Source organism: Lutibacter sp. B1, from assembly GCF_012524075.1.
In the GTDB taxonomy this organism is placed as follows: domain Bacteria; phylum Bacteroidota; class Bacteroidia; order Flavobacteriales; family Flavobacteriaceae; genus Lutibacter.
Genome location: NZ_JAAZUI010000009.1, coordinates 1 through 115,343 on the forward strand (window position 1 = coordinate 1; position 115,343 = coordinate 115,343).

A 115,343-nucleotide genomic window follows, 5' to 3' on the forward strand; every position below is an offset into this window, starting at 1 on the left:
TATTTCAATAACATCTTTACTGCATTAATAGCTTATAATTTTAAAGACAAAAAACCTTCTCTTAAAAATAATTTTGTGGATACTAAGCAACTTTATTTATCTTTTTAGTTATATCGAACTCACGTTATTTAGAAAATTTTAATATTAATAAAGCAACTCCAAAACTGCCTGAAACTAATTCTGATAAAGAAAAATTCTTTATTTCCGGAAGAGGTATCTTAACTTCATATTACAATGTTAAAAACTTAGAAGTAAAACTTAACAAGTATACTTTAAGAGCTCCGTTTAACGGTATTTTAATCGAGGCATTGGTTAATCCGGGAACATTAATAAGACAAGGTCAAAAACTAGGAGAATATATTAATCCTTCCATATATGAAATTGGAGTTTCAGTAAAATCTGAATATAGAGATTTATTAGAAGTTGGTAAGCATGTGAAATTAACAAATTTGGAAAAAACAAACTCGTGGATCGGTAAAGTAGTTAGAATAAATGGCAAAGTAGACTCCCAAACTCAAACTGTAAAGGCTTTTATTGAAGTTAATGGAAAAGATCTAAAAGAAGGCCAATACTTAGAAATATTACTGCAAGCTAAAAATGAAGAAAATGCTTTTGAAATTTCAAGAAACTTACTAGTAGATAATTCTAAACTTTACATTGTTAACGATACTATTTTAGATTTAGTTGAAGTAAATCCTGTTTTTGAAAACCAAAACACCGTTGTAGTAAAAGGTTTAACCAATGGCACTCAAATTTTAGCAAAACCAGTACCCGGAGCTCATATTGGAATGTTAGTTAAAGTCTTTAATAAATAAAATAAGTATGAAAAAAATAATCACTTATTTTATTAAGTTTCCTGTAGCAGTTAATATTTTTATTATTGCTTTTATTGTATTTGGTTTGGTTGGCGCACTCTCAATGAAGTCTTCCTTTTTCCCATTAGTAGATTCTCAAAACATATCAGTAAATCTAACTTACCCGGGAGCTTCTCCACAAGAAATGGAAGAAGGTGTTGTTTTAAAAATTGAAGATAATTTAAAAGGTATTATTGGTATTGACAGAGTTACGTCGGTTTCCAGAGAAAATTCGGCAACCATTAATATTGAAATTATAAAAGGTAAAAATATTGATGTTGTTTTAGCTGATGTTAAAAATGCAGTAGATAGAGTTCCCTCCTTCCCTTCCGGAATGGAGCCTCCAATAATTTCAAAAATTGAAAATATACGTTCAACTATTAGTTTTATTGTAAGTGGAGAAAATATTCCGTTAGCAACTTTAAAACAGTATGCCCGAAATGTTGAAAACGACTTAAGAAATATTGACGGAATTTCGCAAGTTAGTCTTTCCGGATTTCCAGATCAAGAAATTGAAATTGCTGTACGCGAAAATGATTTACTCGCCTATAATTTATCTTTTAATGAAGTTGCCAATGCTGTTAGCAGATCGAACTTATTAATTTCAGGAGGAAATATTAAAACAGATGATGAAGACTATTTAATTAGAGCTCGAAATAGAAATTACTATGGAAATGAATTATTAAACTTGGTTGTTAGAGCGAATTCTTCAGGAAATATTATACGATTAAGTGATATAGCTGATGTTTCAGATACATGGTCAGAAAATCCGGACAGATTGTATTTTAACGGTCAAAAATCAATAAACATAACGGTAAGTAATACCAATAGTGAAGATTTGCTTTCTTCTGCCGAAAAAATTAAAGATTATATAAAAACATTCAATCAACAACATAAAAATATACAGATCAATGTTTCAAGTGATTCTTCAATACCCTTAAAACAACGAACTGAATTATTGATTAAAAATGCTGTAATGGGTGTGCTTTTAGTCTTGTTTTTCTTAGCACTTTTTCTAAATGTTCGATTGGCATTTTGGGTAGCGTTTGGTCTTCCTATCTCATTTCTTGGCATGTTCATTTTTGCTTCAAATCTGGGGCTTACAACAAATGTACTTTCACTATTTGGTATGATTATAGTAATTGGTATTTTAGTTGATGACGGAATTGTAATTGGTGAAAATATATACCACCATTACGAAAAAGGGAAATCACCCATTCAAGCAGCTATTGACGGAACTTTAGAAGTAATTCCTCCTATTGTTTCGGCTATTCTAACTACCATACTCGCCTTTTCTACATTTTTCTTTTTAGATGGTAGAATGGGAACCTTTTTTAGTGAAGTTTCTACCGTTGTAATTTTAACTTTACTGGTGTCATTAGTTGAAGCATTAATTATTTTACCTGCACATATAGCTCACTCAAAAGCATTGGAGAAAAAAGATAAAAAAAGGAATAAAATAAATACCTTTTTCTTCAAAATAAATGATAAAGCAGAACAAATTTTATTTTATATAAGAGACAACTGGTATGCGCCCTATTTAAAATTCTTTTTAAAACATAAAGCTTTAGGATTTGCAATTCCAATATCACTACTTATTTTTAGTATTGGTGGTATTGGAGGTGGAGTTGTTAGAACTTCCATTTTCCCTTCAATTGCAAGTGACAGAGTTTCTGTTGATTTAAAAATGCTACAAGGAACTAATGAAATGATTACCGATTCAATTATTTCAGAAATAGAAAAAGTAGCTTGGGAAATAAATGAAGAATACACCAAAAAACAAACCGGAAACTTACCGGTAGTTGAAAATATAATTAAACGAATTGGACCCGGTTCTGCAAATGCCAGTTTAACAATAAATTTATTACCCGGTGAATCTCGTGATTTTTCTTCGCCGGAAATTACAAACTCAATTCGTGAAAAAGTTGGAAAAGTACATGGTGTAGAAAGCTTAACTTTTGGTTCAGGAGGTAATTTTGGAGGTAACCCTGTAGCAATTTCATTGTTAAGTAATAATATTAACGAATTAAAAGCTGCTAAAGTTGAACTCAAAGAAATTTTAAGCAAAAACCCTTTACTAAAAGATATTTCAGATAATGATCCTGCCGGTATAAAAGAAGTACAAATCAAACTAAAAGATAACGCTTATTTACTGGGCTTAAACTTGCAATCTGTTATGAGCCAAGTACGTTCGGGTTTTTTTGGTTTACAAACGCAACGTTTTCAACGTGGACAAGATGAAATAAAAGTGTGGGTTCGCTATAAAAAGGAAGACAGATCATCCATAAAAAATTTAGATGATATGTGGATAACTACTCCTACAAATAATAGAGTTCCTTTTTCTGAAATAGCAACTTACAAAATTGAACGTGGTGATGTAGTTATTAATCATTTAAGCAGTAAACGAGAAATACAAGTTACTGCCGATTTAAAGGATCCTAAAGAAAGTGTTACTGATATTTTAGATGATGTTAAAACTACTATTATGCCCGAAATTTCATCTAAATATCCTACTGTTAGTGCAGCCTATGAAGGACAAAACAGAGAAGCACAAAAAACAATGAAATCTGTTAAAAAAGTAGGGTTTATAGTTTTAGCACTCATTTATATAGTTATTGCCTTTACATTCAGATCTTACGAACAACCAATATTACTTATAATGTTAATTCCTTTCAGTTTAATTGGTGTGGTATGGGGGCATTGGTTTCACGATTTTCCAATAAATATGTTATCGTGGTTAGGTATTATTGCATTAGTTGGTATTATGGTTAATGACGGATTAGTACTAATTGAAAAATTTAATGTGTATTTAAAACAAGGAATGAAATATGATGAAGCACTTGTACAAGCCGGTATTTCAAGATTTAGAGCTATTTTATTAACTTCAATTACAACTATAGCAGGCTTAGCACCTTTGCTATTGGAAAAAAGCAGACAAGCGCAATTTTTAAAGCCCATGGCTATATCAATTTCCTACGGAATGATGATTGCTACTGTTTTAACGTTGGTGATGTTACCTCTATTATTATCGGTTACTAATTCAATAAAAGTATTTTTTAAATGGTTGTTTACAGGTAAAAAAGTAACTAAAGAAGAGGTTGAAAGAGTAATTATAGAATTAAAAAGTATAGAGAATGATTCGCATTAATAAATTAACCTTACTGTTTTTAAGTTGTTTTTCAATAAGTTTTGCTCAAGAAAAACTTACAAAAGAAAAAGCAGTAAGTATTGCTTTAGAACAAAATTATGGTATTAAAATAGCTAATAATAATGTTAAAACGGCTAAAAATAATGCAAGTATTTATAATAGTGATTATCTCCCTTCAATAAATGCAAACGCAGGAGGAAACTACAGCAATACCGATTCTGATTTTACTTTACAAAATGATGAAAAATCTGAAATTAATGGAGCAGAATCAAAAAACTACAATGCTTCAATTGGTTTAAATTATACTTTATTTGATGGATTTGGCAGATCTTACAATTATCAAAAACTAAAAGAAACCTATAATTTATCTGAATTAGAAGCGCAAACAGTAATAGAGAATTCTTTATTGCAAATTTTCACTATTTATTATGAAGTAGCTCGTTTAACCGAAAACAATCAAAATATTTTAGAATCCTTAAATATTTCAAAACAACGTTTAACACGTGCAAAATATGCTTTTGAATATGGTCAAAACACAAAACTTCAAGTTCTAAATGCTGAAGTTGATATAAATAACGACAGTATTAGATACATCAACTCTAAACAATTATTAGCAAATGCCAAACGCGATTTAAATTTACTTTTAGGTAGAAATGTTACTACTGATTTTAATGTAGAAACCAATGTTTTATTCAATAATATATTCGATTTAGATGAATTGCTTGAAAAAGCCAAACAACACAATATTGAAATGCAAAAAATAAACAAAAGTGTTGAAATAAGTAATTTAGATATCAAAATAAATAAATCCGACCTATATCCAAAACTAAGTTTAAATAGTTCTTATGCGTGGAATAAAACTGATAATGACCATACTTTTAACTATGCCGAACAAATTTCAAAAGGTATAAACGCCGGAATAAGCTTAAACTGGAATATTTTTGATGGAGGCAGTACAAAAACACGCATACAAAATACTAAAATTTATGCCGATAATTTATCCATTCAAAAAACTCAAATTATAAATGAATTGGAACGCAATGTAACCAATGCATTAGAAATATATAACAATGCACTATTTATATTACAATCAGAAGAAAAAAATGTTGAGACCAATAAACATAATTTTACCAGAACGGAAGAACAATTTAAACTAGGGCAAGTTACATCTATAGAATTCAGGCAAGCACAAGTAAATTTATTAAATGCAAAATCTAACCTTAATCAGGCAAAATATGATGCTAAAAATGCCGAACTAAAATTACTGCAACTCACAGGAGATCTTCTTAATTCAAAATTTTAAAATTCTTAAAATATCCATATTTTTAGTTAGCATACTCTCAAATTAGTATCATTTAACAATTTAATAATGTAACAAACATTACATTTTAATTTTTAGACAAAATTGTATGACATAAATCATAATAATATATACCTCCACTCTTTAAATTTGTGTACTAATTAGAACTTAAATTATAACATAAATTACAATAAAAGATGGAGACGTTACAAGATGTCAAAACAAGAGTATACAAATTTGGAAACAAAACCGCAGATGGAAATAGTTCCATGAAAAACCTTTTAGGTGGTAAAGGAGCTAATTTAGCTGAAATGAGCTTAATTGGAATTCCGGTTCCTCCAGGATTTACTATAACTACAGAAGTTTGTACAGAATACAACCAATTAGGTCAAGAAGCTGTAGTAAACATGATTCAACAAGATGTTGAAAAAGCAATTGAAAACATCGAAAACATTATGGGTGCAAAATTTGGAGACAAAGAAAACCCATTATTGGTTTCTGTTCGCTCCGGTGCAAGAGTTTCTATGCCGGGTATGATGGATACCGTTTTAAACTTAGGTTTGAATGATGATGCTGTTTTAGGAATAGCTAAAAAATCAAATAACGAGCGTTTTGCATGGGATTCATACCGCCGTTTCATTCAAATGTACGGAGACGTTGTTCTTGGTATGAAACCTGAATCAAAAGAAGATATTGATCCTTTTGAAGAAATTATGGAAAGCCTAAAAGAAAAAAGAGGTATTCATTTAGATACAGAATTTACTGTTCAAGATTTAAAAGACTTAGTTCACGATTTTAAAGATGCTGTAAAAAAACGTACAGGTCACGATTTTCCTACAAATCCTTGGGATCAACTTTGGGGTGCAGTTGTAGCTGTATTCAATAGTTGGAATGGCGATAGAGCTGTTTATTACAGAAACATGCATGGATACCCATCAGATTGGGGAACTGCCGTTAATGTACAAGCAATGGTTTATGGTAACATGGGTGAAAATTCCGGTACAGGAGTTTGCTTTACACGTGATGCAGGTACAGGAGAAAACGTTTTTAACGGTGAATATTTAATCAATGCACAAGGTGAAGATGTTGTTGCCGGTACAAGAACTCCTCAACAAATTACAAAGTTAGGTTCATTACGCTGGGCAGAACTAGCAAAAGTTGATGAAGCTGAAAGAGCTGAAAATTATCCTTCTTTAGAAGAATTAATGCCTTCTATTTATGAAGAATTAAACAGCTACCAACAAAAATTAGAAAAGCATTATAAAGATATGCAGGATATGGAGTTTACAATTCAAGATGGTAAACTTTGGATGCTTCAAACCAGAAATGGAAAACGCACAGGTGCTGCAATGGTAAAAATTGCAATAGATATGTTAAATGAAGGTTTGATTAATGATAAAGAAGCTTTATTACGTATTGAACCTAATAAATTAGATGAGTTACTACATCCTGTTTTTGATACTAAAGCGTTAAAAAAGGCTCACGTAATAGCTCAAGGTTTACCTGCTTCTCCAGGTGCAGCTACAGGTCAAATTGTTTTCTTTGCTGATGAAGCTAACAAATATAAAAACAGTATTTTGACTCGTATCGAAACTTCTCCTGAAGATTTAGAAGGAATGAATGTTGCAAAAGGTATTTTAACTGCTCGTGGAGGTATGACATCTCACGCTGCCGTTGTTGCTCGTGGTATGGGAAAATGTTGTGTGTCTGGTGCAGGTGCTTTAAAAATTGATTATAAAAACAGAACATTAACTGTAGATGGTAAAGAATATCATGAAGGTGATTGGATTTCGTTAAATGGTTCTACAGGAAATATTATTGAAGGTAAAGTTGCAACTGCTGAACCTGAATTAAGCGGTGAATTTGCTGAAATTATGAAATTATCAGACAAATTTGCTACTATGAAAGTTAGAACAAATGCCGATTCTCCTAAAGATGCTAAAGTAGCACGTAGTTTTGGTGCTCAAGGTATCGGTTTAACAAGAACTGAGCATATGTTCTTTGAAGTAGATCGTATCAAAGCAATGCGTGAAATGATTTTAGCTGACACTGTAAAAGGTAGAAAACAAGCATTAAACAAATTACTTCCAATGCAACGTGAAGATTTTGAAGGTATTTTTGAAGCAATGGAAGGACTTCCTGTTACTGTTCGTTTACTTGATCCACCATTACACGAATTTGTTCCTCATCAATTAGCACAACAAAAAGATTTGGCTGAAGAAATGCATATTTCGGTTGAAGCAGTAAAAAGTAAAGTTGCTGAATTAGAAGAATTTAACCCAATGTTAGGTCATAGGGGATGTAGATTAGGAATTACATATCCTGAAATTACCGAAATGCAAGCTAGAGCTATTATTGAAGCTGCCTTAAATTTGAAAGAAAAAGGAATTGAAGCTAAACCTGAAATAATGGTTCCATTAATTGGTACTATTGCTGAATTTGAAAGTCAAGAAGCGATTATTAGAGCAACCGCAAATAAAGTTTTTGAAGAAAGAAATGACTCCATTGAATATTTAGTTGGAACAATGATAGAAATTCCTCGCGCTGCTTTAACAGCCGATTTAATTGCTAAAAAAGCCGATTTCTTCTCATTTGGAACTAATGATTTAACTCAAATGGCGTTTGGTTATTCTCGTGATGATGCTGGTAAATTTTTACCTATTTATATAGAAAAAGGTATTTTAAAAAATGATCCATTTGAAGTTTTAGATCAAGAAGGTGTTGGACAATTAGTTCAAATGGGAACGCTAAAAGGTAGAAGCTCTAAACCTAATTTAAAAGTAGGTATTTGTGGAGAACATGGTGGTGAACCAAGTTCTGTAGAATTCTGTTATAGAACTGGAATGAATTATGTAAGTTGCTCTCCTTATAGAGTGCCAATTGCTCGAATAGCATCAGCTCAAGCAGCAATAAAAAAACAAGCATAATTTTTATTTTTATTAGTTAGTAGTTTAAAAATTCCATCTTTTTTTTAAAAGATGGAATTTTTTTTATAACCAATTAAAATTATCTTCGTACTATGATAAAAGTTGTAATTATTGGCGGAGGTAATGTTGCCTATCACTTAACATCTTGTTTGCTAAAAAACAAACATATTGAACTTATTCAGGTTTTTAATAGAAGTTTAGATAAAATTCAGTATTTAAAAAATAAAACTCTAATTACCAATAATTTATCAGAACTTAAAGAAGCTGATATTTATATAATTTCAGTTTCTGATGATGCTATTTCAAAGCTTTCTTCAAGTTTAAATTTGCAAAACAAATTAGTTGTTCATACTTCGGGTAGTGTTGCTATGAATGAACTTCAATCAAAATCAAGAAAGGGTGTTTTTTATTTATTACAAACATTTTCGAAAGAGAAAAAAATTGATTTTAACACAATTCCTATATGTATTGAGGCCGAAACTGATAAAGATTTAAAATTATTAAAGACTTTAGCTAAATCAATTTCAAAAAATATATATCATATAAATTCTGAACAACGCAAAGGCATACATGTTGGCGCGGTTTTTGTAAATAATTTTGTAAATCATTTATATCATATCGGTTATGAGATTTGTAAAGAAAATAAAGTACCCTTTGAAATATTGCATCCATTAATTCAAGAAACCGCAAGTAAAATAGTTGAGCTAACTCCTTTTGAAGCTCAAACCGGCCCTGCAAAAAGAAATGATACAAAAACAATTCAAAAACATATAGCAATGTTACCTAAAAACCAACAAGAAATTTATACATTGCTTACAAAATCTATATCTAAAACTTATGAGTAAAAGTTATAAAGAAATTATGCCCCAAATTACTACATTTATATTTGATGTAGACGGAGTTTTAACTGACGGAACAGTACATGTTACTACTAATGGAGAACTAACCAGAAATATGAATGTGAAAGATGGTTATGCTCTTAAAACAGCCATAAAAGCAGGTTTTAATATTTGTATAATATCCGGTGGTTTTAATGAAGGTGTAAGAACACGATTAAAAGATCTAGGAATAACCGATATTTATTTAGGAGCACATAATAAAATTGAACAATTTGAAGAATATACAGATATCTACAATATTAAGCCAGAAAATGTACTTTATATGGGTGATGATATTCCGGATTATCCTGTAATGCAAAAAGTTGCTTTACCAAGTTGCCCAAATGATGCAGTACCCGAAATTCAAAATATTTCTTTGTATATTTCACAAAAAAAAGGTGGTAAAGGGTGTGTTAGAGATGTTATTGAACAAGTTTTAAAAGTTCAAGGCAAATGGAACTCGCAATTTGACGCCAACTATTTTTAAAAAACCCTTAGTAATAATTTAAAATTTAATTTTATGAAAAAAAATATCCTTTTAGCTTTAGCTTTTATTATTTCAGGAATTTTTATGGCTAATGCCCAATCTATTTTTGGAAAATGGAAAACTATTGATGATGAAACAGGAAACGAAAAATCAATTGTAGAAATTTACCAAGTAAACGGAAAAGCGTATGCTAAAGTAGTTCAATTACTTGAAAAAGGTAAAGAAGACAAAGTTTGCGATAATTGTAAAGGCGAAAATAAAAACAAACCTATAAAAGGTATGGTTATTATTGATGGCTTAAAAAAAGATGGAGACGAATGGAATGGAGCAAAAATACTTGACCCGAAAACAGGCAAAGAATATAAATGCTATGTTACTTTAGAAGGTAATGATAAATTAAAAGTACGTGGATATATTGGTTTTGCTTTAATTGGCAGAACACAATATTGGCACAAATTTACAGAGTGAAAAATTAATTCTTTTTCTTCAATAATGGCACGAACCTGAATTCACCTAGTTCGTGCTTTTCAAAATCCTTTTCTCCAGTTCTAATAAATAAGGTCATTATTTGAATATCATCACCTACAGGTATAACCAACCTTCCTCCTATTTTTAATTGTGATAATAAAGGTTTTGGAACATAAGGCGCACCTGCAGTAACAATTATACCATCAAAAGGAGCATCTTCAGGTAACCCTAAATAACCATCTCCAAAAATCATTTTTTTAGGTTTATAACCAATTTTAGGCAAAAACAACTTTGTTTTTTTAAATAACTCCTGCTGACGCTCAATAGTATAAACTTTAACTCCCATCTCAATTAAAACAGCAGCTTGATACCCTGAACCTGTACCAATTTCTAAAATTTTATCACCTGATTTAGCTTTTAATAATTCCGATTGAAAAGCAACGGTATAAGGTTGAGAAATAGTTTGCTCTGCAGCTATAGGAAAAGCTTTATCTTGATATGCAAAATCAACAAACCCTGAATCCATAAATAAATGACGAGGTACTTTTGCTATTGCATCCAGCACGTTTTTATCAGTTATTCCTTTTTGTATTATTGTTTTTACCAGCTGGTTTCTAAGGCCTTGATGTTTGTGTGTATCTTTCACTAAAAATTCAAATTTGAGAGGATAAAAATAGGAATAAATGCCTAAAGATTGTTATTTTTGTTTATATAAAAATAAACATTCTTATTATGCTAAAAGCTGGAGTTTTAGGTGCAGGTCATCTTGGGAAAATTCATTTAAAATTATTAAATCAGTCTGATAAATATAAATTAATAGGTTTTTATGATCCTATAAAGGAAAATGCAATTAAAGTTGAAAAAGAATTTGGTTACAAGGCATTTGATTCAATTGAAGAATTAATCAACGCTGTTGATGTGGTTGATATTGTAACACCTACTCTATCTCATTTTGATTGTGCTAAAGAAGCCATTGAAAAAGGTAAACATATTTTTATTGAAAAACCTATTACAAAAACAATAGAGGAAGCCGAAAAAATTATTGAGCTTATAAAAAAACACAATGTAAAAGGACAAGTAGGTCATGTAGAGCGTTTTAATCCTGCATTTACAGCGGTTAAAAGTTCTATTAACAACCCTATGTTTATAGAATCTCACAGATTGGCAGAATTCAATCCACGAGGAACTGATGTACCTGTGGTTTTAGATTTAATGATACACGATATTGATGTAATTTTAAGTATTGTAAAATCTAAAGTTAAACATGTTAGCGCAAGCGGTGTTTCTGTAATTAGTGAAACTCCGGATATTGCCAATGCCAGAATCGAATTTGAAAATGGTTGCGTTGCAAACTTAACTGCCAGTAGAATTTCATTAAAAAATATGCGTAAATCTCGCTTTTTCCAAAGAGATGCATATATTGCTGTAGATTTCTTTGAAAAAGCTACTGAAGTTGTTAAAATGAAAGACGCACCCGAAAATCCGGGCGATTATGATATGATTTTACAAAATGCTGAAGGTGTGAAAAAGCAAATTTATTTTGAAAACCCTAAAATAGAAGCAAATAATGCTATTTTAGATGAACTGGAAACATTTGCTGACGCTATTAACAACAATACAATACCAATTGTTACTATTGAACAAGGCACCGATGCTTTGCGTGTGGCTCACATGATAATTAACGACTTCTAAAATGACCATTTATCAAGTAGATGCTTTTACAAATGAGGTTTTTAAAGGAAACCCCGCTGCTGTTTGTCCTTTAAATGAATGGATTTCAGATAATCTGATGCAAAAAATTGCTGAAGAAAATAATTTATCTGAAACTGTTTTCTTTGTGAAAAATAACGATTTATTTGATATTAGGTGGTTTACGCCATCATGTGAAATTGATTTGTGCGGACATGCAACTTTAGCTGCTGCTCATATTCTTTTTTCTGAAATGGGTTTTAACAAATCTCAACTAAATTTCAACTCAAAAAGTGGCGTTTTAACTGTTACCAAAAATGATAATTGGTACACACTTAATTTCCCTTCAGAAGAAATAGAAGAAATTGAAACTCCTTTAATACTAAAACAAAGCTTAAATGTTCCTATATTAAAAACGTATAAAGGAAAATGGAAATGCTTAGTTGAACTTGAAAATGAAGAAGTTATTAAAAATTTAGCACCAAATTTCAGTCTATTAAGCAGCTTAGAATTTCCGGGAATTATTGTTACTTCACAAGGAAATGAAGTAGATTTTGTATCTCGTTTTTTTGCACCAAAAATTGGAATTAACGAAGATCCTGTAACAGGTTCGGCACATACACTTTTAATACCATATTGGGCTAAAAAATTAAACAAAAACAAACTTGAAGCTGTTCAACTCTCTAAAAGAAGCGGTTATTTGAAATGTAAATTTTTAAATGACAGGATTGAAATGAGCGGACAAGCTGTAACATATTTAAAAGGAAAACTAACTACACAAACATAACTTATGAAAAATATAGCCGTAATTGGAGCCGGAACTATGGGAAATGGTATTGCTCATGTATTTGCTCAAAATAATTACAACGTTAATTTAATTGATATCTCTCAAGAAGCTTTAGATAAAGGTTTAGCTACCATTACAAGTAACTTAGATCGTTTAGTGGCTAAAGAACATATTACTGGTGAAATTAAAACTCAAACATTACAAAATTTATCAACTTTTACTTCAATTACAGATGGAGTTAAAAATGTTGATTTAGTAATTGAGGCTGCTACTGAAAATGTGGATATAAAGCTTAAAATATTTAAACAATTGGATGAAGTGACTTCTCTCAATACTATTTTAGCTTCAAATACATCGTCCATTTCAATTACAAAAATTGCTGCTGTTACTAACAGACCTGACAAAGTGATTGGAATGCATTTTATGAATCCTGTACCAATAATGAAATTAGTTGAAATTATTAGAGGTTATAATACTTCTAATGAAGTTACTAAAACAATTATGGCACTTTCTGAAAATTTACAAAAAGTTCCTGTTGAAGTAAATGACTATCCGGGTTTTGTTGCAAATCGAATTTTAATGCCAATGCTTAACGAAGCCATTGAAACTTTGTATAATGGTGTTGCCGGTGTTTATGAAATTGATACAGTTATGAAATTAGGGATGGCTCACCCAATGGGACCATTACAGTTAGCCGATTTTATTGGACTTGATGTTTGCCTATCTATTTTAAATGTAATGTACGACGGATTTAAAAACCCCAAATACGCTCCTTGCCCATTGCTTGTAAATATGGTACAAGCAGGTAAATTAGGAATAAAATCCGGTGAAGGATTTTATGATTACTCTGAAAGTAAAAAAGCTGAAAAAATAACTAAACAATTTCAATAGAAAAAGCCGCTAAAAAGCGGCTTTTTTACTATAAATATTTTAAAAAGAAGTCCATCATATCTTCTTTTAAGTCATAATGCATTTTAATAAATGTTTTCATTTCATCTTTTAATAAAATCTGTTTTTCTTGAAAAATAGTTTCAGGTTGATTTTCAAATTTTGCCTGTGCTAATTCACGTTTTTTCATTCTAATCCTATGTCTTAAATGACCCATAACTTCACGTTCTCTAATAATTTTATTTTGGAAACCTTCTAATTGAATCATAACTTCACTTCCAAGATTACGCATAGCAACATGTTCTAGCTTTTCTTCAAAATAATCCATTTCAGTTTCTTGAAATTTCAATTCTCTTTTCCAAACATCTAAATTAAAGTTTAGATCACTTAAGAATACTAACTGACTTTCCATATTATATTTGCTTTTAAGATTAGGTATATATTTATTATAAAGTTCATACTTTTATTTTATTTATTTTCTGATAAAAATCATAAAGAAATTGTTTAAGAAGATATTTAACATATAAAAAGTATATTATAAAGGTACAAAAAAAGCGTTTTAATTTAAATTAAAACGCTCAAAAATCATCGATTAAATGAATTATATTTTATTCTTCTTCTTTTTCTTCTTTTTTAGATGTTTTATTCCAAATTTTTATTTCATCATCCATTGTAATACCCGATAAAACCTCAACATTAATTCCATCAGAAATTCCAAGTTCAACATCTTTTCTCTCAAATGCTTGATCTCCGGTTTTAACCTCCACATAGGGTGTTTCTGTTTTTTTATCAAACTGAAGTAAAGCCTCTTTTATTGATAACACACTATCTTTTTTATCTAAAACAATATCAGCATTAGCGCTATAACCAGCACGTATAAAAAATTCATCATCTAAAGTAACATCTCCTTTAATTTTAAATTGAACTGCACCATTTTCTTCAGTTCCTTTTGGTGCTATAAAATTCAATTTAGCAGGATATTTTTTCTTTTCAATAGCTCCAAGTGAAACTTCTAAAACTGTACCATTTTTGATTTTCCCAACCTCAGCTTCATCAACTTTACCTTCAAAAATCATTTTAGTCATATCTGCAATTGTAGCAATTGTTGTACCTGCATTAAAAGTATTACTTTCAATTACTTGATGTCCTTTACGCACCGGAATTTCTAAAATTGTACCGGAAATTTCAGCTTTCACATAGGTATTTGCTGTATTACCCATACCTGCTGCAGAACCTTTTTGAATAATTTGCAAATTATCTTTTGATACTCTTAAATCTTGTAAAGCACTATTATAATTCAATTCTGCTGTTTCAAACTCTTGACGAGAAATTACTCCTTTTTCAAACAATCCTTTATTACGTTCATAAAGTGTTTTTGTATTTTCATAACGTAATTGAGCTGTTTTTACATTTCCTTTAGCACTATTTAATGATTGTTCATTAGGAACAACTCTAATTGTAGCAATTAAATCACCAACTTCAACTTTGGCTCCTTCTTCAACATATACTTTTTCAATAATACCTGAAACTTTAGGTTTTATTTCTACCTCTTCTAAAGGAACAACTTTTCCTGTAGCAACTGTTTTTTTTACAATATTCGTTTTAAAAGGTTTTTCTGTTTCGTATTGGATAGGAGATTTACTGTTTTTTGCTCCAAACCAAGCTAAAACAGCTATAAGCGCTACTCCTATTGATCCAAAAATTATTTTTTTCTTCATTAGTTGATTAATTTTCGTTTTATTGTTCTTTTTATTATCTTTTATTCTTCTCTTAATGCTTCTATTGGTTTTATACTTACAGCTGTTTGTGCTGGAATTAAACCTATTAAAGTTCCCAAAACAACTAATGTTACAGCTGCTATTAAAATTACGGGGATATCAACAGTAGGGTTTGTTAAAACTGAATCTTCTCCTTGCCCAATTGTAGTGTCAATTATCATTAATATAAATCCGCCTGATATTATTCCTAACGCCCCTGCTACACTTGTTAAAAATACAGACTCTAGAATAATTTGTCGTTTTACCTCCCAAGGTTTAGCTCCTAATGCACGACGTATACCTATTTCTTTAGTTCGCTCTTTTACTGTAATTAATAAAATATTTCCAATTGCAAATACACCTGCTATTAATGTTGCAATACCTACAAACCAAGTTAAAAATTGCATTCCTGTTAAAAAACCCATAAATTTTGCAAAAGCTTCTCCTAAATTAAAACTTCCAAATGCTCTTTCATCTTCCGGGTGTACTTTATGTAAGTTTCTTAAAAGTAATTTAACATCGGCTTCAATTTGAGAAATATTATATTCCGGCTTACCAGTTATCATCATCCAACCCACTCTATCACCCATATTATAAACTTGTTGAAATGTGGTAAAAGGTATGTGTATATTTCCTTGTGGACCTCCGCCCCCTACATTACTTCGTTTATACATTCCAATAACGTTATAATTTATATTGTTAATCTTAATATACTGCCCAATAGGATATTCATCTTTATCAAAAAGTTGTTTGTAAATTTCTTCTTCAATTACACAAACCTTTTTATTTTCATTTATATCATTGTCATTTATAAACCGTCCGTACACTAACTCCTTTTTTTCAACCTTATCCAATTCTGGATAATCTCCAAAAATTCCAAAATTACCGGTTTTAAAATTATTTACTACTAAAGCTTGCGTTCTATAACGTGGTACAACAAATTCTAATCCTTTAATTTCTTTTCTAATATTATCAACATCAGATATCTTTAAAGTTAAAGATTTTCCTTCTTGAAATCCTTTAAAGGGTTTACTTGTAGATTGTGCCCAAACAAATACACTGTTAGTTGCAAAGTTTCCAAATAAATTATTAAATTTATTTTCAACTCCTTTAGCAGCACCTAGTAAAACAACTAATAAAAAAATACCCCACATTACACCAATAATGGTAATAATTGTACGCATTTTATTTTTACGCACACTCTCAAATATTTCTTGCCAGGTATCGTTATCAAATAAAAATTTCATAATTATTCGTCGTTTAATGCTTCTATTGGTTTTATTTCAGCTGCTCTTTTAGCGGGTATATATCCTGCTATTGTACCCGCAATTATAAGTACTATAGTTGCGCCTATAACTACATATGTCTCAACACTTGGGTTAACAATCCAATATTCTTCTAAACCGTTGCCAATAGCTTTTAAAGCAAAAACTCCAATCAATAAACCTGAGTAACCGGCAATGGCTGTAATAAAAACAGATTCTAACATAATCATACTAATTATTGATTTTGGGGTTGCTCCTAATGCTTTTCTAATTCCCATTTCTTTAGTTCGTTCTTTTACTATATATACCATAATATTACTTATGCCTATAATACCTGCAACTAAAGTTCCAATACCAATAAAAAGAATAATAACATTAAGTACCATCATAAATTGTTGAACATTTTTTGTTCCTTCAGCATAATTATATACTCTTATAGCACTTTGATCTCTTGGGTCTACTTTATGTTTTTCTTTTAACATTATCGTTAATAGATTTGAAAATGCAAGCGCCTGATCAGCACTTAATTTTGAATTGTACGTAAGGCCAAACATATCAACCTCATCGTTTTCTTTATAAACACCTTGAATTGTTGAAAAAGGAGCATATATAAAACGCTCATCGTTATCACCACCCGGATCGTTAAATACTCCAATTACTTTATATGAAATTCCTTCTAAATTAATGTTTTTACCAAGAGCACTATATCCTCCAAACAAATCCTTCTCAACCATTCTACCAATTGCAACTACTTTCGATCGTCTTTCAATATCTAAATAGCTTAAAAATCTTCCTTCTTGAATAACTGCTGATTCTAACGGCTGGTAATCTGGATAAACTCCCCTTATAGTATATCTATTTTGTTCTCCTTTATAAGTTGCCTGCACATTAAATCGTTGTATAGATGGGCTAAAAAATTGAATTTCATTTTCAAATTTTTCATTTAAAAACTTAGAATCATCATTTCTAAATTGAATTTGCCTACCACTTTGTAAACCTTTATATGGCTTAGTTGTTCTTCCTGAATTTATGTATACAGAGTTTTCTGAATCTCCTGCAAAGTTTTTTTCAAATGTATGTTTTAAACCATTCCCAATTCCAAATAGAAGCGTAAATAATAATATAGCAAATGCTATAGTGAAACCAGACAATGCTGTTCTTAATTTGTTTTTACTTATTGTCTGGAAAATTTCCTGCCAACGATCTAAATCAAACATAATTATACACTAACTTTAATATTATTTTTATTGTTAGTTTTTTCATCGCTTATTATAACACCATCTTTCAAACGAACAATTCTATCAGTTTCTTCTGCAATATCTTCTTCGTGAGTAATTACAAAAACAGTCATTCCTTCCCTATTAATTTCTTTTAACAATTCCATTACTGAATGTGATGTTATCGAATCTAACGCTCCGGTTGGTTCATCTGCTAATATTACTTTTGGATTAGTAACTAAGGCACGTGCTACTGCTACACGTTGTTTTTCTCCTCCTGAAAGTTCACTGGGTAAATGATCAGCTCTATCTTTTAACCCTACTTTATCTAAATACTGCAATGCTATTTTTTGACGTTCCTTTCTTCCCATACCTTGGTAATACAACGGAAGTGCAACATTTTCTAAGGCATTTTTATATGTAATTAAGTTAAATGATTGAAATATAAAACCTAAGAATTTATTTCTAAGAATTGCTGCTTTTTTTTCGTCTAAATTTTCGATTAATTGCCCATTTAAATAATAATATCCTTCATCATGCACATCTAACAAGCCAACTATGTTTAAAAGTGTGGATTTTCCCGATCCTGATGAACCCATAATTGATACAAATTCACCTTCTTTAATATGTAAATCCAACCCTTTTAGTACATGTAGAGAATCTTTTCCTATAGGGTAAGATTTGTGTAATTTTTCAATCTTAATCATTTGGTTATTGTTTTAAACGAAAATATAAATTGCAACCGAGACTAGTTATTAATATTATGTTAAAAGACGAATAAGCCTTAAATATGTAACTTTGCCTAGTGAACAAATTAAAAAACAAATCAATTATTCTATTTGACGGTGTTTGTAATCTCTGCAATTCATCAGTTAACTTTATTATTAAACACGATAAAAATGAACATTTTTTATTTGCTTCTCTTCAATCAGACGTTGCAAAGGAGCTTTTGTTACAATTCACTTCAAAAAAAATTAAAATAGATTCAATAATTTTAATTGAAGATGGTGTTATTTATGAAAAATCTACCGCTGTATTAAAAATTTCAACATATTTAAACGGTGGATTTAAATTGCTTTATAGTTTTATTCTAATACCTTTATTTATTAGAGATTCAATTTACGATTACGTAGCTAAAAATCGTTATAAATGGTTTGGGAAAAAAGATAATTGTATGATACCTACTCAAGAATTACAAAATAGATTTTTAGATTCATTTTAAAATCCTTTTCATATTAAAGTCTATTATTATTTTTTAGGGTAATTATCATTCCAATCTTTAACTTTTGGTTGGTGTAATTTATCAATAGATTTTGCCACTAACATTGATACTGTTGCATCTCCCGTAACATTTACAGTGGTTCTACACATATCTAATGGTCTGTCAATAGCAAAAATCAATGCTAATCCAGCTTCAGGAATACCTGCTTGCCCTAAAACAATTACCAACATTACCATACCAGCTCCAGGTACAGCTGCAGAACCTATACTTGCTAATGTTGCTGTTACAATTATTCCTAATTGAACTGATAGTGATAAGTCCATTCCAAAAGCTTGTGCTATAAATACAGCAGCTACTGCTTGATACAAACTGGTGCCATCCATGTTAATTGTAGCGCCTATTGGCAAAACAAAACTGCTCACTTCTTCATCAACACCTAAGTGTTCTGTAACTCTTTCCATAGTTACCGGTAAAGTTGCTGCGCTACTACTGGTAGAAAAAGCCAATAATTGTGCCGGTGAAATTCCTTTAAAAAATTCTGCAGGACTCTTCTTAGTGAAAATCATAACAATAAAATTATAAAATACTATCATAAGAAGCAGTCCTAAAACTACTGTAAACGTGTACCAAACTAATGCTTTAAATAAATCAACACTAGGCGATTCAACTACTAAAGCAGCCAATAATGCAAAAACACCATACGGTGCTGCTAACATTATTAAATCAATCATTTTTAAAATAACTTCATTAAAACCATCAAAAAAATCTTTAACCGGTTTTGATTTATCATCAGGAATTAAAATCAATCCTATGCCAAAAAACATTGCAAAAAATATAATTTGAAGCATATTTTTATTTTCAGTTGCCGCTCCAAAAATATTATCTGGAACAATATCAACCAAAGCTTGTAAAGGTCCGCTTTCTTTTTGCTTAGCCGCTTCTTCCTTATATTTTTCAGCATCACTACTATAATTTTGAACTAACTCTTGGCGGGTATTTTCTGAAATTGAATTTCCGGGTTTTATAATATTAACTAGCGCTAACCCTATTGAAACAGCAATTACGGTAGTCATAATGTAAATTCCTATGGTTCTACCTCCCATTTTTGATAGTTTAGAAATATCTTTCAAATCGGAAACACCTTTTATAAGTGAAGCTAAAATTAACGGAACAGCAATTAATTTTAATGAATTTATAAATATTGTTCCAAAAGGTTTTATCCAATTTTGAACAATTTCTCTACCTCCGCTAAATTGTGTCATTAATAAACCTGCCAACACCCCTAAAACCATTCCTAATAATATTTGCCAGTGTAATGCTATTTTTTTCATGTATAAGATTAAAATTTTAGGGAAAGATAAAAAAATAGTACTATAATTACTGTTTATCATAAACAAAAAAGCACCAAAAGGTGCTTTTTTGAATAAAAAATATAAATTAATTTAAAATTGATACCTTATTGAAAGAGCAATATCAAAATCAGTGTCATCTCCATAATCTCCTGTAATATTAAATTCAGGTCTAAAATCTAATGAAATCAATAAAGGTATTTCAAAATCATATTCAACACCAACAACTCCATCAACATTTAAAAAGAAACCATCATCATCATCATTTCCCAGAAAATCATTATCCCAACTCCACGAGCCTACTCCGGCACCAAAACCGGCATACCAGTTAAACCTATTATCAATAACCCAAACCCATTGATGTAGTGCTGTTAATTTAAATGCCTCAGAATCATCATGATCTCTAAAACCTAAATCTACTTCTAATCTTGTATTTTCTTTTAAAGCACGTTGATAAGAAATTTCTGCTCCAAAACCATCATTATCACCAACTCTTATCCCTAAAGCATGATCTGAAATATCTTGAGATTTTACCATACCTATAAAACTAAAAAAAATGCTTAATGTTAAAACGAGTTTTTTCATAAGTTAAAATTTTAATAATTATACGATTTTAAAATTCAGAATATTATCAAAACGATAAAAAAGAATTTATATTTTAAATAGTGACTCTTTAAACTATTTTGTGTCTTAAAATAACAGAATTAATTAATTTTTTGTCTAAATTAGGCAATCAACTTAAAAAAATAAAAAAATGGCAGGAATTTTAGATCTTTTAAACAGTGACCTTGGTAAAACGCTTATCAATGGAACTAGCAAACAATTAGGACAAGATAAAGGAAAAACAGCAAATGCATTAAGCACTGCATTACCTTTTATTTTAGGCGCTATGAAAAATAATGCTAGTACACCAGAAGGTGCAGCAGGATTATTAGGCGCATTAGGAAACGATAAACATAGTGGTAATATTTTAGACAACCTAGGAAGCATTTTAGGAGGTAGTAATATTGATGATGACGTATTACAAGATGGAGCCGGAATTTTAAGCCATGTTTTTGGTGGAAAAGAACAAAATGTTGCTCAAGCTGTAAGTAAAAAAAGTGGGCTTGATTTAAATTCTGCTATGCAAATATTAAAAGTAGCTGCACCTTTAGTAATGGGATATTTAGGAAAAGAAACCCGACAACAAAATGTAACTGACAGTAATGGTATTGGAGATTTGCTTGGTGGTTTACTAGGTAGTGGCGCTCAAACTGAACAAAGTTTAGTTTCTAAACTTTTGGATGCTGATGGTGATGGCAGTATGATTGACGATTTAATTGGAATGGCTACCGGAAGCAAAAAGAAAGGTGGACTTGGTGGTTTATTAGGTGGATTATTTGGAGGTAAATAACATAGTATTTTAAGTACATTTAAAAGGTCAAGTTATATAATTTGACCTTTTTTTATTAAATTATAAATGTATTTTTGCAACGAATTTTTAACAAATGGAAAAACTAAAGCAACGCTGGGGATTAAAATCGAACTTTCAAGTTTTATTAATAATAATTGTGTTTTCAATTAATGGATCTTTTGCTGTTTGGGTTGCCAAACCGGTTACTGAACTTATTGGTTTAAATGTTGAAACTACAAATCCTTGGATTTTTTGGCCAATTAGAATTTTTTTAGTTTTTCTAATTTATCAAGCTACTTTACCAATAGTTGGATTTTGTTTTGGACAATTTACTTTCTTTTGGAATTTTACAAAAAAAATGTTGTGTAGAATGGGTTTTAAAAAGTTGTTGAACTAAAATTCACTATTTTCTATTTTTCTTAAGTAAGTATTTATATATCCATGTTAATGTGAATGTAGGTAAAAAATCTGTTCCAAAAATACCGGCTTCTTCCACAAAAGAAACTAATCCTCCTACTTTCCCTTCTGTTCCTTTAAACATTTTAAACATTAAAAAAGCGGATAATGGGGCCCAAACAACATCTGAAAATTCACCAACAAACGGAATTACAAAAGATAACATTCCAACACCATCAAACAACACACTTAACAATAGCAATTTATATTTTTTTTGCATACTAATTTAATTTTTAATAGGGTATTACAATAAAAATGCCAACCTTATTGCTTTTTTAATTTATCCTTATATTTTTTTATGAATTTTTCAAGTTTTGGATTTATCACCGCTACACAATACCCTTGATATTTATTATTATTATAATAGTTTTGATGATAATCTTCAGCTTTATAAAACGTATCAAATTGAACAATTTCAGTAACAATTGGACTATCAAAAACTTGCGCTTCAGTTAAAGCTTTTATGAATTTCTCAGCAGTTTCTTTTTGCTCATTAGAATGATAAAAAATAGCAGATCGGTATTGAGTACCAACATCATAACCTTGTTTGTTCAACGTTGTTGGATCGTGAGTACTAAAAAACACATCTAATATTTCTTGAAATGTAATTATTGAAGAATCAAATTGAATTTGAATAGCTTCAGCATGACCGGTTGAGCCCGATGAAACTTCTTTATATGAAGGATTTTTAATTGTACCTCCTGTATAACCTGATGTAACTGACTGTACTCCTTCTAATCTTTGAAAAATTGCTTCAGTACACCAAAAACAACCATTTGCAAAAGTTGCTGTTTCTAATTTTTGTATCATTTTTGTTTTTTTAGTAATTACTGATTGTGCCGAAATATTGCCTAATACACAAAAAGAAAATAATAATATTAATACAGTTTTTTTCATACTTCAAAATTAATTTATAATTACTCTCCTTTCGGAATTAATTTTCTTGGAAATTGTATTAAACTTTCAGCTCCATTTTTACTTACAGAAGCTACACCAAAAAAATAATTATCAATTACAATATTTTTTAATGTATAATCTGATATTTTACCAACAAACATACTATGTTGCCATAAAGGCGAAGTTGTATCTCTCCAATAAATTTTATAACCTAATATATTTTCATCGTCTTCTACATCCCATTTTAACCTTGTTGAAGGTTGTACAGCTCCTGCAATCATCACATTTTTTGGCTCAACCGATGCCATTGCCAATGAAGCCAAAGTTAAACTGTTTACGGCTGTTAATTTTGCTGCGTACTCAAAATTTACGCCTTGTAGTACATCGCCATAGGCTATTCCATTTTCTTCTCTCAAATCCTGATGTTGCCTATTATAATTTTCGTGAGTTTCCATAATTCTAACACCGGTAAAACCCTCATTATTAAATGGTGTATGGTGGCCACCTCTTCCAAATCTATCCAATCTGTAAATCATAATTGCATCTAAATTGGTCATATATTTATCGGTAATATCATCAATATAACGAGCTAATTGACGAGATGGCCCATCTACTTCACCTCCATAATAACGCATACTATTACGTTCATTTTCTGTAGTTTTCATTGAAATAGCTTCAGAAAAAACTCTAAAAGTACTATTATCAATTACGCCATCAATTCCTTCAATATTTCCAATCATATCATTATTTAAAACGCCCACAATATCCCATTTATTTTCTTTAGCATATTCGGCTAAAATTTTACCTCCATACAAACCTTGTTCTTCACCCGAAAGACCCACATAAATTATTGAAGCAGGAAATTTATATTTGCTCAAAACTCTTGCCGCTTCAATGGTTCCTGCCATACCTGATGCATTGTCATTAGCTCCGGGAGCATCAGATGTAAAATTATTAGGATCAGTTACACGAGAATCTATATCACCAGACATAATTACATATCGATTAGGATATTTATAACCTTTTTGAATTGCAACAACATTAACAACTTTAGTATCTCTGATAATTCTTCTTCCATCTTCTTTAACTACATCAGAAATATATTTAACCTCTAAACAGTTATTACAATTTGTTGAAACTTTATCAAAAGTAGCTTTTATCCACCTTCTTGCAGCTCCAATACCTCTTGTTGTTGAAATTGTATCGGATAATGTATGCCTTGTACCAAAATCTACAAGTGTTTTTATATCATTTTCTATTCTTTTTGCTGAAGGTGCTGTTGAAATTTCAAATAAAATTTTATCGGCCTCAGTTTGAGAATAATTATTAATAGTTAGCAGTACTAAAAAAACAGGTATTATTTTTTTTATGTGAATCATTATATAAATTTTAAATATGTTCTAATGTATGAACAACTCTTTCTAACATTTCTTCAGTAAAATCCAAATGCGTTACCATTCTTAATTTTCCTTGCCCCATACTGCTCAATAAAATTCTGGCGTCATTCAGTCTGCTTATAAAATCTTGTTCATTAATTGAATCTATAACATTAAAAATAATGATATTTGTTTCAATAGGTTCAACACTTTTAATTAGTTCACAATTTTGAAGCGCAGCTCCAATAACCTTTGCCCTGGTATGATCAATTGCAAGTCGTTCTACATGATTATCCAAAGCATAAATTCCGGCGGCAGCCAAATAACCTGACTGTCTCATACCTCCACCAAACAATTTTCTAATTCTCAATGCTTTATCCATGTGTTGTTTTGTACCTAATAATATTGAACCGACCGGTGCTCCTAATCCTTTTGACAGGCATATTGAAATGGTATCAAAAACTTTTCCATACTGCTCTGGAGATTCTTCTTTTGCAACTAAAGCATTGAACAACCGCGCACCATCTAAATGTAAAGCAAGATTATTGTCTAAACATATCTTCTTTATTTTTAAAATCTCATCAAAATCCCAACAAGCACCACCACCTTTATTTGTTGTATTTTCTACCACTACAAGTCGTGAATACGGTGCATGAATATCGGTTCTGCTTCCAGATACTACTTCGTTTAACTGATTTGCAGTAAACATACCTCTAGTACCATCAATTAAATGACTTGTAACTCCAGAATTGAATGCTGCTCCACCACCTTCAAAATTATACACATGTGTCCATTTATCACAAAACATTCTGTCTCCGGGTTGTGTATGTAATTTTATAGCTGTTTGATTTGCCATTGTACCAGAAGGGAAAAATAAAGCATCTTCCATACCAAACATTTCGGCTATCTTTGATTGTAATTGATTAACAGTTGGATCTGATTTAAAAACATCATCACCAACTTCAGCATTCATCATGGCATTTAACATGCCTTTTGTAGGTTTAGTAACTGTGTCACTAATTAAATTTATTTGCATAGTTTAAAAATGAAAGGTTATTTTTGTAATTCTCAATTTTAGAAATGATATCAAAAGAACACATCAATAAATTACAAGAACGAATAGGCAATTTAAAAACTTACCTCGATATTGACAAGAAAATAATTGAAATTTCAAACGAGGAAGAAAAAACTGCAAATCCCAATTTTTGGAATAACCCGAAAGAAGCCGAAATTGTAATGAAAAAACTTCGAGCCAAAAAAAAATGGGTGGAAGATTTTAATAATTTAACTACCAATTTTGAAGATACCTCTGTTTTATTCGATTTTTATTCTGAAGGTGAAATTAAAGAAGATGAAGTTGACAAACAATACCATAAAACATTAAATATTATAGAAAACTTAGAGTTTAAAAATATGCTTTCTGATGAAGGTGATAATTTGAGTGCTGTACTTCAAATTACTGCCGGAGCCGGTGGTACAGAAAGTTGTGATTGGGCTCAAATGCTTATGAGAATGTATTTAATGTGGAGTGAGAACCAAGGTTTTAAAATTAAAGAACTTAACTTCCAAGAAGGTGATGTTGCCGGAATTAAAACTGTAACTTTAGAAATTGATGGTGAATATGCTTTCGGTTATTTAAAAGGAGAAAACGGTGTACATCGTTTAGTTAGAATTTCACCTTTCGACAGTAATGCTAAACGCCATACTTCTTTTGCATCAGTATATGTTTACCCACTTGCGGATGATAGTATTGAAATAGAAATCAATCCCGCAGATATCACATGGGAAACAATGCGCTCAAGTGGTGCAGGAGGTCAAAACGTTAACAAAGTTGAAACTGCAGTACGTTTACGCCATAAACCTTCGGGAATTATGATTGAAAACTCAGAAACTCGTTCTCAACTTGATAATAAAACCAAAGCAATGCAATTACTTAAATCTCAATTATACGAAATTGAATTGCAAAAACAACGAGAAAAGCGCAGTGAAATTGAAGCAAATAAATTAAAAATTGACTTTGGTTCTCAAATTCGAAATTATGTAATGCATCCTTATAAATTAGTAAAAGATGTTAGAACCACATACGAAACTGCTAATGTAGATGCTGTTATGAATGGAGATATTGATGGCTTTATAAAAGCATACCTGATGCAACAAGGACAAAAAGAAACTTCAACAGAATTATAATGGAACATAAAATTGATACCATAATTTTTGATTTAGGCGGTGTACTTGTCGACTGGAATCCAGCATATCTATATAAAAAAGTGTTCAATGGCGATGTAACCAAAGTTAACTGGTTTTTAAGTTCTGTTTGTACAACTGAATGGAATACAGAACAAGATGCAGGCAGAACCATTGAAGAAGCTGTAAAACAAAAAGTTACAGAGTTTCCTGAATATGAAGATTGGATTCGATTGTATTATAACGAATGGCACCACATGTTTTCTGGTCCAATTCATCAAAATGTTGAATTGTTCAAAACATTAAAAGCCTCCGGAAATTATAAAATTTATGCTCTAACCAATTGGAGTGCAGAAAAATGGGACAAAGCTATAGAGTTATTTCCTTTTTTTAAGGATTTTGATGGTGTGGTAGTTTCCGGTAAAGAAAAAACCAGAAAACCCTTTCCTAAAATATACAATATCATATTAAACAGATATAATATTACACCTGAAAATGCTGTTTTTATTGATGATAACAAAGAAAACGTAATTGCTGCAAGTAGTTTTAATCTTAATGCTATACATTTTAAAACCCATGAAAAACTAAAAGAAAAACTAAATTCTCTACAAATATTTTTCTAATAAAAATTTTAATTTTACATCATTTCAACAATAAACAGTTATTTTTTTTAAATAAAATACTGTTTATTGATAATAATTCGTATTTTTACTGAAATTAAATTTTATATATAAATATGTAAAAAATACCAGTAAAATGCTATGAATTAATTAACCCGTTTTTTTATGAGAAAAATATTATTATTGCTAACAATATTAACCCCAATAATAAGTTTTAGTCAAGAAAAGAAAACCCCCACTTTTACAATTTCAGGCAAAATTATTGATGCTTCTTCTAAAGACCCAATAGAATATGCAACTGTAGTTTTTAAAAGCTTAGACTCAAGTCAAATTAAATTTGGTGGAATTACCAATAGAAAAGGCCATTTTTCAATTGATGTTGATGAAGGAACTTACGATGCCTCAGTTGAATACATTTCTTACAAAACCAAAAAATTAAATATATCTACCATTACTAGAGATTTTAATATTGGTACTATTGCTATAGAACAAGATACAGAAGCTCTAAAAGAAGTTGAAATAACAGCCAACAAAAAAACGTTGGAATTTAAACCCAACAAAATGGTGTATAATGTTGAAAAAGATATATCGGCTGCCGGAAGTATGGCAACGGATGTTCTTAACAATATTCCATCAATAAATGTTGACCCTACTGGTAGTATCACACTAAACGGACAAGGCACTACTGTAATGATTAATGGTAAAGTTTCTTCAATGACCAAAGCAGAAGCTTTAAAATCGCTACCTGCAAATTCAATCGAAAAAGTTGAAACTATTACCAACCCGGGGGCAAAATATAATGCTTCTTACAAAAGCATTATTAACATCATTCTAAAAAAAGGAAAAGATGAAGGCTTAAATGCTTCTATAACAGGAAATGTGGGTTATAAAGATATTTATGGAGGAGCTCTAAATTTAAATTACAAAACAAAAAAAGTTAATTTTTATACCAATACATCGTATGGTTATAAAAACTTTATTCAACTTACAAAAAGTGAAAATGAGTACTTTGAAAATTCTAATACTACATCATTTTTAAAAGAAAAAAATAAGTATAACAGTAAACAAAATAGTTTAAATAGTACTGTTGGTGCCGATTTTTATATTTCTGACAAAACAACTTTATCAACCGGTGTAAACTATACTAATTTAGATTATAATCGAACTACTTTAACCAATTCTGATATTTTTGATAGCTCTAATAATTTAACGTCGGAAAATTTTAGAAATCACAAAGGCGATTTTAATGATGAAATTATTGAAGTAAACGTTGATTTTGAACATAATTTTACTAAAGAAGGTCAAAAATTAACTTCCTCATTTACATATACCAACGATGAAGAAACTTATAAAAACAATATTATAAATACTAATGAAAATTATACTGATGAATATTATGTTGAAAACAATACCTTAAAAAATACAATTTTTAATATTCAATTCACAAACCCAATAAACGAAAAATCAAATTATATATTAGGTTACCAAGGTGAGTTTGGTAAAATACCTTTTACATATTCAGGAATTACAAATTATAGCGATATTGATTATAAGGAAGATATTCATGCTGTTTTTGCTGAATATGAATATCAAGGTGCAAAAATGTATTATGGAATAGGATTAAGAGCAGAATTTGCAGAATCTGATATTGATTACAAAGATTATAACAGTAAAATAACAAAAAACTTTGACGATTTATTTCCTTCTGCTTATGTAGAATACACCATTAATGATACTCAAAGTTTGAGTTTTAGCTTTTCAAGAGGTATAGCAAGGCCTGTTTATAAGGATTTACAACCTTTTGAACAAAAGTACAGTGAAACCTCATCTTATATAGGAAATGAAAATTTAGACCCAACCTATTTCAACAGCTTTAATCTTTACTATTCATTAAGTCTAAACAAATTTAATTTTTCAACTTCCGTTCTATACCAAAGATATGAAGATTGGCCTGAGGAAGTTACTTATGAAACAGGAGAACAAATTAACGGTGTTAACAAAATTCTAACCACCATTGCAAATGTAGGTAACACAAACTACTCTAATTTAAATATTACCGGAGCATATAACCCTAGCAAAATTGTAAGTTTTATTGGAAATATTTCCCTTTCTAATTTTGACCAATCGGGAATTTTTAAAATTGTTAATGATGCAGGTCAAAATATAACCAGAGATTTCAATAACTCAAATTTATTGGGAACCTTAAGCTTACTTACGCAACTTAAAATACCAAATGTTTTTAATTTTCAAACCAATATTAAACACGAATTGAAATCGGAAGGTGCTTATTTTACAAGAAAAGAAAGAACTTATGCTACTGCATCTATCAGTAAAGATTTATTTGATAATAATGCAACCATTAGTTTAACAACAAATGACATTTTTAATTCATACAAAACCAAAAGAGAACGATTTAGCGATTATTATTTTTCGAAAACAGAAATAAAAAATAAATATCAAGATTTTATTTTATCATTTACATACAGGTTTAATCAAAGCAAAAAAGACAGAAAAATTGACTTTAATCAAAAAGATATTAAACCAAAATTATAGTTAAAATAGTTTTTCATTTGTTTTTTTAACCCTTATTTTTGTAAAAACCACAAAAATGAAAATCTATCACAATCCTCGTTGTAGTAAAAGCCGACAAGGTTTAGCTATTTTAGAAGATTTAAATCTTAATTTTGAAGTCGTAAAATATTTAGAAACGCCTGTTTCAAAAGAAGAATTAACAGAAATTATTTCATTATTAAATATTTCTCCTATTGATTTAGTTAGAAGAAATGAGACCATTTGGAAAGAAAATTATAAAGGGAAAAAACTAACTGATGCTCAAATTATTACAGCAATGGTAGAAAATCCCAAATTAATTGAAAGACCAATTGTAATTAATAATGGAAAAGCTATTATTGGTCGCCCACCCGAAATTATTAAAACAATACTTTAGTTTTTTAAACCTTTACACTTTTTATTAGTCTAAATAGTTTTCTCGGTTATAACAAATAACTATTTTTTATTTGATATAAGTTTGTTAACATATATTAACTACATATTAACATAGTTGTATATGTACAAAAAGTATATTTGAATTTAATTTTAAATAATTTTATGAATAGAAAACTTCTACATATTCTAGTTATTGTATTCTCACTAACAACGTATGCACAACAAAAAAGTAACATACCTCAAATAACTGTTTCAGGAAATGTAATTGATAATGAAACAAAACAAGGGTTAGAGTATGCAACAATAGTTTTTACTCCGGTAAATGGAAAAGAAATAACCGGTGGCATAACCGATACCAACGGTTCTTTTAACATTCAAGTTGCAAAAGGAAAATATAATATATCAGTAGAATTTATATCGTTTAAAACCAAAACTATATATAACAAATTAGTTGATAAAGATATTAACTTAGGTACTATTTTTTTAGAAATGGATGCTGAAGCTCTTGATGAAGTTGAAATTATTGCTGAAAAAAGTACAGTTGAAATACGACTTGATAAAAAAATATATAATGTGGGGAAAGACATGACTGTTAAAGGAGGAACTGCCTCTGACGTTTTAGACAATGTTCCATCAGTAAATGTTGATGTTGAAGGAAATGTAAGTCTTCGTGGCAACGAAAACGTTCGAATATTAGTAAATGGAAAACCTTCCGGTTTGGTTGGATTAAGCGGAACTGATGCCTTAAGACAACTTCCTGCAGATGCAATTGAAAAAGTTGAAGTAATTACTAGTCCGTCAGCACGTTATGATGCTGAAGGAACAGCAGGTATTTTGAATATTATATTAAGAAAAGGAAAAGCTCAAGGATTTAACAGTTCAGTAACTTTAACTGCCGGTGATCCTCATAATATTGGGGCTTCAACAAATATGAATTACCGAATTAACAAATTCAATTTTTTCACTAATATAGGTTATAATGATAGTGAAGGTCCCGGAAATTCATATAACAATACAACCTATTTGAACCCTTACGAAAATTCTCCATATTTCAGAAACGAAAAAAGTAAGTACAATAGAAAAAACGAAAATTTTAATACAAACTTAGGCATTGAATATTATTTAACCGATAAAAGTTCAATTACAGGATCATTTTTATATAGAACATCAAAAGGAGATGATAAATCATCAAATATTACAAATGAGTTAGATCAAAACAAAACTATTACTCGAACTAATGATAGAACTGAAATTGAAATTGATGATGATAAAACAATCGAATATTCATTAAATTTTACACAAGATTTTAAAAAAGACGGTCATAAATTAATACTCGATTTTCAATACGGAAAAAGTGACGAAAAAAGTGATGCTTACATTTCCGATTACGACACTTTTCCTTCTTATGAAGAAAATAATCCTGAAAGAAATTTTACCGACGAAGAGTCTGAAGATATTATGTTTAAAGGTGATTATGTATTACCAATTGGAGAGAATACTCAATTCGAATTTGGTTTTAAAGCTGATTTGAATGATTTAAATTCAGATTATTTAGTTGAAGATTTTAATGAAGAAACCGAAGAATACTACAATAACACAAACCTATCAAACACTTTAGATTTTAAACAAGATATTTATTCTGTTTATACACAATATGGAAGCAAAATAAATAAATTCTCTTATCTGCTAGGTTTAAGAATGGAAAATACTGACCGAAAAATCAATTTAATTCAAACCAATGAAACATATAATAAAAGTTTTACTAAATTTTTCCCAACAATTAATTTAGGTTTAGAATTTAACGATTCTGAAAGTTTAACATTAGGATACAGCAGAAGATTAAGACGTCCACGACACTGGTTTTTAAACCCTTTTGAATCTAGAGTTAGCGAAACCTCTGTAAGAAAAGGAAATGTTAATTTAGACCCTACCTATACAAATTCTTTTGATTTAGGTTATTTAAAACGTTGGGATAAACTAACACTAAACTCTTCTATTTATTACCAACACGAAACCAATAATTTTGAAATGGTGGAAAATGAAGAAATTAGAGATATTGATGGCGTACAAACTTTAGTTATTATTAGAAATCCAATAAACTTAAGTTCCAGAGATCGTTATGGCTTTGAATTTACAGCAAACTATAATCCTTATAAATGGTGGCGAATTACACAAAGTTTTAATTTCTTTAAATCAGAAACCAAAGGAGATTATAATGAAATCAATTATGATTCAGATGATACTTCTTGGTTTACACGTTTAAACTCAAGAGTTACTTTACCCGGTAAAATTGATTGGCAAACAAGAGCTATGTACCGAGGACCTTCAGAATCTGCATTATCAAAAAGAGAAGGTATGTTAAGTGTAAACTTAGCCTTTAGCAAAGATATATTTAAAGACAATGCTACATTATCATTAAATGTAAGCGACTTATTTAACAGTAGAAAAAGAAAATCTGAAAGTTATACAACAAATACCATATCTAAAGGAGAATTTCAATGGAGAGAACGTCAAATTTTATTGAATTTCACCTATCGATTCAATCAAAAAAAGAAACAAGAAAGACCTAATGGAGAAAATAATGGTGGTGGTGAAGAAGAAATGTTTAAAGCATAAAACAAAAAAAGGTCAATTATTAAATTGACCTTTTTTAATATATTATTTATAAAAAATTATTCTTTTTTAGCTTCAGCTTTACCTTCTTTTCTGTATTTCCAAGATTCTTTAAAATAACCTACTAACCAATAAGGAATTACAAATGTTAACAAAAAAATCATTAACCAAAATCCCATTGTAAAAATACCTAAGAATACTAAAAATCCTGAAAACTGAGATAAATCCATATCTTATTAATAAAATTTATTTTAAATTATTTACAAAAATAATATTTATTTTTAATTATCACATATCTTTTTTATTTTTTTACAAATGATATTTCTCATCTAAAAAATCAAAAAAAACACGCACATTTGAACCCTTAAAAATCATATTTAGTAAATTTGTAAAACTCATTAAAAATAGATAAACTTAATATTATGAAATATAGAATTGAAAAAGACACTATGGGCAAGGTTGAAGTACCTGCTGATAAATATTGGGGAGCTCAAACAGAACGTTCGCGTAATAATTTTAAAATAGGGCCTTCGGCTTCTATGCCTTTAGAAGTTATTTATGGTTTTGCGTATTTAAAAAAAGCTGCTGCTCATGCTAATTATGATTTGGGAGTTTTACCATTGGAAAAAAGAGACTTAATTTCGGCTGTTTGTGATGAAATTCTTGAAGGAAAATTAGATGATCAATTTCCATTAGTAATATGGCAAACAGGTTCAGGAACACAAAGTAATATGAACTGTAACGAAGTTATTGCTAACCGTGCTCAAGAAATTGCAGGTAAAGTTATTGGTGAAGGAGAAAAAGTTATACAACCTAATGATGATGTGAACAAATCACAATCAAGTAATGATACCTACCCTACCGGTATGCATATTGCGTGTTATAAAATGATTATTGATACAACAATTCCAGGTATTGAAAAATTACGTGATACACTTCAAGCAAAATCTGAAGAATTTAAAGATGTTGTAAAAATTGGTCGTACACACTTAATGGATGCTACTCCTTTAACTGTAGGACAAGAATTGTCAGGTTATGTATCTCAATTAAATCATGGTTTAAAAGCTTTAAAAAACACATTACCTCATTTAGCCGAATTAGCTTTAGGTGGAACCGCAGTTGGAACAGGGTTAAACACTCCAAAAGGATACGATGTTTTAGTGGCTAAAAAAATAGCTGAATTTACAGGCTTACCGTTTGTTACTGCTGAAAATAAATTTGAAGCTTTAGCATCTCACGATGCAATTGTTGAAAGTCATGGCGCTTTAAAACAATTAGCGGTTTCTTTGAATAAAATTGCAAATGATATTAGAATGATGGCTTCTGGTCCACGTTCAGGTATTGGAGAATTAATTATTCCTGCCAACGAACCTGGAAGTTCTATTATGCCTGGAAAAGTTAATCCAACACAATCTGAAGCATTAACTATGGTTTGTGCACAAGTTATGGGTAATGATGTTACAATTACTGTTGGAGGAACTCAAGGACATTACGAATTAAACGTATTTAAACCTGTTATGGCAGCTAACTTTTTACAATCTGCTCGTTTATTAGGAGATGCCTGTGTTAGCTTTAACGATAATTGTGCTATTGGTATTGAGCCAAATTATACTCGTATTACTGAATTAGTTAATAACTCTTTAATGTTAGTAACTGCTTTAAATACTAAAATTGGGTATTATAAAGCTGCTGAAATTGCAAATACTGCTCATGCAAACGGAACAACTTTAAAAGAAGAAGCTGTACGTTTAGGATATGTTACTGCTGAAGAATATGATGAATGGGTAAAACCGGAAGATATGACAGGTTCTTTAAAATAAATAGAACTTAATAAGAATAAAAAAGCCTTGAAATTTCAAGGCTTTTTTTATATCAACAAAATTGGTCTTCTAATTATGAATTAAATTGTAAGATTGCTTTGCAATTTCAACTTCTTCATTAGTAGGAACAATTAAAATTTTAGTTTTTGAATTATTTGAATGAATTTCAGTTATTTCCTTAGCTCTAACTTTATTTTTTTCTTCATCTAACTCTATTCCAAAATATTCCATGTTGGTACACACTAATTTTCTGATAAAATCAGAGTTTTCACCAATTCCGGCAGTAAATACAATAGCGTCTAAACCATTCATTGCCGCAACATATTCACCAATATATTTTTTAATTCTATAAGTATTCATATCAAGTGCCAGTTTGCAATCTTTATTCCCTTTTTCAGCTTCAGATTCGATATCTCTTAAATCACTAAATCCGGTTAAACCAAACATACCGCTCTCCTTTTGTAACATGCTATTTACATCATTTAAATCATAACCTAAATTATTAACTAAATGAAATATAATTGAATGATCTATGTCTCCACTTCTGGTTCCCATAACCAATCCTGTAACAGGTCCAAAACCTAAAGTAGTATCAATACTTTTTCCTTCTTTAACAGCAGTCATACTACAACCATTTCCTAAATGAATTGTAATTATTTTTGAATTTTTAATTCCTAAATATTCAATAGCTTTTTCTGAAACGTATTTATGACTTGTTCCATGAAAACCGTATTTACGGATATTATTTTCATCCAAAAATTTATTTGGAATAGCATATTTATAAGCTTCAACAGGTATTGTTTGATGAAATGCTGTATCAAAAACTGCTATTTGTTTAGCTTTTGGAAACATATTTTCTGCAACTATAATTCCTTCATAATTTGCCGGATTATGCTGTGGTGCTAAAGAAAATAACGTTTTTATTTTATCTTTTACTTCTTGATTTATAACTGTTGTATCAGAAAACGTACTCCCTCCATGTACAACTCTGTGCCCAACAGCATCAATTTCTGAAGTAGATTTTAAAACTCCTGTTTTTTCATTAAGTAAAAGGTTTACAACTTGTTCCAAACCAACTTTATGATTTGGTATATCCATTACCTCATCTATTTTATACTCTGTTGATTTGAAATGAATTTCAGCGTTTTGCTGACCAATTCTTTCTACCAAACCAGAGCATATCACTTCCTCTTGAGGCATGTTAAACAATTGATATTTAATTGATGAACTGCCTGAATTTAATACTAAAATTTTCATTATATATCTTGCGCTTGTATTGCTGTTAAAATAACAGTGTTAAAAATATCGTCTACTGTACAACCTCTACTTAAATCGTTAACCGGTTTATTTAATCCCTGTAACATTGGGCCAATTGCTAGTGCTCCTGTTTCACGTTGTACTGCTTTATATGTGTTGTTTCCTGTATTTAAATCCGGGAAAATTAATACGTTTGCTTGTCCTGCAACTTCAGAATCCGGCATTTTACTTTTTCCTACTGTAGCATCAACGGCAGCATCGTATTGAATTGGTCCTTCAACTTTCAAATCGGGTCTTTTTGCTTTTACAATTTCAGTTGCTTTTCTAACAATATCAACATCTTCACCTTTACCAGAAGCTCCGGATGAATAAGATAACATTGCAATTTTTGGTTCCATTCCAAAGTTAATACTTGACTCTGCTGATGAAATTGCGATTTCTGCCAATTGCTCAGAAGTTGGGTTAGGATTTATGGCACAATCTCCAAAAACCGAAACTCTATCTTCCAAACACATAAAAAAGACTGAAGAAACAACCGATACATCAGGTTTAGTTTTAATAAACTGTAATGCCGGTCTAATAGTATGTTGTGTTGTATGTGCCGCTCCAGAAACCATTCCGTCTGCCAATCCTTTATGCACCATCATAGTTCCAAAATATGAAACATCGCCTATTAAGTCTTCAGCCATCTCAATTGTTAGCCCTTTATTTTTTCTTAATTCATATAAAGTGTTGGCAAACTCAGCATGACATTCACATTTAAGTGGGTTAATTATATTTATTTTATTAATATCTAGTTTTAATCCTAGTCTATGTATTGTATTTTCAATTTTTTCTTTTTCACCTAAAATAGTTAAATCAACTATATCAGCTTCAACCAACCTAGCAGTAGCTGTTATAATTCTATCATCATTACCTTCAGGTAAAACAATATGTTTACGAACAGTTTTAGCTCTTTTCAATAAATTATATTGAAACATTCTAGGAGTAATTCCGGAATTTTTGAATGTGATTAGTTTTTCATTTAACTTATCAACCTCAACGTATTTTTCAAAAGTATGTAATGAAGTTGTAATTTTTTCTTTATTTCCAACATACATATGCGAACGTACGGCTCCTATTTTATTGGCAACTTCAAACGTTCCTTCTTCAACAGATAGAATAGGTACAACTTCAGATAAACCATCTATCAATTTAACAATAGGTTCTTCTGGTTTAATACCGCCGGTTAAAACAATTCCAGCAATTTTTGGGTAATTTGATGAAATATTAGCTTGTAAAGCTCCTAAAATTATATCGGCTCTATCACCAGGAGTAATTATTAAACAATTTTCACATAAATGATTTAAATAATTTCTCAATTGCATTGCTCCCACTATAAATTTTGAAGATTGATTGTTTAGATGATCTTTACCAAATAAAATTTTTGCATCAATTGCTTCTGCTATTTCTTTAATTGTTGGGTTATTTAATGAAGGAATTAATGGTATTACATTTACTGAAATACTTTCCGGTAAATTTTTCTCTACTCCTTTTTTAACAATTTCAATATTTTGTTCTTGTACTTTATTGGCTACAACACCTAAAACTTCAACTTCTTTTTCTTTAAAAGAATCGTAAGCCAAGTGTAACTCTCCTATAAATTCATCAAGTGTTTTACCTACTCCGCTTGAAACTATAATTACCGGTGTTCCTAAATTTTTGGCAATTAAAATATTTGCATCTAACTCTATGGCTGCTCCTTCACCCGAAAAATCGGTACCCTCAACTAACATAAAATCATTTTTTTCTTCTAAGGCCTTGTATTTTTCTATTATTTTATCAAAAATATCACCTTCTTCACCTTTGTTACGTTTTGCAATAAACTCACTACGAGTAAAAGCATAAGCTTCTTCTGGATTTAAATCCAAATCAAAATGAGAAATAATTGTGTTTATATGATTATCTTTTTTACCCTTAACAATATCATCAATTATAGGCCTAAAATAACCAACTTTTGCAGTTTTTCCTAAAAGCATTCTCATCAATCCTAATGCAACAATTGACTTACCACTATTGGCTTCACTAGTTGCAATATATATGGCTTTATTCATTTTTATTTATTTTTGTGCAAAGATACTTCAATCGTAATTTATTTCCTTGTTTTTTCCATTAAAAAATAGTAACTATTGTAACATTTTTTTAATAAAATAAGCCTAATTAATCCTTTTTAAATTATGTGTATATTTGAACTTATAATTTTATATAAAATATGACTACTTTAATTACCAATATAAAGGAATTATTACAAGTTGGAAGCATTTCAAAAGAAATGGTTTGTGGTAAAGAAATGAAAATTTTACCTACAATTAAAAATGCCTTTTTATTAATTGAAGATGATTTGATTAAAGATTTTGGAAGCATGAAAAGTATTTCAAAATTTGAAGTTGATAATTATGTTGATGCAAAAGATAGAATTGTGCTACCTACTTGGTGCGACAGCCATACGCATATTGTTTATGCAGGTAATAGAGAGCGGGAGTTTGTTGACAGAATTAACGGTTTAACCTATGAAGAGATAGCTAACAATGGTGGTGGAATATTAAATTCGGCTAAAACATTGCAAAATACAAGTGAAGAAGATTTATATCTACAATCTGCAAAACGGATTGAAGAAATAATGAAATTAGGAACAGGTGCTGTTGAAATAAAATCGGGTTACGGTTTAACCAAAGATGCTGAGCTTAAAATGCTTAGAATAATTAAAAAACTAAATGAAAATTATCCTATTACCATTAAAGCAACATTTTTAGCCGCACATGCACTACCTTCTGAGTTCAAAAAAAACAAAAAAGCGTATATAGATTATGTTATTAATGAAATTCTACCAATAGTTGCAAATGAAAATTTAGCTGAATTTATTGATGTTTTTTGTGAAACTGGATATTTTTCAGTTCAGGACACAGAAAGGTTGTTAAAAGCAGGAAAAAAATACGGTTTAATTCCAAAAATTCATGTAAATCAATTTACTGCTATTGGAGGTGTTCAAGTTGGTGTAAATTACAATGCGCTTTCTGTAGATCATTTAGAAATTATGAGAGATGAAGATATTAAGGAATTAAAAAACACAAAGACAATGCCTGTTGCACTACCTTCATGTTCTTACTTTTTGAGCATTCCTTACACACCTGCAAGAAAAATTATAGATGCCGGATTGCCCTTAGCTTTAGCAACAGATTATAACCCTGGTTCTACTCCATCAGGAAATATGAATTTTGTAATTTCAACAGCTTCTATTAAAATGAAAATGACTCCGGAAGAAGCTATTAATGCTGCCACCATAAATGGTGCTTATGCCATGGGATTAGAAAAAACTCACGGTAGTATTTGTATCGGTAAAAAAGCCAATTTTATAATTACAAAAGAAATCCCGAGTTTTGGATTTATTCCATATTCGTTTGGAAATCATCAAATTGATAAAGTTTTTATTGAAGGAAAAGAAATATAATTTATTTTTTTATCAGTTTTAATAATTTCTTAAAAAAAGACTTTTTCTCATCCTCACTATAAGTGTGTCCATATTTACCATAGCCATAACTATATCCGTAGCCATACCCATAGCCATATTTAGATTTTATTTTAAAGTCGTTAAAAACTATACTAATATTAGCTATTTCTTCTTTTAAATACTTCTCGTTAATCATTTTAAGCATTCCTTTATACGAATAACCTTGTCTTATTACATACATTGTTGTATCTGCATACTTAATCACTTCAATAGCATCACTAACTAAACCTATTGGAGGAGTATCTAAAATTATATATTCATAATCTTCTTTTAAGCTTTTAATCAATTCTTCAGTTGAAGGACTGATAATTAATTCTGAAGGATTAGGAGGTACAGGACCTGAGGTAATAACATCTAAATTAGGTACTTTTGTTTTTTGGATAATTTCTTCTTTAGTTGCTTCTGAAATTAAATAGTTAACAATCCCTGTTTTATTTGAAATTTCAAAATCGTCAAATATTTTAGGTTTCCGCAAATCTAGCCCTACCAAAATTGTTTTTTTACCACCTAAAGCAAAAACCGTAGCCATATTTATGGAAACAAACGTTTTACCTTCACCACTAACAGAAGATGTTACAACTATTGTTTTTGATTTTTCTTTTACATTTCTTCCAAACAAAAATTGAATGTTTGAACGTAATGACCTAAATGATTCCGCTAAACTTGATTTTGGTTTTGTAAAAACAGCTAAATTAGTATCATATGTATTTTTTCCTATAACTCCTAAAAGTGGAATTGGAGATATTCGTTCAATTTCTTCTGGTGTATAAATTTTATTATCTAAAACTTCTTTAGCAATAATTACAAATAACGGCAAAATAATTCCCAGTAATAACGCTACCATATAATTAAAAGAAGTTCTTGGTAAAATTGAACCTTGCCCAGTATCTTTAGCAGTATCTAATACTGAAATATCAGAAACACTAGCTGCAATTGCAATATCAGCCTCATACCGCTTTTGCATTAACCACACAAAGTTAGATTCTATTAAACTATATTTTCTTTCAAAATTTATAAGTTTTTGCTCTTTAGTAGGAAGTTTATTAAGCTGATAATTATAACTGCTTAACCTTTTTTTACTATTATTTAAACTTACTACTGTTGCTTGCTTTAATGATGATAAATTTTCTAAAAGAACGTTTCGAGTTGTTTCAATTTCTTGGCTTTTAAGTTTTAATGATGGATGACTAGCTGTAACTTCTTTAGATAACCTTTCCTTTTCGATTGAAAGGCGTGTTAATTCACCTACCATGCTAGAAATAGCTTCATCTTCAATATTAATAATAGCCGGAGCCGGTATTTTGGAGTAATCAGAATGTGTTTTAATATAACTTTCTAAATTATCAAAATATTCAATTCTATCGGTAAGTTGTTTTTGAATTTGATCTAAACCTGTTGTTTGTGAAAAAATTTCACCTCCTTGTGCCGATAAATTGTAAATAGCATTTTCTTGCTTAAACTTACCTATATTATCTTCAATTATTTTTAAACTATCCGATGTATTTTTAAATTGTTCATCAATAAATTCTTTTGTACTATAAGCATAGTTTGTTTTTTGATCTAACTCATCTTTTGCCAATACTTCAACGGTTTTATTTAAATAATCTACCAGCCTTTTTTTATTTTCACCTGTTGAAGATATTTCTACAAGTGATGTTCCTTGTAATCCTTGGGCTCTAACATTTCTATATTTCCCTGTTACTTGGGTAATGGATTTTAATTCAACAAAATAAGATTGATCTTTTAAAACATTAGAATCATTTATTAAAACAATTTGAGCTTTTAAAAAAGGTAAATTTATATATTCATCAATCAAAAATATTTGAGAAAAAGTAAAATTATCTGTTTTATATTTCTTTTCTGATTCATCTTTATAATTGATAAGCTGATAAGTACTCTCAGGATTAAATTCAACAGTTAATTTATAGCTTTCGTTGTCAATAAAATCAATTTTAATAAGCGAATTGATTAGCTGATATTGATTAGGTTGTAATTTTATTTTAAAAGGTGTTTTACCATAAACATCTTCCATTCTAAAGCGTCCTTGTTTATAATATTCTATATAAAACTCAAGCTCTTTAATAACTTTTTCATTATGAGTACGAGATGTTAATGTTTTTCTTATAGACTCTACTTTATCACTTACACCTCCCCAGTTAAAAGCTATGTTTGTACCAGATGAAAATAACGGATTATTCTTTTCTTTTACCTCTATTGTGGTAGATAATCCATATACTTTTTGAGAAGAAATATTTTTATAATATGCAATTGCTAAAGCAATTGGAATGGTTAACAAAAACCATTTCCAATTCGAAATTATACGAAATAAATAATCTTTAATGTCAGAAATTTGTTCACTAGTATTTATATCTAGTTTAAATCTATTATCCATTCTAATTTATAAATTTTTAACTAATAATACAGAACTAACAACAAAAGATAAAATTGTTACTATAGTTGAAAATGTTTGCAGTCCTGTAGTACCTGTTCCCCAAGATTTTTGTTTTAATGGCGAAACATAAATAATATCATTTGGTTGAACATAAAAATTCTCTGAATTAAAAACATCTATATTTGTTAAATCGAGTTTATATTTTTTAACACCATCTAAAGAATTTCTTATAATTGTTACATCCGACCTATTTCCAAGTGGGGTAATTTCTCCTGCATTAGCAATTGCATCGATTATCGAAACCTGATTTTGCGATAAATTAATGGTTCCCGGAGAACCTACTTCACCGGTAACGATAAACTGTATTCCTCCTAATTTAGCTGTAACAAAAATTAACTCAGGATTTTTAAAAAACTTGGTTAATTCACTTTCAATTTTTTTTCTAACTTCATTTTCAGTGTACCCTAAAACATTTAAATCGCCTATATATGGTATTCTAATATTACCGTGTCTGTCAACCGTATAACCAGAAAAATATAAATTACCACTTGATGTTTCACCTCCACTTTTAAACATTGACACAATTTCAGGATTACTTGCCTTAATATCAATATATAAAATATCATTTACTTGTAATCGGTAAGGCTCATTATTCAATTTATAAATGTCAGATTTACTTATAGGTTCACCTTGAAAATAAGTCATTTGCTTACTTGTCACACACGATGATAAAATGCTTAAAAATAGAATGTAAAAAAAAAGTTTCTTCATATAAATTAATTGAGAGCAAGACAAATATAATTTTTAATAGCTTATTAAAATAATTTTTCTAGTATTTTCGCATTAAAATAAGCATTTATGTGGTTTAAAATTACATCCTTTTTTAGGTTTTTAAAAACATCTACTAATCAACATGGTGTACATTCTCCTTTTGTATATAATTTAGTAACAAAATGCTTTTATACTAAAACTAATAAGTCCAAAATTAATTCATTCATTACTATTAAACAATGGCTAAATAGTAACAAAAAAATCATAACTGTTACAGATTTTGGTAATGGCTCTAAAACTTTTAAAAGTAATAACAGAAAGGTATCGGATATAGCTAAAATTGCAGGAATAAGTACAAAACGAGCATTATTATTAATACGAGTAATTGAGTATTTTAAGCCACAAACTATTTTAGAAATTGGGACTTCTGTAGGTTTGGGTACTTCTGCTTTAAGTATTGGAAATCCAAATGCTCAAATTATTTCTTTAGAAGGCTGTGAAAATACTGCCAGTATTGCTCAAGAACTTTTTAAAGCAAATAATTTCAATACTATTAAACTGGTTACTGGTAATTTTAACAACACTATCCCTTTAACTATCAATAATAAGCAATTCGATTTAATTTATTTTGATGGAAATCATACCAAAGATGCAACCTTAAAATATTTTAGACAATGTTTAAGTACCATACATAATGATTCCGTTTTTATTTTTGATGATATTAATTGGTCAAAAGAAATGCAACTAGCTTGGAAAGAGATAAAAAACCATCCTAAAGTAACGATTACCATTGATATATTTTTTTGGGGATTTGTTTTTTTTAGAAAAGAACAAGCCAAACAACATTTTACAATACGAATTTAACTAGTAAATTAGCACAAAATATAGCTACTTTAAACTTATGAAAATATATACTAAAACAGGTGATAAAGGACAAACTTCACTTTTTGGAGGCACAAGAGTTCCAAAATATCATTTACGCATTGAAGCATATGGTACCATTGATGAATTAAACTCATATATTGGTTTAATTAAAGATCAAGAAATTGACAGTAACACTTCCAAAATACTCCTAAAAATTCAAAATGAGTTATTTACAATTGGTTCAATGTTGGCTACACCTCCCGAAAAAGAAATTCTTAAAAGCGGTAAAGAACGATTGAATATCCAAAAAATAAACAATCAATCTGTTACACTATTAGAAAATGAAATTGATAAAATGAACGAAAGTTTACCTGAAATGACTCACTTTATTTTGCCCGGCGGACACACTTTAGTGTCATTTTGTCACATAGCTCGATGTGTTTGCCGTCGTTCCGAACGAATTACCACACATTTAAGTGATGAAAGTACAATTGACAACCTAATTTTAGTCTATTTAAATAGACTTTCTGACTACCTTTTTGTACTGGCACGAAAATTGACAATAGATAAAAAAGCTCAAGAAATTAAGTGGATTCCTGAGAAGTTTTAAAAAGTTCTTTTTAAATATGAAAAAAAACAATAAAAAACTTGACTTTTTGAGTAAAAAAATTATTTTTGCAAAAAATTTAATACAAGAAAGTATATGTATTGGACATTAGAATTAGCATCATATTTAGCAGATGCACCTTGGCCAGCAACAAAGGATGAGTTAATTGATTATGCTATTAGAACAGGAGCTCCTTTAGAAGTTGTGGAAAATCTTCAAGAAATTGAAGATGAAGATGAAAATTTTGAGTCAATTCTAGAAATATGGCCAGACTACCCTTCTGAAGAAGATTATCTTTGGAATGAGGATGAATATTAAATAAACGTATAAAAATAAAAAAAGTCTCGATTGAGGCTTTTTTTTTGCTTTAAAAACAATTTTAAATATAATTTAAGACAATTAAACTTAAAAATATTTTAAATTCGCTAACTATAAATAGCGATATTAATTACACTATAAAAATAGATAAATTTTAAAAATTTGATATCATAAAATATGAGTATTCTAAATACAGTTTTGAAGGCATTTGTTGGAGATAAAAAGAAAAAAGACTTAAAACTACTACAACCAATTGTTACAAAAGTAACTACTTTCGAGAAAGAAATAGCTAATCTTACAAATGATCAATTAAGAGATAAAACCAATTATTTTAAACAACAAATAGCTGAAGCCACAAGTGAATTTACTAGTAAAATTAAAGAACTAGAAGAAGAAGCACATGAAGCTAATATTGATAGAAAAGAAGAAATATATGCTGAAATAGACAATTTAGAGGATGAATCTTATGAAGTTTCAGAAAAAAAATTACTTGAAATAATGCCTGAAGCATTTGCTGTAATTAAAGAAACCGCCAAACGTTTTACCGAAAATGAAACTATTACTGTAACTGCAACCCCATTCGATCGTGAACTGTCAGCAATAAGAGAAAACATTTCTTTAGATAATGAAAAAGCTATTTGGGCAAATACTTGGGATGCACAAGGAAAAGAAGTTACTTGGGATATGATTCATTACGATGTTCAGCTGATTGGTGGTGCTGTATTACATCAAGGTAAAATAGCAGAAATGATGACTGGTGAAGGTAAAACATTGGTTTCTACATTACCGGTTTATTTAAATGCACTTACAGGAAAAGGAGTTCATGTTGTAACAGTTAACGATTATTTGGCAAAACGTGATGCTGCCTGGATGGGACCAATTTTTGAATTTCATGGACTAAGTATTGATTGCATCGATCACCACCAACCAAATTCCGATGCACGTAGAAAAGCCTATAATGCTGATATCACTTATGGTACTAACAACGAATTTGGGTTTGATTATTTACGCGATAATATGGCGCACTCTCCAAACGATTTAGTACAACGCCCTCACAACTATGCCATAGTTGATGAGGTTGACTCGGTTTTAATTGATGATGCTCGTACACCGTTAATTATATCAGGAGCAACAGCAAATGCAGATCGCCATGAATTTAACGAATTGAAGCCAAGTGTAGATAAAATAGTTTCAATTCAACGTAATTACCTTACCGGAGTATTGGCTGAAGCAAAAAAATTGATAAGTGAAGGTGACACTAAAGAAGGAGGTTTTTTATTACTTCGTGTTTTTAGAGGATTGCCTAAAAGTAAAGCTTTAATCAAATACTTAAGTCAGGAAGGCGTTAAACAGATTTTGCAAAAAACGGAGAATTATTACATGCAAGACAACAACCGTGAAATGCCAAAAATTGATGAAGAATTATATTTTGTTATCGACGAAAAGAATAACTCTATTGAGTTAACCGATAAAGGAATTACATTTTTATCCGGTGATGGTGGCGACGAAAATTTCTTTATTCTACCAGATTTAAGTACTGAAATTGGACAAATTGAAAAAGAATTTGAATCTCCGGAAGAAATAGCAAATAAAAAAGAAGAACTATATCGTGAATTCAGTATTAAAAGCGAACGAATTCACACAATGAATCAACTGTTAAAAGCATATACATTATTTGAAAAAGATATTGAATATGTGATAATGGATGATAAAGTGAAAATAGTTGATGAACAAACCGGACGTATTATGGAAGGGCGTCGTTATTCAGATGGTTTACATCAAGCAATTGAGGCGAAAGAAAATGTAAAAATTGAAGATGCTACACAAACTTACGCAACAGTTACCCTTCAAAATTATTTCAGAATGTATCGAAAACTATCCGGTATGACTGGTACTGCTATTACTGAAGCTGGTGAGTTTTGGGATATTTATAAATTAGATGTTGTTGAAATTCCTACAAACAAACCATTAATACGAGATGACAGGCAAGATTTAGTTTTTAAAACCAAACGTGAAAAATACAATGCCGTTATTGAAGAAATTGATGCGTTAGTAAATCAAGGTCGCCCTGTTTTAGTAGGTACAACATCTGTAGAAATTTCTGAATTATTAAGCAGAATGCTTGGCATCAGAAAAATTAAACACAATGTGTTAAATGCTAAATTACATAAAAAAGAAGCCGATATTGTTGCTGAAGCAGGACATGCCGGTATAGTTACCATTGCAACAAACATGGCTGGTCGTGGTACTGATATTAAATTATCTGATGAGGTTAAAAAAGCAGGAGGTTTGGCCATTATTGGTACTGAACGACACGATTCAAGACGTGTAGACCGTCAGTTACGTGGACGTGCAGGACGTCAAGGAGATCCAGGTTCTTCACAATTCTATGTATCATTAGAAGATAATTTAATGCGTTTATTTGGTTCTGAAAGAATTGCCAAAATGATGGACAGAATGGGCTTACAAGAAGGTGAAGTTATTCAACATTCTATGATTACAAAATCTATTGAAAGAGCACAACGCAAAGTAGAAGAAAACAACTTTGGTGTACGTAAACGTTTATTAGAATATGATGATGTTATGAACTCTCAACGTGAAGTTGTTTACAAACGTAGAAGACATGCGTTATATGGTGAGCGTTTACAAGTAGACATTGTAAATATGGTTTATGATACTTGTAATTCATTAATAAGAGAAAATAAAATTACAAATGATTATAATAACTTTGAATTTGAACTAATTCGCTTTTCATCAACAAGTTCTCCTTTTAATGAAGAAGAATTTAAATCTCTTTCTGAACAAGAACTAACCGATCAGCTTTTTGATGTTGTTTACAAGCATTATAAAGAAAAATTAGAACGAAGCGCAAAAGCAGCATATCCGGTAATAAAAGATGTTTATGAAAACCAAGGTGATAAATACGAACGAATTGTTGTTCCTTTTACCGATGGCACAAAAGAGTTAAAAGTTATAACAAACTTAAAAGAAGCTTACGAATCTGAAGGAAAAGAACTTGTAACAGATTTTGAAAAAAATATTACTTTAGCAATTATTGATGATACTTGGAAAGATCATTTACGTCAAATGGACGAATTAAAACAATCTGTTCAAAATGCTACTTATGAGCAAAAAGATCCGTTATTAATTTACAAATTTGAATCTTTTGAATTGTTTAATTCTATGCTTGACAAAGTAAATAAAGAAGTTTTATCTTTCTTATTTAAAGGTGAATTACCTTCTCAAGATGCTAAACAAGTTTCGCAAGCAAGAGAACAAAAACGTGAAAAAGTTCAACTAAGTAAAGAAGAATATCATAGTCCAACAGAAGGTACTCAGACAAATCAAACCCAGCAACCACAAGTTATTGAGACTATTGTACGTACTGAACGTAAAATCGGTAGAAATGAGCATGTAACAATTAAAAATGTAATGACTGGAGAAAATAAATCTTTAAAATATAAACAAGCCATTCCGCTTATTCAAAAAGGAGATTGGGTTTTAACCGAAGATAGTTAAAATAAAAAAGGCTCAATTTAAATTGAGCCTTTTTTATTAAACTTCCTTATTTTTATCGTAAGGAATACTTTTTAAAATATGATTTATAACAGCCACTCTTGCATAGGTTTTTCTGTTGGCTTTTATAATTTTCCATGGTACAGGTCCATCTTTTGTTTTTTCAAACATTTTATTTTTATACTCCGTATAAACATCCCATAATTCTTGAGCTCTTTCATCAACAGGAGTCATTTTCCATTGTTTAAGAGGATTCTTTTTTATTTCCTCAAAACGCTTTTGTTGTTCTCTTTTTGAAATTGACATATAAATTTTAACCAATCGTATTCCTGATTCGGTAATCATACGTTCAAAATTATTGATCTGGTTCATAAAAACCTCATATTCTTCTTGAGTACAAAACCCCATAACAGGTTCAACAACAGATCTGTTATACCAACTCCTATCAAAAAAAACAATTTCCCCTGCTTTAGGAAACTGATTTACATAACGCTGAAAATACCATTGCGTTTGCTCATCAACTGTAGGTTTTGGCAAAGCTACAATTCTATAATGTCGTGGATTTATTCGTTCGGTTATTCTTCTTATAGCACCACCTTTACCTGCAGCATCTCTGCCTTCAAAAATTATGATAACTTTTTCTTTTTCTTCTATAGCCCAAGATTGAAGTCTAACCAATTCAACTTGTAATTTTTTTAACCGTTTTTCATACTTTACGTATCTTAAAGCTTTTTCTAAATTATAAGGTTCTTTTGACAAAATTGCTGTTAAACCTTTATTTGTGTTTAGTAAATCGACATCTGCTTGAGTTAACTTAAATTTCTCCATAATTAATCAATTTGGTTAGATGAACGATAATACCTTGTTATAATATTTGGATCAGGGAATAATGTAGTTAATGATTCTTTTTTTCCATCATAATCAAATTGAGATAAAACATACCTTATACACTCTAAACGAGCCATTTTTTTATCGTTAGCTTTTACTGTAATCCAAGGGCTGTAACTGGTATGTGTTCTACTGAACATTTGTTCTTTATAATGCGAATATGCATCCCATAATTCCTGACCTCTTTTATCAACAGGGCTAAACTTCCAGCGCTTTAATGGCGTTGCCAATCTTGAATTAAATCGTGCTAATTGCTCTGATTTAGAAATTGAAAACCAAAATTTAATTAAAACAGCTCCATCTTCATACAACATGTGTTCAAATTCGGATACTTGAACCATAAATTGTTCATATTGAACATCATTACAAAATCCCATAACAGGTTCAACAACTGCCCTATTGTACCAACTTCTATCAAAAAAAACAATTTCTCCAGGGTTGGGTAATTTTCTAATATAACGTCTAAAATACCATTGGCCACGTTCAACTTCAGTAGGCTTAGTTAATGCTACTAAACGCATTGATCGAGGGTTTAAATGCTCTGTAAACCTTCTGATATTACCTCCTTTACCGGCGGCATCTCTTCCTTCAAAAATTATGATTACGCGCTTTTTATTTTTTGAAATCCATTGCTGTAGTTTTACAAGTTCAATTTGTAATTTTCTTAGCTCTTCATCGTAAAATAAGCGCTTTTTAACTTTATCTATATTAATATTTTTCTGCTTAATAATTTGCAAAAGTTCTTCATTTGAAGATGCTTTTTCAAAGTCTTCAGCAGTTAATTTTGGAGTTTCTTCCATAATTAATCGTTCTTTTCAACTGTTATACAATTAGTAGGATTATTCGATATTTGTAATTTTGCATCGGATGGCGAAATATAAGGAATTCCTAAACCTAATCCTCGCAAAATAAATAATAATCCTATTATAACCACAAAAACAGGTATTATTTTTTGAATTCTTGTGCGAAAAGATAAATTTACAAAATTTCCTAAAACAACTGCTGCACTCATCATTGGAACAGTTCCTAACCCAAATAAAGCCATATATAAAGCTCCAAGGGAAGCACTTCCTGTTGATATTGAGCCTATTAATGCCATATAAACCAAACCACAAGGTAAAAATCCGTTAAAAAAACCAATTGAAAATAATGCTTTGTTTGACCTTTTAGTTAAGTAAAAACCTAATTTTGTTTTAACCTTTGAAATTAATTTGTACAGTGGTTTTGAAAAATTGTATTTATTAAAAATTGATACCGGGATTATGACTAAAAGGATCATAACAAATCCCATCAAAATGGATAAACGTTGCTGAAAACCAGCCAAATAAAGTCCTTTCCCTATAAATCCAAACAACAAACCGATAAGCGAATAGCTTATCAATCTTCCTAAATGATATAAAAAAATTTGAAATAACGATCTGGCTTTGGTTGACCTGTCAACAGGTAATACAAATGCTATTGGTCCACACATACCAAAACAATGAAAACTTCCAGCCAATCCCAAAACTAATGCTGTCCAAAGCATAATTATAACAACTAATACGTTAATTTTTCTTTGTAAAGATACGAAGTGTTATTTGCAGTCCAATCAATTTTTACATCCCATCTTCCAGACACTAAATTTTCATCTTTAATTAAAAACTCGTTTTTTTGCAGATCAATTGGAAATTTAAAATCTATTTTATCATTTGACATTCTTTGAAAAAAAATAGTTCCTTTAATTGTCGAAGCATCAAATTCGGACGGAAAAACAATTAACAACCCCTCATCAACTTTTTTTAAACTAATGTTTTCTTTCAATTCTGCAGCTTTATTAAGTTTATTAATTTCTTGCTGATAGTTTAACTCGTCTTTATAATATTCTTCCGATACCAAATGATGATCGTACTCGGGCATAAAAGTTACTCTATAAACAAAAGACAGTATAAATATTATAAAAGCAACAATTGATACTATGATTCCTGTTGGCCAACTTATTTTAAATTTCATCTAATTTATTTTTATAGGTCCTGTAAAATTGGTTGATGTTGTTTCGATTAATTTTTCATTCGAATAAACACCAATTTTAACTTTTTCTTTAGACGAATTTAAATCTTTTTTATTTATCTCAATAAATAAAGTACCTTCTTGTAATCCTTGTTTTTTAATACTTGTATTCCCTCCCATCATTTGTATATTTCCTGCATGTGAGATCAACTTAAGTTCTACATTACTAAAATCATTAGTAGTTTTATTTATCAATTTAAATGTATATACATTTTTAACTGTAGTTTCAGTAGTTTGAAATGTTTGTCCCGGTAACCTTAATACAGTTGCTTCCACATCATTTCTCAAAAATAACATTACAACTAAAACTGTTGCTAAAATGGTTAAAATAACTGAATAAGCAATCAAACGTGGCGTAAATTTAAATTTCTCTTTCTTTTCAATATTATCTTCAGATGCATAACGTATCAACCCTTTATCAAAACCGGTTTTGTCCATTACCTCATCACAAGCATCTATACAAGCTGTACAATTAATACATTCTAATTGCGTACCATTTCTAATATCAATTCCTGTTGGGCATACTTGCACACATTGCTTACAGTCTATACAATCTCCATGCCCTAGCTCTTCTCTATTTTCTCCTTTTCGTAATTTTTTTCTGCCATTATCTCCTTCTCCTCTAACAAAATCATAAGCTACATTGATAGATTTATTATCGAGTAATACACCTTGTAATCTTCCATACGGACAAACAATTATACATACTTGTTCTCTAAACCAAGCAAATATAAAATAGAATACTCCTGTAAAAGCTAAAAGATAAATTAAAGTTTGTAAATGCTTTAAAGGACCTTCAGTTATATATTGTAAAACAATATCGGAACCAATTAAGTAAGCTAAAAATACGTTTGCAATTATAAATGAAATGATAAAAAATACTGTCCATTTTAACAATCTCTTTCTAATTTTTTCGGCATTCCATTCTTGTTTATCTAACTTTATTTGTTTAGCTCTGTCACCTTCAATTAAATACTCTACCTTTCTAAAAACCATTTCCATAAATATGGTTTGAGGACACACCCAACCACAAAATATTCTCCCAAAAACTACCGTAAAAAGTATCACAAAAACTACACTCAAAAGCATTGAAATTACCAATAAATGAAAATCTTGAGGCCAAAAAGGAAAACCAAAAATGTGAAATTTTCTTTCTATTACATTAAATAACAAAAATTGATTTCCTTTTATTTTTATAAATGGAGCTAGAATTAGAAAAGCCAATAAAAACCAACTTACAATTGTTCTATATTTATAGTAAATACCTTTTGGTTTTTTTGGAAAAATAAACTTTCTTTTACCACTTTCATCTATAGTTCCAATAGAATCTCTAAAAATTTCTTTGTCTTGTTGTCCCATATTACTTTAAAGGCTGTTCTTTATTTTTTATTTTGCTAATTTATAGTTAATTGCTCAACAAATACGATACAAAAGTCACATAATTTAAAGTTAAAAATAAATATAAGTTGTTAAACGCATTTCAGTAGTTACTTAAAATAAAAAAAGAATGAGGAGAAAAAGTTAATATCATTTAAAAAATTAAATATCAACTATTTACCCTCACTCGTTTGACTACTAACTAAAAAAATCAAAAACATAGCTCTCAAAAAAGCTAATTTTTTAATATTATTCTTTAGGCCAAATTATATCACCTTCAGGTGCTTTTGGATTAGCAGGTGTAGAACCTTGCATTGAAATAATATAACTGGCTAATTGAATTCTCTCTTCTCTGCTTATTGTACTTTCCCAGGCTATCATTCCTTTACCTGGTCTTCCTCCTTTTGTAATTACAGTATAAATATCTTTTACCCCTCCATTTTCACCATTTATCCAAGTATTATCTGTTAAGTTTGGTCCAATACTTCCACCTAAATCTGCTAAATGACAAGCAGTACAAGTTTTTGTATTGAATAACTCTTTACCTTTAGCTATATTTTCATCATCAGTCAAAGCAACAATATTTGAATCATCAAATAATTCCGGATGCTCTTTTTTATACTGTTCAATAGCTGCTTTACCTTCAGCTACTTCTGTAGCATATTCTTTAGCTTGACTGTATTTTTCTGAATTAAAAAATACTTGTGTATAATAAAATATGCTAATTGCTATTGTAATATAAAAACCTGCTAACCACCATGGAGGTAAAACATTATCTAATTCTTTTATGCCATCATAATCATGATCAAGCATTATATCTTCTTCGTTTTCAATTTCTTTGGCTTTGGTCATAGATTTTAAAAATCTTTTCCAACCTGATATCTTTTCTGAATTTTTATTCATGGCTAATTTCTTTAATATTGTTATCGTTATCAAGAGGCAATTGACTTATTTCTTCAATTCTTTGTTTAGGTAACCTTAAAACAAACACAAACATTGTTACAAATACTACAAAGAAAAGTACTAATGAAATGATAGGATAGATTTCTACACCGTCAATACCTTCTAAATTATGTTTTATAAATTTTAACATGATAAATTATTTTAAAGCTGTATTAGTATTTGCCTTTATATCAGTTCCTAATCTTTGTAAATAAGCAATTAACGCAACTATTTCTTTATTTTGCATATTACTATTACCATAATTTTTTACAAATTCAGGATCTTGTCTTAGGTTATTTTCAATTTCTTTAGCCTGTGCCAATAATTCTTGTTTTGCTCCTGCAATTTCTTCTGAAGTATAAGGTACTCCTAAACCGGCTAAAGCTTCCATTTTAATTTCCAGATCAGAAGCGTTTAAATCATTTTTAAGCAGCCATGAATAGCGAGGCATAATTGATCCCGGAGAAGTTGAACGAGGGTCTGACATGTGATTAAAATGCCAATTGTCATTATACTTACCTCCTATTCTATGTACATCCGGTCCTGTTCTACGAGATCCCCATAAGAAAGGAAAATCGTACACAAATTCACCGGCTTTTGAATATTCTCCATAACGCTCAACTTCAGAACGGAAAGGACGGATCATTTGTGAGTGACAGTTGTTACATCCTTCACGTATATAAATATCTCTACCTTCTAATTCTAACGGTGTATATGGTTTTACACTTTCAATTGTTGTTACATTTGATTTTACTAAAATTAGCGGTACTATTTCTACCAAACCTCCTATTAAAATCGCAACAGTTGTTAATACTGTAAATAAAATGGTTTTTCTTTCCAGCCAAGTATGTAGCCCTTCACCAGCGATACGTCTACCTGTAATTTTCTTCAATGGTGCTGCTTCAGCTAATTCATCTTCAACAGTTGAACCGGCTTGTGCAGTTTTAATAACATTTACTGCTAATAAGATGAACCCTGCTAAATACAATGTACCACCAATAGCACGCATTGCATACATAGGCAAAATTTGAGTTACAGTTTCTAAAAAGTTACCATAAACTAATGTTCCATCAGGATTAAATTGTTTCCACATAAATGCTTGAGTAAATCCTGCTACATATAAAGGAATTGCATAAAATAAAATCCCTAAAGTGCCTAACCAAAAATGTGTATTTGCCAGTTTTTTAGAATATAAAGGCGTTTTCCAAAGTTTTTCAGCTAACCAATAGATAATACCCGCTATCATAAACCCGTTCCAAGCTAAAGCACCAATATGTACGTGACCTACAATCCAATCAGTATAATGCCCAATTGCATTTAAATTTTTAAATGATAACATAGGTCCTTCAAATGTAGCCATACCATAGCCGGTAATTGCCACTACAAAGAATTTTAAAACCGGATTTTCACGAACTTTATCCCAAGCACCACGCAATGTAAGTAAACCATTAATCATACCACCCCATGAAGGGAAAATTAGCATTACTGAGAATACAGTGCCTAAATTTTGTGCCCATTCTGGTAAGGCTGTATATAATAAATGGTGTGGTCCTGCCCAAATGTATATGAATATTAAAGACCAAAAGTGAACAATTGAAAGTCTATAAGAATAAACCGGTCTGTTAGCTACTTTTGGAACAAAATAATACATTAAACCTAAAATAGGTGTTGTTAAGAAAAATGCTACTGCATTATGCCCGTACCACCATTGAACTAAAGCATCTTGTACACCTGAGTATACAGAATAACTTTTAAAACCCGTTACAGGCATTTCCAAATTATTGAAAATATACAGAACAGCTATAGTAACTAATGTAGCAATATAAAACCAAATTGCTACATAAATATGGCGTTGTCTCCTTTTTAATATTGTTCCTATTAAATTTATACCAAAAATCACCCATACAAAAACAACTGCTAAATCAATTGGCCATTCCAATTCGGCATATTCTTTAGTTGATGTAAATCCAAGTGGTAATGTAATTGCTGCTGAAACTATTATAGCTTGCCATCCCCAAAAATGAATTCTACTTAGAACATCATTAAACATTCTTGTTTTAAGTAATCTTTGAGTTGAATAATACGTTCCTAAAAATATTCCATTACCTACAAAAGCAAAAATTACTGCATTGGTATGTAACGGACGTAAACGGCCAAAGCTTAACCATGAAATTGCATTATCAGATCCTGCGAATTCCAATAACCCTGGGAAAATAAAAAGTAGTGCTACGGTAAGCCCTACTAACATCCCTACAACTCCCCAAAGAATTGTAGCCCAAAGAAACATTTTTACGATTTTATTATCATAATAAAACTGTTCTTTTTCCATATTTGTTTGATTAATTGTTAGTTTTTATAGATTTATTGTTTGTTTTCTTTTTTTCAGTAACCAATTCATCATCAAACAACATACGAACAGAAGGAGTATAAGTATCATCATACTGACCAGATTTAACTGATACAATAAACACAATGAAGAAAAATATGGCTACAATAACACTAACGCCTATTGTGATATAAACTACTTCCATTTTTTAGTTACTAGATTTTAAAGCATATAGCTCTAGAGGCAAAAATATATTTTTTATTTTACATAAAACTATGATAATTATCATGTAAAAATAAAAAAATACATAATGATATTTTTGCTAACTTATATTTTTTTTGAAATCCAATTTGTGAGAATTGTTACAAAAACAACGGTACTAATTGAACTTAAAGGCATTAGAATAGCGGCAACAACAGGAGTTAATTGACCTGTCAAAGCAAAATACATACCAATAACGTTATAAAAAAATGACAGAATAAAACTTGCTTTTATTATTGATACTGTTTTGTTAGAAAGTGTTAAAAACTTTGGTAATTTGTTAAAAAGTTTAGCATCAAGTATAGCATCACAAGCAGGTGAAAATACATTTACATCTTCAGAAATAGCTATTCCAACGTTACTTTGAGCCAATGCTCCGGCATCATTTAATCCATCTCCAATCATCATTACCTTCTCTCCTTTTTCTTGTAATTGCTTAATAAATTCTAGTTTACTTTCAGGTTTTTGGTTAAATCTAAATTGTGTTTTATTAGGTAGTAATTTTTCTAAAAAACTCTTTTCTCCTTCATTATCACCCGATAAAATAACCAAATTATATTTTTTTGAAAGCTCTTCAAAAACATTTTTTGTTCCTTCTCTATAACTATTTTTAAAAAGATAGTAACCTTTTACTTTATTATTTATTTTAATATGGATAGTAGTTTCATAAATATTACCAGAATCTACTCCAATAAAACTAGCAGAACCTAAATCAATTTTTTCACCATTAATAATTGCTGAAATTCCTTTCCCAAGTATTTCTTCAAAAAATGTAGGTTTTTCATTTAATACCTCAACTTGTAAATTTTCGTAGAGTGTTCTGCTCAACGGATGATTTGAAGCCCTTAAAACGCTTTTTACTGTTTTTATTTCTTCTGAAGATAATTCTTCTCCTATGTATTTTAATTCTGTTTTTTTACTTGAAGTTATAGTGCCCGTTTTATCAAAAATAATAGTACTTACTTTTGAAATATTCTCAAGTGTTTCAGCATTTTTTAAATAGAATTTTTTATAGCCAAAAATTCGTAACATATTTCCAATGGCAAATGGTGCTGATAAAGCCAAAGCACATGGACAAGCTATTATTAGAACTGCCGTTACAACATTAAATGCCATGGTTGAATTATAAAAATACCAGTAAATACCTGCAAAAAAAGCAATTGTTAAAACAGCTACTGTGAAATATTTGCTAATGGAATCTGTAATATTTTTAATAGTAATATCTTCATTATCATTAAAAATATCGTTACTCCATAACTGAGTTAGATAACTTTGAGAAATTGTACTTAAAACTTCCATTTCAATTGCTCCGGCAGTTTGTTTTCCTCCTGCAAATAATTTATCGCCAGATTGTTTATCAACAGGTACAGACTCACCTGTTACAAAACTATAATCTATAGAAGCATTTCCATTAATTAAAATTCCATCAACAGGTATTAGTTCTTCGTTTCTTATTAGTAATCTATCTCCTTTTTGAATATCTTTAACCTCAATACTTTTTTCTATTCCATCTACTATTTTTGTAACTGCAATTGGAAAGTACGATTTATAATCTCGTTCAAACGATAAATAATTATATGTTTTTTGTTGAAAAAATTTACCCAATAATAAAAAGAAAATCAATCCGGTTAGGCTATCAAAAAAACCTGTTCCAATATCTAAAATTATCTCAATTGAACTTCTTATAAATAAAACAGAAATTCCTAAAGCAATTGGAACATCAATATTTAATATTTTATGACTAAGCCCTTTGTATGCTGAAATAAAATAATCTTTTGCTGAATAAAATACTACCGGCAATGCCATAACAAACATCAATCCTCTAAATAAATACTTGTATTTATCTAACCAAAATTCGTCAACTTCAAAATATTCGGGAAAAGATAGCAACATTATATTTCCAAAAGCAAATGCAGCTATTGTTACTTGGTATATTAATGTTTTATCAACTTTATGGTTTTTTCCATCAACATCATCTAAACTAATATATGGCTCATAGCCTATTGATGTTATCAACTCTACTAGTTGCTTTAAACTGGTATCATTATTTTTAAAAGTAATGCGCAACAGCTTTTTTGGAAAATTAACCATAGAAGTTGTTACGCCTTTATTTAATTTATTTAAATTTTCAAGAACCCAAATACAAGAACTACAATGTACGCTTGGGATATAAAATTCTACTACTGAAGTTTTACCATCATTAAATTCGATAAGCTTTTGAGAAATTTCTTCATTTTCTAAATAATTGTATTTTCCTTTTATATCTGAAGGAATTGTTCCCGGTGAAGTTTCTAAATCGTAATAACAAGTTAATTCACTAGCATTCAGTATCTCATAAACTGTTTTACAACCATTACAACAAAATTGTTTTTCATTAAAATCTACAGGTTTTTTACCACAATCAGCTCCACAATGATAACATTTGTTTATACTCATCTACTTTTTAATTTTGTACACAAAACTATTGATTTAAAGTGACTAATAAATGACAAATATCATTAAATTTTGTACATTTGTAGCAAACTACTACTTGTACTAAAAGTTTTTAATTATGTCAAAATGCTCACAATGCATTATTAAAAGGTTTAATGCACTTAAATCTCTAACACATGAAGAATTAGAGAAATTTTCAGAACATAAAACTACATTACTTATAAAAAAGGGTGAAAAGTTGATGACTGAGGGAAATACAATTAATGGTTTATATTGTATTAGAGATGGTAAAGGTAAATTAACCAAGCTAAATACTAATGGTAAAGAACAAATTATTAAGTTTATAAAAGGCGGTGATATTTTAGGACAAAGATCTATTTTAAGTGATGAATTGGTAGGCTTAAATGCAATTGCTTTAGAAGATATGCATGTTTGTTTTATTCCTAAAGGAGATATTTTAGAAACAATAAAAGAGAATAATAAATTTTCTTTAAATATGATGAAAAACATATCTCACCAACTAAATGAAGCAAATACTTCTATATCACAAATGGCTCAAAAACCTGTAAAAGACAGATTGGCTGATACTTTGCTTAAATTAGAAGAAATTTTTGGTATTGACAATGAAGGTTGTATTGATGTTGTTTTAACCAGAGAAGAAATAGCAAATACCATAGGTACAGCTACCGAATCGGCAATTAGATTACTTTCTAACCTAAATAAAGATGGCGTAATTGATTTAATTGGTAAAAAAATAAAAATATCTGATAAAAATGCTCTTAAAAACATATCGGAAGGGTATTAATTATTAACCATAAGAAATAAAAAAGCCTGATGAAAATTTTCATCAGGCTTTTTTTATTGTATTTAATTTCAACTTAAATCATAGAAGCTGCTATACGTTTATAAATGCCTTTTTCAAGTTTAGCTCTAATAGCTGAAAAAGATTCGATAGTTTCTTTAACATCTTCTAAAGTATGTGTAGCTGTAGGAATCAATCTTAAAATAATTAATCCTTTTGGAATTACAGGATATACTACAATTGAACAAAATATACCATAATTCTCTCGTAAATCATTAACCATTGCCATTGCTTCAGGTATATCTCCTTCTAAAAATACCGGAGTTACACAAGTATTTGTTTTACCAATATTAAAACCGTTCTCTTTTAAACCATTTTGAAGTGCATTTACATTTTCCCATAACTTTTGTTTAAGTTCCGGCATGGTTCTAAGCATGTCTAAACGTTTTAAAGCACCTTTAACTATTGGCATTGGTAAAGACTTTGCGAACATTTGTGAACGCATATTATACTGCAAATATTGAATAATATCTTTATCTGCTGCAAAAAACGCTCCAATACTAGCCATAGATTTAGCAAAAGTTGCAAAATACACATCAATACCATCTTGAACACCTTGTTCAAAACCAGTACCTTTACCTCCTTCTCCTAATGTACCAAAACCATGTGCATCATCAACTAACAATCTAAAATTGTATTTTTCTTTTAATGCAACTATCTCTTTCAATTTACCTTGTTCACCGCGCATACCAAATACACCTTCAGAAATAACTAATATACCTCCTCCTGTTTCTTCCGCAAGTTTAGTTGCTCTTTGTAAGTTTTTATCTAAGCTCTCAATATCATTATGTTGGTATGTAAATCTTTTTCCATGATGCAATCTAACACCATCAATAATACAAGCGTGAGAATCTATGTCATAAACAATTACATCGTGTTTAGTAACCAAAGCATCAATAGCTGAAACCATACCTTGGTAACCGAAGTTTACCAAATAGGCTGCTTCTTTATTAACAAACTCAGCACATTCTCTTTCTAATTGTTCATGATATTTTGTGTGACCAGACATCATTCTAGCACCCATTGGATATGCCATTCCAAATTCTGCTGCTGCTTCAGCATCAATTTTTCTAACTTCCGGATGATTAGCTAATCCTAGATAATCGTTAATACTCCATGTAATAACTTCTTTACCATTGAATTTCATTCTATTAGCAATTTCACCTTCTAATTTAGGAAAAACATAATAGCCTTCGGCCTGTTTTGCCCATTTCCCTAAGGGACCTTTATCTTTAACTATTCTTTCAAATAAATCTCTCATTATTAATTATTTTGAATAATATGTAATTTAACCTTTACATATAAGAGTACAAATTACGGTATTTTTTTTATGCTATTCAAATGTTAATGTTACAAAAAAAGAGGTTATAAATTAATTTACAACCTCTTTTAATTTTATTTAATATATTTTTTACTTTATATACTCAACAACTTCATGAGCTTGTTTTTGAGAATCAAAAAATCCTTGATCTTTCATCCATTCATCACTGTAAATTTTTTCCATATAACGCGAACCGTGATCTGGTAAAATTAATACAACTTTTGAATTTTTATCAAACATTCCCTTTTCTGCATATTGAATTGCAGCTTGCACTACTGCTCCACTGGTATAACCTGTAAATAAACCTTCTGTTATTGCTAATTCTCTGGCTCTATGTGCTGCAGCTTCATCTGTAACTTTTTCAAAAATATCAATCACATCAAAATCAGTAGCTGTTGGAATTAAATTCTTTCCTAAACCTTCAATTCTGTATGGATAAATCTCATTTTGGTCAAATTCTCCGGTTTCATGGAATTTTTTTAATATTGAACCAAAAGCATCAACTCCTAAAACTTTAATATTCTTATTTTGTTCTTTTAAATACCTTGCAACACCAGAAATTGTTCCTCCTGTACCACTTGCTGCAACCAAATGTGTAATTTCCCCATTTGTTTGTTGCCAAATCTCCGGGCCAGTTGTTTTATAATGCGCTTCAATATTCAATTCATTAAAATATTGATTGATATAAATTGAATTCGCTGTTTCTTCGTGTAATTTTTTAGCAACTTGATAATAAGAGCGAGGATCATCAGCTTTAACATTTGCAGGACAAACATATACTTTTGCTCCCATTGCTTTAAGCATATTAATTTTACCGGCAGAAGCCTTAGAATTAACAGCTAATATGCACTTATACCCTTTTATAATACTAACTAAAGCTAAACTAAAACCTGTATTACCTGAAGTGGTTTCAATAATTGTACTTCCTTCTTTAAGTAATCCTTTTTTTTCAGCTTCTTCTATAATGTGTATAGCTATTCTATCTTTCATAGAATGGCCAGGATTAAATCCTTCATACTTTACATAAAAGTTACCAGGACTATCTTTAGTAATTTTGTTTAATTTTATTAGAGGAGTATTACCAATAAGTTCTAAAATATTGTTAGTTATTCCAGTATTTTGTATCATTCTCTAGAATTTGATTCAACTACGAAATTAATTAAAATGAGTTAAGATTAATAATCTACAACGTGCAAATTTAATAATTTTTTTTAAATTTTTGTTTTTCCTTCTAAATCAATAATAAAACTATAGTCTCTTGATGTTTCTTTTAAAGCTTCAAATCTCCCGGAAGCCCCGCTATGACCAGCTTCCATGTTAGTGTGCAATAACAAAATATTTTTATCAGTTTTTAATTCTCTTAGTTTCGCAACCCATTTTGCAGGCTCAAAATATTGTACTTGAGAGTCGTGAAGACCTGTTGTAACCAACATATTAGGATAATTTTGTCTTACAATATTGTCGTAAGGAGAATATGATTTCATATAATCATAATATTTTTTTTCGTTTGGATTTCCCCACTCATCATATTCACCTGTTGTTAAAGGTATACTATCATCTAACATTGTAGTAACAACGTCAATAAAAGGCACCGCTGCTATTACTCCATTAAACAAATTTGGTTTCATATTGATAACTGCCCCCATCAATAAACCTCCTGCAGAACCTCCCATTGCATACAAATGTTTTTTTGAAGTAATTTTTTTCTCGATTAAAAATTTAGCACAATCAATAAAATCGGTAAAAGTATTTATTTTATGTAATAATCTACCATTATCATACCATTGTCTTCCTAAATATTCGCTCCCTCTAATATGAGCTATTGCAAAAATAAATCCTCTATCTAATAAACTTAAACGTGTTGAACTAAAGCCGGCATCAATTGTGTGTCCATATGATCCATATCCGTACAACAAAAGTGGTGTATTTTTGGTTAGTTCAGTACTTTTATGATACACTAAAGAAATTGGTATTTTTTGACCATCTTTAGCTGTTGCCCACAAACGCTTACTTTTGTAATTATTTTTATCGAACTTACCTCCTAAAACTTCATGTTCTTTTACAATTACCTTTGTTTTATTATCAACATTAAAATCAATTACAGAGCTAGGTGTGGTCATCGAATTATAACCATACCTAATTATATTAGTATCAAATTCAGGATTAAAATAAATACCTGCCGAATAGGTTTCTTCTTCAAATGGAAGATAAAAATCTTCACTTCCATCCCATCGTATAATTCTGATTTTATTTAAGCCATTAGATCTTTCTTCCAAAACCATAAAATCTTTAAAAATTGAAAGATCTTCTAACAAAACATCTTCTCTATGAGGTAGTACATCCACCCATTTTTCCTTTAATGTATCTTTATCAGAAGTTTTCATTAACTTAAAGTTGGTAGCATTATCTTTATTGGTAAGAATATAAAAACAACCATTATAATGTGCAATACTATATTCTAAATTACGTTCTCTAGGCTGAAAAACTCTAAACTCGCCTGTTGGATTATCAACTTCTAAAATTCTATATTCATTTGAAACGGTACTATAAGAACCTATTACAAAATACTTCTCAGACTTGGTTTTATAAATGTATGTACTAAACGTTTCATCTTCTTCAAAATATATTTCAACATCTAAAGAGGTATCTGTACCTAAAACATGACGAAATATTTTTTCGCTTCGCAATGTAGTTGGATTTTGACGCGTATAAAAAATTGTTTTATTATCATTAGCCCAAACTGAACTTCCTGTTGTATTTTCTATTTTATCAGGATAAATCTCTCCGGTAACTAAATTCTTGAATTGTAATGTATATTCCCTTCTCCCTACAGTATCAATTCCATACGAAGCCAACTCGTTATTTGGACTTACAGCAAAGCCTGAAAGCTTATAATAACCATAATCTTTAGCCATTTTGTTTACATCAAACAAAATTTCTTCTTCAGCTTCTACAGTTTCTTTTTTTCGAGTGTAAATTGGGTATTGTTTTCCTTTTTCAAAACGTGAAATATAATAGAATTTATTTTTTTTGTAAGGTACAGATTCGTCATCTTCTTTTATTCGAGCTTTCATCTCTTCAAATAAATCTTCTTGAAACTGCTTTGTATCAGCAGTTATTGTATCATAATAATTATTTTCTGCTTCTAAATAATCAATTACTTTTTGATCTTCACGCTTGTTTAACCAATAATAATTATCAATTCTAACATCTCCATGTTTTTCTAACTTCATCTCAACTTTTTCTGCCTTTGGAGGTTGTATCTTACTCTTTATCATTTTTAATAATTTATTTTCTCAAAAGCGCAAAAATACTATATTTGCCTTTGTAACAAGTTAAAATTACTATAAAATGTTTGGAGATTTATCTGGTATGATGGGAAAACTTAAAGAAGCCCAACAAAAAATTGAAGAAACCAAAATTAGACTCAATACTATTTTAATTGATGAAGATGCTGGTAATGGAAAAGTAAAAGTAACCGTTACAGCAAACAGAAATGTTAAGAGCATTTCAATCTCAGAAGAATTAACAGATAAAGAAGAAATTGAAGATTATTTAATTATTGCTTTAAACAAAGCTTTAAATAAAGCAAATACGATTAATGAAGCTGAACTGGCAGCAGCTGCAAAAGATGGTATGCCAAACATACCCGGAATGGATTTGTTTAAATAATTTATTCTATAAAATATTCGTCTTTAAATCCTATCAAAAATACTTTTTCCTGAGCTCTGGTAACTGCTGTATACAACCATCGTAAATATTCAACATTTTGACCTTCAGGCAAATATGGCTGTTCAATAAATACAGTTTTCCATTGTCCTCCTTGAGATTTATGACATGTTACTGCGTACGAGAACTTAACCTGTAATGCATTAAAATATTTACTTTTTTTAATTCCTAAAAGTTGTTTGTATTTAGATTTTTCTTGCGCAAAATCTTTAGCTACTTCTTGATATAATCTATTGGAATCTTCATAAGATAATGAGGGAGATTCGGAAGCAAGTGTATCTAATAATAATACCGTTTCAAATGGTTTTTGTTTTGGATAATCTATCATTCTTATTTTAACTTCGGCAAACCTGAAACCATATAGCTCTTTAATGCTAAAAATTTCCAATATTTCACAAATATCACCATTAGCAATAAAACCGGCTTCACTGGTTTCATTTAACCAGAAATAGTTGTTTTTTACAACCATAACAAAATCTCCGGTAGAAATTTCATTTTCCTGTCCTCTAATTTTACTTCTTATTTGCTGATTATATTGATTTGCTCTTTTATTGGACCTTACAATAAAAGCCGTATCTTCAACACCAATATTATCGTATGCGGTATTAATGGCATCTTGTATCTCATAACCATCAACCAGTCTAATTAAATCCGGAAAACCAAGCTGAAACTGAAAATCACTATATCCATTGTTTGCCAAAATTAAACGCAAATCTGTTGCGTTTACTAAAATTCCTGAATTTATATGCTGTCGCATAACTTCATTCAATTCAATTTCAGTAATTTGTTTGTTATAATTTAATTCAAGTTTACGAGTATCTAAAGCTGGACTAATATCTAATTTTACCGGTGGTAACTGTGCTGTATCACCAATTAACACTAATTTACAATTTACACCGGAATATATATATGAAATTAAATCATCCAATAACGAGCCATTTTCAAATAATTTTGAACCAGTTGGTGTATCGGGTATCATTGAAGCTTCATCTACAAAAAAGATAGTATTTGTATGTTTATTGGTTTGAAGTGTAAAATCTACTCCTCCACTTTTATTTTTACGTGGAAAATATATTTTCTTATGTATTGTAAAAGCTTGCTTATTGGAATATCCCGAAATAACTTTTGCAGCTCTTCCTGTTGGTGCCAATAAAACAGCTTTTTTGCCAATTCTCCATAAATTATTAACAACCGTACTAATAGTTGTAGTTTTACCTGTACCAGCATAACCTTTAATTAAAAAAAGAGCTTTATTATTATTTTCAAATATGAAATTTGAAAGTTTTTCAAGTAATAAATTTTGAGTATTTGTAGGTTCAAAAGGAAACTTTTCTAACAAGGTTTTATAAAATTCTGGAGCAGTTTTTGTCATATTTTAAATAAATTTCAAATATACAAATTGATTTATGCTTAAAAATTTTTCTCGTTAAAAAAAATTTGTAGATTTGCGTACACACTTTAAAAAATAAATACACAAATGACAACAATTTTGATTATATTAGCAGCTATAATAGTTACTGCTTTTTTGGCTTATGCAATTGTTAATTTTATTCCAAGAAAATTGCATTGGTTAGTATCAATAATATTAATTGCTTTAGCAGTTTTTTTAATTTATAAAATTAACTTCGAAATTTCAAAACCAATTAAATTTAACAAAGAGAAAAAAGTTAAGTACGCCAAAGTAATTAATAATTTGAAAATTATTCGTGATGCTGAAGTTGCTCATAGAAAAGTAACTGGGAAATATACTGCTGACGGTGAAGCTTTAATCAAATTTATAGATACTGCTAAATTTGCTTTAACACAAACCAGAAACGTACCAAAAACTATAAATGTTGGTGGTGGTATAACAAAAGAAATTGAAGTTAGAGTTGTTGATACAATTGGTTATGAGGAAGTTAGAGCTTCATTTGTAGGAAAAGATTACAAAAACATGCTTCAAATACCGGGAACCGATCAAAAATTTAAAATCGAAATTGGTGAAGTTGAAAAAATAGCCGGTTTAAAAGCTCCAGTATTCGAAGTTAAAGTTGATAAAGGCTTAATTTTGAAAGGAATGGATGAGAACTTAATTAGACAAGAAAAAGAAGCAATTGGAGGTGAAGAAATTAGAGGTGAATATATTAGAGTTGGTTCATTAGCTGAAGTAAGCGAAGACGGAAATTGGCCACCATTTTATGATAAAGGAGATAAAAAAGATAAGGAATAACGCTTTAGATTCTATAAATTTAGAAGAAAACCATTTATCCATCCAACTTAGTTTGGATGGATTTTCTTTTTGTATTTATAACAAAATAGAAGATGAGGTTAATGCTTTGGGCATTTATAAATTTGAAAATAGTTCAATTTCTCCATACAAACACTTAGAATTAGTTGAAGAATTATATTTGTCTGAAGAATTATTACAAAAAAAATACAATTCAGTTAGTGTAACACACTTCAATAATTTAGTAACTCAGGTACCACGTCCGTTTTTTGATAAAAATAATTTAACCGAATATTTACAATATACCGTTAAAGTACTTGAAAACGATTTTATTTCATACGATGAAATAGCAAATTCTGAAATTATTAATGTGTATATTCCTTATGTGAATATTAATAATTTTTTGTTAGATAAATATGGCTCTTTTATATACAAACACTCTTCAACCGTTTTAATTGAAAAACTACTAAACCAATATAAAAATTCAGAAAATGATTATTGCTTTGTTAATGTTACAAATACACATTTTGAAATTGTTGTTTTAAAAAATAAAAAATTAGAACTATTTAACTGTTTTAGTTTTACTACCAAAGAAGATTTTATTTACTATATATTATTTATAGCCGAACAATTAAATTTAAATCCTGAAGAATTTCAATTGGTTTTATTGGGTGATATTGAAAAAAAATCAGAATTGTACACAATTCTATACCAATACGTTAGAAATATATCATTTTACACACCAACCAAATTTTATCCAATTTTAAAAGATATTTCAACTCATTCCAATTTCACTTTACTAAATCAATTATAAAATTATGCGTATTATTTCAGGAAAATTTAAAAGTAAACGCATACAAGCTCCCAAAAACTTACCGGTGAGACCCACAACTGATATGGCTAAAGAAGCTTTATTCAATATACTTAATAATTTATATCACTTTAATGATTTAAATATTCTGGATTTATTCTCAGGAACCGGAAATATTAGCTATGAGTTTGCTTCAAGAGGAACAGAAAATATAACCGCTGTTGATGCACATTTTGGATGTATAAAATTTATAAATAAAATTTCACAAGAATTGGATTTGAATATCAATACTATTAAAAGTGATGTATTCAAGTTTTTAGAAAAAACCAATACTACATACGATGTTATTTTTGCCGACCCACCTTACGATTTTGAGATTGAAAAGTTTGAAAGTATTGTAAAACTGGTTTTTGAAAATAACCTATTGAATGATGAAGGAATATTGATTATTGAACATTCCAAATACACAAAATTTGATTCTAATAAACATTTAAGTTATCAAAAAAAATATGGTGGAAATATGTTCAGTTTTTTTGAAAAATCTACTGATAAAGAAGAATTAGAGTAACGATTTTATCACCTGTTCTTCAGTAATTCCTTCCGCTTCAGCTTTATAATTTTTAACAATTCTATGCCTTAAAATTGAATATGCTACTGCTTGCACATCTTCAATATCAGGCGAATATTTTTCGTTAACTGCCGCATTGGCTTTTGCTGCTAAAATTAAGTTTTGAGAGGCTCTTGGTCCTGCTCCCCAATCAATATAATTATTTACAATTTCTGGAGCATTAGGAGTGTTAGGTCTAGTTTTAGATACCAAGTTTACAGCATATTCAATTACATTATCGGCTACCGGAATACGTCTTATTAAATGTTGAAAATTATTGATCTCCTCAGCTGAAAGTAACGGATTAACAATTGCTGTTTCGTCATTTGTTGTACTTTTCACCACATCAACTTCTTCTTTAAAACTTGGATAGTCCAAATAAATAGAAAACATAAATCTATCTAATTGTGCCTCCGGCAAAGGATATGTTCCTTCCTGTTCTATAGGATTTTGTGTGGCTAGTACAAAAAATGGTTTTGCTAATTTATAGTGATGACCGGCAACAGTAACAGAACGTTCTTGCATAGCTTCTAATAAGGCCGCTTGAGTTTTTGGAGGTGTTCTGTTAATTTCATCGGCTAAAATAATATTACTGAAAATTGGTCCTTTTATAAATTTAAAGTGATTTGTTTCATCTAAAATTTCACTTCCCAATATATCTGATGGCATTAAATCGGGTGTAAACTGAATCCGTTTAAAGTCTAAACCCAAAGTTTGAGCAATGGTATGTACCATTAATGTTTTAGCCAAACCCGGCACACCTATTAATAGTGAATGACCTCCACTTAAAATTGAAAGTAAAATATGATCTACAGCTTCGTTTTGTCCAATTATTACTTTTGCAATTTCTTGCTTTAGAAGTTTATGCTTTTTAGCTAATTCTTTTAATGCTGCTACATCAGACATATATTATTCCTTTTTCCAGTTATGCTTAAAATTACAAGTTTTAAAATCTTTATTAATTTTTATATAGGTATCTTGAATTTTTTCTTCAACCCATTTTTCTATGGTTTCTTCTTGTTTCTTTTGAAGTGTTAATTCTTGAATTTTTTCATAATCTTTTGTGAAATCAGCAGTATGTGCATCAGTTTTACTTTTTAACAAAATCATTTTAAACATTTTAGATTCTCCCCTAATTTCATCGTAATAAGGTTCCGTAATTTCACCTGCTTTTAAATTACTAACTCTTGCGTATAAGTTAGGATCCATTCTTGTTAAATCAAAATGTGTATCGTTTGTTTGTGGATTTAATATTAAGCCTTTGTTAAGTCTGGTTTCTTTATCATCAGAATATTTTACAACTGCTTCTTCAAAAGTAATTTCTCCTTTTAAAATTTGCTCCCGAACTTTTTCCAATTCAGCTTTTGCAGCATCTAATTCTTCCTGACTAATTTTTGGTTGAATCAAAATATGACGTACATCTCTTTCTTGTCCTTTTATTTTTTCAACTTGTAGGATATGGTATCCAAAACCAGATTCAAAAGGTTCTGAGATTTCTCCTTCATCTAAACTAAATGCAACTTCTTTAAATTCTTTGATAAAACCACTTTCACGAGTTAATGTATACTTACCTCCTGCTCCCGGACCGTTTCCTGCTGCGGAAGGATCGTCAGAACTTATAATTGCTTTTAATCTAAAACTATATCCATCTTCAATTTCTTTCTTTATTTCTTTCAATTTTTCAATAACTCTGTTCGTTTCTTCTTCTGAAGGTTTCAATGTTCTAACAATTTGAGCCATTTCAATTTCGGCACTAAACTCCGGCAAATTATTGTCTTTTTCAAGATTTTTAAAATACGTTCTTACCTCTTCTGGAGTTACATCAATCTTTTCGGTAATACTGGCTCTTTCTTTCTGAATTAACAGTTGTTCTTTCTGAATATCAAACAATTCTTTTCTCAAATCTTCTTCATCATTAAAACCGTACATACTAACTACTTTTTCAATAGTACCTAATTGCTGTGTAAAATAAGCTATATTACGTTCAACTTCAGAGTTTATATCGGCATCTGGTGCAACAATACTATCAACCACCGCGTGATGAGCAATGAGTTTTTGAGTCATAATTTCTTCAAGAATTTCACAATTGGTAATATCAATTTTACCCTCAGTACGTTGTTGCAATTCTTTTTTAAATTTATCAATATCAGAATCTAAAACTATATTTTTACCTACCACTACTGCTACTCCATCAACTTTAATTCTCTCTTGTGCGTTTATTCCTATAAAAAATAATAGAAATGCTACTGCAATTATATTTTGCTTCATTTTAATAAATTTCAAATTGTTCTTTTTTATTTGCATCATCAATTAGTGTTTCTTCAATATTTCTTAATAATAATAATTTACGTTGGTGCAGAATCATTTGTTTAATAGTTGGCGTAATGTAGCTTTTTGGAGCAATTTCATTTCTTTGCAGCACCTGTTTAACAGTCACCAAATATAAGCTTAATGAGTCTTCTTTTTGAATAAAATTCTCTTTTTTTAACAAGTCGTTTTTATCAATTGTTTTAAAAATTGGTATTTCGGCTATTAAATCGCTGTATTTAACCCAAATTGAGTCGTTTAAATGATGTGATTTTAAAAATAATTCTTTCGCCTTTAAACTATCCATATCTTCCTTTTTTGAAGATTTAAACAGTTTTATAAGTTCTTTTTGATTTAGAACATTTTTACCTATTTTTATGTATCGAAGTTTAACTAACTCTTCGTTCAGTTTAAAGTTATTACCGTTTTCTGAATAGAACTTATCAATATCATTACTTGTTATTACAGTATCTAAATATTGCTTTACAACGGCTTCTTTGTATGAGTTAATATATAAATCTTCTCTGTATTTTTTTACAAGTCCTTCAAATTCAACACTTTTATTCTCTAAATTAATTTGTGCCTTATCTAATAATAATTGCTGCTTAATCCAATTGTTTATATAGCTTTTTGTAAGTAAAATACTATCCTGTTGCGTAGCACCTTTTGTAAAAATATTTTTTAGATCATCTTTATACAAATAAGTATCATTAACTCTGGCTACAGGTTCTCGCGTATCACTTTTTATTGTAAAATAATCACACGATTGTAATAATAACAATGCTGTTATATAATAAAATATTTTTTTCAATAGTATTAAATTTTTAAGTTTAAAATATGGTCTTTCACTTTAGTATTAAATGTTATCTCATATTTTTCTCTAAGTTGTTTTACTAGTTTTTGCTCTAAATAATTTTGATAATCAACAAGTACAGTTCCTTTAATTGTCTCCAATTCTCGATTATGATACTTTTTGCTGTTTTTTTTATAAAATGCATCAATATTTATGGTATCTTTAGACTTATTCCATACTTTATTTTCCAATAAATCAAAAAGTAACAATCCTTCTTTAAATTCATTTAAAACGGTCGCATATTCGGTATTCGTAAATTCAATATTCTCTTTATAATAATTTAGAACTTCTTGTTCTTTAAAATTATTAAAAGCCTGTTTTACTGAATTGAATCGATTTTTTTTCAAAAAATTTATAAATTGATTTTGAGTTATTACCTTTCCATTTATAGTAAGTAATTTTTTATCAAATTTATGTGAATTCAGTTTCCAATCATCAACTTCAAATTGATGCAACGCTTTTTCATTTACAGCAACATTATATTGTTTTAATAACTTATTTGTTAATGACTTGCCTATTAAATTAGAACGGCTATCTCTTTCTACTTTTTGATTTAAACCTACTTCCATAACCTCAAAACTTTCAACTGGGTATTTTTTTAATAACTTAACAATATGCCAGCCAAATTGTGTTTTAAAAGGTTGAGAGATTTCTCCTTCTTCTTTTAACGAGAAAGCAATATTTGAAAATTCGTCAACCATTTGCCCAGCACTAAACCTGTTTAGTTTTCCTCCATTAACAGCACTGGCCTTATCATCTGAAATAATTTTAGCCAAACTTGTAAATTCTACTTGATTCTTTTTTAATACTGAATAAATTGAATCTATCTTTTTTTTTGAAACTACATCGTCTCCTTTAAGCATTATATGTGCTACTTCTACTTCACCTTTAGAATCTCTAACATCAAAAACCTTTAAAATATGATACCCAAATTTAGTTCTAAAAGGCATTGAAACCGTATTTACCTGAGTTGAATACGCAACATTTTCAAATTCATAAATCATTTGAAAAGCCGTAAAATAACCTAAATCTCCTCCATTTTGTTGCACACTTGGATCTTGCGAATATTTTTTAGCAATTTTAACAAAATCATTTCCTTGCAAAATTAAATTTCTAGCTTCAATAAGTTTATTATACGCCGCTAAAGTGTCTGCAGGTGTAGCTTCCGGTTTTAAAAAAATAAGTATATGGCTGGCTTTAACTTCTTTTTTAAGTCTATCATATGCCTCTTTAGCTAGTTTTTTTGTTGTTTCATTATCCTTTAAAAAAGAATTAATCAGATTATTTTTATAGCTTTTAAACTCTTTTTTAAATTTTGGTAGTGTATCCAGTCCAAGTTCTTTAGCTTCTTTAACTTTAAGTTTGTAATCTACAAATAAGTCTAAATAACTTTTAATTGTTATTGTTGAATCAGAAACTAAGTGTACATTTTTTTTATAAACATTAATAAATTCTTGTGCATAAAAAGGTTCATTATCAATTGTAAATAATACTTCTTGTTTTTCTTGAGAAAAGGTTTTAGTTATAAAAAAAAGAAAAGCTATCAATAAATATTTAAACCTCATAAAGTAATAATTTCAGTCTTAAAAATAACAAAAAGGAATCACATTAAGTCTACTTAAAAAACGCTGCAATTTATTTTTTATTTTTTAAACAAGTTGTTAAAGGAATCACAAAGAAATAATGCCTTCAATTTTTTCGGCTTCCATATATTTTACAATAATATCATCAGCTTTTTTCATAACTACCAATATTGAAACACTTGTATATTTTCCTGTTTTAGAAGAAGTTTTATTAATAACTGCACCTGTATGATCAAACAATTTTTCAATCTGATTAATTCTTTCTTCATCCGCAGGAACAATAAATTTAAAAAGGTATTTTGCAGGAAAAGAAGTATCCTTTTTTAATTTTTTTTTCAGTTTTTTATAAAATTGTGCTCTGTTATCCATCATAATATTTTAAAATATAACCCTCAAATACAATACCAGCTTTATATTGTTAATATTTAGCTGACAAAATTACATTATTATTTTTAGTATAATTTACCGAATAACTTATTTTTGCTATATGCAAAAAAAAATAGTGATAACCGGAGGTCCTGGAACGGGCAAGTCTACTGTAATTGAAGAGTTAATAAAACGAAATTATGCTTGTATGCCGGAAATTTCGAGAGAAGTTACTTTAAATGCTAAAAAAAAGGGTATTGAGCAACTATTTTTAACAAAACCCTTACTTTTTAGTGAATTATTATTAGAAGGTAGAGTAAATCAATATATTGAATCTGAAACAAAAAATAACAATATCGTTTTTTTTGATCGAGGGATTCCTGATGTACACGCTTATATGAATTATATTAGTATTGACTACCCTTCAACCTATATTCATAAAAGTAATATATACCGTTATACTCATATTTTTTTAATGCCTCCTTGGGAAGAAATTTATATTTCAGATAATGAACGTTATGAAAATTTTGAACAAGCTCTTGCAATTCACAATCATTTAGAGCGCACCTATAAACAACTTAATTATAGTATTACTGAAGTTCCTACGGGAACTGTAGAATTTAGAGCCGATTTTATTTTAGAGTGTATTAAATAATGAATACGCCTTTAGAAATACTAAAAAAATACTGGAATCACAACCATTTTAGAGAAACGCAAGAAGAAATTATTTCTTCCGTTCTAAACAAAGAACATACTATTGTTTTACTGCCAACCGGAGGAGGAAAATCACTTTGCTACCAAATACCTTCGTTAATTTTAGACGGAGTTTGTATAGTTATTTCACCTTTAATTGCTTTAATTAACGATCAAGTAAACAGTTTAAAGGAAAAAAATATCAAAGCAATAGCTTTAACTTCTCAATTAACTGAAGATGAAACTATTATTGCTTTTGATAATTTACAATTTGGCAATTTTAAATTCTTATATCTTTCACCTGAAAAATTACAATCATCCTTTATTCAAGAAAAGATCAAACAACTCAATGTTTCTTTAATTGCAATTGATGAAGCGCATTGTATTTCTGAGTGGGGACACGATTTCAGGCCTTCATATCTGCAATTAAAAATTTTAAAAGACCTACAACCTAATGCCACTTTTATAGCCTTAACCGCTACAGCTACACAAAGGGTTTTAGAAGATATTCAGCATCATTTAGAATTAGACAAGCCTAGAATCTATAAACAATCCTTTCAACGAAATAATCTAAGCTATAGAGTTATTAATACTGAAGATATTTATGGCAGGCTTCTTCAAATCTTACATAAAATAAACGCATCAGTAATTGTTTATACAAATAACAGAAAACAAACCAAAGAAGTAGCTAAGTTTTTACATAAAAATAATTTTAAAAGCAGTTTTTACCATGGTGGTTTATCTACTATTGAAAAAACCAACGCATACAATAAATGGATGAACGATGAAACTCCAATTATGGTAGCAACAAACGCTTTTGGAATGGGTATTGACAAACCAAACGTAAGAGCTGTGATTCACATCAATACTCCAGACAGTATAGAAAATTATATACAAGAAGCAGGTAGAGCAGGTAGAGATGGCAAAGTATCACATTCAATAATTTTAAGCAATAATTCGGCTTTATTTGAAACGGAGAATAGGTTTACATCTAATTTGGCTGACACAAAATTTGCGAAAAAAGTTTACAATCATTTAAATCAATTTTATAGTATTTCTTTAGGTGAAATTCCAAATGAAAAGTTCGGCTTCTCATTGCAAGAATTTTGTGCTACTTACAACCTAAACTTGCTAAAAACTTATAATGCTATCAAAATTTTAGAACGAGAAGGAATTATTTTATTAGACGAAAATTACACTAAGAAATCTTCTTTAAAATTTATTGTGAGCAATGCCTATATCTTCAATTATATTGAAAATAAACCTTCTAAAAGTATTTTAATTAAACTGATACTACGAAGTTATGGTGGAATTTTTGACCATTATACCATAATTAATGAATATTCACTTGCCAAAAAATTAAACATTCGTAAAAATGAAATTATCAATCAATTAACCAACTTGCATAACAATGGAATTATTGATTATAAACATGAAAATACCACATCAAAACTGTATTTTTTAGTACCCAGAGAAGATGATTATACCATTAACAGAATTTCAAAAGATATTGAAAAACAAAACAATTTAAAATACGATAAATTACGATCAGTTATAACCTATATAAAAAATAACGATACTTGTAGAAATACTCAACTGCTCTATTATTTTGACGAATTTATCTCTAAACCTTGTGGTAAATGTGATGTTTGTTTGGATAAAAAATCAAAAAAAACTTCACCAAAAAATATTTCAGAAAAAATTATTCAACTCTTAAAAGAAAAACAGCTTAGATCACAAGACATAGTTTCACAATTGAATTATTCTGAAACAGAAGTTTTAAATTCATTAAAAATATTATTAGAAAAAAACAAAATAGCCATAACTTCGCAAAATAAATTTAAACTTAACTTTTGATGAGAGATTTACGAATTGTATTTATGGGTACTCCGGATTTTGCTGTTGCAACCTTAAATGCACTTATGCAAGCTAAATATACTATTGTTGGTGTTATTACTGCTCCAGATAAACCTGCTGGCAGAGGAAGGAAAATTCAAAAATCAGCCGTAAAAAGTTATGCTTTAGAACATAATTTAAACATTTTACAACCTACCAATTTAAAAAGTGAAGAATTTATTACACAACTTAAAAGTTTAAATGCGAACCTTCAAATAGTTGTTGCTTTTAGAATGTTGCCTGAAATTGTTTGGAAAATGCCAAAATACGGTACCTTTAATTTACACGCTTCACTTTTACCGGATTACAGAGGTGCCGCTCCAATAAACTGGGCTATTATTAATGGTGAAACAAAAACAGGTGTAACAACCTTTTTTATTGATGAAAAAATTGATACCGGCAATATTATTTTAAAAGAAGAAGTTAAAATTGGAGAAAATGAAATTGTGGGCGAATTACACGATAAATTAATGAAAGTTGGAAGTGAGTTAGTTGTTAAAACCGTTAAACAAATTGAGGAAAACAATGTTATTACTACTAAACAACGTGCTGAAGAAGGTAAATTAGCTCCAAAAATATATAATGAAACCTGTCAAATAAATTGGAATGATAATTTAAATAATATTTACAATTTAATAAGAGGTCTAAATCCTTATCCTACAGCATGGACTACCTTAATAAATAATGAAGAAGAAATACAAGTTAAAATATTTGATGTAGAAAAAGAAATTATTCCACATCAACATAAAGCAGGAACTGTTATTACATCAAAAAAAGAAATTAAAGTAGCCGTTAAAGATGGCTTTTTAAAAATTAATAGTTTAAAATTATCCGGCAAACGAAAAATGGACAGTAAAAGCCTGTTAAACGGTTTTACATTTCACGAAAATGCCATAATGCGATAACCCTATATTTTAAAGGGGCTCTAGCGTTTTTACCTAAAACACTCCTAGGTTATTAACATTTCACATCATTTATTAACAAAAGATGCATTTTTTTTGGCAAAAACTTGCACAAACCCTTATTCCGTCTAACTTTGTTAAGCATTTATGCAAAAAAAAATGTTTAACCTAATTAATTTAATATTTAAATTATGAACAAATCAGATTTAATTGATGCAATGGCAGCTGATGCTGGCATCACAAAAGCAGCAGCGAAAGCAGCTCTAGAATCATTAACAGATAATGTAACAGCTACTTTAAAAAAAGGTGGTAAAGTAGCATTAGTAGGATGGGGAACTTGGTCTGTTTCTAAAAGAGCAGCAAGAACTGGTAGAAACCCTCAAACTGGTAAAACTATTAAAATAGCAGCTAAAAATGTAGTTAAATTTAAAGCTGGTGCTGGATTTAGTGATGCAGTAAACTAATATATAAGAACAATTTCTTATTTTAAAAACCCTCTAAAAATTATTAAGAGGGTTTTTTTTATTCATAAATTTTATTATATTTAAACAAACTAAAAAAGTCATGTTAGAGTTAAGCCCATCAAAAGGTAAATTATTGGTTGCTGAACCCTCTATATTAAATGATATAGAATTCAACAGATCTGTAATTTATTTAACTGAACATAATAAGGATGGCTGCATTGGATTTATTTTAAATAAACCTACCGATTATATTTTAAATGACTTGATTCCTGAAATTAGTTGCGACTTTAAAATATACAACGGCGGACCTGTTGAACAAGAAAATCTATACTTTATACATAAAATTCCTGAACTAGTACCGAATAGTATTGAAATTGATAAAGATATTTATTGGGGAGGAGATTTTGATGCTTTAACTAAATTATTAAATTCTAACAGTATCAAAAAAACTGATATTCGGTTTTTCTTAGGATATTCAGGTTGGTCTGTTGATCAATTGAAAGAAGAACTAAACGAATCTACTTGGATTGTTGTAAATAATAGATATCCTAATCTATTTAATATTGATAGTGATGATATTTGGAAAAATCAACTGATGGCTTTTGGCGGTGAATATCAAATTTGGGCAAACGCACCAAAAAACCCGGCATTAAACTAATTTACGTAATTCTTCTGCTAATTCTTCAGCTACTTTAGTTTTAAAATTACTTTTCTTATAACTTGTAATTGGCTGAATTCCTACTATTGTATTTGTAATAAAAACTTCATCAGCTTTTTGAAGTTCAAAAGGTGAAATTTCAGTTTCTTCAATAGTATAATTTACGTTTTTTGAAAGTATTTCGATCAGCTTTTTTCTAATAATTCCTTTTACACAACCTTCGGTTATAGCCGGTGTTTTTATTGTGCTTCCTTTTACCATGAAAATATTACCGTTAATTGCTTCAACAACATATTTCTTTTCATTTAATAAAATACAATTATCAAAATCATTTTCAGATGCATAAATACTTGCTAAAACATTGGTTATTTTATTGGTTGTTTTTATAGTTGATAAAAGTCCGGAAAAAATATAAAAATCTTTATAAATATCTACTTTATAAAAATCTTTAACTAAACTGCTGAATGGTGAAACTTCAATTAAATAATCAATTTTATTCGTTTTCGGATTGTATAAACCTCCATTTTTTCTAAAAACGGTTAACCTTACTCTTGCTGCATCTAAATTATTAGCTTTAACTGTTCTGCTAATTTCATCTTCAATAAATTCCATTGTGAAATCCATCGGAATTTCCATGCGTAACATACGCATTGAAGCCATTAACCTAAAATAATGATCTTCAAAAAAATAAATCTTCGAATCTTTAAACTTTATCGTTTCAAAAAGAGCATCTCCGTATTTAAAAGCCCTATTATCAAAATTTAGAACCTCTTCAGTTTTTTGTACTATTTCTCCATTTAAATTAATCATCTTCAAAAAAATTAGGGAACAAATCTACATAAAAAAACCTTGAATTTTCAAGGTTTTAATTTGGTTAAGGTTACTTTATGCCCCTATGGTATGTTTTAATTCTTCAATTTGATTTTCCCAAAACATTTTGGCTTCTTCTACTTCATCTTCTTTAGCAAAATCGGTTACTATTAACGAAACGTCTTTTGTGATTTCATCTACTTCAATCCTAAATTCAAAGTAAGTTTTGTCTTCACCATCATCTAACCATCTAAATTTAATTTTTTCTTCCGGTCTTTCCTGAAGAACTCTTGCTTTTTCTTCAGAACCATCCCAAATAAATGTATATATTTCACCTCTTGAATTCACATTATCTGCAAACCATTCGGAAAGTCCCGAAGGTGTTCCAAAATATTGATATAACATATGTGGTGAAGCATGTATAGGAAATTCTATTTCAAATTTTATTTTTGTAGACATATTCTATTTTTAAAAAAGCACAATATATATAAATATTCCTTTTTAAAAAAATTAAAACTATCAAAAAAATAGAAGAATAAATTTGCTACAACAATAATTTTATTTTTATATTTGCACCCTCATTAAATGGCGTGGTAGCTCAGTTGGTTAGAGCGTCGGATTCATAACCCGGAGGTCTGCAGTTCAATTCTGCATCACGCTACAAATTATTTACTTAATAAAAAAAGGTTTAGCAAAAGCTAAACTTTTTTTTATTACTATTTTTCTAATACTCAAATATAACTCTAAATATAATTCACCTTACATGTATCATACCTCTAAATGTATGAATAATGTAACTTTTTAGTAAAATTATATAACAAGTTCACTAACCTAAACATCTAATTTTGTGTTGTAATAATAAATATTATCAATTTAATTATAAAATAAACTAAAATGGAAAAAAGAAATTTATTTTTAGGAGTGGCAATAATCTCCTTAGTATTTACATCATGTAAAGATGAAAAAATAACGGTAGCTGAGAAATCAGTAGATGAATATATTGTGTATGTTGATTCAATTAGTAATGTTGAAACAGCAGAAGCAAAAGCAAACTGGCAGGCTATTGAAGATTCTTATCAAAAAAAAGTTATTGAGGCAGAAGTTGCCTTAGAAAATTTAAAAGAAAGAGAAAAAGCACAAGCCAAAATTGAAGAAAGTAAAGAAAAATATGAATCTTTAAAATCCAAAATGAAAGTTGAAGCCATGTTAAATTCAAAACAACTGTTGAGAAATACATTGTTTGGTAAAGGGAAAATTGGAGATGACATGAATTTTGGTTGGGTAAACAAAGACAATATTCTTGATGTTTACGATCATTTCGTGAATACTGTACAAGACAATAAAGACAGTTATTCTCGTGAAGACTGGGATGAAATTAAATTAATGTACGAAGCATTGGATAGTAGAAAAAATACTGTTGAAAACGAAGGACTTTCTTCAGAAGACAATAGAAAAATTGCAAGTTTAAAATTAAAATTTGCTCCTATGTACACATTTAATAGAATTGGTGCAAAAACTGAAGAAATGCAAAAAGCTAAAAACTAAAAAACTTTTTGGTTGATTGATTAATGTAAAAAATGGCAGTCGAAAAATGGCTGTCATTTTTTTATGTTTAATTTAAGCTTCTTAATCCTATTTTTATTTTAAATCACTATTTATATCTAATATATTTTCAAAATAGTAGATTTCAATAAAATCTTTCGTTACATATTTCTTCCCTTTCAAATTACTAGCTTCAAGTAATTTCAACAAATCTATTTTAGAATATTCCTGCAACATTAGTTTAGAAATTGGCAAGTAACTGTAATGCCAAGGTTCATATTTAAAACCTTTTCTGTTTTCATCATTTGTATAAACTAAATAAAAACCAAACTTCTCGGCATTGTTATCCATCCATTTTTTTAAATTTTCATAAACTCCATTAGCATTATAATTTTCTTCAATTAAAACATCATCAGGCTGTTGAACAGAGCTATCAATAATATCAATATCAGTTCCCCAATGATGACGTGAAGTACCCGGTATTGTAGAATATTCAATAATTTTATCAATTGCTTTTTTAGGAGATAAACCTTCCGAAATATATTTATTGTATTTACGGTTCCAAATATTTTTTTGACGATTATAACTTCTATATGCTGATACTATTTTAATTGAAATTCCTTCTTCAAGAGCTGCTGCTTGCATGTTTTTATACGCTTCGAAAACCTCCGGCTGTAATCTAATATTACTTCCTTCTAAAACTAAATCTCCCTTACCTGTTAAAGCAAATTCAGAAAAAATACTTTGTGAATTTACTTGTAAACTACTTATAAATAGTATTATAACATAAAAATACTTTAGAAGATATAAATGATTAGGTTTGGTCATTTTTTATAATTTAACATACATAACATAGTGATCGCCAATTTGTGGTACATCAAATTTATCTCCAAAAACAACAAAACCTTGTTTTTTATAAAAGTTTAATGCTGCTACTCGCGCATTACACCATAAAATATCGATATTTTTAGTTTTTAAAATTGAAAATACTTTATGTAACATTAATTTTCCTGCACCTAAACCTTGATACTCTGTTAAAGTTGCCATACCTCTTAACTGATATTGATTACCTTTAAAATTACTATTACTTACTTTCATATAACTTGAAACCGCTATAAGTTTATCGTCTTCAAAGGCACCTATATGAAAAGTATCATTATCAGTATCTCCATTAAATACATAAGGCAATAAAATATTTTTACGTAAAACCTCCAAACGGATCGGATAGGTTTCCTCGGCAGATATTTGTTTAATTTTTATCATTTTTTATAGTATAAAGTACCGCTGGCTGGTTATCATATATAAACTGTTTAACAAACTTAAAATTACACTTTTCCAACACTTTTATTGAAGCTTTATTTTCTAAATAAGCTCTTCCTTTAATTTCTTTAATTTTTAAACATTTAAAACCATAAACTACACAAGCTTTAGCAGATTCTGTTGCATAACCTTTTCCCCAATTTTTCTTATAGAATCTAAAACCTAAATCGACTTCTTTTATACCAAAATCGTATTTTAAACCACACCAACCTAAAAATTCGTTTGTTTCTTTTATACAAACAGCCCAACGCCCAAAACCATTTACTGTATAATCATTGTATTTTTTAACAAAATCAGTTGCTTCATTTATATTGCTAAATGCTGAGTTTCCTGTATATTTTATAACTTCCGGATCATTATTTAAATGATAAAAATGAAATCCATCTGAAGTAATAAACTCCCTCAAATACAATCTTTCGGTCTCTAATATTTTTTTTATCATATCTCTAACACATTATACTTTACTAAAATAGCATTTAATATTATGAAAAAAATCTTTTTTTATTCAAAAATATTTGTAGAAATATAAAAGGATTGTATATTTGCCGACGCATTGCGAGAGTAGCTCAGTTGGTAGAGCTTCAGCCTTCCAAGCTGACTGTCGCCGGTTCGAGCCCGGTCTCTCGCTCAAAAAAAAAGCCAAACAAAAGTTTGGCTTTTTTTTATTTCAATTTATTTCCAAAAAGCAATACTAAAACTATAGGAATACCTAATAAAATTACAGTTATTTTACTTAACGAAAATATTTGTGGATACACTAATAACATAAGCGCATAACCTCCAATAGCGCCTCCTAAATGTGCAGAGTGCCCTACATTACCTAATTGTTTTTTCATTCCATAAATTGAATATAATAAATATCCTATACCAAAAATATACCCAGGAACATAAAATGGCAGTGGAAAAATACCCAAACGCATATTAGGATTTAATAAAATAGCCGCATAAATAATACCGGAAACAGCTCCTGAAGCACCAACTGCACTGTAATATAACTCATTTTTGTGATATGAAAGGCTTAAAACACTTCCGGCAAGTAAACTTCCAAAATAAAGGATTATAAATTTTAAAACTCCTAATTTAACTATAATTATAGGTGCAAAAATGTACAATACATACATATTTAATATTAAATGCAAATAATCTACATGTAAAAATGCCGATGAAAACATTCTAATTTTTTCACCTCTATTAATTGCTCCTATTTGAAACTTATATTTATCAAAAAATAAACGATCACTAAAACCTTTGATCGATATTAACACATTTGCTATTATAATAATAAGCAGTACCGAATTTAAATTCATTTAAAAAATAATTTGTTGAAAAGCGAAAATATGAAAAACTTATGATATTAATTTTATTATAAAAAATAATTAAAATTTAAATACGATATTTGCGCCTCCGTATTATGAATTTAATAATTTACATTTTAGTTTACCCATTAATTTGGTTAGTTTCAATTTTACCTTTTCGGGTTTTATATATTATTTCAGATTTTATCTATTTATTAATTTATTATGTTATAGGTTATCGAAAAAAAGTTGTTTTAAATAATTTAAAACTGGCTTTCCCAAAAAAATCTGATGAAGAGTTAACTATAATTAGCAAAAAATTCTATCGTCACTTTGTAGATATTTTTATTGAAATGATAAAATCATTCACTATATCAAAAAAAGAGTTAGCAAAACATGCTGTTTACACCAATGTTGATTTAATCAACAACTTACAAAAAGATGGAAAAAGTTTAATTATTATAGGTTCTCACTACGCTAATTGGGAATGGCTTTTTGGGTTAAGCTCTTATATAAATTATAAAAGTTATACAGCTTACACAAAAGTAAAAAATAAGTATTTTAACGATAAAATATTAACATCAAGAGGAAGATTTGGTTTTAATTTAAAACAAAGTTCAAAAATAATTACAGAAATTGAAAGCAATTATACAAATAATATTCAAGCAATGTATGGCTTGCTTAGCGACCAATCTCCACAATTGAAAAAAACCCATTATTGGGGTGAATTTTTAGGAACAAAAATTCCAATTCACACAGGTGCAGAGATGCTGGCTAAAAAATACGATATGAACTTGGTTTATATTGAAACTAAAAAAATAAAGCGAGGATATTACGAAAGTACTTTCAGTTTAATTACAAAGGAGTCAAAAAAATATGCCGATTATAAATTAACCGACATATTTCTTGAAAAACTTGAAAAACAGATTTATGCTGAACCTGAATACTATTTTTGGACTCATAAACGCTTCAAACACAAAGGTAAATCGGTAAAAAATTAAATTTATTTCATTAAATTAAACTTAGCCCCAAAAACATACATACTTTCAAAAAAGGTAAAATGTTGTTCTGCTGAATCATTTTTACTATCGGTAGTTCTAATATCACTCATATTAATGTACCCATATTTTATATTTGATTGAATAAAGAAATGTTTAAAAAATGTTATGTTTAATCCCGCATGAACGGACATTCCATAACCAGAAACATGAAATTCATCATATCTCTCTTTTCCTAATAATTTTGTATTTGTTTTTGGGTATAGTAACCCAACACCAACTCCTTCTGTTAAATTAATATCTATATTTTTTATAGGGAATTTTAACCAGTTATCTAAATTATCAAACCTACTTACTTCAACATTAACATAATTTAAACCATCGGTATGTTCAAATGTTAAAAAGTCTTCTGTTAAAACAATATTATCACCATTATAAACACCATCGAAATCACCTCCAGTATTAATAGAACCATTTATTTTAACGGTTTGATTGTTACGCATTACATATTTCATGTGATCAACTCCAATAGCTACATTATAATTTTCATGAAAAAAATAACCTACTCTAAAATTGGTTTGTGGTATAGTAACTTCATCTGGTTTAAAATAATATACTCCAAATGGTTTTGGTTTGTCTCTTGCTTTTACATCTTTCAATGTGAAATTATAATCATTTCCTTTAAATTTAATATCTGATCTTGAATAATTAGATCTATTCCAGCCCCAGTATACAAAAAGCTTTCCTTTATTACTTTTTACGTCTTTATAATCAGTAAAAGTAGATTCTTCTTGTGAAAAAACCACAGAAGTTGCCAGCATTAAAAATGCGAATAGTATTTTTTTCAGTGTATTTTATTATTTAGTAAGATTAATTAATTCGGCTTTAAATCTGTTAGCCAAATTATCAGCGTTAATTTGTGAAGTACTTTCAGTATATATTCTTATAATAGGCTCTGTATTTGATTTTCTAAGATGTACCCATTCTGTATCAAAATTAATTTTTACACCATCAATAGTAATAACATCTTCATTTTTATAATTTATGGCAATTGTATCCAAAATAGCATCAACATTGATTTGAGGTGTTAATTCAATTTTATTTTTACTCATAAAATAATTTGGATAACTGTCTCTTAATTGCTTACAACTCATTTTTAAATTTGCTAAATGAGATAAAAACAACGCTACGCCAACTAATGAATCTCTACCATAGTGTGAAGCCGAATAAATAATACCTCCATTACCTTCACCTCCAATTACTGCATTTGATTTTTTCATTAATTCAACTACATTTACTTCTCCAACAGCACTTGCCTGATATTCACCGCCATGTTTTTGCGTAATATCTCTTAAAGCTCTTGATGATGATAAGTTTGAAACCGTATTTCCATTCGTTTTTCCTAATACATAATCGGCACAAGCAACCAGTGTATATTCTTCTCCAAACATTGAACCGTCTTCACATACAAGTGCTAATCTATCTACATCAGGATCTACAACAATACCAAAATCAGCTTTTTCTTCTACTACTAATTCAGAAATATCAGTCAAATGTTCTTTTAACGGTTCCGGATTATGAGGAAACTCTCCATTAGGTTCACAATACAATTCAACACAAATAACTCCTAATTCTTTTAATAAAGCAGGTATTGCAATACCTCCGGTAGAATTAACAGCATCAACAACCACTTTAAATTTAGCTTTTTTAACTGCTTCTACGTTTACCAGTTCTAACTTTAAAACTTCTTCAATGTGTTTTTCTATATAATCTTTCTTTCTTTTGTAAATGCCTAAGTTATCAACTTGAGCAAACTCATACAAATCGTTTTCTGCAATATTTAGAACTTCTTCTCCATCTTTTGCACTTAAAAACTCGCCTTTTCCGTTCAATAATTTTAAGGCATTCCATTGCTTTGGGTTGTGACTTGCCGTAATAATAATTCCACCATCGGCATTGTCTAACGGAACAGCAATTTCTACTGTAGGTGTAGTAGACAAACCTATGTCTATAATATTTATTCCTAAGCCTACCAAAGTATTACATACCAAACTACTTACCATTTTACCTGAAATTCGGGCATCTCTACCAACAATTACAGTAACATCTTCTTTTTTAGCTTGATTTTTAAGCCACATACCGTAAGCAGCAGCAAATTTTACAGTATCAATTGGAGTTAAATTATCATTTACATTTCCTCCTATTGTACCTCGTATTCCTGAGATTGATTTTATTAAAGGCATTTTAAAATTTTAAGGAACAAATATAAATTTTATAGTTGTAATAGCGAAAAAAAAAGCTGTATCAAATGATACAGCTTTTTTATAGTTAAATTGAAGTGAAAATTATTTTCCTTCCATTTTTTTCTTTAATGCGGCTAAATCACCACCTAAATCACCCAGAGTTGTTTTTTCAGCAGATTCAGCCTTTTTCTGAGCTGCTTTTACATTTTTCTCTTCTTGTGCTTTAAAGATTGATGAATGTGAAGCTACAACACGTCTAAACTCTTTGTTAAATTCAAGAACTTTAAATTTATCGGTATCTCCTTTAGTTAATTTAGAACCATCTTCTTTAGTAGTAAATCTACTTGGAACAAATGCTTCAACACCATCTTCAAAAGTTACAATTAAACCTTTGTCACTTTTTTCTTTAACAGTTCCTTCATGAATTGAATCTAAAGAATATGTTTCTTCGTGAATATCCCAAGGATTTTTAGTAGTTTGCTTATGACCTAAATTTAATTTACGTCCTTCAACATCTAACTCTAAAACTTGAACTTCTAATTTATCACCTACAGCTACAAAGTCTGATGGGTGTTTTATTTTTTTAGTCCAAGATAAATCAGAGATATAAACTAATCCATCAATTCCTTCTTCCAATTCTACAAATACACCAAAGTTAGTATAGTTACGAACTGTACCGGTATGTGTAGAACCTACAGGATATTTCTCTGCAATGTTTGACCAAGGATCCGGATGTAATTGTTTGATACCTAAAGACATTTTTCTTTCATCTCTGTCTAAAGTTAAAACTTGTGCTTCAACTTCATCGCCTACGGCAACAAAATCTTGTGCTGAACGTAAGTGAGTAGACCAAGACATTTCAGATACGTGAATTAAACCTTCAACACCTGGAGCAACTTCAATAAATGCACCATAATCAGCAAGTACTACTACTTTACCTTTAACTGAATCACCAACTTTAATATTGGCATCTAAAGCTTCCCATGGGTGAGCACTTAATTGTTTTAATCCTAATTGAATTCTTGTTTTCTCATCATCAAAATCAAGAATTACAACATTTAATGTTTGATCTAATTCAACCACTTCACTTGGGTGATTGATTCTTGACCAAGATAAATCTGTAATATGAACTAAACCGTCAACACCACCTAAATCAACAAATACACCATAAGAAGTAATGTTTTTAACAACACCTTCTAATACTTGTCCTTTTTCTAATTTACCTATAATTTCTTTCTTTTGAACTTCAATATCAGCTTCTATAAGAGCTTTGTGAGAAACAACAACGTTTTTAAATTCGTGGTTGATTTTTACAACTTTGAATTCCATTGTTTTTTCTACGTATTGATCGTAATCTCTAATTGGTTTTACATCAATTTGAGAACCTGGTAAGAACGCTTCAATTCCAAAAACGTCTACAATCATACCTCCACGAGTTCTACATTTTACAAAACCATTAACCACTTCACCTGTTTCGTATGCATTATTTACACGATCCCAAGCTTTAATTACTCTTGCTTTTTTGTGTGATAATACTAATTGACCTGTACTATCTTCTCTTTTGTCAACCAAAACTTCAACTGTGTCTCCAACAGCTAAGTTAGGGTTGTAACGAAACTCATTTAAAGATATAACACCTTCAGATTTTGAATTGATATCAATAATTGCTTCACGGTCAGTTTTTCTAACTACTATTCCATCAATTACTTCACGCTCATTTACCAAACCTAAAGTACCATCTAACGCCGCTTCAAAAGCTTTTATGTTTTCTTCGTCAACTGCTTCAATACCTTCTTCGTATTTGTGCCAATTAAAATTTTCTAAAAATTCTTCCGGACTTACTTTTTCTACAACTTCTTTAGCTTCTTCTGCAACAGGAGTTTCTACTTCTTTTACAGTTTCTTCATTTGTTTCAGTTGCTTTTTCAGCTTTAGCTTTTGTAGTTTTTGCTTTTGCTGTAGTTTTTTTTACTTCAGTAGCTTCTACTTGCTCTTCAGTTTTTTTTGTTTCTTCAGACATATTGCTGATGATAATTTTTTGTATCTTATTGTTATTCAGATTTTTATACGATAATAACGCAAAGAGATTATTTATATTTAGTTTTATACATATCCTTTCTAAATCTGTTCTCGTAAAAAGGAGTGCAAATTTACTAAATTTATTTTATTATAACAAAAAGAAAATGAAGCAATTATACTTAAAAATTAAGAAATCCAATTTTTAAAATCTTTAACACGCTCACGACTTACAATAATCTCTGAAGTGGTATACGTTTTTAAAACAAGTTTTAACCTGCTATTTGAGTATGCAATAATATCTTTTATAGCATTTATATTTACAAAGAATTTTCTGCTAACTCTAAAAAACAGTTCGGGTTGAAGTTTTTCTTCTAATTGCTCTAGAGTAGCTTCAATTAAGTAGCTTCTATTATCTGTTGTATGTATATAAGTAGCTTTATTCTCACTATAAAAACACTCAATTAACTCGACCGATATCATTTTTAAATGCTGGCCAATTTTAACAGTAAACCTTTTTTTATATTGATGATGTGTGGAAGTAATTAAACTTTTTAACTCTTCTATATCAAAACCAATATTTTGTGATGTTTGTTGTAAATTTTTATACTTATTTATTGCACTTTCAAGCTCCTCATTATCAATTGGTTTAAGTAAATAATCAATGCTATTTAGTTTGAATGCTTTAAGAGCATATTCATCATAAGCTGTAGTAAAAATTATAGCGCTTTTAATAGCAACTTCATCAAAAATTTCAAATGATAAACCATCAGAAAGTTGAATATCTAAAAATAACAAATCCGGATGCTCATTATTATAGAACCAATTAATTGATTCTTCAACGGAATACAACATGGCAATTGGTTCAATACCAAATTCATTTAACATTCTATTTAACCTTCTTGCCGCCGGTTTTTCATCTTCAATAATTACTACCTTCATTTTTAGTTTTACTTTTTAGTATTTCATTCAAAATTATAATGAATTCAAAAAAAATTATTCCCAAAACTCGTGTTTATCTTTTTCCATAAATTCTTTAATTTTACGTTCTTCCCAATCTTTAGAAAATATAAAATTTTTACCAAAAACACCCAACCAATGAAATCCAAGACCAATTCCCCAAAAAAATGGTGTTGCAAAATGTTCCCATTGAAAAAATTCTTCATCAGCATTTAAATTTATATAAATCATCACCAATAAAGAAACATTTATCAAAACATACCAAAACAAATGTAAATAAAACCCTTTTACTTGTTTTACTTTTTTCTCTGCTCTTAAATAGCGATCTTCATCTTTAAAATCTTGATTTCTCATAATCATTAATTTTTTTGAACTCCTTATTTACAATTATTATATAACTCTTCTGCCCTATTTTTTCCCCAATTTGGATAAAAAGGAGTTTCATTTTTAAAAGTAGTAAAAAGTTCTAAAGCATGTGCTAAACCTTTACAATATGGTGTAATATCTTTACCAAAATATTTTGCACTACCTATTTTCCATTCGGCATCAGAATATATAACTCTTGGATTGGTTGGATCCATTTCTTTTGCTTGTTGATAAATTTGTGAAATTTCTCCTGAATACTTTCTGCCATAAGTAGCCCCGTCAAAAGAAACCCAAACTGTGTGATGCAAGGCCTTTAATACCAAAAGCTCCACATTGTTTGGTGTTATTTTTTGAGCTTTTTCTAAATACTTTTCAGCTTTATCTAGTTTTAAAGTTAAGGTTTCTAAATTTTTATCTTGAAAAGCAGCAATAATATTTACATAAGCCACGTAATAATTAGGCAACCAGTTATCATTCTCAATATTCGCTATGCGTTCAAATGTGTTTGATGCTTCTGTAACTTTCCCTTCTTTCCAAAAATTTAGGGCTTTTTGCATTCCTTTTTCATAATTAGATTGAGAAAATGTTATACTATAAACAACTAATAATAGTACTGTAAGAATTATTTTTTTCATGATTTTAATTTTTTATGTTTCAAATGTAAATTGATAGTTTCTTGTTACAAAAAGTGTAGTACTGAATTGTTATTTTTTACTGATGAATTGTAGAATTACTTATTTTTGGTTTTACAAATTATCAAGCTGATTGCTTTTTTTATCATCGCTAATTGTCCAAAAGAAGCCTATAAAGAAAGAAAAATCTGCTGCCGGTTTTATAGCTTTTCGATTGTAAAAACCTGATTGATCTGGCTGATTTGCATATTGATATCCATTTATATTTTTAATTCCGAAAGGATTACTTAAAGAGAAATACAGTATTTTTTGTTGCGTTAACAAATAAGAACAGTTAAAACTTACATCGTGATATGCTTTTGTTTTTTCTGCCATAAAATCGGTGGTATTTGGGTTATCATAAGGTCTGCCACTAGTATATGAATACGTAAAACCAAACTGACTTTTTAAAGCATCTACCCAATACTTTCCTACTAAAGAAAAATTGTGCTTTGCAGTAAAATTTGGAGTTACTTTCTCAGCATAATTTTTATAATTCCGTTTGGTGTTTAAAAAGGAATAACTAACCCAATATTCTAAATTATCAACAGACTTATTATCTCGCCAAAAAACATCAAAACCACTTGCATAACCATTACCTGAGTTTGTATAAATACTGTTGTATTCCGGACTTTGTGTATTGTATTTTACCAAATCAACATATTTTTTATAAAACGCTTCTGCCCTAAAAGTTTTACCATTAACAATGTATTGATAATTTAAAAGGTAATGTGATGCTTTTTCTGATTTCAAATTGTTATTATATTTTAAATAACCTGTTTTAGGTGATTGATAAAAAGTACCATACGCCAAAGAAAACTGATCGTTTTCACCTGTTTTATAAGCAAAAGAAATTCTTGGAGAAGTAAACCAATCTTTATTTACAGAAGTATAGGAACTTCTAACACCAACATTAAGTGCCAACTTATTAGAAAAGAAAATATCACTTTCTGCAAAAACCGAAGGCAAATTATTTTCTACTTTACTTGTAAAAATAGTTGAATTTTCATTCTGATAATCTTCACCAAAATTCTCTGAAAAATATTCTAAACCAACGCTTAACTTAATATTGCTGTTAAAACTTCTTTTTAACTTCAGTTTTGCGTGAAAATCTAATTCATCCTGATCAATATTTTCAACAGCATACACAATATCATTTTTTGTGTATGAAAAACTTCCTCCGGTTTCTATAACCCAATCGTTTTGTAAAACACCTTTGTAAAAAAGATTTGTATACAAATTGGTGTTTTTAATTTTATTCTGAACTTGGTACTCATAATTAATATCATCTACATACACATCAAAATTAGAAGCATCAATAGCTGTGTATAATTTTAACAATCCGTTTTTAAATTGTTTTCGATATACACCTTCTCCGGAAAAACTCTCATACTGCTTTTTCCAATTATATCTATCTGAAATTAAACTTTCATATGGTTTTAAATTGATGTAAGACATATTGACACTTAACGAATTATTACCCCATAATTGCGTATTTCCAATACCGGCACCTAAAGTCATAATAGAAATATTAGTTTCTTCTTGGCTGGGTTTATCAATCGTATTTAACAAAAATACGCTTGATAATGCCTGACCAAATTCTGCTGAATAACCTCCAGTTGAAAAGGTGGTTCCTTTAAATAAATTTGCAGAATAACGTCCTCTTGTAGGCGTATTATTTGGTCTGGAAGAATATGGAGAGAAAACCCGTAAACCATCTATAAAAACCTGCGTTTCTTCGGCATCACCTCCGCGCACAAAAAGCCTGCCATCTTCTGCAACAGTTGTTGTTCCGGGCAATGTTTGAAATGCACCAAAAACATCTCCTACAGCACTTGCTGTAGTTAAAATATCTAAAGGTTTTAACACAGATATTTTAGAATTATCTCCTGCTTTAAATGTTCCTGCAGAAAGTGTTACACCTGTTAATTCAAAAATTTCTTCTTTTAAAATAATGGTAAGATTTTTAAAAGTAGTTACATCACCTTTTAATTCATACGTTTGATATGACATAAATGAAGCCTTTAAAGTTTGTTCTCCAATTTCTTCTGTTGTAAAAGAAAAAGTACCATCAGTAATTGTTGAAGCTCCATCATAAGTTCCTTCTAAAAAAACATTAACTCCTTCTATAGGCTGTTTTTTACTATTCAAAATTTTTCCGGAAATAATTGTTTGCGAAAACAAACTAAAAATATTGAAACAACATAAAAATGTAATAATAGCTTTCATGGTAACTTTAATTTTGACAGATCAAACTTCTACCAAAATTGTTAAGAAGAAAAAATAAAACTACCGAACTGTTTATTTTAATTACCGAATTGTAAACCACCATTAATAAAAAAATCCGCCGAAGCGGAAATAAAATAATTAATAGGTTTAAAAAAGGAGTATTTGGTAATCAGATATATTTTTGGTTAATTAAGAACCTGCCATTCCTGCGAAGGCAAAAAATGACAAAAACATACAATAAGCTAGCTCATTAACAAAACTTAAATTGTTCTAATTCATCTAACTCACTTTAAATTAAAATCTGTTTTTGTCTTTTTCCATATATTCTCTAATTTTTCTGTCTTCCCAATCAGTTCCGTACCCAAAAGTTTTAAACGCTTGTATTACCAAACCTAAACCCCAACCGAACATTGGAAACCAAAACCATTGAAAGCCCCAATAGGTTCTGTAATTTATAAATATTAAAAAAGGAATAACTACACAATAGGAAATTAAACTTCCGTAAAATTCTTTTAAATCATCTACTCTTTTTTTTGCTTTTATATATTTATTGCTATCATTGATATAATCTGTTTTCATGACTGATATTTGTTGTGTTAATAAAGGTAATTTCACCTTAAATATTTTATTGTAATCTGTTATTTCAACAGCTCTTTTTGTTATTAAACTATAACGATGTTTTATGTTTTGCAAACCAACTTTAGTGCTTTTTTCTACAAATCCTTTAGGGTTAATATTATTCTCTACCACTAAAAAACCATCATCTTCATAAATTGTTATTATTAACGGGTTTTGAGATGTAATTACATTGTGTTTTACGGCATTTTCTAACAAAAGTTGTAATGACAAAGGCAAAATTTTCAATTCCGGATTACTTACCGTTTCCGGTATTGTAAAAATTACAGCATCCTCAAACCTCATTTTTAATAATTCCATATACGATTTTGCAAATTGTAATTCATCTTCTAACAAGGTTAGATCTTTATCTCTTTGCTCTAAAACATATCTGTAAATTTTAGATAATTTAGTAGTAAACTTTTCTGCTTGTTGTGGATTTTCACCGATTAAAGAAGTCAACACATTTAAACTATTAAACAAAAAATGAGGATCTAACTGATTTTTTAAAGATTCAAATTTAGCCGATTCTTGTTTTGCAAATTTTTGTGAGTCTTTTACCTTTCTCTTTTGGTATTCGTTATAATAATAAATAAAATGATAAACGGTAACAATGGTTAAAGTAATCCATAAACCAAATGTGTAATTTTTATAACTTTCTTCAACAATAAATTCTTTAAAAGTTACTCGATCATAATAAACTGCTGTTAGTAACCTTAATACAAATAAATCTGCTAATGTAATTACAATTGAACCAAAAAAACCTACTAAAATTCTTTTAACTTTTTCACCATCAGCCCAATGCAACGTATCTAAATAACTAAAATACCTTGTATTTGAGAAACTTATTACAAAAGTATATACTTGATAAAAAGCAAAACTGATTAAAAAATCATATAAACTACTGAATTGCAATTGATTATAAAACGCATTACCAATAACAAAAACAATAACGCCAATAAAAAAATTTATAAGGATTTCTTTGGATAATTTGTTCATTTATTAAAATTTAATCTCTAATATAATATCTTTATTTGATACTTCAAATTTAGAGCTTTCAAAATCAGGCGGACCAAAATTTAAAGGATTATTTGAACTTCCATAACTTTCTTTTGGCATACCATTTTCAAAAAAATCCATTTGTTTGTTATCATTTTCATCATGATAACATGTAACAGCATAAATTCCTTTTGGTATGTTAGTAAATGTTACAGTACTTTTTCCTTCTTCAATTATTGCCGATTGATGAAATAAGGGTTGCTTCATAAAGTTTTCTTTAGTATAAAGAGCAAATCTAATTTCACCTGTATCATTTAATGCGTTTACTACAGTTGCTGTAATAGTAATACTTTCGTCTTTTAATTCAGTTTCTTTTTGTGCAAATATCAGTGATGATATTAATAAGGCAATTGCTAAAATTACTTGTTGCATAATTGTTTGTTTTTTAATTAATACTTGATTTTTACAGTTCAAAATTGAGAGTATTACTTCAGTTTAAAAATTTAATATCACCGAATTGTTGTTTTAATAGGATGAATTGTTTAATACTTAATTAATAAGAAAGCACTTTTAAAAAACACTAACATTAGTCATCTTTTTATTTTAAAAAGTTCGTAACTTTATAGGACTTTTTATAAAAAAACCAGTAATATTATGAAAATATACGACGATAAACACATTAAAAATGTTGCTTTTGTAGGAGCACATAAAAGTGGTAAAACTACATTAGCTGAAACTATGCTCTTTGAAGCCGGATTAGTCAACCGCCGTGGTAGTGTTGAAAATAAAAATACTGTTTCAGACTATCACGATATTGAACATGAAAGAGAAACTTCCGTTTTTGCCACACCTCTTCACACAGAATGGCGTAATTACAAAATTAACATTTTAGACACTCCCGGTTTAGACGATTTTATTGGAGAAATTGCTTCAACAATGCGTGTTGCAGATTCTGTAGTAACTGTTATAAATGCGCAACAAGGAGTTGAAGTTGGTACTGAAATTATTTGGAATTATGTAGATCGTTTTTCTAAGCCAACTTTATTTGTTATTAATCAAATTGATAGTCCAAATGCGGAATTTGAAGAAAGTTTTAAAAGTATAGTTGAACTTGTTGGTAATAACGCTGTTAAAGTACAATATCCATTAGTAATTGATGGAGCACAATGTATTGTTGATGTGTTAAAAATGAAAATGTACAAATTCGGTCCAGAAGGTGGAAAACCTGAAAAATTAGAAATACCTTCTGATCAAAAAGATATTGCTAATGAATTACATAATGAATTAGTTGAAAAAGCTGCTGAAAATGATGAAGATTTAATGGAACTTTATTTTGATAAAGGAACACTTAACGAGGATGAAATGAGAGAAGGAATTAAAAAAGGAATGTTAAATCATGAATTGTTTCCTGTTTTTTGTATTTCAGCTTTAAATGATATGGGAAGTGGGCGATTAATGGGATTTATTGATAATGTAGCACCTTCTGCTGCCGATTTAAAATCTGAACAAACTGTTGAAGGAACTACTATTGAGTGTAAAAAAGATGCACCAACTTCGTTGTTTGTTTTTAAAACTTTATACGAACCTAATCTTGGTCAAATAAGTTTCTTTAAAGTAAAATCCGGAGAAATTAAAGTAAATGACAAATTAGAAAATTCGAGAAATAATGAAATTGAAATTCTAAATCAATTGTATATTATGGATGGTAAAAACCGCGAATTAGTTGAAAAACTTAGCGCGGGAGATATTGGTGCTACCTTAAAACTAAAATATACTGAAACCAATGATACGTTAAGAACCAAAGGCTCTAATATTACAATTAAACCAATTAAATACCCTGATCCTAGAATTAATAAATCTGTGAATGCCATAGATAAGAATGATGAAGAAAAATTAAATGATGCCTTAAAAAAGATCCATAGTCAAGATCCAACAGTATTAGTAAAATATTCTAAAGAACTAAAACAGCTTATTCTTTCCTGCCAAGGTGAGCTTCACTTAGCAACTATAGACTGGACTTTACAAAATGTTTATGGTATTAAAGCTGTATTTGAGCAACCTCGAATTGCTTACAGAGAAACTATACAACGATCTTCTACAACAAGTTACAAACACAAAAAACAATCAGGTGGTGCTGGCCAGTTTGGTGAAGTTCACTTAAAAATAGAACCTTATTTTGAAGGTATGCCAGAACCGGAAGGATTTAATATAAGAGGTAAAGAAGAAATTGATTTGGAATGGGGAGGTAAATTAATTTTTTATAATTGTATTGTAGGTGGTGTTATTGATGCTCGATATTTACCTTCAGTTTTAAAAGGAATTTTGGAAGTAATGGAAGAAGGACCTTTAACAGGTTCATACGCCAGAGATATTAGAGTGATGTTATTTGATGGAAAAATGCATGCTGTAGATTCTAACGATATTTCATTTAAAATAGCCGGTGCACATGCTTTTAAAGCTGCATTTTTACAAGCAAAACCTAAATTGCTTGAACCTGTTCACGAATTAACTGTAAAAGTACCTGAAGAATTGATGGGTAATGTTATGACCGATTTGCAATCGCGCAGATCTATTATTTTAGGTATGGATAGTGATGGTAAATACCAAACCATTAAAGCTAAAATTCCATTAGCTGAAATGTACAAATACTCAACAACTTTGCGTTCAATTACACAAGGTAGAGGTAGTTTTAGTACTAAATTCTCATCTTTTGAATTAGTACCAAATAACGTACAAGAAGAATTAATTAAACAATAAAACTTAATTTTTATTAATATACAAAGACTCGTCATTTTTATAAATTGACGAGTCTTATTTTTTAGCTAGTAGTAAATTAATTAATATTCCTTAATTCAATCAATTTAATAATTCTTAAAAGTTTAAGTGGCTTAATTTGTGCAAGCAATTTTAAGATGTTGTGAATATTAATTAATAGCCAATATAGTATTTTTTTATTTAAAACTAAAACAAACAAACTAATATTCAGCACTTTAACTTAATTTTAACTAATTTTTAATACTTTTATTTAAAAAAATAGATATTATTAAAAACACTCAAAACATTCATTATCTATCATTAATAAATTAGTATATTTGCAACATATATTTTTAATATATTTTATTCAATAAAAAAACAAATCTAAACAATGAAACTTATATTGATATCTATTGCTTTATTAGGTTTAGGAGTTGCCGGAATAGCAATTAAAATTTGGGCAAAAAAAGACGGTAAATTTGCCGGTACATGTGCAAGTCAAAATCCACATTTAAATAAAAACGGAGAACCTTGCGGGTATTGTGGTAAAACTGCAGACCAATGCGAAAATAGATAAAAAATGCTCGAATACCTTTTTATTGCTTTTATAGTAATTTTTTGTATTCAGCTTATTTATTACATTTTAATTTATGGCTCATTTTCTTTTTCTAAAAACAGAAAAGAATCATTATCCTTTAATCAACCTGTTTCTGTACTAATTTGTGCAAAAAATGAAGCTAAAAACTTAACTAAAAACATTCCTCTGTTTTTAGAACAAAACTACCCTAATTACGAGTTAATTCTTATAAATGATTGTTCTATTGACCACACTTTAGATGTAATGGAGGATTTTAAACATAAATTTCCTTCAAAAATTAAAATTGTAAATGTAAAAGCCAACGAAAATTTTTGGGGCAATAAAAAATACGCTTTAACATTAGGTATTAAAATAGCATCAAACGAACATTTACTATTTTCTGATGCCGATTGTAAACCATCTTCAAAAAATTGGATTGCAGAAATGGCAAGCAACTTCACTACAAAAAATATTGTTTTAGGATATGGTGCTTATACCAAAAAGAAAAAATCTTTCCTTAATAAACTTATTAGGTTTGAAACCCTACTAACTGCAATACAGTATTTTTCGTATGCCAAAATTGGACTACCTTACATGGGCGTTGGCAGAAACTTAGCCTATACAAAAGAGCTTTTTTTTAAAGTTAATGGATTTATTAAACACATAAAATTAAAATCAGGCGACGACGATTTGTTTATCAATGAAGTAGCAACCAAACAAAACACATCAATTTGTTATTCTGAAGAAAGTTTTACATTATCAAAACCAAAAACTACCTTTAAAGATTGGATTCAACAAAAAAGAAGGCATATATCTACAGCTAATCACTACAAGCCAATTCATAAATTTTTATTAGGATTATTCTTTAGCTCACAACTATTATTCTGGATTTTAAGTATAACACTACTTGCAACTACTTTTAAGTGGCAAATTGTGTTAATTTTATTTCTTGCCAGAATAAGTATGCTTTATTTAAGTGTAGGATTTTCAGCAAAAAAATTAAATGAAAAGGACCTTATTTTTTTAACTCCTTTATTTGAAGTGCTTTTAATATTCACACAAATGATTATCTTTATAAAAAATCTTATTTCAAAACCTTCACATTGGTAAAAAAAAGTATTGATATTGACGATTTAATTGAGAAAGCAAAACAAAAAGATCAAAAGGCTTTTAATGCTTTATTAAACCGCTATTGGAGTGATGTTTACAGGTTTCAACTTTCAAAATCTGATGATGAAGATGAAGCAGAAGACATTACCATTAAAACATTCTCAAAAGCATTTGATAAAATTCATTTATACAATGAGAGGTATAACTTTAAAACCTGGTTAATTTCAATTTCTAAAAATATTTTTTTAGATCATATCCGCAAACAACGTACAGACATTGTTTCTATCAACAAAAAAGAATCTGAGGCATATAAAATTTTTGATGAAACGCCTTCGGCAGAAGATCAACTTATAATTGAACAAAATTTAGCACAATTACTTCATTATATTAAACAGTTAAAACCTCATTATCAAGAAATTATAAATCTTCGATATTTTAGAGAAATGAGTTATAAAGAAATGTCCGAAGCACTTAACGAGCCAATGAGCAATATTAAAGTTAAGTTATTAAGGGCAAAAAATTTGCTTGCCGATATTATTACAAAATCTTCCAAAAACAAAACGCTTTAATTATCCTTTAACTTTTCTCACAACATATAGTTTATAAATTCTTTGTACTTTTGTAATCAATTTATTACTAAAATGACTGAAGAAACAATTACATCTCCAAACAAATCACAAAAACCTAAATGGTTACGTGTAAAACTTCCTGTAGGTAAAAAATATACGGAGTTACGCGGATTGGTTGATAAATACAAACTAAATACAATTTGTACAAGTGGCAGTTGCCCTAATATGGGTGAATGTTGGACTGAAGGAACTGCTACATTTATGATTTTAGGAAATATATGTACGCGTTCTTGTGGGTTTTGTGGTGTAAAAACAGGAAGGCCCGAAACTGTTGACTGGGAAGAACCTGAAAAAGTTGCTCAATCTATCAAAATAATGAAGATTAAACATGCTGTAATCACATCGGTTGATAGAGATGATATAAAAGATGGAGGTTCTATAATTTGGGCTGAAACTGTGAATGCTATACGAAGAGCAAATCCAACTACAACTTTAGAGACTTTAATTCCAGATTTTCAAGGAAATACAACAAATATTGACCGAATTTTAGCTGTTGCTCCTGAAGTTATTTCACATAATTTAGAAACTGTCAGACGTTTAACTCGTGAAGTTAGAATTCAAGCAAAATATGATAGAAGCCTTGAAGTTTTAAAATATATGAAAGATCAAGGACAACGCAGAACAAAATCTGGCATTATGCTTGGATTGGGTGAAACTGAAGATGAAGTTATTGAAACTATGCAAGATTTAGCCAATGCAAAAGTTGATATTATTACTATTGGACAATACTTACAACCAAGTAAAAAACATTTACCTGTTAAAGAATTTATAACTCCTGAACAATTTGCTAAATACAAAGAAATTGGGCTTTCAATGGGATTTAGACATGTAGAAAGCAGCGCCTTAGTACGATCTTCATACAGAGCGCAAAAGCATTTGGAATAATTAATATTTAAATAACTTACTTTAACTTTTAATTAACACCTTTTCAATACTTTGGCACAAGTATTGTTTAGGTTACAATAGAACAAAGAATTGGTAAGCTTTGTTTTCATTGTATAAAATTTTGAGTTAGTTAAAAAAGCACTTTAAAAGTGCTTTTTTTTATTCAACCAGCTCTCCTTCTTCCAATAAAATATCATAAATATATCCGTAACCAAAATCTTTATTAAGGGTAACTTTACCTTTAAAAGTAACTGTATCACCAACTTTAGCCAACTCAGTACTAGCAATAGTTAAACTCTTTTTATTTTCAAAAGTAGTACCGTCTACAATATGTATCCAGTTTTTTTCTAAAATCTCTTTGTTAACTTTTGTAACCACACCTTTAACAACTATAAATTTGTTAGAGTGAGCATCTTTATCTTTAAAAAGTTCTTCTAATGAAATTCCATTTTTAGGTTTCTCAATTTTAACATTACTAATTAATGTATTTTTATCAGAATTTCCATGCGGATTTATTTCAGTTTTAACTCTTTCTTCTGTAGTTCTAACAGCATCAGCAAAAGTTATTGTTTCAAAAGTTTTATTAAATTGTTTACTTTCAAAATTTTTCATAACCATTCCTCCATCATAATAGTAAATGTCACCTATTTTAACTTCTGTTTTTGGTATTGCCATCCAATAATTTTTCCCTTCTTCTGTAACATTTATATAAGTATACATATCGGCATCCTTAAATTCATTTACTACAATTTTATGTGTGACAACATTTGCTGCTGTTTTTGAATTATTGATTTTAGTATAACTATTATTTTGCTTACAACTAGCCAAAGCAAAAACACTAAAAATAACTACTAAAATTTTTGTTAAATTTTTCATTGTTTATATTTAAATTTTGAGTAAATGTAACTAATATTACATAAAAATTATATGATATAAATCACCAAGTAATTTCAAGTAAATTATTATTTTTAAGATAATTATTAGTTTTACTAAAGTGCTTATTTCCAAACCAATAACCTCTATTCGCACTTAAAGGCGAAGGATGTCCACACGTTAAAATACAGTGTTTGTTTTTATTTATTTTTATTCCTTTCTTTTTAGCAAAACCTCCCCAAAGCAAAAAAACTATGTTCTCTTTTTTTTCTGAAATTTTAGAAATAACAGCATCTGTAAATTGTTCCCATCCTTTATTTTGGTGTGAACCTGCATTATGAGCTCTAACCGTTAATGTAGCATTCAGCAAAAGTACACCTTGCTTTGCCCAACGTTCTAAATTTCCACTTTTGGGGTAAGGAATATTTAAATCTGTCTCAATTTCTTTAAAAATATTTATTAACGAAGGCGGATGTGCAATACCTTCATTTACCGAAAAACACAAACCATGAGCTTGTCCAACTCCATGATAAGGATCTTGACCAATAATTACTATCTTTAAATTATCAAAAGAACATAAATTGAATGCTTCAAAAATTTGATTCCCTTTAGGATAACATGTGTTTTTGGCATATTCATCTTTAACAAAATTGGTAAGTTGCTCAAAATAAGGTTTATCAAATTCATCTTGTAACAAATTTTTCCAACTTTTGTCTATTTTAACATCCATTACTACTATTCGTCTTAAATTTATACTTTTGTCTAACTATTCAAAAGTAGTATTTTTATGACTAAAATTTCAGAAAAAACATTAAACGATTTAGAATTCAACACTATTTTAAAGGCAGTGAGCGAGTTATGTATTTCTGACTTAGGTAAAAACGCTACGCTGGAAATTAAACCATTTGGTAGCTTAAAAAAATTACTACCCGAATTACATCAAGTAAATGAATATTTAGCTTCTTTTGAAAATGATAATAGAATTCCAAATCATTTTTTTGATGACATTCAAAAAGAAATTCATTTATTAAAAATTGAAAACAGTTATTTAGAGCCAAAATCCTTCTTAAAAATTTTAAATAATACCAATACAGTTTTTGAATTACTGAAGTTTTTAAAAAAATTTAAAGAAATTTACCCTACTCTATTTTCAGTTTCAGAAGAAATTGAATTTGAAAAACTTATAGTTGAAAACATTACTGCTATTATTACTCCTTTTGCCGAAGTAAATGAGAACGCATCGGTACTCCTCAAACAAATAAGAAGTGAAATAAATACTGTACGCTCTAAAATTGGCTCAAGTTTTACGAAGGTTTTGAGCAAATACAACACTGCCGGTTATTTGGATGACATCAAAGAATCTGTTATAGACAACCAACGTGTTTTAGCAGTTTTAGCTATGCACAGAAGAAAAGTTAAAGGAAGTTTGCTGGGCAGTTCTAAAACCGGAAGCATTGTTTTTATTGCTCCGGAAGCTACGTTACAATACAGCCGAGAACTTCAAAATTTACTGTACGATGAACATCAGGAAATAGTTAGAATTTTAAAAGAATTAACAAACTCTCTAAGAGAATTTTCTCCTAATTTAATTAAATATCAAAACTATTTAACAAAATTGGATGTTATTGCTGCCAAAGCAAAATATGCTAAAACAATTAAGGCTTGTTTACCCAAATTTTCAACAGAAAAAAAAGTATTTTTAAGAGATGCCTACCACCCTATTTTGTTGGTAAAAAACAATCAAAAAAACATAAAAACCATTCCCCAAACGCTGGAACTTAACAGCAAACAACAAATAATAGTAATTTCCGGCCCAAATGCAGGAGGTAAAAGTATTACTTTAAAAACTATTGGTTTATTACAAGCTATGTTGCAAAGCGGTTTGTTAATACCTGTACACGAGCGTTCTGAAACTTATTTTTTCGAAAAAATATTAACCGATATTGGCGACAATCAATCAATTGAAAACCAATTAAGTACATATAGTTACCGACTTAAAAATATGCGTAACTTTTTACGCAAATGCAATGAGCGCACCTTATTTTTAATAGATGAATTTGGTACTGGAAGCGATCCTGAATTAGGTGGTGCTTTAGCTGAAATTTTTTTAGAAGAATTTTATGAGAAAAAAGCCTTCGGAATTATTACAACTCATTATGCAAATTTAAAGGTTTTAGCCAACGAGTTGGAAAATGTTTCAAATGCCAATATGCAGTTTGACGAAAAAACTTTAGAACCATTATTTAAACTCTTTATTGGACAAGCAGGAAGCTCTTTTACTTTTGAAGTTGCTCAAAAAAATGGGATTCCTTTCAGCTTAATTAATAAAGCCAAAAAACGTGTTGAAGGAGAAAAAATTCGTTTGGATAAAACCATTTCGAAACTTCAGCAAGAAAGAAATAAACTTCAAAAAACTTCAGAAAACCTTGAAAAAGAGAAAAATAAAGCCATTGAACAAACCGATAATTTAACTGAAAAACAACAAAAAATTCAAGAAAAATTAGAAAGCTTTCAGGAATTGTATGACAGCAATCAAAAAATGCTTTCGTATGGTCGAAAAATTAATGAATTAGTTAACAAATACTTTCAAACAAATAATAAAAAAGAGTTAACTGCCGAGTTTAATAAATGGCTTACAATTGAAAAAACAAAACATTTGAAAAAGAATCCGCCAAAGCCTAAAACTAAAGCTCAAAAACTAAAAGTTAAAGTGGAAGAAAAAAAGGTGGAAGAAAAATTAAAAACAACTGAAAAAGAAGTTTTAGTTGAAGTAATAAAAGTTAGAGAACAAAAACAAGTTGAAGCCAAAAAAGTTGCAAAACAAAAAGCTGATTATTCGTTTAAAATTAATGATAAAGTTCGTATTATTGATAGTAATGCTTGTGGAACTATTGATAAAATTGAAAAAAACAATGCTTTTATAAACTATGGCATTTTTACAACCAAAACCAGTTTAAATAAACTTGAATTAGTAGAATCTGCAAAAAAATAAGTACTCCATTCCTTTTAATCTTTTCATTTATAACAATATAGGTTTGACATTAAATTTATTATTGTTAAATTTAACACGCTAAAAATAATCACATGCTTAACTATTTTAAAGCGTTTTCTGTATTTTTATTATGGTCAGCTATTGCTTTAAGTTTTCATTTTTTTATCAGTAATAAAATTTTTAAAATTTGCAATATTTCTACTAATTCACCTAAAACTAAATCAACACTTATTAATACTAAAGAAAATAATCTTTTTTGGATTACAAACTTTAATAGTGATACTATATTTCAATCTTCAAAAGGATTTATCATAAATAAAAATACTCCCTTAGTTACAAATATTACAGCTTTTTCACAATTAACAGATAGTATAAAATTTGTTTTAAATAACGATTATACTACTAAATTACTTGTAATTGGAAAGTATAAAGAATCTGAAAAAAAAGTCAATAATAAAATTGGGTTTGAGCGTGCAGAATTGATTAAAAAAGAATTGATTAAAAATGGAATAGATAGTTCAAAAATTGAAATCTCCGAAAAATTACATGAATATTCTTATAATCAAGAAGGACTATACAATAATGGGATTGAGATGGTTTTTAAAGAAATAAATCCTCAAAAAATAAGTACAATTGAAAAAGAAATAATCGATACAATTTTTTATCCAGATTTTGATAAAACAACCTTATTACCTGACAGCAACCTGTACAAATACACTTTAAAACTTAAACAATATTTACAAAAGTATCCCAATAAAAATATAACCATTACAGGGCATACTGATAATATTGGTTATTATCAAAATAATTTAATTATTGGATTGCAAAAAGCAAATGAAGTTAAAAAATACTTTATAATCAATGGAATTGACAATGCTAGAATTACTACATTATCAATGGGAGAATCGAAGCCAATTGCTGATAAAACAACTGAAGAAGGTAGAGCCAGAAACAAACGAATTGAAATAAAAATTAATTAATTTATTGAAATGATATTATCTATATTTTCTAATCAAAATTTTATACATCTTTTAGAAATGTTCTTTTGGATGCTAGGAGCCTTTTTAATTGGTTTGTTTTTTGGACAGCTACTTGCAAGAACAAAATCTAAAACAACATATGAAATACATGATTTTGAAGATTTAAAAATTGAAGAAGATAACTCTAAAATAAGAGCAACCAAAACTTTTGAACGTGGTGGAAAACAAATGGTTTATAGAGCTCCTCTAAAAAACGAAAATAATGAACTTGATTTTGATCGAATTGGAAAATCTTCAATTGAAAATAAAAATAATTTGCAAAAAATTAAAGGTATAGGCATTTCTATTGAAGAAAAATTAAATGAGATCGGAATTTTCTCTTACAAACAAATAAGTAATTTAAATAGCGATGATATATCCAGAATAACCGAACTTATTAAATTCTTTCCTGGTAGAATTGAACGTGATGACTGGGTATCTCAAGCAAATAAGCTACTAAATGAAGATAAAACAAATTAGGTAACTACACTATTCTTCATTCTTATAACGCCCCATTTCTCTATCATAAAATTCACTGGCTTGCTCAATAAATGTAGCAACTTCAACTGCTAATTCTTCTTCATCGGCACCAGATAAATCTTCTAGCCATTCAATTTCATCATCAACCAAGTTAATGATAAAACGAGGAAATTCGGTATGAATCACAAAAATATCATTTGAACAATCGGTATTATCACCAAGTAAAAATTTAGGTAAATTCATTTTTCTCTTTTATTAATTTATTAGACAAATAATTAAATCTTAAAAACAACATTATTGCAGAGCTGGTTAAAGCTATAAATAAACCAATCCATATTCCTAAAGTACCTAAATCGGTTTTTCTTCCTAAATAAAAACTAATCGGAAAACCAATAATCCAATAAGCAACAAATGTTAATCCTGAAGGAATTTTAACATCTTGTAACCCTCTTAAAGCTCCCAATATAACAGCCTGAAAACCATCTGATAATTGAAATAACCCTGCAACAATCAATAAGCTTGAAGCTGTTTTAATTACCGTTAAATTATCAGTAAACATCCAAGGTAAAACATCTTTTAGTAAAATAAATGCTATTGAAAAGGTTGTCATTATTATTAATGTTAAAAGAAAATTAGAAAATGCTATTCTTCGCAATTCAATAAAGTCTTTCAATCCTTTTTGATTTCCTACTCTTATAGTTGATGCCACACCTATACCAACTGCGACCATAAATGTTGTTGATGATAATTTTAATGCAATTTGGTTTGCAGCCTGGTTAAATGCACCTAAAGTTCCTGCTAATAACACAGATGCAGTAAATAAACCCGTTTCAAAAAGCATTTGTAAGGCTGTTGGAAAACCTAAACTTATTATTTTTTTGAATATCTTTTTCTCTATTTCAGCAACTTTTAATCTGTGCATATAAACTTTGAATTTTTCTTTTTTGATTAAAACAGCATATATAAAAAGAACCATTATTATTCTTGAAATAAATGTTCCTAAAGCTGCACCAATCAATTCTAATCTAGGAAATATCCAAAAGCCATAAATTAGCATAAAGTTTAGCAAAATATTAATCGCATTAGTAAGTATAATGGCATACATAGCGTATTTTGTTTGAGATAAGCCATCGGTAAATTGCTTAAGTCCTTGAAAAATCATTAAAGGAATCATAGACATCGCAACTATTTCATAATAAGGTAATGCTAAAACTACAACTTCATCAGGCTGATCTAAATAATATAACGCCGGTTTAATTAACAATAACATTATATACATTGTTATTCCTATAATTGTTGTTAGAATTAATCCATGCTGAAAAACTTTACGTCCTTTTTGTTTATCTCCTTCTCCATCCGATTCTGCAATTAAAGGTGTTAAAGCATTAGAAAAACCTATTCCAATTGACATGGCTATAAACACTAAACTATTACCAAGCGATGTTGCAGCCAATTCAACAGGTCCTAACCTACCAACCATAATATCATCAATTAACCCAACCAATAAATGCCCCAAAGAACCCATCATTATTGGTGTTGCTAACCGCAAATTATTTTTAAACTCTGAAGTGTAGTTTTTTAAACTCAATTTTAAATTGATTATTCAAATGCGAATATACAAGAATTTAATTTGCATTATGTAATAAAATTACCTTCTAAAAAGTTACTTTATAACAATAACTAATTAAAAAACTCGCTAATTAATTCGTATGTTTTTAGTTTTTAAATTAACTTTGGTATCTTTTAAAACTTAAACTAAAATTATGGCAAAAATAACATTAAAAGGAAACCCAATAAAAACTATTGGAAAATTACCTAAAATTGGTAAAAAAGCACCAAAATTCACTTTAATTAAATCAGATTTATCTAAAACTAAATTAAAGGATTTTAAAGGATCTAAATTAATTTTAAATATTTTCCCAAGTTTAGATACAGGTACTTGTGCAGCTTCAGTTAGAAAATTTAATGTAGAAGCAAGCAAACTTGAAAATACTAAAGTATTATGTATCTCAAGAGATTTACCTTTTGCTCAGGCTCGTTTTTGTGGTGCTGAAGGATTGGATAATGTAATTACCTTATCTGACTTTGCTAAAGGAAAATTTGGAAAATCGTATGGTGTAACTATTGAAGATGGGCCTTTAGCCTCTCTGCTTTCAAGAGCCGTTGTTGTAGTTAATGAAGAGGGAAATGTAATTTATACTGAGCAAGTTCCTGAAATTGTTGACGAACCTAATTACGAAGCTGCTTTAAAAGCTCTTTAATATGCAGGAGAGTAATTTTATTCTAAATCGAATTAAAGCTATAAAATATGCAGCAAAGGGTTTTTGGATTTTAATTACTTCAGAATATAGTATTATAGCACAAGTAATTATTGCTGTTATAGTAACTATAATTGGTTTTATAATGAATATTTCTGCTACCGAATGGATGTTTCAAATTTTTGCAATTGCAATCGTTTTGGTAGCAGAATCATTAAATACAGCCATTGAAAAAATTGCCGATTTTATCCATCCTGAATATCACAAACAAATTGGACACATTAAAGATATTTCTGCCGGAGCAGCTTTTTTTGCTGCAATATTTGCCGTAATAATTGGTTTAATTATTTACATACCCAAATTTATTTAGTAATTTAACGGCAATCACATTAATTTTATATTTTTGTGTGATACTTTTAATGAATGGCAAAAAAGAAAAAAACAACACCAAACACACCTAAAAAACAACCTTTCCAAAAAACGAAATCCTTTTTTGGAAATAGACAAACTCAAACTATTTTGGGTGCGTTTATAATGCTATTTGCCATATTTTTATTTACTTCATTTATATCTTATTTTTTTAATTGGCAAGACGACCAAAGCCAATTAAATGCATTTACCGATAAAAATGTAACTGTAAAAAACTTATTGGGTAAAATTGGAGCAAGTATTAGCCACTTTTTTATTTACGATGGTTTTGGCGTTATTTCAATATACTTTCCTGTATTACTGTTTTTTTCAGGTTTGCTGGTATTTTTAAAAGGAAGTTTAAAAAAAATAAGAAAAACTTGGGGATGGGGAATTTTGGGAATTATCTGGTTTTCTGTAACATTTGGTTTTTTAGCACATAAAAATGCACTTTTGCCAGGAGTAATTGGTTATGAAACCAATATTTATTTACAGCACTTTTTAGGTAAAACCGGACTTATATTAGTATTATTCTTTTTAATGCTTTCTTATTTAGTAATTCGTTTTAAACTTACGCCTGAAAAAGTTAAAAGCAGTTTACCTGCTAAAAAGAAATTATTTTCCGATACTGAAACTACCGAAAACAATATCAATATCAAAGCTATTGATAACGACGAAATAAAATCTGATTTTGATTTATCTGCTGAAGCAACCAAAAAGTTCAACAATTCTACAAATGATTTAATTAAAGAAACTACAGTTGATGAAGATTTAGATATACAGATTGTTCACAAACCGGAAGGTATTGAGCACGATGTTAAAATTGCTGTTGATAAAGTTCAAGAAGAAAGTCATGTGAACGAAAATTTATCAGATAAATTGGTAAAAGATTTTGGTGAATTTGACCCTACTTTAGAATTAGGAAATTACAAATTTCCAACATTAAATTTATTACGAGATTATAACGAAAGTATCTCTGTTGATCAAGAAGAGTTAGAAGAACATAAAAACAGAATTGTTGAAACTCTTAACAACTACAAAATTGGAATTGACCGTATAAAAGCTACTGTTGGACCAACTGTAACTCTTTATGAAATAGTACCTGAAGCAGGTATCAGAATTTCAAAAATAAAGAATTTAGAAGATGATATTGCTTTATCGCTATCTGCTTTAGGAATTAGAATTATAGCGCCAATACCGGGAAAAGGAACTATTGGTATTGAAGTGCCTAATAAAAAACCAACTATGGTTTCGATGAAATCAGTAATTTCTTCAACAAAATTTCAAAATTCTGAAATGGAATTACCCGTAGCTATAGGTAAAACTATTTCTAACGAAACATTTGTAGTAGACCTTGCAAAAATGCCTCATTTATTAATGGCCGGAGCAACTGGGCAAGGTAAATCTGTTGGTTTAAATGCCGTTTTAACTTCTTTATTGTATAAAAAACACCCAGCAGAAGTAAAATTTGTTTTAGTTGATCCTAAAAAAGTTGAACTAACACTTTTCAATAAAATTGAACGCCATTATTTAGCAAAACTTCCAGATACTGATGAAGCCATTATTACCGACACAACCAAGGTAATCAATACTTTAAATTCATTATGTATTGAAATGGATGCACGTTACGACCTTTTAAAAACTGCTATGGTTCGTAATATTAAAGAATATAACGTAAAATTTAAGGCTCGAAAATTAAATCCTGAAAACGGACATAAATATTTACCTTATATAGTTTTAGTTATTGATGAATTTGCCGACTTAATTATGACTGCCGGAAAAGAAATTGAAACGCCAATTGCACGTTTAGCTCAATTAGCTCGAGCTATTGGAATCCATTTAATTGTTGCAACACAACGCCCGTCAGTAAATGTAATAACAGGTATTATTAAAGCCAACTTCCCAGCCAGAGCTGCTTTTAGAGTTACTTCAAAAATAGATTCAAGAACCATTTTAGATGGTCCGGGAGCCGATCAATTAATTGGTAAAGGAGACATGCTTTTTTCTGCCGGAAATGATTTAATTAGACTTCAATGTGCATTTGTTGATACTCCTGAAGTAGAAAAAATAACTGATTTTATTGGATCACAAAGAGCATATCCTGATGCATATATGCTTCCTGAATATAGTAGTGATGAAATTGGCACAAGTCTTGATATAGATATAAGCGAAAGAGATGCATTATTTAGAGATGCCGCTATAGTAATAGTACAAGCTCAACAAGGTTCTGCATCATTATTACAACGTAAATTAAAATTAGGATACAACCGTGCCGGAAGATTAATAGATCAATTAGAAGCAGCCGGAATTGTTGGTCCTTTTGAAGGAAGTAAAGCACGTCAGGTTTTAATTCCTGATGAAATGGCTTTAAAACAATTATTAGATAACGAAACAAACAGTTAAAAGAACAATTGATAGAATGAAAAAAATAGTATTTTTAATAGCATTAACCCTAATTAGTTTTGCCTCATTTAGCCAAAATTCTAATAAAGCGAAGGCTTTACTTGATGAAGTTTCCCAAAAAATAAAAAAATATGAAAATATTTATATTGAATTTAATCATAGATTAGATAATAATGATGCAGATGTACACCAAGAAACCAGAGGTGATGTAACTTTGAAAGGTGATTTGTATCATTTGAACTACATGGGTACTGAACAAATTTTTGATGGTAAAAAAACATATCTGATAGTTCATGAAGATGAAGAAGTAATTATTCAAAACTCAAAAAAAAATAATAATGAAGATGATGATACTTTAACTCCTTCTAAAATGTTTTCATTTTACGAGAATGGGTATACTTTCAAAATGGATGAATTGAAAACAACCAAAGGTGTTAAAATTCAATATGTTAAACTTATTCCTATAGATAGTCATTCTGAAATTAAAAATTTTATAATTGGTGTTGATATTAAAACAAAACATATTTGTAATATTATTGAAACCGGAAAAAACGGTACAATTACAACTCTTGAAATAAGATCTTTTAAAACAAATCAACCTATTTCAGAAAAGCTTTTTATCTTTGATGCTGTTAAATACAGAGATCAAAAAAAATATACTATCTCTGAGCCAAAATAGAATAGTTGAAAATATTTGATAAATATATCTTAAAAAGCTTTTTACAACCTTTTTTAGCCACATATTTTGTGGTTCTTTTTGTTTTAGTAATGCAAGCTTTATGGTTGGCTTTTGATGAAATTGCCGGAAAGGGTATTGATATCTTTTTTATTCTAAAATTTTTAGGTTATTTAGCTCTTATACTTACGCCTACTGCCCTACCAATTGGTATATTGTTATCCTCAATAATGGCATTGGGTAATTTATCAGAAAATTATGAGTTTGCCGCTATAAAATCTGCCGGTGTTTCATTAAGAAGAATTATTAGACCTCTAATAATTTTAACTGTTTTGTTAAGTGGACTAAACTTCATATTTTTAAATAACATTTATCCTTGGGCTACTCTAAAACAAAAGAATTTATACTTAAATATTAAAAAGAAAAAACCTGCATTGGCGTTGGTACCTGGTGCTTTTAATACCGAAATACCTGGTTTTAGCATAAAATTTGACGAAAAATATGGTGAAGAGAAAAATTTACTTAAAAATGTTCAAATAGCCGATTTAAGTGCAGGTAAAGGAAAACAAAAAGTTATTACAGCTGAAAAAGGTATAATTTCTACTGAAGAAGGTAGTAAATACATGACACTAACCCTTGAAAATGGAAATTATTACGAAGAACATATAAAAAACAACATGTCTCTTGAAGAAAGAGCTAAAATGCCTGCTTCTAAAGCAACCTTTAAAACCTATATAATTAATATTGACATATCATCATTTAATGATGATGATAATCTAAAAAAAGAAAATATTAAAGAACACCATGGAATGCTTAGTATAAAGCAATTAGATTCAATATCTAAAGAAAGTAAAATTACGTATGATGAGTATATTGAAAATCGTTCTAATAACTTTTATACAACCATACATGCAAATAAATTATATAAATACCCTGATTCGCTTAAAAACAAAAAATTAGATTCCGTTATTTTAAATAATTTCAATCTAAACAATAAAAATGCGGTAGTAAATGAAGCTATTCAAATATTGGATCGCACTATTGAACGAAATAAAAATCAAAAAAAGGATTTTAAAGACCGAAGAAAATTACTAAACCTTTATGATTACGAGTATAGCTACAGAATATCCTTTTCTTTTGCCTGTTTGGTATTATTTTTTATTGGAGCTCCGTTAGGTTCTATTATTAGAAAAGGAGGATTTGGCTTACCAATGGTAATGGCAATAACTATATTTGTAATTTACTTTTTCATTTCGCAGTTTGGTAAAAATTTAGCAGAAGAAAGTGCTATTTCTACATTATTTGGAAGTTGGCTTTCTACCATAATACTTCTACCTTTTGGTATTTTATTAACCAGAAGAGCAACTCAAGGCATGGGTATATTCAATATTGATGCTGTGTTTGATAAAATTCAAAATTTCTTCAAAAAATTCTCTAAAAAATCTTTAAATTAAAAAAATGGAAACTTCAACAAAAAAAATAAAATTAAACACAATTAAAGAAGCTATTGAAGATATTAAAAATGGCAAAATTGTAATTGTTGTTGATGACGAGAATAGAGAAAACGAAGGTGATTTTATTGCTGCTGCAGAGTGTGTTACGCCGGATATGATAAACTTTATGGCTAAACATGGCAGAGGTTTAATATGTGCACCTTTAACTGAAACACGCTGTGAAGAATTAGATTTACCACTTATGGTAAATAAAAATACGGTATTACATAATACACAGTTTACTGTATCTGTCGATTTAATTGGACATGGATGTACTACTGGTATTTCTGTACATGACCGAGCAAAAACAATTAAAGCCTTAACCTTAAAAGAAACCAAACCGGAAGATTTAGGAAGACCCGGACATATCTTCCCGCTAAGAGCTAAAGAAGGTGGTGTATTAAGAAGAACCGGACACACAGAAGCCTCAATTGATTTAGCCAGATTAGCAGGTTTACAACCCGCAGGTATTTTGGTTGAAATTTTAAATGAAGATGGTACTATGGCCCGTTTACCTCAATTAATTGAAGTAGCCGATAAATTTGATTTAAAAATTATTTCGATTGAAGATTTAGTTGCATACAGAATGAAATATGATTCTTTAATTGATAAAATTGAAGATTTCACTATGCAAACTCGTTTTGGAGAATTTCGTTTAAGAGCTTATAAACAAACAACTAACAATCAGGTTCATATAGTTTTATCAAAAGGAATTTGGGATAAAAATGATAAAGTACTCGTTAGGGTAGATTCCTCATTAATTAATAATGATATTATTCGATTGTTAACCAAAACTCCAGACCATAAATTTTCTAAAATTTTCAAAAAAATTAATGATGAAGGAAAAGGTGCTGTTGTTTTTATAAATCAAGAAAATCAATCGTTCAATCTTATTAATAGATTATCTTTGTTAAAAGAAGCTCAAAAAGAGTCTGAAGAAAATCAAGTTCCTAAAATTACCCCTGATGATAAAGATTTTGGAATTGGCGCACAAATTTTACACGATATAGGAATTTCAAAATTAAAGTTATTATCTAACTCTCAATCTATAAAAAGAGTTGGTATGACTGGTTATGGACTTGAAATTGTAGAGTATGTAAATTATTAATTTTAAATTTATACAGCTATGAAAAAAATAATACTATACATTATTGGTGTATGTTTTATTAGTATTGGCTGTAATAATGAAGTTACCAAAGAGCCTAAAAATAATTTACCTCAAAATAATGGTTTTCTCTTATCTGGAACTATAAGTAATTTAACTTCAAACAAAACATATCTAAATAAAATAATTGAGAATTCTATTTATGTGCTCGATTCTTCATCTATTGAGGATAATACTTTCGAATTTGCCGGTATTGTTGATTATCCGGAGCGTTACGCTTTAACTTTTAAAGATTACGCTACCATAGTTGTTCTAATTCTCGAAAATAAAACAATGCATATTGAGTTAGATGGGCACAACTTAAAAGAACCAATTATAACAGGCTCTGAATTAAATTCAAAATTAAACGAGTATAAAATCGCTTCAAAAAATATTTTTAGTAAAATAGATTATTTATTTCCTCATTTTCAAAAAGCAAGACTTGAAAATGATGCTGAAAAATTAGATGAGATAGGCTCTGAAATGAAAAAAATTGAGGCTGAATTTACAAATTACAGTTATGATTTTATTGAAAAAAATAAAAATTCATACATAGCTGCAATGATTTTAAATGATCGATTAAAAACTTCTTATATTGATACTCTAAGAATTACTAAAAGTTATTTAAATCTTTCAGATGAAGTAAAAAAATGTCCTGATGCACAAATTATTGCAGAAACTTTAAATCTACATTAAAAAACTTAAATCAGTATCAGGAGGCAATTCTTTAGCCGATTTATTTTGCTCAAATAATCGTGCATTTAATTTTCCTTTTAAAACCACTTTAGTACCCGTTACTAATAACCAACTTCCTTCTCTTATACCCAAAACAGGAATTTTATTAATGGTATGAAATTCATTTATACGAGTTTCTCTGGTTTCACCCATATGTTTAGAATCGGGATCCGGATCTAAATAATGCGGATTTATATTGAAATTTAAAAAACCTAACGTGCTAAAACTTGGAGGAAAAATAATTGGCATATCGTTAGTTGTTTGCATTGTTAAACCTGTAATATTACTTCCGGCACTTGTACCAAAGTACGGAACACCATTTTCTACAACATTTTTTATTACTGAAATTAATTTATTGTCGTACAATTGTTTCACTAACAAAAATGTATTGCCTCCACCAACAAAAATAGCTTTGGCATTATTTACGGCATCTATTGCATTTTTAAACTCATGTATACCTTCAACTTGAATATTAATTTTTTCAAACCCTTTTTTTGCAATATCAGTATATTCATCATAAGTAATACCACTTGGACGAGCATAAGGGATAAATAAAATTGTAGTTATACCCTTAAAAAAAATAGATAATTCCGGTAAAATATATTCTAAATATCCTTTACCATGAACTGTTGAAGTACTAGCAATAAAAAGTTTTTTCATTAAAAATTGGTTTTATCAAATGTACTAAATTTCAACCTTTAACAAAAGTTTACAATTGCATTAATACAATTTTAAGATTTCAAAAACTTACTTTGTTTTAATGAATATCAAACTAACTAACTCTGCTATTATCATCTTTATTGCTGTGAAATGTTTTTCGCAAGAGAATGCTATAGAAATTAAAGGTGAAATACTAAGTTTTAATAAAAAAGTTAGCGATGTTCATATTATAAATTTAAGCAATGGTATTGGTACTATTAGTGGTGATAATGGAGAGTTTGAAATCAACGTTTCCTTAAATGATATTTTATTAATTTCTTCAATTCAATATAACAGACAAAAAATAAATATTACCAAAAGTATTTTAACTTCAAAAAAAATTAAAATCAATTTAATTCCTTCAGTAAATATTTTAGATGAAGTTGTTATACATGGCTTGTCGGGAAACTTAACAGTTGATATAAGAAAAGTTCCAAAAGACAATACTCCCAAAATGAATTTTAAATTCAATAAAAATGATATTTATAAGGTTTCTTTAGGTAATACATTTTCTTCAAACAAACCTCCTAGTGTAGAACACATGGTAAATCCAATAACCATGAACGGTGTAGGTACTGGTGCAAGTTTTCCAAATTACGCTTATGAAGCTCAAAAAAAATTAAAAAAAGAACTGAACCTTAAAAAAGAAACACCTCTAAAAATTATAACTACATTAGGTGAAGATTTTTTTATAAACGAACTTAAAATTGCCAAAGACAGTATTCATCATTTTTTAACATATTGTGAAACAAGAAATGTTATTCAGAAGTACAACCAAAACAAACTTTTAGAATTAATTAA

The 115,343-nt window shown here is 29.2% G+C and carries 108 protein-coding genes and 2 tRNA genes (1 of these 110 running past the window's edge); 54 read left to right on the top strand and 56 right to left on the bottom strand.

The genetic code is table 11. From position 1 onward, the window contains the following. Positions 1-215 precede the first annotated feature (215 nt). The 7 genes from HGB55_RS06765 to HGB55_RS06795 all read left to right on the top strand — a co-directional run bounded on the left by HGB55_RS06765 (position 216) and on the right by HGB55_RS06795 (position 10,062). Positions 216-815 carry an efflux RND transporter periplasmic adaptor subunit gene (locus HGB55_RS06765; protein WP_371807808.1) on the top strand — a complete coding sequence of 200 codons (600 nt, stop codon included), beginning with the start codon at positions 216-218 and terminating at the stop codon, positions 813-815. 7 nt (positions 816-822) lie between these two features. After that, a complete protein-coding gene (locus tag HGB55_RS06770) occupies positions 823-4,002 on the top strand; it encodes an efflux RND transporter permease subunit (RefSeq protein WP_168815912.1) in 3,180 nt (1,059 codons plus the stop codon). Next, the gene (locus HGB55_RS06775; RefSeq protein WP_168815914.1) at positions 3,989-5,305 is read left to right on the top strand and encodes a TolC family protein; all 1,317 of its coding nucleotides are present in this window, start codon (positions 3,989-3,991) and stop codon (positions 5,303-5,305) included. Before HGB55_RS06770 ends, HGB55_RS06775 begins: the two co-directional genes overlap by 14 nt. 194 nt (positions 5,306-5,499) lie before the next feature. Further along, on the top strand, positions 5,500-8,229 hold the full coding sequence (ppdK, locus tag HGB55_RS06780; protein WP_168815916.1) for a pyruvate, phosphate dikinase: 2,730 nt from the start codon (positions 5,500-5,502) through the stop codon (positions 8,227-8,229). Between the two features lie 92 nt (positions 8,230-8,321). Further along, a complete protein-coding gene (locus HGB55_RS06785) occupies positions 8,322-9,074 on the top strand; it encodes a Rossmann-like and DUF2520 domain-containing protein (protein WP_168815918.1) in 753 nt (250 codons plus the stop codon). Further along, complete coding sequence (locus HGB55_RS06790; RefSeq protein ID WP_168815920.1) at positions 9,067-9,594, top strand: HAD family hydrolase; 528 nt, start codon at positions 9,067-9,069, stop codon at positions 9,592-9,594. Before HGB55_RS06785 ends, HGB55_RS06790 begins: the two co-directional genes overlap by 8 nt. A 33-nt stretch (positions 9,595-9,627) precedes the next feature. Further along, on the top strand, positions 9,628-10,062 hold the full coding sequence (locus HGB55_RS06795; protein ID WP_168815923.1) for a DUF2147 domain-containing protein: 435 nt from the start codon (positions 9,628-9,630) through the stop codon (positions 10,060-10,062). Between the two features lie 4 nt (positions 10,063-10,066). Here the strand turns inward: HGB55_RS06795 and HGB55_RS06800 are convergent, their stop codons facing one another. Beyond that, positions 10,067-10,708: a protein-L-isoaspartate(D-aspartate) O-methyltransferase gene (locus HGB55_RS06800; protein ID WP_168815925.1), complete on the bottom strand. Its 642-nt coding sequence runs from the start codon at positions 10,706-10,708 to the stop codon at positions 10,067-10,069. 86 nt (positions 10,709-10,794) lie between these two features. Between HGB55_RS06800 and HGB55_RS06805 the strand changes: the two genes are divergently transcribed. From HGB55_RS06805 to HGB55_RS06815, 3 genes are read left to right on the top strand one after another with little or no spacing between them, the layout of a single operon-like run. Then, on the top strand, positions 10,795-11,754 hold the full coding sequence (locus HGB55_RS06805) for a Gfo/Idh/MocA family protein (protein ID WP_168815927.1): 960 nt from the start codon (positions 10,795-10,797) through the stop codon (positions 11,752-11,754). A 1-nt stretch (position 11,755) separates the two neighbouring features. Further along, positions 11,756-12,538, top strand: coding sequence for a PhzF family phenazine biosynthesis protein (locus HGB55_RS06810; RefSeq protein WP_168815929.1), 783 nt, complete (start codon positions 11,756-11,758; stop codon positions 12,536-12,538). 3 nt (positions 12,539-12,541) lie between these two features. Beyond that, the gene (locus HGB55_RS06815; protein WP_168815931.1) at positions 12,542-13,429 is read left to right on the top strand and encodes a 3-hydroxybutyryl-CoA dehydrogenase; all 888 of its coding nucleotides are present in this window, start codon (positions 12,542-12,544) and stop codon (positions 13,427-13,429) included. A gap of 28 nt (positions 13,430-13,457) precedes the next feature. Here the strand turns inward: HGB55_RS06815 and HGB55_RS06820 are convergent, their stop codons facing one another. The 5 genes from HGB55_RS06820 to HGB55_RS06840 all read right to left on the bottom strand — a co-directional run bounded on the left by HGB55_RS06820 (position 13,458) and on the right by HGB55_RS06840 (position 18,372). After that, positions 13,458-13,838 (bottom strand): hypothetical protein, encoded by a 381-nt coding sequence (locus HGB55_RS06820; RefSeq protein ID WP_168815934.1) that lies wholly within the window; start codon positions 13,836-13,838, stop codon positions 13,458-13,460. A 196-nt stretch (positions 13,839-14,034) separates the two neighbouring features. Then, positions 14,035-15,144: an efflux RND transporter periplasmic adaptor subunit gene (locus HGB55_RS06825; protein WP_168815936.1), complete on the bottom strand. Its 1,110-nt coding sequence runs from the start codon at positions 15,142-15,144 to the stop codon at positions 14,035-14,037. Between the two features lie 41 nt (positions 15,145-15,185). Further along, a complete protein-coding gene (locus tag HGB55_RS06830; RefSeq protein ID WP_168815938.1) occupies positions 15,186-16,430 on the bottom strand; it encodes an ABC transporter permease in 1,245 nt (414 codons plus the stop codon). A 2-nt stretch (positions 16,431-16,432) separates the two neighbouring features. Further along, positions 16,433-17,665: an ABC transporter permease gene (locus tag HGB55_RS06835; protein ID WP_168815940.1), complete on the bottom strand. Its 1,233-nt coding sequence runs from the start codon at positions 17,663-17,665 to the stop codon at positions 16,433-16,435. Positions 17,666-17,667: 2 nt separating this feature from the next. Next, entirely contained in the window at positions 17,668-18,372 is a 705-nt protein-coding gene (locus HGB55_RS06840) for an ABC transporter ATP-binding protein (RefSeq protein ID WP_168815942.1), read from the bottom strand. A gap of 98 nt (positions 18,373-18,470) precedes the next feature. Here HGB55_RS06840 and HGB55_RS06845 point away from each other — a divergent pair, with 98 nt between their 5' ends. Then, positions 18,471-18,887 carry a thiol-disulfide oxidoreductase DCC family protein gene (locus tag HGB55_RS06845; protein WP_168815944.1) on the top strand — a complete coding sequence of 139 codons (417 nt, stop codon included), beginning with the start codon at positions 18,471-18,473 and terminating at the stop codon, positions 18,885-18,887. Positions 18,888-18,913: 26 nt separating this feature from the next. On the opposite strand, the gene HGB55_RS06850 is transcribed toward HGB55_RS06845, so the two are convergent. After that, positions 18,914-20,218, bottom strand: coding sequence for a dicarboxylate/amino acid:cation symporter (locus tag HGB55_RS06850; protein ID WP_168815946.1), 1,305 nt, complete (start codon positions 20,216-20,218; stop codon positions 18,914-18,916). Positions 20,219-20,329: 111 nt separating this feature from the next. Continuing rightward, positions 20,330-20,821, bottom strand: coding sequence for a hypothetical protein (locus HGB55_RS06855; RefSeq protein WP_168815948.1), 492 nt, complete (start codon positions 20,819-20,821; stop codon positions 20,330-20,332). A 169-nt stretch (positions 20,822-20,990) separates the two neighbouring features. On the opposite strand from HGB55_RS06855, the gene HGB55_RS06860 reads away from it, so the two are divergent. Together HGB55_RS06860 and HGB55_RS06865 are read left to right on the top strand one after the other, a co-directional pair. Further along, complete coding sequence (locus tag HGB55_RS06860) at positions 20,991-21,629, top strand: DUF937 domain-containing protein (RefSeq protein ID WP_168815950.1); 639 nt, start codon at positions 20,991-20,993, stop codon at positions 21,627-21,629. Positions 21,630-21,723: 94 nt separating this feature from the next. After that, the gene (locus tag HGB55_RS06865; RefSeq protein WP_168815952.1) at positions 21,724-22,026 is read left to right on the top strand and encodes a DUF6787 family protein; all 303 of its coding nucleotides are present in this window, start codon (positions 21,724-21,726) and stop codon (positions 22,024-22,026) included. A gap of 6 nt (positions 22,027-22,032) precedes the next feature. Here the strand turns inward: HGB55_RS06865 and HGB55_RS06870 are convergent, their stop codons facing one another. From HGB55_RS06870 to HGB55_RS06885, 4 genes are read right to left on the bottom strand one after another with little or no spacing between them, the layout of a single operon-like run. Then, a complete protein-coding gene (locus HGB55_RS06870) occupies positions 22,033-22,305 on the bottom strand; it encodes a hypothetical protein (RefSeq protein ID WP_168815954.1) in 273 nt (90 codons plus the stop codon). 44 nt (positions 22,306-22,349) lie between these two features. Beyond that, positions 22,350-22,982: a peptide-methionine (S)-S-oxide reductase MsrA gene (gene msrA, locus HGB55_RS06875; RefSeq protein ID WP_211047361.1), complete on the bottom strand. Its 633-nt coding sequence runs from the start codon at positions 22,980-22,982 to the stop codon at positions 22,350-22,352. 20 nt (positions 22,983-23,002) lie between these two features. After that, complete coding sequence (locus HGB55_RS06880) at positions 23,003-24,361, bottom strand: M28 family peptidase (RefSeq protein WP_168815956.1); 1,359 nt, start codon at positions 24,359-24,361, stop codon at positions 23,003-23,005. Between the two features lie 10 nt (positions 24,362-24,371). After that, positions 24,372-25,394, bottom strand: a complete 1,023-nt coding sequence (locus HGB55_RS06885; RefSeq protein ID WP_168815957.1) for a low specificity L-threonine aldolase — start codon at positions 25,392-25,394, stop codon at positions 24,372-24,374. Between the two features lie 44 nt (positions 25,395-25,438). Here HGB55_RS06885 and prfB point away from each other — a divergent pair, with 44 nt between their 5' ends. From prfB to HGB55_RS06910, 5 genes are all read left to right on the top strand, one after another. Further along, positions 25,439-26,545: a peptide chain release factor 2 gene (prfB, locus tag HGB55_RS06890; RefSeq protein ID WP_168815959.1), complete on the top strand. Its 1,107-nt coding sequence runs from the start codon at positions 25,439-25,441 to the stop codon at positions 26,543-26,545. Beyond that, complete coding sequence (locus HGB55_RS06895; RefSeq protein ID WP_168815961.1) at positions 26,545-27,165, top strand: HAD family phosphatase; 621 nt, start codon at positions 26,545-26,547, stop codon at positions 27,163-27,165. Before prfB ends, HGB55_RS06895 begins: the two co-directional genes overlap by 1 nt. Before the next feature lie 162 nt (positions 27,166-27,327). Continuing rightward, positions 27,328-29,715, top strand: a complete 2,388-nt coding sequence (locus HGB55_RS06900) for an outer membrane beta-barrel family protein (protein ID WP_168815963.1) — start codon at positions 27,328-27,330, stop codon at positions 29,713-29,715. A gap of 55 nt (positions 29,716-29,770) precedes the next feature. After that, a complete protein-coding gene (gene arsC / locus HGB55_RS06905; RefSeq protein ID WP_168815964.1) occupies positions 29,771-30,109 on the top strand; it encodes an arsenate reductase (glutaredoxin) in 339 nt (112 codons plus the stop codon). A 161-nt stretch (positions 30,110-30,270) separates the two neighbouring features. Beyond that, complete coding sequence (locus HGB55_RS06910) at positions 30,271-32,724, top strand: outer membrane beta-barrel family protein (RefSeq protein WP_168815965.1); 2,454 nt, start codon at positions 30,271-30,273, stop codon at positions 32,722-32,724. Positions 32,725-32,780: 56 nt separating this feature from the next. Here the strand turns inward: HGB55_RS06910 and HGB55_RS06915 are convergent, their stop codons facing one another. After that, complete coding sequence (locus HGB55_RS06915) at positions 32,781-32,951, bottom strand: hypothetical protein (RefSeq protein WP_168815966.1); 171 nt, start codon at positions 32,949-32,951, stop codon at positions 32,781-32,783. A 192-nt stretch (positions 32,952-33,143) separates the two neighbouring features. Here HGB55_RS06915 and fumC point away from each other — a divergent pair, with 192 nt between their 5' ends. Further along, a complete protein-coding gene (gene fumC, locus HGB55_RS06920; RefSeq protein ID WP_168815967.1) occupies positions 33,144-34,541 on the top strand; it encodes a class II fumarate hydratase in 1,398 nt (465 codons plus the stop codon). 69 nt (positions 34,542-34,610) lie between these two features. Here fumC and HGB55_RS06925 read toward each other — a convergent pair whose 3' ends face one another. Together HGB55_RS06925 and pta are read right to left on the bottom strand one after the other, a co-directional pair. Beyond that, the gene (locus tag HGB55_RS06925; RefSeq protein ID WP_168815968.1) at positions 34,611-35,798 is read right to left on the bottom strand and encodes an acetate/propionate family kinase; all 1,188 of its coding nucleotides are present in this window, start codon (positions 35,796-35,798) and stop codon (positions 34,611-34,613) included. After that, complete coding sequence (gene pta, locus HGB55_RS06930; protein ID WP_168815969.1) at positions 35,798-37,891, bottom strand: phosphate acetyltransferase; 2,094 nt, start codon at positions 37,889-37,891, stop codon at positions 35,798-35,800. The genes HGB55_RS06925 and pta overlap by 1 nt, the downstream gene beginning before the upstream one ends. Before the next feature lie 158 nt (positions 37,892-38,049). Between pta and hutI the strand changes: the two genes are divergently transcribed. Continuing rightward, positions 38,050-39,285, top strand: coding sequence for an imidazolonepropionase (hutI, locus tag HGB55_RS06935; RefSeq protein WP_168815970.1), 1,236 nt, complete (start codon positions 38,050-38,052; stop codon positions 39,283-39,285). Position 39,286: 1 nt separating this feature from the next. Here hutI and HGB55_RS06940 read toward each other — a convergent pair whose 3' ends face one another. Then, a complete protein-coding gene (locus HGB55_RS06940; protein WP_168815972.1) occupies positions 39,287-41,737 on the bottom strand; it encodes a polysaccharide biosynthesis tyrosine autokinase in 2,451 nt (816 codons plus the stop codon). Positions 41,738-41,743: 6 nt separating this feature from the next. Next, positions 41,744-42,508 (bottom strand): polysaccharide biosynthesis/export family protein, encoded by a 765-nt coding sequence (locus HGB55_RS06945; protein WP_168815974.1) that lies wholly within the window; start codon positions 42,506-42,508, stop codon positions 41,744-41,746. An 87-nt stretch (positions 42,509-42,595) separates the two neighbouring features. On the opposite strand from HGB55_RS06945, the gene HGB55_RS06950 reads away from it, so the two are divergent. From HGB55_RS06950 to secA, 4 genes are all read left to right on the top strand, one after another. Beyond that, positions 42,596-43,372, top strand: coding sequence for an O-methyltransferase (locus HGB55_RS06950; RefSeq protein WP_168815976.1), 777 nt, complete (start codon positions 42,596-42,598; stop codon positions 43,370-43,372). A 37-nt stretch (positions 43,373-43,409) separates the two neighbouring features. Then, on the top strand, positions 43,410-43,982 hold the full coding sequence (locus HGB55_RS06955) for a cob(I)yrinic acid a,c-diamide adenosyltransferase (protein WP_168815978.1): 573 nt from the start codon (positions 43,410-43,412) through the stop codon (positions 43,980-43,982). A gap of 93 nt (positions 43,983-44,075) precedes the next feature. Continuing rightward, positions 44,076-44,297 carry a DUF2795 domain-containing protein gene (locus HGB55_RS06960; RefSeq protein WP_168815980.1) on the top strand — a complete coding sequence of 74 codons (222 nt, stop codon included), beginning with the start codon at positions 44,076-44,078 and terminating at the stop codon, positions 44,295-44,297. Positions 44,298-44,474: 177 nt separating this feature from the next. Further along, the gene (gene secA / locus HGB55_RS06965; protein ID WP_168815982.1) at positions 44,475-47,816 is read left to right on the top strand and encodes a preprotein translocase subunit SecA; all 3,342 of its coding nucleotides are present in this window, start codon (positions 44,475-44,477) and stop codon (positions 47,814-47,816) included. A 36-nt stretch (positions 47,817-47,852) separates the two neighbouring features. Here the strand turns inward: secA and ppk2 (HGB55_RS06970) are convergent, their stop codons facing one another. From ppk2 (HGB55_RS06970) to HGB55_RS07015, 10 genes are all read right to left on the bottom strand, one after another. Continuing rightward, complete coding sequence (gene ppk2, locus HGB55_RS06970) at positions 47,853-48,641, bottom strand: polyphosphate kinase 2 (protein WP_168815984.1); 789 nt, start codon at positions 48,639-48,641, stop codon at positions 47,853-47,855. A gap of 2 nt (positions 48,642-48,643) precedes the next feature. Beyond that, entirely contained in the window at positions 48,644-49,501 is an 858-nt protein-coding gene (ppk2, locus tag HGB55_RS06975; RefSeq protein WP_168815986.1) for a polyphosphate kinase 2, read from the bottom strand. A gap of 2 nt (positions 49,502-49,503) precedes the next feature. Next, a complete protein-coding gene (locus HGB55_RS06980; RefSeq protein ID WP_168815988.1) occupies positions 49,504-50,226 on the bottom strand; it encodes a sulfite exporter TauE/SafE family protein in 723 nt (240 codons plus the stop codon). An 11-nt stretch (positions 50,227-50,237) separates the two neighbouring features. Then, a complete protein-coding gene (locus tag HGB55_RS06985) occupies positions 50,238-50,690 on the bottom strand; it encodes a FixH family protein (RefSeq protein WP_168815990.1) in 453 nt (150 codons plus the stop codon). Further along, a complete protein-coding gene (gene ccoG, locus HGB55_RS06990) occupies positions 50,691-52,106 on the bottom strand; it encodes a cytochrome c oxidase accessory protein CcoG (RefSeq protein ID WP_168815992.1) in 1,416 nt (471 codons plus the stop codon). A gap of 267 nt (positions 52,107-52,373) precedes the next feature. Next, complete coding sequence (locus HGB55_RS06995) at positions 52,374-53,027, bottom strand: cbb3-type cytochrome c oxidase N-terminal domain-containing protein (protein WP_168815994.1); 654 nt, start codon at positions 53,025-53,027, stop codon at positions 52,374-52,376. Next, on the bottom strand, positions 53,020-53,217 hold the full coding sequence (locus HGB55_RS07000; protein ID WP_168815996.1) for a CcoQ/FixQ family Cbb3-type cytochrome c oxidase assembly chaperone: 198 nt from the start codon (positions 53,215-53,217) through the stop codon (positions 53,020-53,022). Before HGB55_RS07000 ends, HGB55_RS06995 begins: the two co-directional genes overlap by 8 nt. Before the next feature lie 6 nt (positions 53,218-53,223). Beyond that, positions 53,224-55,395, bottom strand: coding sequence for a cytochrome-c oxidase, cbb3-type subunit I (gene ccoN / locus HGB55_RS07005; protein WP_168815998.1), 2,172 nt, complete (start codon positions 55,393-55,395; stop codon positions 53,224-53,226). Between the two features lie 10 nt (positions 55,396-55,405). Continuing rightward, positions 55,406-55,597 (bottom strand): cbb3-type cytochrome oxidase assembly protein CcoS, encoded by a 192-nt coding sequence (gene ccoS / locus HGB55_RS07010; protein ID WP_168816000.1) that lies wholly within the window; start codon positions 55,595-55,597, stop codon positions 55,406-55,408. Between the two features lie 122 nt (positions 55,598-55,719). Next, on the bottom strand, positions 55,720-58,089 hold the full coding sequence (locus tag HGB55_RS07015) for a heavy metal translocating P-type ATPase metal-binding domain-containing protein (RefSeq protein WP_168816002.1): 2,370 nt from the start codon (positions 58,087-58,089) through the stop codon (positions 55,720-55,722). Positions 58,090-58,204: 115 nt separating this feature from the next. Here HGB55_RS07015 and HGB55_RS07020 point away from each other — a divergent pair, with 115 nt between their 5' ends. Further along, the gene (locus HGB55_RS07020; protein ID WP_168816004.1) at positions 58,205-58,891 is read left to right on the top strand and encodes a Crp/Fnr family transcriptional regulator; all 687 of its coding nucleotides are present in this window, start codon (positions 58,205-58,207) and stop codon (positions 58,889-58,891) included. 73 nt (positions 58,892-58,964) lie between these two features. On the opposite strand, the gene HGB55_RS07025 is transcribed toward HGB55_RS07020, so the two are convergent. From HGB55_RS07025 to HGB55_RS07035, 3 genes are all read right to left on the bottom strand, one after another. After that, positions 58,965-60,209: an aminotransferase class I/II-fold pyridoxal phosphate-dependent enzyme gene (locus HGB55_RS07025; protein WP_168816006.1), complete on the bottom strand. Its 1,245-nt coding sequence runs from the start codon at positions 60,207-60,209 to the stop codon at positions 58,965-58,967. Positions 60,210-60,359: 150 nt separating this feature from the next. Beyond that, the gene (locus HGB55_RS07030; RefSeq protein WP_168816008.1) at positions 60,360-61,397 is read right to left on the bottom strand and encodes a PLP-dependent cysteine synthase family protein; all 1,038 of its coding nucleotides are present in this window, start codon (positions 61,395-61,397) and stop codon (positions 60,360-60,362) included. A gap of 83 nt (positions 61,398-61,480) precedes the next feature. Beyond that, entirely contained in the window at positions 61,481-63,547 is a 2,067-nt protein-coding gene (locus HGB55_RS07035) for a S9 family peptidase (RefSeq protein WP_168816010.1), read from the bottom strand. 73 nt (positions 63,548-63,620) lie between these two features. On the opposite strand from HGB55_RS07035, the gene HGB55_RS07040 reads away from it, so the two are divergent. Continuing rightward, positions 63,621-63,941: a YbaB/EbfC family nucleoid-associated protein gene (locus HGB55_RS07040; RefSeq protein WP_168816012.1), complete on the top strand. Its 321-nt coding sequence runs from the start codon at positions 63,621-63,623 to the stop codon at positions 63,939-63,941. A gap of 1 nt (position 63,942) precedes the next feature. On the opposite strand, the gene HGB55_RS07045 is transcribed toward HGB55_RS07040, so the two are convergent. Beyond that, positions 63,943-65,370 (bottom strand): ATP-dependent RecD-like DNA helicase, encoded by a 1,428-nt coding sequence (locus HGB55_RS07045; RefSeq protein ID WP_168816014.1) that lies wholly within the window; start codon positions 65,368-65,370, stop codon positions 63,943-63,945. Between the two features lie 105 nt (positions 65,371-65,475). On the opposite strand from HGB55_RS07045, the gene HGB55_RS07050 reads away from it, so the two are divergent. From HGB55_RS07050 to rsmD, 3 genes are read left to right on the top strand one after another with little or no spacing between them, the layout of a single operon-like run. Next, complete coding sequence (locus HGB55_RS07050; RefSeq protein ID WP_168816016.1) at positions 65,476-66,207, top strand: hypothetical protein; 732 nt, start codon at positions 65,476-65,478, stop codon at positions 66,205-66,207. Further along, on the top strand, positions 66,176-67,018 hold the full coding sequence (locus HGB55_RS07055) for a DUF3822 family protein (RefSeq protein ID WP_168816018.1): 843 nt from the start codon (positions 66,176-66,178) through the stop codon (positions 67,016-67,018). The genes HGB55_RS07050 and HGB55_RS07055 overlap by 32 nt, the downstream gene beginning before the upstream one ends. A gap of 4 nt (positions 67,019-67,022) precedes the next feature. Continuing rightward, positions 67,023-67,583: a 16S rRNA (guanine(966)-N(2))-methyltransferase RsmD gene (rsmD, locus tag HGB55_RS07060; protein ID WP_168816020.1), complete on the top strand. Its 561-nt coding sequence runs from the start codon at positions 67,023-67,025 to the stop codon at positions 67,581-67,583. Here rsmD and HGB55_RS07065 read toward each other — a convergent pair. The 5 genes from HGB55_RS07065 to HGB55_RS07085 all read right to left on the bottom strand — a co-directional run bounded on the left by HGB55_RS07065 (position 67,575) and on the right by HGB55_RS07085 (position 72,737). Next, positions 67,575-68,528: a MoxR family ATPase gene (locus tag HGB55_RS07065; protein ID WP_168816022.1), complete on the bottom strand. Its 954-nt coding sequence runs from the start codon at positions 68,526-68,528 to the stop codon at positions 67,575-67,577. The genes rsmD and HGB55_RS07065 overlap by 9 nt on opposite strands. A gap of 3 nt (positions 68,529-68,531) precedes the next feature. After that, complete coding sequence (locus tag HGB55_RS07070; RefSeq protein WP_247649189.1) at positions 68,532-69,890, bottom strand: peptidylprolyl isomerase; 1,359 nt, start codon at positions 69,888-69,890, stop codon at positions 68,532-68,534. Position 69,891: 1 nt separating this feature from the next. After that, on the bottom strand, positions 69,892-70,740 hold the full coding sequence (locus HGB55_RS07075; protein ID WP_168816024.1) for a peptidyl-prolyl cis-trans isomerase: 849 nt from the start codon (positions 70,738-70,740) through the stop codon (positions 69,892-69,894). Positions 70,741-70,745: 5 nt separating this feature from the next. Next, positions 70,746-72,347, bottom strand: a complete 1,602-nt coding sequence (locus HGB55_RS07080; protein ID WP_168816026.1) for a peptidylprolyl isomerase — start codon at positions 72,345-72,347, stop codon at positions 70,746-70,748. 105 nt (positions 72,348-72,452) lie between these two features. After that, positions 72,453-72,737 carry a DUF493 family protein gene (locus HGB55_RS07085; protein ID WP_371807807.1) on the bottom strand — a complete coding sequence of 95 codons (285 nt, stop codon included), beginning with the start codon at positions 72,735-72,737 and terminating at the stop codon, positions 72,453-72,455. Positions 72,738-72,852: 115 nt separating this feature from the next. Between HGB55_RS07085 and HGB55_RS07090 the strand changes: the two genes are divergently transcribed. The 5 genes from HGB55_RS07090 to HGB55_RS07110 all read left to right on the top strand — a co-directional run bounded on the left by HGB55_RS07090 (position 72,853) and on the right by HGB55_RS07110 (position 77,344). Continuing rightward, positions 72,853-73,386 carry an AAA family ATPase gene (locus tag HGB55_RS07090; RefSeq protein ID WP_168816028.1) on the top strand — a complete coding sequence of 178 codons (534 nt, stop codon included), beginning with the start codon at positions 72,853-72,855 and terminating at the stop codon, positions 73,384-73,386. Further along, complete coding sequence (locus HGB55_RS07095; RefSeq protein ID WP_211047362.1) at positions 73,386-75,281, top strand: ATP-dependent DNA helicase RecQ; 1,896 nt, start codon at positions 73,386-73,388, stop codon at positions 75,279-75,281. Before HGB55_RS07090 ends, HGB55_RS07095 begins: the two co-directional genes overlap by 1 nt. Further along, the gene (fmt, locus tag HGB55_RS07100; protein ID WP_168816030.1) at positions 75,281-76,225 is read left to right on the top strand and encodes a methionyl-tRNA formyltransferase; all 945 of its coding nucleotides are present in this window, start codon (positions 75,281-75,283) and stop codon (positions 76,223-76,225) included. Before HGB55_RS07095 ends, fmt begins: the two co-directional genes overlap by 1 nt. A 188-nt stretch (positions 76,226-76,413) precedes the next feature. Then, positions 76,414-76,686, top strand: a complete 273-nt coding sequence (locus HGB55_RS07105) for an HU family DNA-binding protein (RefSeq protein WP_168816032.1) — start codon at positions 76,414-76,416, stop codon at positions 76,684-76,686. A 100-nt stretch (positions 76,687-76,786) separates the two neighbouring features. Continuing rightward, the gene (locus HGB55_RS07110; protein WP_168816034.1) at positions 76,787-77,344 is read left to right on the top strand and encodes a YqgE/AlgH family protein; all 558 of its coding nucleotides are present in this window, start codon (positions 76,787-76,789) and stop codon (positions 77,342-77,344) included. Here HGB55_RS07110 and HGB55_RS07115 read toward each other — a convergent pair. Together HGB55_RS07115 and HGB55_RS07120 are read right to left on the bottom strand one after the other, a co-directional pair. Then, on the bottom strand, positions 77,336-78,154 hold the full coding sequence (locus HGB55_RS07115; RefSeq protein WP_168816036.1) for an aminotransferase class IV: 819 nt from the start codon (positions 78,152-78,154) through the stop codon (positions 77,336-77,338). The two genes, HGB55_RS07110 and HGB55_RS07115, sit on opposite strands and share 9 nt — an antisense overlap. A gap of 75 nt (positions 78,155-78,229) precedes the next feature. Continuing rightward, positions 78,230-78,613 carry an START-like domain-containing protein gene (locus HGB55_RS07120; RefSeq protein ID WP_168816038.1) on the bottom strand — a complete coding sequence of 128 codons (384 nt, stop codon included), beginning with the start codon at positions 78,611-78,613 and terminating at the stop codon, positions 78,230-78,232. A gap of 128 nt (positions 78,614-78,741) precedes the next feature. Here HGB55_RS07120 and HGB55_RS07125 point away from each other — a divergent pair. Next, a tRNA-Met gene (locus tag HGB55_RS07125) sits at positions 78,742-78,815 on the top strand. A gap of 233 nt (positions 78,816-79,048) precedes the next feature. Continuing rightward, positions 79,049-79,699, top strand: a complete 651-nt coding sequence (locus HGB55_RS07130) for a hypothetical protein (RefSeq protein ID WP_168816040.1) — start codon at positions 79,049-79,051, stop codon at positions 79,697-79,699. A 93-nt stretch (positions 79,700-79,792) separates the two neighbouring features. Here the strand turns inward: HGB55_RS07130 and HGB55_RS07135 are convergent, their stop codons facing one another. From HGB55_RS07135 to HGB55_RS07145, 3 genes are read right to left on the bottom strand one after another with little or no spacing between them, the layout of a single operon-like run. Further along, positions 79,793-80,524: a M15 family metallopeptidase gene (locus HGB55_RS07135; RefSeq protein WP_168816041.1), complete on the bottom strand. Its 732-nt coding sequence runs from the start codon at positions 80,522-80,524 to the stop codon at positions 79,793-79,795. 3 nt (positions 80,525-80,527) lie between these two features. Beyond that, entirely contained in the window at positions 80,528-80,959 is a 432-nt protein-coding gene (locus tag HGB55_RS07140) for a GNAT family N-acetyltransferase (protein WP_168816043.1), read from the bottom strand. After that, positions 80,946-81,458 (bottom strand): GNAT family N-acetyltransferase, encoded by a 513-nt coding sequence (locus tag HGB55_RS07145; RefSeq protein WP_211047363.1) that lies wholly within the window; start codon positions 81,456-81,458, stop codon positions 80,946-80,948. Before HGB55_RS07145 ends, HGB55_RS07140 begins: the two co-directional genes overlap by 14 nt. Before the next feature lie 113 nt (positions 81,459-81,571). On the opposite strand from HGB55_RS07145, the gene HGB55_RS07150 reads away from it, so the two are divergent. Beyond that, a tRNA-Gly gene (locus tag HGB55_RS07150) sits at positions 81,572-81,644 on the top strand. Between the two features lie 34 nt (positions 81,645-81,678). Here HGB55_RS07150 and HGB55_RS07155 read toward each other — a convergent pair. Further along, positions 81,679-82,323, bottom strand: a complete 645-nt coding sequence (locus HGB55_RS07155) for a rhomboid family intramembrane serine protease (protein WP_168816045.1) — start codon at positions 82,321-82,323, stop codon at positions 81,679-81,681. A gap of 104 nt (positions 82,324-82,427) precedes the next feature. On the opposite strand from HGB55_RS07155, the gene HGB55_RS07160 reads away from it, so the two are divergent. Then, the gene (locus tag HGB55_RS07160; protein ID WP_168816047.1) at positions 82,428-83,312 is read left to right on the top strand and encodes a lysophospholipid acyltransferase family protein; all 885 of its coding nucleotides are present in this window, start codon (positions 82,428-82,430) and stop codon (positions 83,310-83,312) included. 2 nt (positions 83,313-83,314) lie between these two features. On the opposite strand, the gene HGB55_RS07165 is transcribed toward HGB55_RS07160, so the two are convergent. The 9 genes from HGB55_RS07165 to HGB55_RS07205 form a co-directional block, all read right to left on the bottom strand. Beyond that, positions 83,315-84,130, bottom strand: a complete 816-nt coding sequence (locus HGB55_RS07165; protein WP_168816049.1) for a hypothetical protein — start codon at positions 84,128-84,130, stop codon at positions 83,315-83,317. A 36-nt stretch (positions 84,131-84,166) separates the two neighbouring features. Continuing rightward, complete coding sequence (glmM, locus tag HGB55_RS07170; protein ID WP_168816059.1) at positions 84,167-85,552, bottom strand: phosphoglucosamine mutase; 1,386 nt, start codon at positions 85,550-85,552, stop codon at positions 84,167-84,169. A gap of 102 nt (positions 85,553-85,654) precedes the next feature. Further along, complete coding sequence (gene rpsA, locus HGB55_RS07175) at positions 85,655-87,571, bottom strand: 30S ribosomal protein S1 (RefSeq protein ID WP_168816060.1); 1,917 nt, start codon at positions 87,569-87,571, stop codon at positions 85,655-85,657. A gap of 185 nt (positions 87,572-87,756) precedes the next feature. After that, complete coding sequence (locus tag HGB55_RS07180) at positions 87,757-88,509, bottom strand: LytTR family DNA-binding domain-containing protein (RefSeq protein WP_168816062.1); 753 nt, start codon at positions 88,507-88,509, stop codon at positions 87,757-87,759. A 54-nt stretch (positions 88,510-88,563) separates the two neighbouring features. After that, on the bottom strand, positions 88,564-88,881 hold the full coding sequence (locus HGB55_RS07185) for a 2TM domain-containing protein (RefSeq protein ID WP_247649190.1): 318 nt from the start codon (positions 88,879-88,881) through the stop codon (positions 88,564-88,566). Between the two features lie 23 nt (positions 88,882-88,904). Further along, complete coding sequence (locus tag HGB55_RS07190; RefSeq protein WP_168816066.1) at positions 88,905-89,528, bottom strand: hypothetical protein; 624 nt, start codon at positions 89,526-89,528, stop codon at positions 88,905-88,907. Between the two features lie 111 nt (positions 89,529-89,639). Continuing rightward, complete coding sequence (locus HGB55_RS07195; protein WP_168816068.1) at positions 89,640-91,793, bottom strand: TonB-dependent receptor; 2,154 nt, start codon at positions 91,791-91,793, stop codon at positions 89,640-89,642. Positions 91,794-92,087: 294 nt separating this feature from the next. After that, a complete protein-coding gene (locus HGB55_RS07200; protein WP_168816070.1) occupies positions 92,088-93,407 on the bottom strand; it encodes a 2TM domain-containing protein in 1,320 nt (439 codons plus the stop codon). Between the two features lie 3 nt (positions 93,408-93,410). Next, positions 93,411-93,839, bottom strand: a complete 429-nt coding sequence (locus tag HGB55_RS07205; RefSeq protein ID WP_168816072.1) for a DUF2141 domain-containing protein — start codon at positions 93,837-93,839, stop codon at positions 93,411-93,413. A 222-nt stretch (positions 93,840-94,061) separates the two neighbouring features. On the opposite strand from HGB55_RS07205, the gene HGB55_RS07210 reads away from it, so the two are divergent. The 5 genes from HGB55_RS07210 to lipA all read left to right on the top strand — a co-directional run bounded on the left by HGB55_RS07210 (position 94,062) and on the right by lipA (position 99,362). Beyond that, complete coding sequence (locus HGB55_RS07210; protein WP_168816074.1) at positions 94,062-96,164, top strand: translation factor GTPase family protein; 2,103 nt, start codon at positions 94,062-94,064, stop codon at positions 96,162-96,164. 388 nt (positions 96,165-96,552) lie between these two features. Further along, positions 96,553-96,738 (top strand): membrane or secreted protein, encoded by a 186-nt coding sequence (locus HGB55_RS07215; RefSeq protein WP_168816076.1) that lies wholly within the window; start codon positions 96,553-96,555, stop codon positions 96,736-96,738. 3 nt (positions 96,739-96,741) lie between these two features. Continuing rightward, complete coding sequence (locus HGB55_RS07220) at positions 96,742-97,848, top strand: glycosyltransferase (protein ID WP_168816078.1); 1,107 nt, start codon at positions 96,742-96,744, stop codon at positions 97,846-97,848. Further along, positions 97,842-98,417, top strand: coding sequence for an RNA polymerase sigma factor (locus HGB55_RS07225; RefSeq protein ID WP_211047364.1), 576 nt, complete (start codon positions 97,842-97,844; stop codon positions 98,415-98,417). Before HGB55_RS07220 ends, HGB55_RS07225 begins: the two co-directional genes overlap by 7 nt. 72 nt (positions 98,418-98,489) lie before the next feature. Continuing rightward, the gene (lipA, locus tag HGB55_RS07230; RefSeq protein WP_168816080.1) at positions 98,490-99,362 is read left to right on the top strand and encodes a lipoyl synthase; all 873 of its coding nucleotides are present in this window, start codon (positions 98,490-98,492) and stop codon (positions 99,360-99,362) included. A 159-nt stretch (positions 99,363-99,521) separates the two neighbouring features. Here the strand turns inward: lipA and HGB55_RS07235 are convergent, their stop codons facing one another. Together HGB55_RS07235 and ung are read right to left on the bottom strand one after the other, a co-directional pair. Beyond that, positions 99,522-100,238: a hypothetical protein gene (locus HGB55_RS07235; protein WP_168816082.1), complete on the bottom strand. Its 717-nt coding sequence runs from the start codon at positions 100,236-100,238 to the stop codon at positions 99,522-99,524. A 61-nt stretch (positions 100,239-100,299) separates the two neighbouring features. Then, complete coding sequence (gene ung, locus HGB55_RS07240) at positions 100,300-100,965, bottom strand: uracil-DNA glycosylase (RefSeq protein ID WP_168816084.1); 666 nt, start codon at positions 100,963-100,965, stop codon at positions 100,300-100,302. Positions 100,966-101,022: 57 nt separating this feature from the next. Here ung and HGB55_RS07245 point away from each other — a divergent pair, with 57 nt between their 5' ends. The 3 genes from HGB55_RS07245 (at position 101,023) to HGB55_RS07255 (ending at position 104,726) form a co-directional block, all read left to right on the top strand. Further along, complete coding sequence (locus HGB55_RS07245) at positions 101,023-103,227, top strand: DNA mismatch repair protein MutS (RefSeq protein ID WP_168816086.1); 2,205 nt, start codon at positions 101,023-101,025, stop codon at positions 103,225-103,227. A gap of 92 nt (positions 103,228-103,319) precedes the next feature. Beyond that, positions 103,320-104,207, top strand: a complete 888-nt coding sequence (locus tag HGB55_RS07250) for an OmpA family protein (protein WP_168816088.1) — start codon at positions 103,320-103,322, stop codon at positions 104,205-104,207. A gap of 9 nt (positions 104,208-104,216) precedes the next feature. Continuing rightward, positions 104,217-104,726 carry a hypothetical protein gene (locus tag HGB55_RS07255; RefSeq protein ID WP_168816090.1) on the top strand — a complete coding sequence of 170 codons (510 nt, stop codon included), beginning with the start codon at positions 104,217-104,219 and terminating at the stop codon, positions 104,724-104,726. 9 nt (positions 104,727-104,735) lie between these two features. Here HGB55_RS07255 and HGB55_RS07260 read toward each other — a convergent pair whose 3' ends face one another. Together HGB55_RS07260 and HGB55_RS07265 are read right to left on the bottom strand one after the other, a co-directional pair. Continuing rightward, positions 104,736-104,969 (bottom strand): hypothetical protein, encoded by a 234-nt coding sequence (locus HGB55_RS07260; protein WP_168816092.1) that lies wholly within the window; start codon positions 104,967-104,969, stop codon positions 104,736-104,738. Beyond that, complete coding sequence (locus tag HGB55_RS07265) at positions 104,956-106,314, bottom strand: MATE family efflux transporter (RefSeq protein ID WP_168816094.1); 1,359 nt, start codon at positions 106,312-106,314, stop codon at positions 104,956-104,958. The genes HGB55_RS07260 and HGB55_RS07265 overlap by 14 nt, the downstream gene beginning before the upstream one ends. Before the next feature lie 175 nt (positions 106,315-106,489). Here HGB55_RS07265 and tpx point away from each other — a divergent pair, with 175 nt between their 5' ends. The 7 genes from tpx to HGB55_RS07300 are packed head-to-tail and all read left to right on the top strand — an operon-like array spanning position 106,490 to position 113,804. Next, positions 106,490-106,987 carry a thiol peroxidase gene (gene tpx / locus HGB55_RS07270; protein ID WP_168816096.1) on the top strand — a complete coding sequence of 166 codons (498 nt, stop codon included), beginning with the start codon at positions 106,490-106,492 and terminating at the stop codon, positions 106,985-106,987. Position 106,988: 1 nt separating this feature from the next. After that, entirely contained in the window at positions 106,989-107,354 is a 366-nt protein-coding gene (locus tag HGB55_RS07275) for a diacylglycerol kinase (protein WP_168816098.1), read from the top strand. A 53-nt stretch (positions 107,355-107,407) separates the two neighbouring features. Beyond that, complete coding sequence (locus tag HGB55_RS07280) at positions 107,408-109,795, top strand: DNA translocase FtsK (RefSeq protein ID WP_168816100.1); 2,388 nt, start codon at positions 107,408-107,410, stop codon at positions 109,793-109,795. Positions 109,796-109,811: 16 nt separating this feature from the next. Beyond that, the gene (locus HGB55_RS07285; RefSeq protein WP_168816101.1) at positions 109,812-110,474 is read left to right on the top strand and encodes an outer membrane lipoprotein carrier protein LolA; all 663 of its coding nucleotides are present in this window, start codon (positions 109,812-109,814) and stop codon (positions 110,472-110,474) included. A 5-nt stretch (positions 110,475-110,479) separates the two neighbouring features. After that, positions 110,480-111,925 carry an LptF/LptG family permease gene (locus tag HGB55_RS07290; RefSeq protein ID WP_168816102.1) on the top strand — a complete coding sequence of 482 codons (1,446 nt, stop codon included), beginning with the start codon at positions 110,480-110,482 and terminating at the stop codon, positions 111,923-111,925. A 4-nt stretch (positions 111,926-111,929) separates the two neighbouring features. Then, positions 111,930-113,072, top strand: a complete 1,143-nt coding sequence (gene ribB, locus HGB55_RS07295; RefSeq protein WP_168816103.1) for a 3,4-dihydroxy-2-butanone-4-phosphate synthase — start codon at positions 111,930-111,932, stop codon at positions 113,070-113,072. Between the two features lie 18 nt (positions 113,073-113,090). Beyond that, positions 113,091-113,804 carry a DUF4369 domain-containing protein gene (locus HGB55_RS07300; protein WP_168816104.1) on the top strand — a complete coding sequence of 238 codons (714 nt, stop codon included), beginning with the start codon at positions 113,091-113,093 and terminating at the stop codon, positions 113,802-113,804. Here HGB55_RS07300 and pepE read toward each other — a convergent pair. Then, positions 113,796-114,503, bottom strand: coding sequence for a dipeptidase PepE (gene pepE, locus HGB55_RS07305; RefSeq protein WP_168816105.1), 708 nt, complete (start codon positions 114,501-114,503; stop codon positions 113,796-113,798). The two genes, HGB55_RS07300 and pepE, sit on opposite strands and share 9 nt — an antisense overlap. A gap of 100 nt (positions 114,504-114,603) precedes the next feature. Here pepE and HGB55_RS07310 point away from each other — a divergent pair, with 100 nt between their 5' ends. Continuing rightward, positions 114,604-115,343, top strand: the 5' portion of a protein-coding gene (locus tag HGB55_RS07310; RefSeq protein ID WP_168816106.1) for a hypothetical protein. Its footprint extends 49 nt past the window's final position; 740 of the gene's 789 nt are visible here — the first part of the coding sequence; the start codon lies at positions 114,604-114,606; its stop codon lies beyond the right edge, outside the window.

Coding starts and splice junctions, on each gene's coding strand:
- ccoS (WP_168816000.1), bottom strand. CDS start 55,597: ATGGAAGTAGTTTATATCACAATAGGCGTTAGTGTTATTGTAGCCATA.
- HGB55_RS07205 (WP_168816072.1), bottom strand. CDS start 93,839: ATGCAACAAGTAATTTTAGCAATTGCCTTATTAATATCATCACTGATA.
- HGB55_RS06925 (WP_168815968.1), bottom strand. CDS start 35,798: ATGAAAATTTTAGTATTAAATTCAGGCAGTTCATCAATTAAATATCAA.
- HGB55_RS06950 (WP_168815976.1), top strand. CDS start 42,596: ATGTGGTTTAAAATTACATCCTTTTTTAGGTTTTTAAAAACATCTACT.
- HGB55_RS06830 (WP_168815938.1), bottom strand. CDS start 16,430: ATGAAATTTTTATTTGATAACGATACCTGGCAAGAAATATTTGAGAGT.
- HGB55_RS07095 (WP_211047362.1), top strand. CDS start 73,386: ATGAATACGCCTTTAGAAATACTAAAAAAATACTGGAATCACAACCAT.
- rpsA (WP_168816060.1), bottom strand. CDS start 87,571: ATGTCTGAAGAAACAAAAAAAACTGAAGAGCAAGTAGAAGCTACTGAA.
- HGB55_RS07135 (WP_168816041.1), bottom strand. CDS start 80,524: ATGACCAAACCTAATCATTTATATCTTCTAAAGTATTTTTATGTTATA.
- HGB55_RS07190 (WP_168816066.1), bottom strand. CDS start 89,528: ATGAAAAAAATAATTCTTACAGTACTATTATTAGTTGTTTATAGTATA.
- HGB55_RS06815 (WP_168815931.1), top strand. CDS start 12,542: ATGAAAAATATAGCCGTAATTGGAGCCGGAACTATGGGAAATGGTATT.
- HGB55_RS07020 (WP_168816004.1), top strand. CDS start 58,205: ATGTCAAAATGCTCACAATGCATTATTAAAAGGTTTAATGCACTTAAA.
- HGB55_RS06810 (WP_168815929.1), top strand. CDS start 11,756: ATGACCATTTATCAAGTAGATGCTTTTACAAATGAGGTTTTTAAAGGA.
- fumC (WP_168815967.1), top strand. CDS start 33,144: ATGAAATATAGAATTGAAAAAGACACTATGGGCAAGGTTGAAGTACCT.
- HGB55_RS07210 (WP_168816074.1), top strand. CDS start 94,062: ATGAAAATATACGACGATAAACACATTAAAAATGTTGCTTTTGTAGGA.
- HGB55_RS07110 (WP_168816034.1), top strand. CDS start 76,787: ATGTTAGAGTTAAGCCCATCAAAAGGTAAATTATTGGTTGCTGAACCC.
- HGB55_RS06915 (WP_168815966.1), bottom strand. CDS start 32,951: ATGGATTTATCTCAGTTTTCAGGATTTTTAGTATTCTTAGGTATTTTT.
- ppdK (WP_168815916.1), top strand. CDS start 5,500: ATGGAGACGTTACAAGATGTCAAAACAAGAGTATACAAATTTGGAAAC.
- HGB55_RS07200 (WP_168816070.1), bottom strand. CDS start 93,407: ATGAACAAATTATCCAAAGAAATCCTTATAAATTTTTTTATTGGCGTT.
- secA (WP_168815982.1), top strand. CDS start 44,475: ATGAGTATTCTAAATACAGTTTTGAAGGCATTTGTTGGAGATAAAAAG.
- HGB55_RS07180 (WP_168816062.1), bottom strand. CDS start 88,509: ATGAAGGTAGTAATTATTGAAGATGAAAAACCGGCGGCAAGAAGGTTA.
- HGB55_RS06985 (WP_168815990.1), bottom strand. CDS start 50,690: ATGAAATTTAAAATAAGTTGGCCAACAGGAATCATAGTATCAATTGTT.
- HGB55_RS07145 (WP_211047363.1), bottom strand. CDS start 81,458: ATGATAAAAAAAATATTAGAGACCGAAAGATTGTATTTGAGGGAGTTT.
- HGB55_RS07105 (WP_168816032.1), top strand. CDS start 76,414: ATGAACAAATCAGATTTAATTGATGCAATGGCAGCTGATGCTGGCATC.
- HGB55_RS07280 (WP_168816100.1), top strand. CDS start 107,408: ATGGCAAAAAAGAAAAAAACAACACCAAACACACCTAAAAAACAACCT.
- ribB (WP_168816103.1), top strand. CDS start 111,930: ATGGAAACTTCAACAAAAAAAATAAAATTAAACACAATTAAAGAAGCT.
- HGB55_RS07115 (WP_168816036.1), bottom strand. CDS start 78,154: ATGATTAATTTAAATGGAGAAATAGTACAAAAAACTGAAGAGGTTCTA.
- HGB55_RS06770 (WP_168815912.1), top strand. CDS start 823: ATGAAAAAAATAATCACTTATTTTATTAAGTTTCCTGTAGCAGTTAAT.
- HGB55_RS07140 (WP_168816043.1), bottom strand. CDS start 80,959: ATGATAAAAATTAAACAAATATCTGCCGAGGAAACCTATCCGATCCGT.
- ccoN (WP_168815998.1), bottom strand. CDS start 55,395: ATGGAAAAAGAACAGTTTTATTATGATAATAAAATCGTAAAAATGTTT.
- HGB55_RS07160 (WP_168816047.1), top strand. CDS start 82,428: ATGAATTTAATAATTTACATTTTAGTTTACCCATTAATTTGGTTAGTT.
- HGB55_RS07000 (WP_168815996.1), bottom strand. CDS start 53,217: ATGTTAAAATTTATAAAACATAATTTAGAAGGTATTGACGGTGTAGAA.
- HGB55_RS06850 (WP_168815946.1), bottom strand. CDS start 20,218: ATGAAAAAAATAGCATTACACTGGCAAATATTATTAGGAATGGTTTTA.
- msrA (WP_211047361.1), bottom strand. CDS start 22,982: ATGAAAAAAACTGTATTAATATTATTATTTTCTTTTTGTGTATTAGGC.
- HGB55_RS06835 (WP_168815940.1), bottom strand. CDS start 17,665: ATGTTTGATTTAGATCGTTGGCAGGAAATTTTCCAGACAATAAGTAAA.
- pta (WP_168815969.1), bottom strand. CDS start 37,891: ATGAATAAAGCCATATATATTGCAACTAGTGAAGCCAATAGTGGTAAG.
- HGB55_RS06980 (WP_168815988.1), bottom strand. CDS start 50,226: ATGCTTTGGACAGCATTAGTTTTGGGATTGGCTGGAAGTTTTCATTGT.
- HGB55_RS07055 (WP_168816018.1), top strand. CDS start 66,176: ATGATAAAGGAGATAAAAAAGATAAGGAATAACGCTTTAGATTCTATA.
- HGB55_RS07045 (WP_168816014.1), bottom strand. CDS start 65,370: ATGACAAAAACTGCTCCAGAATTTTATAAAACCTTGTTAGAAAAGTTT.
- HGB55_RS07195 (WP_168816068.1), bottom strand. CDS start 91,793: ATGAAAGCTATTATTACATTTTTATGTTGTTTCAATATTTTTAGTTTG.
- prfB (WP_168815959.1), top strand. CDS start 25,439: ATGATATCAAAAGAACACATCAATAAATTACAAGAACGAATAGGCAAT.
- HGB55_RS07080 (WP_168816026.1), bottom strand. CDS start 72,347: ATGAGGTTTAAATATTTATTGATAGCTTTTCTTTTTTTTATAACTAAA.
- HGB55_RS06945 (WP_168815974.1), bottom strand. CDS start 42,508: ATGAAGAAACTTTTTTTTTACATTCTATTTTTAAGCATTTTATCATCG.
- HGB55_RS07185 (WP_247649190.1), bottom strand. CDS start 88,881: ATGAGAAATCAAGATTTTAAAGATGAAGATCGCTATTTAAGAGCAGAG.
- HGB55_RS07130 (WP_168816040.1), top strand. CDS start 79,049: ATGGAAAAAAGAAATTTATTTTTAGGAGTGGCAATAATCTCCTTAGTA.
- HGB55_RS06860 (WP_168815950.1), top strand. CDS start 20,991: ATGGCAGGAATTTTAGATCTTTTAAACAGTGACCTTGGTAAAACGCTT.
- HGB55_RS07250 (WP_168816088.1), top strand. CDS start 103,320: ATGCTTAACTATTTTAAAGCGTTTTCTGTATTTTTATTATGGTCAGCT.
- tpx (WP_168816096.1), top strand. CDS start 106,490: ATGGCAAAAATAACATTAAAAGGAAACCCAATAAAAACTATTGGAAAA.
- HGB55_RS06880 (WP_168815956.1), bottom strand. CDS start 24,361: ATGATTCACATAAAAAAAATAATACCTGTTTTTTTAGTACTGCTAACT.
- ung (WP_168816084.1), bottom strand. CDS start 100,965: ATGGATGTTAAAATAGACAAAAGTTGGAAAAATTTGTTACAAGATGAA.
- HGB55_RS07040 (WP_168816012.1), top strand. CDS start 63,621: ATGTTTGGAGATTTATCTGGTATGATGGGAAAACTTAAAGAAGCCCAA.
- rsmD (WP_168816020.1), top strand. CDS start 67,023: ATGCGTATTATTTCAGGAAAATTTAAAAGTAAACGCATACAAGCTCCC.
- pepE (WP_168816105.1), bottom strand. CDS start 114,503: ATGAAAAAACTTTTTATTGCTAGTACTTCAACAGTTCATGGTAAAGGA.
- HGB55_RS06995 (WP_168815994.1), bottom strand. CDS start 53,027: ATGAATAAAAATTCAGAAAAGATATCAGGTTGGAAAAGATTTTTAAAA.
- HGB55_RS07220 (WP_168816078.1), top strand. CDS start 96,742: ATGCTCGAATACCTTTTTATTGCTTTTATAGTAATTTTTTGTATTCAG.
- HGB55_RS06900 (WP_168815963.1), top strand. CDS start 27,328: ATGAGAAAAATATTATTATTGCTAACAATATTAACCCCAATAATAAGT.
- HGB55_RS07120 (WP_168816038.1), bottom strand. CDS start 78,613: ATGTCTACAAAAATAAAATTTGAAATAGAATTTCCTATACATGCTTCA.
- HGB55_RS06855 (WP_168815948.1), bottom strand. CDS start 20,821: ATGAAAAAACTCGTTTTAACATTAAGCATTTTTTTTAGTTTTATAGGT.
- HGB55_RS06870 (WP_168815954.1), bottom strand. CDS start 22,305: ATGCAAAAAAAATATAAATTGCTATTGTTAAGTGTGTTGTTTGATGGT.
- fmt (WP_168816030.1), top strand. CDS start 75,281: ATGAGAGATTTACGAATTGTATTTATGGGTACTCCGGATTTTGCTGTT.
- hutI (WP_168815970.1), top strand. CDS start 38,050: ATGACTACTTTAATTACCAATATAAAGGAATTATTACAAGTTGGAAGC.
- HGB55_RS07015 (WP_168816002.1), bottom strand. CDS start 58,089: ATGAGTATAAACAAATGTTATCATTGTGGAGCTGATTGTGGTAAAAAA.
- HGB55_RS07300 (WP_168816104.1), top strand. CDS start 113,091: ATGAAAAAAATAATACTATACATTATTGGTGTATGTTTTATTAGTATT.
- ccoG (WP_168815992.1), bottom strand. CDS start 52,106: ATGGGACAACAAGACAAAGAAATTTTTAGAGATTCTATTGGAACTATA.
- HGB55_RS06840 (WP_168815942.1), bottom strand. CDS start 18,372: ATGATTAAGATTGAAAAATTACACAAATCTTACCCTATAGGAAAAGAT.
- ppk2 (WP_168815986.1), bottom strand. CDS start 49,501: ATGGAAGAAACTCCAAAATTAACTGCTGAAGACTTTGAAAAAGCATCT.
- HGB55_RS06775 (WP_168815914.1), top strand. CDS start 3,989: ATGATTCGCATTAATAAATTAACCTTACTGTTTTTAAGTTGTTTTTCA.
- HGB55_RS07065 (WP_168816022.1), bottom strand. CDS start 68,528: ATGTCTGATGTAGCAGCATTAAAAGAATTAGCTAAAAAGCATAAACTT.
- glmM (WP_168816059.1), bottom strand. CDS start 85,552: ATGCCTTTAATAAAATCAATCTCAGGAATACGAGGTACAATAGGAGGA.
- HGB55_RS07025 (WP_168816006.1), bottom strand. CDS start 60,209: ATGAGAGATTTATTTGAAAGAATAGTTAAAGATAAAGGTCCCTTAGGG.
- arsC (WP_168815964.1), top strand. CDS start 29,771: ATGAAAATCTATCACAATCCTCGTTGTAGTAAAAGCCGACAAGGTTTA.
- HGB55_RS07090 (WP_168816028.1), top strand. CDS start 72,853: ATGCAAAAAAAAATAGTGATAACCGGAGGTCCTGGAACGGGCAAGTCT.
- HGB55_RS07260 (WP_168816092.1), bottom strand. CDS start 104,969: ATGAATTTACCTAAATTTTTACTTGGTGATAATACCGATTGTTCAAAT.
- HGB55_RS07070 (WP_247649189.1), bottom strand. CDS start 69,890: ATGAAGCAAAATATAATTGCAGTAGCATTTCTATTATTTTTTATAGGA.
- HGB55_RS06795 (WP_168815923.1), top strand. CDS start 9,628: ATGAAAAAAAATATCCTTTTAGCTTTAGCTTTTATTATTTCAGGAATT.
- HGB55_RS07035 (WP_168816010.1), bottom strand. CDS start 63,547: ATGATAAAGAGTAAGATACAACCTCCAAAGGCAGAAAAAGTTGAGATG.
- HGB55_RS06785 (WP_168815918.1), top strand. CDS start 8,322: ATGATAAAAGTTGTAATTATTGGCGGAGGTAATGTTGCCTATCACTTA.
- HGB55_RS07275 (WP_168816098.1), top strand. CDS start 106,989: ATGCAGGAGAGTAATTTTATTCTAAATCGAATTAAAGCTATAAAATAT.
- HGB55_RS06940 (WP_168815972.1), bottom strand. CDS start 41,737: ATGGATAATAGATTTAAACTAGATATAAATACTAGTGAACAAATTTCT.
- HGB55_RS06805 (WP_168815927.1), top strand. CDS start 10,795: ATGCTAAAAGCTGGAGTTTTAGGTGCAGGTCATCTTGGGAAAATTCAT.
- ppk2 (WP_168815984.1), bottom strand. CDS start 48,641: ATGGAGAAATTTAAGTTAACTCAAGCAGATGTCGATTTACTAAACACA.
- HGB55_RS07235 (WP_168816082.1), bottom strand. CDS start 100,238: ATGAAAAATTTAACAAAAATTTTAGTAGTTATTTTTAGTGTTTTTGCT.
- HGB55_RS07255 (WP_168816090.1), top strand. CDS start 104,217: ATGATATTATCTATATTTTCTAATCAAAATTTTATACATCTTTTAGAA.
- HGB55_RS07085 (WP_371807807.1), bottom strand. CDS start 72,737: ATGATGGATAACAGAGCACAATTTTATAAAAAACTGAAAAAAAAATTA.
- HGB55_RS06885 (WP_168815957.1), bottom strand. CDS start 25,394: ATGCAAATAAATTTAATTAGTGACACAGTTACTAAACCTACAAAAGGC.
- HGB55_RS06895 (WP_168815961.1), top strand. CDS start 26,545: ATGGAACATAAAATTGATACCATAATTTTTGATTTAGGCGGTGTACTT.
- HGB55_RS07155 (WP_168816045.1), bottom strand. CDS start 82,323: ATGAATTTAAATTCGGTACTGCTTATTATTATAATAGCAAATGTGTTA.
- HGB55_RS06955 (WP_168815978.1), top strand. CDS start 43,410: ATGAAAATATATACTAAAACAGGTGATAAAGGACAAACTTCACTTTTT.
- HGB55_RS06825 (WP_168815936.1), bottom strand. CDS start 15,144: ATGAAGAAAAAAATAATTTTTGGATCAATAGGAGTAGCGCTTATAGCT.
- HGB55_RS07245 (WP_168816086.1), top strand. CDS start 101,023: ATGACTAAAATTTCAGAAAAAACATTAAACGATTTAGAATTCAACACT.
- HGB55_RS06820 (WP_168815934.1), bottom strand. CDS start 13,838: ATGGAAAGTCAGTTAGTATTCTTAAGTGATCTAAACTTTAATTTAGAT.
- HGB55_RS07165 (WP_168816049.1), bottom strand. CDS start 84,130: ATGCTGGCAACTTCTGTGGTTTTTTCACAAGAAGAATCTACTTTTACT.
- HGB55_RS07215 (WP_168816076.1), top strand. CDS start 96,553: ATGAAACTTATATTGATATCTATTGCTTTATTAGGTTTAGGAGTTGCC.
- HGB55_RS06960 (WP_168815980.1), top strand. CDS start 44,076: ATGTATTGGACATTAGAATTAGCATCATATTTAGCAGATGCACCTTGG.
- HGB55_RS07050 (WP_168816016.1), top strand. CDS start 65,476: ATGACAACAATTTTGATTATATTAGCAGCTATAATAGTTACTGCTTTT.
- HGB55_RS06910 (WP_168815965.1), top strand. CDS start 30,271: ATGAATAGAAAACTTCTACATATTCTAGTTATTGTATTCTCACTAACA.
- HGB55_RS06865 (WP_168815952.1), top strand. CDS start 21,724: ATGGAAAAACTAAAGCAACGCTGGGGATTAAAATCGAACTTTCAAGTT.
- HGB55_RS07030 (WP_168816008.1), bottom strand. CDS start 61,397: ATGATACAAAATACTGGAATAACTAACAATATTTTAGAACTTATTGGT.
- HGB55_RS07285 (WP_168816101.1), top strand. CDS start 109,812: ATGAAAAAAATAGTATTTTTAATAGCATTAACCCTAATTAGTTTTGCC.
- lipA (WP_168816080.1), top strand. CDS start 98,490: ATGACTGAAGAAACAATTACATCTCCAAACAAATCACAAAAACCTAAA.
- HGB55_RS06790 (WP_168815920.1), top strand. CDS start 9,067: ATGAGTAAAAGTTATAAAGAAATTATGCCCCAAATTACTACATTTATA.